We start from the raw sequence: 110600 nt of genomic DNA on the forward strand, positions 1-110600 counted from the left end.
CGCTCGCGCAGGTGACTGGCGCGCGGCTCGCCTACTCGAACAGCGTCGAGGCGGTGCGCACCATCCGCGCCGACCGCAAGATCGAGGGCGCGGATCCCGGCATCGCACGCGCCACCGGCCAGATCACCGCGCGCTTCGCGGACACCACGCTGCTGACACAGGCGCAGAACGGCACCGCGGCGGAGTTCGCCTTCGCGTTCACCATCGACGCCAACCGCAGCCTCACCTTCACGCTGCACGAAGTCTATCTGGCGCTCGCCAAGACGCCGATTGAGGGGCCGGCGGGCGTCGAGGCCAGCTTCGAGTTCCGTGCCGCGTTCAACGCCACGGCGACGCGCATGATGACCGCGGTGCTGAAGAACCAGCAGGCGGGGACGGAGTACGCGTGAGGCCTGTACTTGGCCCTGTCGCCTGCATGGGGCGGACTGCGGCTGCAGAGCGCCACCGACCGTAGACCCACGTTCTGTTCGGCAGAACACGTCCCCTGCCGAACGGCACTAGGCCGCGTGGACAAACCTGATCCAGTGCCTGATTGCGGCCAGCAAGATGAAGCCGACAAAGCTGTTGGCGGTGTGGTCGTATCGTGTGGCGACGCGTCGGCTGTTCTTCAGGCGGTTGATGAAGCGCTCGATGCGGTTGCGCAGCGCGTAGAGAGCTCGGTTGACGGAATGCTGCACACGTCGGTTCTTTTTGGTGGGGATCTCGGGCGTGCCGCCGCGGCTGCGCACGTCGTCGCGGATCGCATCGCTGTCGTAGCCGCGGTCGGCGAGCAGCACCTCGGGATCGCGGTCGTGCGCGGCCATCAGGTCGGAATAGACGGTGCTGTCGTGGGCTTCGCCTGGGGTCAGCAGGACAGCGACCGGAAGACCCTCAGCGTTGGTTCGAAGGTGGATCTTGGTCGAGAAGCCGCCGCGCGAGCGGCCAAGAGCCTGGTTTTGAGTCCCCCCCTTGCGCCGGCGGCGCAGTGGTGCGCCCGGACAATGGTGCTGTCGATCATCTGCAGCGCCGCATCGCCGCTGCCCTCGCTCAATGCGTTGAGCATCACGTCCCACAGCCCGCTCGCGGTCCAGCGACGGAACTGCCGGTGCACCGAATTCCAGTTGCCCAGCGCGTCAGGCAAATCACGCCAGGGCGCGCCGGTCCGCGTGATCCAGAAGATCGCGTCCAGCACACGCCGGTGGTCCGCGGCCGGACGCCCGCCCCGGGCACCGCTCTCGATCACGAAGGGCGCAAAGAACGCCCACTCCTCGTCGGTCAGAAGGTCTCGGATCACCACCGGTCTCCCACGGGAAGACCAGCTTCGAATCACATCAAACCGCGTCGGGGGAATCCCCCTCGTGCGGTTTGTCCACGCAGCCTAGCAAAGCGGCATAGTTCAAGCGGCGTGACGCTCTTTGAATTTTGGACTTCGCCCTCGGTCGCCGCCGCAGCGGTCCACAGCCGGCGAGGTGCAGCGAATTGTGCAACCTAGGTGACCGGCGTGCGGCACCAACTCGACCCATCCTCAGTCGTCGCTGTCGCGTCGAACCCAGATGCCGGGCTGATTGCCTCGATTATCGAGCGTGTAGATTCGGCCGGTCTTGGTCGAGAACAGCATCATCCTTCCTTTCCGTGGGTCCAGGCTCCGCGCCGCGGCTGCCTTGATGTCGGCGAATGTGGCGCCTGGCCGCCGGTCGAGGCGCAGGGTGGTCTTCGGCGTCTCGCGGCCGACGTGTGCCACTTTGCCAAGTTCGCGCCGCGGGCGACGGTAATCTGCTCCACGTGGGCAGTCGTAGGTGAGGAAGTACACCCCGTTTGGCATGCTGCTCTCCTGACATGAACGGATTGGGATGGCCGACGAACGCCGTGGCGTCAGCGCGTCTCTTGCTTGAGTGCCGCGGCTATCTGCTCGCCGGTGAAGCTGCGGAGCAGAGCACGGACGGATGCGCGAAGCGCGACCGCGGGGGAGCTCGACATGTCCTCGGCCAAATCGAGCTGCTCGCGGATACCGGTGGCAAGGTGGTCCACCTCGATCTCAAAGTACTCGGCTTCCATCTCATCCTGGTCACTAGGAAGCCCGGGCAGCTGGCGAAGCGTGCCGATGAGAGTGTTCCCCGGCGCATGGCCACCGTCAGGCCTGTAGAGCCTCAAGCGCTGCTGGCGCGCTGCAATGTCCGTGATTAGGACCGCCTCGAGGGCATCTAGCGCTCCCGAGAGGCGGTCGCCGTCAGCTGACGCCGGGGGGAGCGGATGCCTGTGGATGATGGTGTCTCCGCGGACCCGGCGGCCGTCTCTCTCGCGCTCCAGCACCAGCGCCGTGCCGTTTGGCATCCGATTCCGGTCGAGCCACCGCTTAGCCGTCGTGTCCCACCTGACGTGCAGTTTTCGTTTACGTTTCGCAGCCATACAGTCATCGCGCCCAAATAGACCCTGGGGGGTATATAAACTACCCCGGGTCTGACATCAATCTCAAATTGCCGACCCGAGCATGGGCCGAGGTCGGCATCCCTCACCGGACCAGCACCGGTCCGGAGGCACCCTCTGAACCGCCAGGGTCGAGGCGACGGCTCTCGCAGCAGATTTGCTGCCGGCGCTGGGCACCGCCCTGCGCGCCCCATACTCCTCGATTGGCCTGGCGGACCGTGCGAATCCCTGAACGGAGAAGCTCATGCTCACCCTCGACCTCCCGGCCGAGCCGTACTGGCTCGACCTCCCACGCGGCGTCCGCGTCGAGATCCGGCCCGTGACGACCGCCGTCATGGCCGCAGCCCAGGCCGCCGCGGCCCGCCGCCTCGCCGCCATCCGGATCGCCGATCCGGACCTCGACCCCGACATGTCGCGCGGCCTGTCCTTCGCGTTCCTGGTCAAGGCACTGGCGCGGCACTCGGTGACCGCCTGGGAGGGGGTCGGCGACGCCGCCGGCAAGCCGCTGCCGCTCTCGCCCGAGGCGGTGGAGCGCCTGATGGATCTCGACGACATCGCCGCGGCGTTCTGGGATCGCGCCACCGCGCCCGTCGCCGCGGTGGCCACCGAGGGAAACGGCTAAGCGCCCGCGCCGCCTGGCACTTCGGCCGCGGGCCCGAATACTGCCGCGGCTGCGCCGCTCTCGGCCGCGACTGCGCCGATGCGTGCCCCTACGCCGCGCAGGCACCAACCAGCCTTGAGGGCCACGCCTGCTGGGCCGCCGGCACCGCATGCGCGGAGGTCACCATGGCCGGCCTGACTCTCGATACCGCCGGCGCGCTCGCCGCGGCGCGCGATCTCGGTGCGTCCGGCTGGGCTGCCGCCGAGCTGCTGCTCGCCATCCGCATCGGCATGGCCGAGGGCAGCGCCGCCCGTAGCGAGGGGGAAGGAAAGCCGAATGGCTGATGCTACCCGCCGCGTCTCCGTCCGCCTGTCGCTGGACGACGCCGCCCGGGTTAAGGCCGGGCTGCGCGAGGTCGGCGAGACCGGCCAGCGCTCCCTCGACCAGATCAAGGGCGGTGCCGAGCGCGCCTCCCGCTCCCTCGAACTGCTCGACGTCGCCACCCGCGGCATCCAGATCGCTGGCGTCGCGGTGGCCGCGCGCGCCCTCGTCCAGGCCGGCGACGCGCTCACCCAGGGCCTGTCGCGCCTGCAGAACGCGACCGGGTCGGTCGAGCGCGCTGGGCAGGTCTACGAGGCGCTGTACCGCAACGCGCTCTCCACCGGCGTCGCTGTCTCCGAGAGCGTCGATGCCTTCCAGCGCTTCTCGATCGCTGCGCGCGAGATCGGCGCCACCTCCGACCAGGTCGTCCGCCTCGTCGGCGGCCTGCAGCGCGTCGCCATCGTCTCCGGCGCCTCCACGCAGGAGATCTCCTCGGCCACCTTGCAGCTCGCCCAGGCGCTGGCCTCCGGCGTGCTGCAGGGCGATGAGCTGCGCTCCATCCTCGAGGCCATGCCGCTGCTGGCCGAGGGCCTGGCCCGCGAACTCGGCGTCTCCATTGGCGAACTCCGCAAGCTCGGCTCCGAGGGCAAGCTCACCGCCGAGCGGGTCTTCCCCGCGCTGCTACGCGCCACCGAACGGCTCGGCGCGGAACTCGATCGCGCGCCACTCTCCCTCGGCCGCGCCTTCGGGCAGCTGACCGCGGCGACCGAGAACTTCCTCGGCCAGCTCGACCGCGCCATCGGCCTGTCGAACGCGCTGGCCCGGGCGCTCTCCGCCGCCGCCCGCGCGGTGGACAGCGTCCGCCAGGGCGCCGGCCTGCGCAGCGAGGAGGAACGCCTTGCTGGCCTGCGCCGCCAGGCCGAGGCGCTGTCGGCGCAGATCGGCCGGCTGGAGAGCGAGAGCGACGGCCGCGACAGCCTGCGCGCCCCGGTCCGCCGCGGCAGCATCCGCCCCGGCCTGGTCGGCGCCGCGGAGCAGCAGGCCGGCGTCGACAGCCGTGCGCGGCTGGAGGAGCTGCGGCGGGACTACTTCGCCACGCTGGCCGAGATCGACACCGCCGAGCGCGAGTCGCTCAACCGCCGCCTCGAGGAGCAGGAGCGCGCCGGCCAGGCTGCGGCCGATGCGCGCCGGCGCCGTGCCACGCAGGATGTCCAGGAGCTCACCCGCGACCTCGACGACCGCTTCCGGATCAACCGCGAATACGAGGAGCGCGTCCGCCGGCTGCGCGAGGCGGAGGCGGCGGGTGGCGTCACCGCCGCAGAGCGCACCCGCCTCGAGACGCTCGCGCTGCAGGAGCGCGACGAGGCGCTGCGGCGGCTGGAGCCGCGCATCGCCGCGGTCCGGCGCGCCAGCACTGAGGGCGCGCGGGAGGCGCGCGATGCCGAGCGCCAGCTGAACGACCTGCTGCGCGAGCGCGAGCGGCTGATCCAGGACAACGAGACCGCCTACGAGCGCTACCAGCGCCGGCTGGAGCGGCTCGGTGATCTTGCTGAACGAGCAGCACGCGCCGACCGGCCGATCCCGGACGAGACGATAGGGCGGGAGGCGCAGCGCGCGCTGGAGGACCTGGAGGAGGCCGAGCGCCGCCTCCAGCGCAGCACCGAGGGGACGCGGGAGGCAGCGCGCGAGTTGGGCTTCGCGTTCTCCTCCGCCTTCGAGGACGCGATCGTGCGCGGCGACAAGCTGTCGAAGGTCATGCAGGGGCTGCTGCAGGACATCACCCGCATCATCGCGCGCCGCACCATCACCGAGCCGCTCGGCAATGCCGTCTCGGCCGGTCTCACCAGCCTTGGTGCCGGAAGCTGGTTCGACGGCGTCGGCTCCTGGCTCGGCGGGCTCTTTCGAGCCGAGGGCGGGCCGGTGGCGGCCGGCCAGCCCTACATCGTCGGCGAGCGTGGGCCGGAGTGGTTCGTGCCAGACCGCGGCGGCACCGTGCTGCCGAACGGCATGGCGCCCGGCGGGCCGGTCATCCAGCAGACCATCAACATCGACGCCCGCGGGGCTGATGCCGGCGTCGAGGCGCGGCTGCGGCTGCTCGCCGGGCAGATCGCGCGCCAGGCCTCGGCGATGACGCTCGACGCCATCCGCCGCGGCGGCAGCGCCTACGAGACGGTCCGGGGATAGCCGCCATGGTGGAGTATGCTTGGCCTGAGGCGCTGCGGCCTTCGCGGCTGACCTTCTACCTGCAGCACAACACCACGCGCTTCGTCTCGCCGGTCACCCGCGCCACCCAGGTGCTCCGGCGCGAGGGCGCGCGCTGGGTGGCGCAGGCGACCTTTGATCCGCTCGACCGCGTGCGTGCGGGCCTCCTCGAAGGCCTGCTCGCCGCGCTGGCCGGCTCAGTGAACACCGTCCGCATCTGGGACTGGCGGCGGGAGTTCCGCACCGGCGATCCGCGGGTGCAGGCCGACGTGCCGACCGGTCCCTTCTCCTATTCCGACGCGACGATCTTCACCGACGGCACGGGCTTCGTGGTGGGCTCGGGCAACCCGGCGCTTGCCGCCGGCGCGCCACGCGGGGCGCTGGCGATCCAGACCGGGGGCTGGTGGCCGAACGGGGTCGCGGTCGGCGCCGGCGACCTGATCGGCCTGGCGGGTCGGCTCTACATCGCCACCGAGACCGTGACGGCGTCCGGCGCCGGCACAGCCACCATCCCGATTGCGCCACCGCTGCGCGACGCGCTGCTGATCAACCAGCCGCTGGTGCTGACCAGGCCCACCGTCGCCATGCGCCTGGTGTCCGACGACGAGGCCGCCAACCCGACGCGGACGGGGCGCTTTACGGCGATCATCATCCGCCTCGAGGAAGCACTCTGATGTCGGACGCCCACGGCACGCCGCGGCTGTCGCCGCACGCGGCCGCCTCCGCCACCTCGCCGGTCGCCGCCCCCGTCGTGCTGGTCGAGCTCGACTTCGCCTCCGGGCCCTTCCGCGTCTGGACGGGCCTCGGCCAGCTCAATTGGGCGGGGAAGCTGTTCGAGGGCGTCGGCTCAATCGGCGCCGTCGGTGAGGTCGAGGAGACGGTGGAGCTACGCGCCGTGCGGCTGACGCTGGCACTGTCGCCCGTGCCGCAGGAGGTGGTGGACATCGCGCTCGCCGAGCGGAGCTTCCGGCTGCGGCCGGCGCGGCTCTGGGGCGCGCTGCTCGACGCCGAGGGCGCCTTCGTCGCCGACCCGTTCCCGCTCTGGGCGGGGCTGATGGACACGATGGAAGTGACCGACGGCGCCGAGCCGCGGGTCGCGCTCACCTGCGAGAGCCGTCTCGTTGACCTCGAGCGCGCTGAGGTCCGCCGGTACACCGACGCCGACCAGCAGGCCGAGTATCCCGGCGATCGCTTCTTCGAATACGTCCCCGCCCTGCAGGAGGCGGAGATCCGGCTGCCGGCCACCTGATGGCCCGGCTTCGGGATTGGCATGCCCGGCTGCCAGCCCTGCTGTCCGCGGTGGAGGCGCGCCCGTTCGACGCGCATCGCTGGAACTGTGGGCGCTTCGCGCTGGCGGCCGTCGAGGCGGTGACCGGCGAGCGGCCCGCCGTCCGGATGCTGCCCGACCTCATTGCCACGGCGGACAGCGCCGGCTTCCCCCGCGTCGCGCCGCTGCGGGCCCGCATGGGCGACATCGTCCTCGCCCCTGATCCCGACCGGCTCGGCGTGGTGCTCGACGCCGGGCGCGTCGCCTTTGTCGGGCCGCGCGGCCTGCTGCGCGCGCCGATCACCCTCTGCACCACCGCCTGGAGGATCGGCTGACATGCCCGCCGCCGTTCCGCTCATCGCCGTCGTCGCCGGCGGCGTCGCCTCGGCCGCGGTCGGCGGCGGCATCATCGGGGCTATCGTCGGCGCCGGCGCCGCCTTCGTGGTCTCCACCATCGGCGCCTCGGTCTTTCCCGCCAAGCGGCCGACCGCGCCGGCGCCGACCACCTCGCTGCGCCCCGGCGACGACCCGACCGCGCCCGGCGCCGGCCGCACCCAGTCCTTCCGCCAGCCGATCACCGAGCACCAGATCGTCTTCGGGCGCTGCAAGGTCGGCGGGCCGATCGTCTTCATCCACTCCGGGACCGACAACGCCGGCCGCGCCGATGGCTGGTTCTACGCCGTCGTCGTGCTCGCCGCGCACCGCGTCCGCGCCATCGGCGACCTCTGGCTTGGCGACACGCTGGCCACCGATGCGAAGTTCGCCGGGCTGGTGCGCATCGACCGTCACCTCGGGGATCCCGACCAGGCGGCCAACGCCAATCTGATCGCCGAGACCGGCGGCAAGTGGACCTCGGAACACCGCGGCCGCGGCCGCGCCTATGTCGCCGTGCGCCTCAAGATCACCGCCGAGGCCTTCCCCTCCGGCCCGCCGAACATTGCTGCCCTCGTCGAGGGGGCGGATACGATCCTCGATCCGCGCACCGGCGCGACCGGCTGGTCCGACAACCCGGCGCTCTGCCTCGCCTGGTACCTGACCGCGCCCTTCGGCTGGAAGGCGTCCTGGGATGACATCGATATCCCCGCCCTCATCGCCGCGGCCAACATCTGCGACGAGCTGATCGGCACCCGCGCCGGCGTCACGGAGCGGCGCTACACCGTCAACGGCCGCGTCTCGCTCGGCGAGGGCAAGATCGCCATCACCCGCAAGCTCGTCGCCGCCATGGCTGGGGCGCTCGTCGTCTCGGGCGGACGGTTCTTCATCCATGCCGGCGGACCGGCACTGCCGGCGGCGACGCTCACCTCGGACGACCTGCGCGGCGACGTCACCCTCCAGGGCAGCCGACCGCGTCGGGATCTCTTCAACGGGGTGCGGGCCGTCTATGTCGACCCGGCGAAGAACTGGCAGCCGACCGACGCGCCGCCGCTGCTGGCCTCGAACTACGTGGCCGAGGACGGCGGCGAGCAGATCTACCGCGACATGGAGTACCCGCTGACCACGTCGGTCGCGACCGTGCAGCGGCTGATGAAAGCCGAGCTGGAGCGGATCCGGCGGCAGCGCGAGGTGGCCTTCCCGGCCAACCTCTCGGCCCTGCGGCTGCGGCCCTGGGATGGCGTGACGGTCGCGCTCGACCGGGTTGGGCCGTTTCCGGCGCGGGTGACGGGCTGGCGGCTGTCTCCCGACGGCGGTGTCGACCTCACACTCTCCGAGGAGGATCCAGCGGTGTGGGACTGGAACCCGGCGGTGGACGAGCGCGCCGCCAGCGACAGCCCGTCGGTCGTGCTGCCGAACCCCGGGGTCATCGCTGCCCCCACCAGCATCACCGTCGAGACGCCGCTCGCCACCGGCTTTGCCGCCCTCGGCGTGTCCTGGTCGGCGGTCGGCAGTGCATACCTGGCCGGCTACGAGCTCGAGTTCCGCCCCGCCTCCGTGGCCGCCTGGCAGGGCTACGGCGGCGCCCTGGGCGCGACCGCGGCGTCCATCCCGACCACCGAGCCCACCGCCGTCCGGGCGCGCGCCGTGGCCCGCAGCGGGGCGGTGTCGGGCTGGCGGGAGGCGGCCATCCCTGGCGCGATCACCACGCCAGACGCGCTCGGCATCGCCGGCGGCGTGCGGCTGTCGGGCAGCTTCCCGGCCGACGCCGTGCGGCTGCAGATCTTCGAGGCCAGCAGCGCCAGCCTCGCCGCTGCTGTGAAGCTGGCCACCGAGCCCACCGCGCTGCCCTGGGACCGCACGGGCCTCACCGCCGGCCAGGCCCGCTGGTACTGGCTCCGCGCCGTCTCCGCCGAGGGCAACGTCTCGGCCCTCGCCGGGCCCGTCACTGCCACCGCGCTCTGATCGGAGTCAGCCATGGCCGCCCGCATCGACGACCTGATGGTCCTCGGCCAGAACATCTCCAAGACCGACCTGGCGAAGTACCTCCGCGACCGCGAGGCGGTGCTGCCGCGCGACTTCGGCGGCCTCGGCGACGGTGCCGCCAACGACCGCGCCGCCCTCCAGGCTTGCTTCGATCGCGCCGCGGCGGACCAAAAATTCGCCGTCATCCCGCCCGGCACCTGGAACGTCGATGCCGGCGTCACGCTCGGCGGCGGCGCGCGCGGCCTGATCATGCAGGGCGTCATCCGGTACACCGGCGCCACCAACGCACCTGCCACCGTGCTGACGCTCGGCGATGGCGGCACCGTGCGGAATGCCGAAAAGGTCTACGCGAACATTCAAGTGTCCCGGCTGGTGCAATCGAACTGGCTCGACGAGGCCGACATCGGCGTCCTTGCGCGCAATCTCGACTCGTCGCTTGTCGACGTGCGCCTCGCGCAGGGCTTCACGATCGGGCTGCGCACGCTGGGCGACGCGCGCGGCTTCGAGGACACCACGCTCGTCCTTGGCCGGTTGGTGAACAACAGGATCGGCCTCGATGTGCATTGCGCGCAGGCAGGCTCGTGGAACACGTCGGTGCGATACTATGGTGGGCACTTCGCCTGCGGCACCGGCATCAATCCCGCGATCAACCGCTACGGGGTCCGCTTCTCCCGCAGTTCGCTCGAGGCGTACAACAACCACAATCGGCATGTCTTCGACGCGCCGAACTTCGAGCTCCGCCAGCTCGACTCGAACATCGCCATCCCCTTCCTGAACGAGACGGCGGGCACCGCAATCATCGCTCGCGCGGTCCGCATGGAAGCCTGCTCGCCCTTCGTCGCCGAGCACACCGGGACGGCGACGGATTGCGAATACGAGGTGGCCTGGGCGCAAACCTACGCGATCAGCATCAGCTATGCGCCAACAGCAACGCGCGCCGGGAATGCGGTCTACAATCGCCACCGCGCGCCGGCGTCGCGGCTGACGCGGCTGCTGGCCAACATCCCGAACCTGCGTGCCGCCGCCTTCCGGCACAGCAACACCGAGATCGGGGTGGAGGGAGCCTGCATCATCGCGACCTCCACCACGACCGAGACCACCATGGCGGCGCTGTCCTGGAACGGGCTCGACGGCATCGCCGCGACCGGGCGGGGGCTGCTGCTGAACGCCAATCGCGGCGTCGCCTTCGTGGTGCAGACCACCCACGCGAAGGAGTTCGCCCTGGCGCACTGGCTGGTCGGTGGCGCCGATGGCGGGCGGCTCTGCGTGCGGTGCTTCGACGGCGCGGGCACCGTGCGGGAGAACCAGCCGCAGGACGTGCTGGCCTCCGGCACTACCCTGCAGTGGGACACCGCGTCCAAGAGCTGGCAGGCCGGTGCCGTGATGCAGGACAGCTCGCTGAACCGGCGGCAGACGGTGCGGCTCGGCGCGGGCGTCGCCTTCGCGCAGATCGGGATCATCGGCTTCGACGGGCAGATCGAGCTCGAGGCGCTGCGGCTCTACGGCCTGCCGGAGGATGCGCCGGCAGTGCTCTACGGCTGTCCGTCAGTGCCGGCGGGGACACGGACGCTGGCGCTGGAGACGAGTTGGGACCTACCGAGCCTTGGGCCCGGCGCGACGGCGAACGTCGACGTCACGGTGCCGGGCGCGCGGCGGGGCGACTTCGCAGATGCTTCGCTCGACAGCAGCAGCATCGCCTTCGTGCTGGACTGCCATGTGTGGTCCAACAACAGCGTCCGCGTGACGGCGCGCAACGTCAGCGCCTCGACGGTGGACCTCGCGGCGGCGGCGCTGTCGGTGCAGATGGTTAAGCGCAGGGTGCCGTGAGAGGCATCTCGCACATGCAACGCGCTCTGGATCCAGGAGACCGTTGACACCCTTTCGCGCCCTGAGGCCCGAAGCCGCGTTGACCCCCCCGCGTCCCCACCGCCCTGTTCGCCACGTACGCATTGCGCTCATGCCGCCCCCGGGACTTACCATGGGCGCATGGGCAAGAACGACGAACAGCGCGTGGCAGCACGTCTCGCGAAGATCATGGCCATGATCTGCGTGCGCAACTCGAGCCTGGAGGAATTGCACGCCGGCCAGGTCCCCACCACCCGCACGGGCGACTATTCGGACGTCTTCGTCGTGGATGCAGATGGCCGACGTATCCCGTGGCCCGACGTCTCGCGCATCGACGATGATGAGATGCGCGCCCTGATGCGTGACATCGTCAACCGGCTCTACACCTTCCACATCTGTGCCGACGCGCCGGAACTGCAGGCCGAAGTCGCGCGCTGGATGGCCGTCGCCAGCCGATGGGATGAGCCAGCAATCGACCCAAAGATGCTCGCGCACGGCATTGAACCGCGCTGACGATGGCGCTGGAGACCAACCGGGACCTGCCGAGCCTTGGACCTGGTGCGACGGCGAACGTCGACTTCACAGTAAACGGGGCACAGGCCGGCGCCCTGCGCCAAGCGTCGCTGGTGTCGTCGACCCGGTTCATCGAGCTCGATGCGGCCGTGTGGTCGACCAATACGGTGCGGGTGATGGCGCGGAACATCTCCGCGGCGACGTTCGACCTTGCGACGGCGACGCTGTCGGTGGAGGTCGTGAAGCGGCGGGTGCCTTAACTATCAGCCATAAGAGGCTCCCTACCCAAACGCCAACGGGCACACCCTACTGCTATTGCAAACCGCCCCATACCGCGGCGATAACATGAAACGCTGCCCTTGCGGATGAGCGCGGCGCCAAGGCAAAGTCGAGATTGATGGCGAACTGGCGTGAACGGATAAGGTTGAAAGCGGCCTTAGAGACCGTTTGAGAATGCCGGCACCGGCCCTCTCCCCCACCCGGCCACCCATCCAGGATACTGTCGTTGGGTGGCCGGGTGGGGGAGAGGGCCGGTGCCGGGCTTCAGAATGCGCCATTCGGCGCATTCTCAAACGGTCTCTTACATCTTATGAGCATCGCGCGACAGCGGCAGACAATCTTCAGTGTGTGGGTGGAATCGAGTAAAGTAGGGTAGGTCACATGCTAGGCGAGCAGAGAGCGAAATCGGATGGAGCCTAAATGTCGTTGAAGGCAGAGAGAACCGGTTACGACTTCACCGCTATCGAGGAACGGTGGCGGCGAATTTGGCGTGAACAGAAGACTTACAAGACACCGGATCCGGAGCCGGGTCAGCGCACCTTCTATGTTCTTGACATGTTTCCGTTCCCGTCAGGCTACGGCCTCCACGTCGGTCATCCGGTCGGTTATCTGGCGACGGACATCGTAGCGCGGTACCGGCGCGCGAGTGGCGATCTCGTTCTACACCCGATGGGCTGGGACTCATTTGGTCTCCCTGCCGAGCAACACGCCATCCGCACCGGCGAGCATCCGCGGGATGCCATCGGCAGGAACATCGAGAACTATCGCCGTCAGATGGAGCTAATTGGCTTGTCCTATGATTGGGACCGCGAAATCACGACAAGCGAGCCAGAATATTATCATTGGACACAGTTTCTATTTTTGAAACTCTATGATGCCTGGTTCGACGAAAGTGCTCAGCGCGCCAGGTCAATAGATGAGCTCCCGATCCCTGATGAAATCTCAGATCTCGGCCAGTCGGCTATCGCAAAATTTCGTGACTCTAAAAGGTTAGTATACTTTGCAAGCGCTCCCGTAAATTATTGCCCAGAATTGGGCACGGTGCTCGCGAACGAGGAGGTATATGACGGCCGGACGGAGCAGGGTTACGAGGTTATTCGCATTAATTTACCACAAGTTATCATGCGAATTAGCTCCTTCGCCGAGCGGTTGCTCGCCGGACTTGAAGGGCTTGACTGGCCAGAAGGCATCAAGGAGACGCAGCGGAACTGGATCGGACGCAGCGAAGGTGTAGAGCTAGATTTCGATGTTGAAGGTCACGACCGGCCGATCACGGTATACACAACGCGTGCGGAAACATTGGCCGGCGTGACGTTTCTCGCCGTTGCACCCGAGGTCAAAGACGTCAACCGGTTTGTCACGGATGAGCACAGAGAGAAGGTTGCCGCTTACATCGGTGCCTCTGCGCGTAGGAGCGATTTGTCCCGCACAACATCGCGCGAAAAGACCGGTGAGTTCACTGGCAGCTACGCAATCAATCCCTTGACTGGCAGGCGATCTCCGATTTTCGTCGCTGACTATGTATTGGCTGACCACGGCACTGGCGCAGTGATGGGCGTGCCTGCGCATGATGAGCGTGACTGGGAGTTTGCCCACCTCTACGGAATTGAGGTGATCCCGGTTGTGCGGCCGACCGACCCAACTATTCCAGTCAGCATTAAGGCTGCCGCCTTCGTAGATGCCGGCGCGATGATCGCCGAAGCTCCGGGACCGCACAACAAGGCGTATCGTGAAGGCCAGCCAAGCGGCGAAGCACGTAGTTCTTTGACCTCGTACGCAATACATAATGGATTTGGCCGGCGCTCAGTTCGATACAACATCCGCGACTGGATATTTGCACGACAACGCTATTGGGGTGAGCCGATCCCGGTCATTCATTGGGAAGATGGGGAAACAACTGCGCTAAATTATGGCGATCTACCGCTGCTATTGCCGCATGTTGAGGATTTTAAGCCGGCGGGCGGCGGCAAGTCGGCGCTTGGCCGCGCAGTGGATTGGATCAACGTTGTCGATCCGGCGACAGGCCGACGCGGCGTGCGTGAGACGGCGACAATGCCCAATTGGGCCGGATCATGTTGGTATCCGCTGCGCTTCACTGATCCGCACAACGAGAAGGGATTCGCATCTTGGGAAATGATGCAGGCTTGGGGGCCAGTCGATCTTTATATAGGTGGCGCTGAGCACGCGACTCTGCATCTTCTATATTCTCGATTCTGGTACTTAGCGCTCTATGATTTGGGGCTAATACCCTATGCCGAGCCTTTTAAGAAGCTCGTCAATCAGGGAATGCTGGTATCTTTCGCTTATAAGAACGCAAGGGGCGTTGTCATCGCCGTGGATGAGGTGATTGAAGCGGAGGACGGCCGCTTTGTGCACCAATCAAGTGGAGAGTTGGTCGAGCGTATTACTACCAAGATGTCGAAATCTCTTCGCAATGTCGTAACACCGGATGAGGTGATTGCGCGATTCGGCTCCGACGCTTTCCGGATGTTCCTCATGTTCATGGGGCCGGTGGAAGGTCCACGCGTCTGGGAGACCGACAAGGTTGCTTCGACAGCGCGCTTGCTAAAGCGGATCTGGTCATTCTCTGTATCCGCGGAAGATGAGACTCAGCCGCGCGAATGGTGTGCGCGTGAGGAACAGCCACGCAAAGTGACGCGCGCCCTAGTAACCTTAGTTAAGGAAGTTTCCAGTGATCTAGAGAATATACGGCTAAACACTTGCGTGTCAGAGATCATGAAGTTTATGAATGTTGTGGAGCATCTGCCGATTTCCAAAGAGGCGCATCGAGAATTCTTAGTAGTGCTAAATCCGTTTGCGCCGTTCCTCGCCGAAGAACTCTGGAGCATACTAGGCGAAAAGAGCAGCGTGAATAAAGCGGCATGGCCCGCCGTTTCCGCGAATGCCGAGATGGACGACACGGTGAACGTCGTGCTCCAGGTAAGTGGACGTAAGCGCGTTGAGGTTGAGGTCGACGCCAACGCCGACGATGAACGCTTGCACTCTATCGCTGTAGCCTTGGCCAAGCCCTGGTTGGAAGCCACCGCTGGGGTCAAAGTCATCATAGTCCGTGACAAGGCGACAGGCCGGCCCAAGCTCGTGAACGTCGTTCGCGGTGCCGCGTGAGCGAGAGCAGAAATCTAGGCGCATTCTGTCTTGTACGGAACCATGACGATTTCATTCTGCTGGTGCGCCGCGCCTATGGCGATGGCGGCTGGTCGTTACCGGGAGGGAGCGTCGAGCGTGGCGAGGACATCGAACAGGCGCTGCGGCGTGAAGTTTTCGAGGAGAGCGGCGTCACTCTCCTAGACGTAAATCTAGTTTCTGCGTTCTATTCTCGATTGAATTACTCAGTCGCATTCGTCTATTACGCTTCAGGAAGTTATTTGGCGCCGACGTTCGTGCCCGGAGGAGAGATCGCGGCCGTGGAATGGTTCAAGCCTTCGGTGCTGCCGACGGGTCTTTCGCTTCGTCAAAGAGCGTGGGTTTCGTGCCTCGTTGAGTTTGCCCGTACGGGATCATCTGAGTTCTTGAGGAGCAGTGATGTACCGTGAGACCGGAGATTGAAACGCGAATTGGAAATGAATTAATCGCCGCTCATGGCGACTTTATTTTATTGCCTGAGGTTCAGAGCGTTTTTCGCAGGAACGAGGGACTCGCGGCACGATTGGAGTTTGTCGTTGATGAAATTGTTAAATCTGTGGGCATTGCTCACCGCTTGCTCCAGCACGAACCAGTTCCGCTGAGTTCGAGCTTCCGCTGCCGCACTAATGACGCGGTGACGGATTTGCAGAGTGTTACGCACGCAGTCATTGTTCCTCTGGCTAATGAATCGCAGTATCTCAAGGTCCTGTGCATTTCATCGATTGCGAGGAACTTCGATCCATCGAAGTGCGTGGTGGTTTTGAATGCGCAAGAGGCATGTGATCCAGCGGCTCTGCTGCCCGACTTCAAGGTGGTGACGTTGGCAAGCGATGGGCCATTCGCTTTGCCACAAGCATACAATCGCTCCGTAGGCTGGCTGCGTGAGACCTTCGGTTTGAAATTTGATGAGTTGGTTCTGGTTTTCATGGACGACGACGCCGAGATCGTCGGCGACCAGCGCCCAGCCGTGCACGCACTTATGCGACGCGTCACGGCAGGCGAATGTCTCTTGGCGAGCGGCCATTACTTTGACTTCAGCCCGCCGCCAGATATGTTTGCGCGTGCGATCGAGGCTTCGGGAAGTAGCGACTTTGTCAAGCGCGTGCCGAAGCCATACTGCCACGGCGGCGCAGCGCTGATGATGCGGGGCGCTACCTTCCCGGCTCATGGGTTGCCGGAGAGCGGTCTTGGCGGAATAAGTTTGGGGATTCTTGCCATCGAGTCGCTTGGTAAGGAATGGTCGCGGCGCGTAGAGAATGGCGATTGGTACCTTCACAATGATTCGACGCTCGCGGTACAGCACCCAAGGAAAATCAACATCCTTCAGTGGTCCGCTACCTACCTAGGCTATGCGCGGGCTTGGGGCTTGATCCTGGACAGCCTGAATGAAAAGAACCGGGCCCACTGGAAACTGCGGTTGGATGCGGGTCGCAAAGCCAGGCGACAAGCGCTCCTGGAGCAAGCGGAGCGGAATGGCGACGTGCATTCATTATCCAATCTATTGCTCACCGAAACGTTCAAGCGCCGCGTTGTGAGCGGCTTCCGCTATGACGACTTTAGGCAGGCGGGTTTGAGCGTGCACTCTAACCTAACCTGAGAGCGCAAGATGAAATTCGTCTCCACTTCCGACGAACTTTGGCGGTTCTTCCAAGCAGATGCCCAGTCTGCTCTAGCGGGCCCTCAGACGCTGGCGGACATACGCAGCTACATCTTGGCAAGCGAAGGAATGAGCACTACACGGTGCGTCCTAATTGGCCTTGACGGACTTTCTCACCGCCATGCAGAACGCTTGTTTGGTGCGCACAAACGCGTCCGACTTTCACCGATGCTGTCGACAGTGCCGACGACGTCGAGTACGGCCTGGACAACTATCATGACAGGAGCCCCACCGTCGCGTCACGGCGTCTACGGTGCGGCCCAATATATGCCGGCACAAAAGACGAGCGTCTTTTTCTTCGACACGCGCCTTCGGGCGGCTGGAATTGTAGACAGGTACGATATAAGCCCAGCTCGCGAAACAATAATTAGCGATTGGGTCCAACGCGGTTGGGACGCGCATTGCCTGGGCTTCCCTGCAGAGCTCGACGGGAACGCTCTAATTGGCCTTTGGACTGATCAGGCTCAGTGCAGGTGGTTGAGTGGTAGTCCAGAGGAGCGCTTCTCCAATCCAGTCAAGCTGGCGCGGGAAGTGCTCGAGCAAGCGGGGGAGCTCTTGGAATCGTCGCATAGTTTTGTCTTCGCATACCTCAATGTCGATTGGTACATCCATGATCATGGGGTCGACGTAGCGGTCGACCAGGCCGTGCGAGAGAGCGTAGAATGGGCTGCGCGTTTTGCCAATCGATCTGGCGCGAAAGCGTTCCTCATTTCGGATCATGGCATGCGGCATCAGCCGCCAAGCGAACATAGCCTCCTAACGGATGAGGCCTTGCTAGATCTATGCCGCTGTCCCGTCGGTGGCGGCGGGCGCATTATCTATGTCTACCCCAAGGGTAGTCAGATCGACGCAGCGCGCGCTCGCTTGGTAGCGGCGGTAGGTGCAGATGGTATCGTAATGACTAGGAAAGAGTTCATCGACGCATATCATGCAAGTCCCTTGCTGGAGCCTGAGCGTATAGGCGAGCTTGTGGTGGTATCTGGCGACGGTCGATTTCCGGGCGCAATGCCCGATTCTCCCTTCGAGCACGGCGGCGTCTCCCGTGAGGAGATGCTGGCGTTTTTTGCTGAGTTAGTGTGAGATGGCACTCGGTGATTCAAAGCAGCCGACACTGTTGGGGTTCTATCTAGGGCTTCACGACTCGAACGTCGCCGCCCGAGTCGACGGCAAGCTTCGTTATCGCAAGTTTGAGCGCATGAGCGGGATCAAGCACCAGCGCGTTGCGCTTGATGCTATCAGAGTGGCCTGCGACGAGTGGGGCATTCGTCCGGATTACGTTGCATTCACCGACGGTAACCGAAACGGATTGGGTTCCTGTATAGGCGAAGAGCTCTGGTGCTCGTTGCCTTCGATTGGCTCGCTGGCGCCAAATGCGAAGACCTACTGTCTCGATCACCACTATGCACATGTCTTAAGCGCAATGCCAGAAATGGCTGGTGCAAACATCGTTGGTATCGCAATCGACGGGCGCGGCGACAATGGCATTCGTGCCCGAGTAGTCCGTTTTAGCGGAGAGCTTGATGCGCAAACCATGCTGTCTTCTTCCGATTTTACAATTGGACGCTTCTTCAACCGGGTCGGCATCTCGCTAGGCTTGTCTGGCGACGACGTCGATCTCGCCGGAAAGGTCATGGGCGCACAAGCCTATGGCAATGTATGCAAAGAGTTTGTATCCGATCTCGAGATGGCTGATCCGATTAGCCTTCCTGATCGCCTGCTTTACACCATTCCTTGGCAAGGCCGTCAGGTCTGGGGCGCGACAGATTTTTTTGATATCCGGAACCAGGCCTTCCTGGATTGGCTGGCATCTGCGCATGACGCCCTTGGGCGCGCTGTGCTGCGCTTCTTTAGCGCGTATTGCAGCAGCGACACGCAAATTGTCTATGCGGGCGGCTGCGCCCAGAACACGGTGTTCAACACGGCGCTTTTCGAGGCTTTTCCACGGCTTGAGATACCGCCGCACGCCTACGATGGAGGGCTATCGCTGGGATGTATCGAGTTTCTTCGCCGCAAGCTCCGTCTGCCCGCTACAGATTACGCTGCTTTTCCGTTCATCCAAGATGATTGTGATGTCGGTTTCGCCTCGCGGGAAGTCGCGCAACAGGTGGCTGAACTGATAGCTGAGGGAAAGATCGTCGGCTGGATGCAGGGAAACGGCGAAATCGGGCCGAGAGCGCTAGGCCATAGATCGATCTTGATGGATCCGCGGATCAGCGACGGGAAGGCGGTGCTTAACGAGAGAGTTAAGCGGCGCGAACCTTGGCGCCCATACGCTGGAAGTATTTTAGAACCGCATGTAACGAGTTGGTTTGAGACGAACGCACCTTCGCCATACATGCTGCGGGCGATTAAGACGCGAGAGGAGCGCCATGCGCTGATTCCGGGCATCGTGCACCACGATGGCACCTGTCGTATTCAGACCGTGAATGCAGAGACGCCCGAGTTGGAAGCGTTCAACACGCTGCTCACCACTTTTTTTAAACTGACAGGTGTTCCATTGGTTTTGAACACTTCTCTCAATGCCGGAGGCGAGCCAATCCACGGCGATCCGGCTCAGTCAATGAAGCTGCTAAGGGCCGGTCGTATTGACGCGCTCTGTGTCGGTAACAACCTGCTTGTGGGGGCAGACGCTTGAGTGGACATTTCGGCGCGGTGGTCGGGACGCCCAAACCCCCGATCAAGATCGGCATCTTGGGCGCATCGACTATCGCGCGCGAGGCCATGGCGCCGGCATTCAAGCGCGAGTCTCGCGTGAATGTGGTGGCTATTGCGTCTCGTAGCGCACGCAGCGCGCAAGCCTTGGCGCATACCCTTAATGTCAGTCGATGGGGACCGGGATTTGATTGGATACTTGCAGATCCCGATATCGACGCTGTCTATATCAGCTTGCCGCCATCACTTAACGCGCATTGGACGCTCAAGTCATTGCAATCTAATAAGCACGTTCTCTGCGAAAAGCCGATCGCGCTGAACGTAAACGATGTAGCAAGGATTCGCGCTTGCGCACGCGCAGTGAGCCGCGTCGTCCGCGAAGTCGACATGTGGCGTCATCATCCGCAAATTAGGCGGCTACACGATTTGTGGCGCCGGGGCGCCTTAGGGCAGTTGCGTTCAATCGAGGCGGAGTTTACGTTTAACCTGAGTGAAGATGACCGGTTTCGTTGGTCCCGCAGTTTGGGCGGAGGCGTGCTCAACGACCTTGGACCTTATTGTCTCGGCGCAGTTCTAGAATTCTGTCCGGGGATTCTGGACATTCTTGAGGCGCGCTTCTCTTGGGCGGGCAACGGGCCCAACCAAGTGGAGACCGCGATGGAGGCCACACTTGCGGCGGCGGGTGGCATCACGGCTCGGATCTTCTGCTCCTTCGTCGATACGCCACGCCAACGCCTTGTTTTGCGTGGTGCGGACGATTCGGTCACGCTGAACCAGCCCTGGGCAGTTGGAATTGATAGCGAGCAGCCTTTGCCCGTCCACCTTGTACGCGGCGCCCGGACAGAGCGGTTTGGTGAATTCGATCCCTACCTGATGATGCTGGGAGACTTCGCGGAGCGCATCAACGGCGGGGACCTAGGAAGCTTCGCATTGGAGCGTTGCGAGCGCCGGGTAGCGCTCGCAGCCGAACTGCAGCTGTGTGCGCGCCGGTCGCAGGGTGCAACGTGAGATACGTGCCCCATTTCAAGTTGCTGCCCAGGCCCACGCTCGTGGTCGACAGCTTCGTGCGGACGCCGCATTGCACACTGGAGCTGAGCCACTGGCCCGGCAACAGAACACCAGCCCACCTTAAACGCGACACGAGCACCGAAGCGGTTATCGCATGGCTTAGAGCAGACGGGGATTCGACGCGGTCAATTGAGCAGGTAACGGTCGATCACTTCGACGTCGATGGCCTGCTGGCCGCGTGGTGCGCCATCTTCCCCGCTGCCGCGTTAGAGCATGCGCAACTGCTGACTCAGGCCGCGTCAACAGAAGATTTTGATCGCTTCGAAACGGTAGAAAGTCTCGAACTTACGTTTGATCTGCTCGCAATTGAACAAGATTTCGCGTGTGAAGCAGCGCACGCTGGCGTCTCAGGTGCCGACCTGTGGACTGCGCATCTGTACGCAAGCGTTTTGCCGGCAGTCGAGAGGTGCTTGGCCGGAAGGTTTGCCCACGAGTTGAGTTGGCGTTCTGAGTTTACCCAAGTGATGCTCTCCTTGGACAGCCTGCGCACGGGCGCCGGCGGCACGGAGGTTTTGAGACGACCGGATCTAGACTTGGCTCTCGTAACAAGTGAGCATGCATTGCATCCGTACGCTATCAATGCCGCTCTGCCGGAGACCCGGCTGATTGTCTGTGTACCAGGACGGCGTACGCAGTTTCTCTACCGTTATGAATCATTTGTCGAGATGGTGTCGCGTAACGTGCCAGGTCGCGCGCCGCTGAGCCCAATGGCGGAAGTTTTGAACCGTCATGAGCAAAACGGCGTTTGGATCGCCGAGGGCATGCTTGCGGCGCATCCACGCGTGCTCTTCTTCGGTGGTGACGCTAACATCAACGATTCATCAATCACGCCCGGAGCGCTGATTGAGTTGATAGCCGGTTACTTTCTCGATCATGCACTAGCCAGAAGGTCGTTGTGGACCCCGTCTATGGGACTACCGCTCGAAGACGATAAGCACCCCGAAATGCTTGTGCGTCCGCCTTGGATGGCCAAACATGGACATCCGCGCGTGGGAGGGGCCTCGTGACCGCTTTGCAGCAGTTCGTGTTGATCCCTAACGTTGAGGAACTTGCCGAAGGCGAGACAAGGATTGTGGGCGTGTCCGGGGTCGATATGCTAGCGATACGGTTTGAGAACGTAGTCTACGCAGTCTCCGCAACGTGTCCACATCGCGGCGGGCCTTTAGCGACCGGGCTGATCGCATCAGGGGTTATAGTCTGCCCTTGGCATGGTTCTGAATTCCGAATCGCAGACGGTGCACTGGTTGCTGGCCCATCGAAGTGCGCGCTTAAGACATGGCCTCTCACCTTAGACGGCGTGGTTGCTTATGTCTCGCTCGGCTAATGCCAACGACACGCACAATATTCTCGAGGGCCTGAACGCGCGCTTGATACGTCGCGATAACGCGCTATCGGTCACGGATGCTGATATTGCGAACGAGGTGCTGCGGGACAATCAGTACCGGCTCTCCAGGGAAATCGGCCTGAATAATGCTGTGTTCGTCGATGTGGGTGGTCACATTGGGACATTTTCAGCCGCCGTTCTGGCGCTGTTTGATGGTGCTTCTGTGCTTGTTTACGAACCCGATTCGGAGAATTTTAGTTTTCTTATCAAAAACCTTGCCTTTGAAGTGGAGCGCAACCGTGCTCACTGCTTTAACGTCGCCGTTGACGCGCGCGAAGGTGAGTTGAGCCTATACGTCAATACGTCGAACCGCGGAGGTTCGATCACTCGCGCGCTCGAAGGCGACGCTTGCGCCATCCCCGTGAAGGCTCATTCGATCAGAGACATTCTCGAATCCATCGCGGAGGGTAGTGATGTTGTGCTTAAGCTCGATTGCGAAGGTGCCGAGTACGCGATCCTTGACTCGCTGTTTCCGATGCAAATCCGGTCAGTCTGCCTGGTCATCATGGAGCTTCACTTAACGCCAGCCCTCTCGCGTGAGCGGCGCGATCCAGCCGCGGTGCTGCATCGGCTAACCGAGGCAGGCTTTCGCGTATACGTCCTCGAAGAGATCGTCTACGCGGGTGAGGGCGTCTTTTGGATTGTTGCAGCTGTCAACCAACGCTTTAGCCACCTTGGTGCCCTTGGTGAGCACTATGCGGCATGCGTACCTCGGATAGGCGGCGATCGATGGTACCGCCGCATCACAAACGGACGTCAACCGGCGTTGCGCGGTGGAGTTGGTTGGTGGCGGGGGAAGCTTTGGCTGGCGATGGGTGCCGGTGTCCTTGGATGGGGCGAGCCATGAGCGCGAATCTGGCCGACAGCCTCCTTGCGCTTCGCGCTAAGTCCGTAGGCCTACGTCCGGCAAAAACCGTCGGTCGTTGGGGCGCGTTGGCGAAGATCGCTAGGCGGTTGGGACATACGCTCTCCGATTGTGCAAGACTGCGCGCGCTTGTGAACGGGGAAGCCTTGTGCGCGTCAGTTGATCCTAACGACGCGTGGGCGATTAACGTTTCGAACTTCGTATGGGGTCACTATATCGTAACGCGGCCCGCAGATGACCGCTGGTTAGCCTTTAACTTGGTTGAATTGGCGAAATTCCGCCCACAAGCGCTGAATTTGCAGACGATACTCCATGAAATATGCAGTTTGGACCGATTAGAATTAGATCGGTTGTTGGATGGCGGGTGCTTTCATTTTCATGCGCATGGCAACGTAGCCGTGAGCTCGATCAAGCGTTTGGCGATCACAATTCCAGCATTCAACGCTCCCGATCTTGTTGAGGCATTGCTCTTAGCGCTCCAGGACAACGCACTCCTATTTGGTTGGAAGGCTCCTATTGTCTTGTTCGACGGATCGTCGACTGAGGATTTGCAGCGCGCAATCGAGCGGTTGGCTGTTCGGCACTCTGCCGAGCCATGCCCGGTCGTTTATCTCGGTCGAAAACACTCGTCGGTCGCGGAGATGCCGTCGATCGACGCGTTTGTCTCTGCTGCCGCCAAGGCGCTAGACGACTCGTCTATAGAAGAGCTTTTCAGTACGAGTGTAGGAGGAAATCTGAATTGCTGTTTCTCCTATTTCGGACCAGACGTAAGTATTTTGAATTTTGACCACGACGTTCTTCCCAGCGTTGAAGTTAACGAAGATATTCTAAGTCGACTCGAAACGTCATGTGTCGCCTCGGTCGGGGAGGACGTTCTCATAGAGCGCGGCGAGCCTGCTGTCGGACTGGGGGTCCAGATCCCGGTAGACTTTATGTCGGCCATCAGGGTGAGCGACTCGCTATGCCTGACTGGTGACGAAGTCAGGGACGGAGATGATGAGTCGTATCGGAAAATAAAATTGCATCATTTGTCGGGTAACGCGGAATATTGGGTAACTCACATCGCAGGCATACAAGATCATAGCGCTCGTTGGTTACTTGAAGGGGCTCTCCTCCGTCGTGAGAGCTTGCGCGGCGCCGAGCCATCTCGATTTGCGCCTACCGCGCCAACGCTGCCGGCCCTCGTCTTCCGATCCAAGCTGATCACGACTACGCTGACGTTACGATTGGCGGGGGGGGCGGGTGTGTCGTTCGGATTCGCGGGTACGCGTGTGCGGGTCCAGGACTTTGTGACCGGCACCCAGCACAACGCATCCACGGGACAGCCAATTGGGTGGGCGCCTGTATACATGACCCACAATCGGAAATTCGGCATGCGCGGCGAGGAGGACTTCGGTGGGTATCTTTACAACGAAGAGATAATGTACGCGTTCCTGTCGGCGCTTGAGGCAATAGAGATTCGCGCTTCCCACGGTCAAGTGAGCAATTTCGCAGATGTTTGGAAGGAAGAGGCGGCTCTCGCCATATCATCAACGTGGGCGCGCGCGGTGCGAGAGCGTGCGCAGCATTGGTGCAAAGTTCTAGAGCAAAATCCTGTAGACGCGAGCTATAGCCGCGCGGCAAGGTCCATCCGAAACCACTTCATGTTGGACGAATCCGATGCCGTGGCTGAAATAGAACTACTCGCGTGCGCCGGCGCCGAATCCAACCTAATTGAACGCCACGTGCGAACGCGCGAGCGATTGAATACTGCGCTCCGCGAGAGGGGTGTCTCGTGGTTTTGTTCGGCATCAGGATCTGGAAGCGTTGGGGGCTGATCCGTCACATAGCTGCCGGTGTCCGTTGCGCCCGCCGCCGTTCAGCGGTGCCGGGAAGGTAAAATTGCGAACCGGAGTACTGCTGGATGAGGATGCTTGGCACAAGCGCCTCCATTCGCTTGGTCCGGATGGTCGCGCAGCTCTCTTGGCGGTTTGCGAAGAGAAAATTGGGAGCGGGACTTTGGCAGTGGGTGTCATTGGAAGTTTTACATATGACAATCTTGGGTGGGACGACGTTGACCTCGTTGCGGTGACTTGGGGTATTGGTAATATTGACGTGCGAAATTTTCCTTTATACGTTGGAGGTAAAAATACCAGTGTTGACTTAATCTCGATACCATTCGAAATATTGGCGGATCCCAGCCGCGCGCCCGACACAGATTTTCCGCTCTTTCAAGATTCGCGTGGGGAAGATTATTCCGATCTCTGCATGCGTCGTCGCTGCATGGTAACGGCGCTCAGATGCTCATTGAACTTTGCCCACTGGCTGACCGAGGATGATCAGCTAACACAGAGCGTACTCGTTGCGGGTGAAGCTGATCTTGCTTTCGTGATTTCACGTTTGGTTGCTGAAGCCCGCTCCTACCTTGCTGATCCGGAAGACCGCGTGAAGGCGCTGAGACGACTAGAAATGGCGCGTCTGGTTGCTCGGCAGTGGCAACCGTTCGACGCCGATGAGGAATTGCTGTTAGAGCGACTTCGACGTGATCCATTTGGCGCACATTGGGTGCGGGGGCTAGAGCTCTGCGAACGCGCCCAGGCAAGGATCGTTAACGGGATGGACAGGAAGGAGGGGTAGCGATGTGCGGCTTCATCGTAGACTTTGACGATGCTCCCGTGCTTGCTGAGAGGGTGCGTCGCCGCGGGCCCGATCATCATGGTGAGGTTGTGCGTGGGGGGTTCAGGTTCAGTCACTTTCTGCTTCACATAACGGGATCGCTTCTTCCGCAGCCTTTGGTCGATGGCGATATTGTGTGCGTCTTTAATGGCGAGATCTATAATCATCCACATACGGTGAGCGATGGCGAGGTTATTATTCCTCTCTACCGGAAGTTCGGGTCTGCCTTCGCGCGTGAACTTGATGGCGAATTCGCGATCGCACTTTACGATTTTGCTAAGCGCGAAGCGGTGTTCATCACTGATCCTTTTAGCTCCAAACCACTTTGGATCGATGGGCTCCGTTGCTCGAGTTACGTCGGGGCACTTGGACAAGGCATACAATTGCCGCCTAATACGCTTTTAGTACGCTCCTTCGACTGTGGCGAAAAATCGTTTATCGTACGTCCCTTTGATTTCCGAAATCAACATAAGACTAACTTAGACGACTGGACGAGAGCGCTCAAGCGGTCGATCGAAAAGCGCGCTGTTCATGATTGCTTTATTGGTCTTAGTGCGGGCTATGATAGTGGCGTCATAGCAGTGATAATGCAAGAACTTGGAATAAAGTTTTCATCCTACTCCCTCGCCGGATCCGAAAATATGGAGGTGCTGCGTGAAAGAGTGGAACAGTTTAATGCTGCGTGGGTCGATGAGGAGGACGCAGACGTCGCGTGGGCTCGATCGTTCCTTAAGGAGTACGTCGAGGAGTATTGCTATGGCAGCGTTGCGGGGGTGACTCTTCCCTATGAACTCATGACTGACGATGTCGGCGCCATCGCTTCGTGCTTGCTGTACAGACATGCACACTCTGAGGGGAAACGCATTGTGCTGTCTGGGCAAGGTGCCGACGAAATTTATGCCGATTATCCGTTTTGGCCGGCAGTTGGCGGGTTACGGGGTATTTTTCCAGAGAAACTAGAGCCATGGGTGAACTTTAGCGGCGGTTGCCAGCGTGCATTTCTTGCCAAGGAAGAGCACATCGCTGGTGCCTTTGGTATTGAGGCGCGTTATCCATTCCTCGATTGGGCTCTGGTACAGGAATTCTTGTGGTTGAGCCAAAATTTGAAGAATAGCGCCTACAAGGCGCCGCTAGCGTCGATTCTGTCGTCACATCATATCGCCTGGGCAGCTGGTCAGAAAACTGGATTCGGGCCCAGGAAAAGGTAGGGTGGTCAAGCTCTTGAAATCATCAGCAATCCTGTGGGCGCACAAGCTATGTCAAAACAAACTCTGACGATTGCAGTGATCCAGCCTGATGCGGTACCGAGTGGAGTTCGGTATCCGAAGATCGCTGCCCTTGAACTCACAGAGAAACTGCTTGAAGAGGCAGCTCGCGCGCACCCGGATATCGTGTTGTTACCGGAGATCCTCAACGTTGGCTTTAGCGACGATGGCCTGCCCCCGGAGCGGCGATGGCAGATCAACATTGATGCTGCGGTTGACGGCGAAGACGATATTTTTATTCAACGATTTCAGCAATATGCCCGCCAGAACAAGTGCGCAGTGGCCGTTGGCGCGCTGAGACGAGCAGGAATTTCAGTTTACGATAGCATGTTCTTGTTCGACCAATATGGCGAGCTGAGGCTCCTCTATGATAAAGTTCATTTGGCTGCCTTCGATTTCGAGGCGCGCTTCGTAGCCGGTAAGAGTTTTTCGACTGCAACGCTTCACACGCGATGCGGACTGGTCCAGGTCGGCTGCATGATCTGCTACGATCGCGAGTTTCCGGAGAGCGCCAGATGCCTCATGCTTGGCGGTGCCGAGATCGTTTTGACAGCCAACTGTTGTGTATTGGATCAGAAGCGCATTGGGCAGTTTCAGGCTCGAGCATTTGAGAACGCAATAGCAATGGCGATGGCGAATTATGCGCAGCCGCTCGGTGGTCGCTCGCTAACTGTCGATGCTGAAGGGGAGGTAGTTGCCATCGCAGGCGGGACCGAGCAGGCGCTTATTGGCGCGATTGATCTCGATAAGCTGCGGCACTATCGCTCGAGCTGCGGCTGGGGAGACGCTTTCCGGCGGCCCAACCTCTACGCCGCAATCGGGCGGCCATCTGGCTTGGTCGAGTTTGATCGTCGAGATTTTCTCGGGCGCCCGTTCGAAAAGTAATTCTAGTCCACTCCCTTTGCTCTGGACGCGCTCTCATTTGGGACCCTCGGCATCCTGCATTCCACGGAGTTCGCCATGACACAAGTCTCGTTTGGGAACAACGCAATGCCGCCTATCATGGCTAACCCGATGATCCATGTCGACGGTCGAGAAAATGACAATAATAAACCACATTTATTGCCACAACGAACTACCAATACTGTATAGCGTACACTGCCACCACCAATGCGCACACAGGTTGCCCCTCACAGACGGCGCTGGCGATCTCACTATTTACTCGGTCGAAATCGATACCGCGACCCTGCTGCATCGCTCCCAGTGTGAGTGCCAGCTCCCGATCAAGGCGCTCGCGATCACTGCCGTGCAACTCGACGAAAAGGCCGTGGCCGCCTTGCGCGTGCTGCACCCAGCCGATGCCAGCATGCACGATCTCGCCCAACTGCGAGCCGCGCATCTGCGACAACACAACGTACAGCCGCTGGCCCCAATGTTCCGGCGGTGTCGTCCAGCGCCGACGTTCGATTCGACTACCAGGCGGGATTACCGACGAAAGGTACAAGAGGTTGTAATCAGCCACCCCCGCATCGCGCAGCGCGGCATCGAATGCGGCCATTTCGGTCGGCCCGCGACCCACTCCGCGCGCTATCACGATTGGACCAAATGGTAGCGAGTTCATGGCACAACCTCTTGAGAACACGCGGTAAGAATTATGCTGCCTTGGGTTAATACTGCGTCGTCATCGTCCACTGCCAGCCAGCCGGAACGCCCGTGGCGCTGGTGGAGCTGATGGATAAGGAGAAGGCCATGTGCTGTCTCCGGCCACATCAATGCCTTGCATACATAGCAGATCGTAGGCGGCAGTTCCCATAGGTTGTACCGCCGTGTGATCCTCGTCATCCTTCCCGCAATCGCTGTGACCAGGCTGTATAATAATCGCATCGACGACGCTGACAACCATCGCTGTGCTTACCGGGCCAAGAACCCTTTTGCAGAGGGCACAGTCGGCGGCGCTGCTGCCCAATTTGATTTGGCACCCGTAACTCCACGAACAGGGTCAAATTCCGTGTCCCAGGTGGTGGTGTTGGACGGCCAGAGCCAAGCGGCGCCCCGCTCCGCTCAGCCAGGGGATTCGCTTCGCGTCCCGGGCTCTGGCTGCCCCACACCACGCGACGGGGCACGACCTCCTTCATCCGCCAACACCGGCCGGTCTCCCGGCGCCCAGAGAAGGTTGGAATCCGGTTCCCACCGCTGCTCCAGTCGGTTTCCCAACCTCACATTTCCCACGCGTCGATGGCGCCGAGAACCGCAGGTTTCCTGGGGTTTTGCTGCCTTGGCTTGGGGGTTGGAGAACGGAACGACTTCGAAAATCGGTCTCCGGAGGCCCCGAAGTCTCCGAAGCTTGGGGGTATGGCGATTTAACCCTCAAGCTTTACACCATTGAAATCAGACTGTTTTTTGGATTGAGGTTCGGGGGGCTTTCCGCAAGCTGATCGCCTGGCGAAGCATACCCGGAGCAAAATCGGCGCCGCGGATTCGGTCAGCGTTCGGGAACGGGGGTCATGTCGCGGACTGCGAACATTCTTACCGCTCCCTTTTCAACATCGAGAGCCTCCAGCAGCCACTGCGGTTCGCGATGCCACTCGGTCGAGCCATAGGAGAGGCGAATCACCCGCACGGTCCGGATGGCGAGCTCGCCCTGCCAGTTCCTGTAGCTGAATCGAAGAGTTTGCCCCGGCGTGAATGCTGCCGAAAGCGCGGGTTGCTGCTCGATCACCATCATCCACCGAAGCCTGACGCTCGTGCGATTAGCCGGCCTATTCCAGCAAGAGCTGTCCCTATCCCAAGCGTCTTCTGTGCTGCGGCTTCAACCTTTTCGATCGTAGCGACGGCCCGCCCGAGGTTGTCCTTTGTGGGCTCCTTCTTGGCGATGTCGATCGCTGCCAAGGCTTCCTTTTTTGTTTCAACGTCAGCCGCGCTGCCCTTGATTTCGCGCTCCGCATCATTGAGGTGCGACTGAATCAACTCGATGGTCTGTGTGTTATATGTGTTCGTGGTATCACTGGCTTTGGCTTCACCGCCATTTATGGCAACCGCACCAGCCTGTATGTTGCCAATGTGAAAATTGTTATTCTGCACAAAATTATCTCCTCTAAAGAGGTCCATTCCCCCACCACTATACTTGATCTGGCTGAGCCTTGAATACAGTTTCGACCCTGCCGCGGCAGCAAGCATCCGGTCTCTCTCTTCAGGCCTCCCTCGCTCGAAAGCGTCCACTGCATGCTGCCAGTATGCCTCACTGCGCTCCGCCTGCCGGACAATGTGATCGACGATTTGTGATCTGATCTCGGCGTCCATTTCCCGCGTGAACCATTCCAGGATCTGAGGCACCAGGGATGGCGAGAAGCTGTCCTTGAGCCCCACGGCGAGGCCCAGTCGCGCTTCCGGGCTCCGGTCTTCGATCCCAGCCGTGATGTAGTCGCTGTCAGCGCCCGTTGATGACGCTTCCATAGCCAGAAGTTGAAATACCCAAGCCCGGACGTTAGCAGGAAGTTGCTCAATATTTTTTAGGTCAATGCCAAGATCAGCGACACCCAGAGAAGAATTTTCCGTGATTGCCCACACCGAATACTGCGAGACGATCGGGTCGTGGTGCCCGCCAAGCGCGCGTACGATGGCCGCGTTTTCATGATTCGGCTCGAACATGTTTGCTGGCGCTCGATCGAGACCGACGACAATGAGCCCGAGCTTGATCAACTCTGAGTTGGCCTGATCAGGGCGGACGGGCAGGCAAGAGAGATTCAGTTTAGCGGCCGGAACATGTTGAAGCGCCGCCAGAGTTACCGTCTGCTCATCAAACCCCATCCTCCGAAGCTCCGTGCCCGCTTCTCTGCAAAGGCGATAGAGAGCGGCGATGGCCGCGGCCAGCACCTCAGCATCGGCGTGATAAGCTTGAAGCGCGTGAAGGATAGCGCCCTTGCACGACTGCTCGCGACCCAGCTGTGCCAGCGTGTTCAGTGCCCAACGACGGACCTTCGTGTCGTGGCTGGACATAAGGAGCCCGACGATCGCAATTTCTACGCCGATCAACTGGTCTTGTATAATTCGGTAACCGCCGCGGTAAAGCTTCGATATTTCTTGCAGCGCGCGCTTTGTACGAATAGCATCGCCAGTTTCTAGTTGCGCCTTGAGATATGCGCCCACATCACGATCAATATATCGTGCGAAATTAACCACGCCGCGATTCTGCAAATATTGCTACACGATTATACGATTCAAGCACACATCTGGACCATGGATCATAGTCCTCGATGTTGTTTATCCCGTGAACGTCTATCCATTCAATATCATTAAGAGCCAGCCTGCGTTTCACTGGTTCGAACCATTGCGGGCACCCATACCTGATGATCGCCAGGAGATCGCTTCGCCCGTCCACATGGCTTACCCATACAAATTTCCGCAATTCTGCTTCGTCCGAAGCCGCGTTCTCTTCGGCAACCGCGGGGGGGATGTCGAGATCGATTTTGACAGCCCTGATACCCGCTTCGACAATACCCATATCGCCAACGTTGAACAAAGTATGTTCGTCTACATGAATCAGTGTGGTGAATCCGATCGAGCGCTTGTGCATAAACGTGTCTCGATCATCTCGATAGCGACCGAGGCGGTAGCTAAGGACACTAGAGCCACGACACACACAAACGAATGATCGAACAAATAAAGCATTTGGCGCCTTCTTTGGGTCCAGATAGGCGCGGTGTTGCTTTCTCAGTAAATTTAATATTTTGTTTGTGGACGGCGTCTTACTGTCTTGGAGCCTTACGCGCACCGATTCTTCGGTGACCGCGAGCGCTGGGCCGCGCGAGAGTTCTCGAATGCGTCGCCGAGCAGGAAAGGGTTGCCGATGCTCATTCGGAATGGAGGGATCTTCCAGAAACTCGCGCAGAAAGTAACGGCCTGGTGCGGTGCGGAAAAACCGGCTCCGGTCGCGATGGCTCAGGATGTCTTCGCTGATCCGGGCTCCAAGGGTCTTGTGCTGTGTCTTCCCGTAGAGGGTAGGCGGAACTAGCCCTGCCCGATGAGCCTCCGCAAGGATTGCGTGCGAACTCAGCGGGCGCCTTTCCGCCCGCAGTATGGTCACAGCAATATCAAGGTAGGCATCCACTAGGCATCCCCTCAGTAGAAAGCAAAAAATGCGGCCGTGCTCAATTCATTGCGCACGGCCGAAAACCCCGCCGAGGCAAAAGGTGTCTGGTGATTCGAAGGACCAGACGATGCCATGTGTCCAAGCAGGCCCGCGGACACCGCCCATTCATTCTCAAGCTGCATCTGCTGCTCCTCACAGCCGAAACACCCGCATCGCCTCATCCCCATAGTGATTGATCACCTTCACCGCGATCCGGCCCGATTTCGGCTTCGCGAAGGGGCGGCTTTCGGTGCGGTAGAGGCTCGCCCAGGCGTCCTCGTCCACTTCGGCCTTCAGCGCGGTCTTGAGCTTCTCGAAGGGGTCCTTGCCGCCGAGGAAGTAGGCATGGCGGACGAAAAAGCTGTCGCCGTCATAGTCGGTGTCGACAAACCAGCAGGCAACGTCATCCTCGACTCGGCCGGAGGAACGGACCTCACCCGTGGTGGGGTCGAAGATGTCCACGCCCTTCAGGCGCACGACGCATTCACCGTCGGCCTGGTCGAGCGCGATATCCGGCTCGCCAAACACCACGAACAGGTTGCCGCCGCCGGCTTTGTAGGCTTCGGCGGCGCGCAGCTCCTGGCTCATGCGCGCCTTCAGCACCACGAGACGACCGAGGTTCATGGTGCTGTCGCCCACCTGCGGGTCGAAGGCGAAGCCGCAGACCACCATGCTGTCCGCCCAGTCGCGGCATTCGCGCGCGGCCTCGCGCACCAGGTCGGGGCCGACGGTGCCATATTCGGGGCCGATGACGATCGCGGCACGCTTCTTCACGCCGGCTTCTTCGTACTCGCCCTCGGCCGAGACGCGACTGCCGCCCGGCCAGGGGCGCAGCGTGGCGAAGGTCAGGCGCTCATCCTTCTTCGTGTTCTGCACGCCGGCCTTCTGCAGGTTGTCCAACACGGCGGTCACGAAGTCATCGCCAGTGTCGGGCCGGGTGCGGAGCGGGCGGCGTTCGGGCACGGGCTCACCCGCCTCCTGCGCCAGCGCCTCCATCACCGCCTGGTCTTCCTCATCCGCGGGCAGGACGCGGTGGGGCGAGAGGCTCTCCACCGTGAACGGGCCGGTGACGCGGACGGCGTTCTTCTTCGTGTAGGGCCGGTCGTGCAGGAATTCGGTATCGGCGTTCCGGGCGATGGAGGCGTCCATCTCCGCCTGCCGAGCGCGGCGAGTGGCCCAGAATGCCGCATGCGCCTCCTGCACCGCCGGTTTCGCGTCTTCGGGCAGGTTGCGGGGAACCTTCCACTCCGCATGCTTTGTCCCGAGAGCGACGTTGAGGGTAGCGAGCGCGGCCTCGATCTTCGGCGCCCAATTGGCGTGGATGACATCGATCTCGGCGTTGTTGGCGATGGATTTCAGCGTGACGTGCGGCACGCGCTCCAGCACCAGGCCCTGGCGGATGTCGTGGCGGAAGGGGCCTTCCTCGGGTGGGCGGCCGGTGATCTCGCCCTCCTTCGCTGCGCCCTCACGACTGTCGCGCAGCAGGTAGGCGGGGAATCGCCCGGCCATGAGGCGCGTGCGTGCCAGCGCCAGGGCGACGCGGGAGGTGTCGGTGGTGATCCAGCGGCGGCCCCATTGCTCGGCGACGAAGGCGGTGGTGCCGGAACCGCAGGTCGGATCGAAGACGAGGTCACCAGGATCGGTGGTCATGAGCATGCAGCGCTCAATTGCCGTAGTGGACGTCTGGACCACGTACACCTTCGGATCGCTTCGGCTTTGGATGCCGCCGATATCCCGCCAGAGATCGTTGATCTCGACTGCGGCAAAATCATCCAGCTTCCTCACGTAGCGCAGTATGTTCCGCGCAGGCTCAAGCCTGCCAGCGGCCTGGAGACGGCCCATCCCAGCTTCGTTGGTTTTCCAACGGGATTGCATCGTCGGAAGAAAACTTCGGCCGTCATGTTTTACTTCAAACCAGGACGCTGCGCCTTCTCCTTTTTCGCGGCCGGCGCTTTGGCTGGTGAGGTTGTCGTCGGTGTACAACTTCCAGCCATCTGGGAGCGCCGTCGCACCCGAGACTTCGCCCTCTGCGGCAGGTCTCCGCGCTCCATCGAGATGGATCAACTTGCGATACTTGGTCGCACCCTCTTCGCCGGCTGTTTTCAGATTGTACATGGCGCGAAATTTCGCTTGCTGACGGTTCTTTCCAAACCACAGCAGGTAGTCGAGCGTGCCGCCGAGAAAATCAGAGGTCGCACCGGTGGTCTTTTGATAAGCGATCTGTCCGATGAAGTTGGCTGGCCCGAAAATTTCGTCGAGAAGGCTACGCACAACATGGACATTCTCGTCGCCGATCTGAACGAAGATACTGCCGCTTTCGGCCAATAGCTCCCGCGCTACAGCCAGTCGATCTCGGAGATATGCCAGATAGCTGTGGATGCCATCCTTCCAGGTGTCCCGGAAGGCCTTGATCTGCTCTGGCTCGCGCGACAGCCCTTCGGGCTTGCCCTCCTTCACATCGCGCGTGCGCGTGCTCGGCTGCCAGTTGCTGCTGAATTTGATTCCATAGGGTGGATCGAGAAAAATCATCTGCACCTGGCCGCGAAGACCTTCCTTCTCCGCCAGGCTGTTCATCACCAGCAGGGAGTCGCCCAGGATCATCCGGTTCGACCAGTTCTCGGCGTGCTGGTAGAACTCGAGCCGCGCCGCCTCATCCGTGATGCGGTCGAAGCTGCCGAACAGATCGGCCTGCGGAGCCGCTTCCTTCGCCGAGACACGTTGCAGGTCGCGGATCAGCGCCTCCGGATACAGCTTCTCCTGGATGTAGATGGGCACCGTCTCGACGCGCAGCGGTGCGCTGTCTTGCGCATCCTTCCCGCGCCAGACCAGTTGCGGATCCAGGTCCGGGTTTCGCGGATAGAGCTTGGGTTCCGCCCGCGCCTCCTCCTCCGCCATCAGCGCCGCGGTCTCCGCGGTCGGGATGTTCTTGCGCGCGATATCGGCGGGGTGGACGAGCGTCTCCACCTCAGTGGCGGGTGCGTCGGGTTTGAGCTTCTTCGGGCGGGCCATGCTGCGCTGTCTTCCGGGTTCAGGCGGCGCGTGAGAGAGCGTCGGCGTTCAGCCGCCGCCGGATGATCTCATCCACGCCATAGGGTCCATCCACCCGGCAAAAATCCCAGCGGCCGAAGCGCCCCAGCGCGTTCACCGCCGGCACCCAGAGTTTGCGCATGGTGTCGTGCTTTGCGTCGTCCTGCGCGGTCTGGCGGCCCTTCACCTCCAGCACGAGGTGCAGCGGATCATCCGGGCCGCGACCGTCATCCACCACCACGATGAAGTCGGGCCGGTAGTGGCGCTCGGTGCTGCCATCCACATAGGGCACTTCGAAGCCCAGCCGGTCGTTCTTCACGTAGCGCAGCACTTCCGGCATGCCGTCCAGCGCCTGCGCGGCCGCGGCCTCCCAATTCTCGTCGCAGACGATCAGGTTGACCTGGCATTTCTGCGCGTCGGGGGTCCAGAAATTCGTCTTGGTGGTGGCGAAGCTGACATGACGGCTGCTGCCGGCCTCGTTGTAGGGGTCTAGGATCGGCCGAAGCGTGCCGGGACCAGCGACTTCCGGCGTGCAGGCGCGGAAGATGCGTTCCGCGGCCTTGTCGCCGATGTCGCGCCAAAGCAGGTAGGCCGGGAAGGTACCGCCGATGCAGGTCAGGCATTCTGCCATCCAGCGCCGCGTGATGGTGAGCAGCGGCGGGAACAGCCACGGCTTCAGGTGGTCCTCGCTGTCGCGGAACCAGGTGCGCAGCGTGTGGCCCGCCAGGTGAAAGGCGATGGTGGTGTCGCGCTGGTGGCGCAGGTCGTTCAGCGTCAGCGTGTGCTCGGCGCCGATGATGGCGGCGCTGACGGCTTCGGGCGGCGCGTCCGTCGGATCGATCTCAAGGCGGCTCTCGTTGGTGAAGGCGGCGGTGATGCGGCCGGGCGGCAGCACGGTGCGATAGCCGATCACGCGGGGGAAGCGGATTTCCAGCGCCGCACGCTCCGGCAGCACGGCATGGATCTGGGTGGTCTTCTTCGGCGGGGTGTAGTCGGCCTTGGAATTGGCCGGCACGAAGCTGAAGGGGATGCCCAGGACCTCGGCATATTCCGGCGCGAACATGGCGTTGCCGGCGTCATCCACGCCGACCGGGTCGTAGGAAACGCGGCGCAGCGCTCGGCCAATCACCTGCTCGCACAGCAATTGCGTGCCGAATGCACGGACGCCCAGCACATGGGTGACGGTGCGAGCGTCCCACCCCTCGGTCAGCATGGAGACGGAGACGACGCAGCGGATCGGCTCGCCCAGGCGGCCGGGCTGGCCGACGGTGTTCATCACCTCTCGCAGCAGGTCGCTGTCGGTGACGGTCTCGGCGTCTGCGTGTCTGCCGCGGGCGCGGAGCTCGCGCTTGAAGGCGTCGATCTCGGGGCCAGCCAGCTTGCGGAAGTTGTCCGACAGGGCCTCGCCGGATTCGAGTTCCTCACTGTCGATCAGGATGGTGACGGGGCGCTCCACCATGCTGCTCTGGCCGATGCCGGCCTGGGTGACATTGGAGAGCAGCGGCAGGTTGCCGGGCACGATGACGCGGCGCTCGGCGCCCTCGGCGTCGGTCTCGATGCGCTCGTACCCTGCGATCCAGTCGTGCACGAGCTTGGAGGTCGCGGTGTTGTTGCACACCACGATGAAGACGGGCGGCGTGCTGCCACCGCGGCTGGCCCAGTTCTCGAAGACCTGGCGGTAGTGGCCGTAGAGCGCCTGGAGCGCGCCGGTGAGCTGGGAGGGAAGCTGGTCGGGCGTGAGCTGCTTGCCCTGCTTGGCGCGGCCAGCCTTGGGCAGCTTCACATCCGAATGTTCCTGGATGTAGCGGTAGACGTGGCGATAGACCGGCTCGTCGGCGCCTGGCAGGTCCTGCACCGGCACGCGCGGCACCTTCACGATGCCGCATTCGATGGCGTCGATCAGGGAAAAGTCGGAGACGACCCAGGGGAAGAGCGTGCCCTCGGGGTAGCCTGAGCCGCGCAGGAAGAAGGGCGTGGCCGAAAGGTCGTAGACCAGGACGGGCTGGCCGACCACGCGTTGCAGGGCCTCGATACCGCTGATCCAGAGGCGGGCGGCGGCGTTGTTCTTCTTGGCCTCGGCCTTACCTTCGGCGTCGAGCTTCGCGCTGGCGTCATCCGCCGCGCCGACCTTCTGGCGATAGCAATGGTGGGCTTCGTCATTGATGACGATGATGCGCTTGCGGCCGAGCAGGTCCTTGCAGATGCGTTGCGCCATCTGGCCATCGGTTTCAGGGCGCTCGACCTTGCCGGTGCGGCCAGCCAGGATTTCCTTCGCCAGCTTCGGTGCCTCGAGCGTTTCGCGCTTCTTGAAGGCGTGGAAGTTGGTGATGACGATCCGGGCGCGCTGGAGGTCGTCGCGCAGCTCCCGCGGCACGATGTCGAGGGCGGCGTAGATGTTGGACGGGTCGGACGGGTGGAGCACCCGCAGGCGGTCCCTCACCGTCAGGCCGGGGGCCACGATCAGGAAGGCGTCGGTGAAGCGGGTCGAGTTGCGCGTGCGCGCGGCGTTGAGGGTCTGCCAGGCGATTAGCATCCCCATGACGGTGGTCTTGCCGGCGCCGGTGGCCAGCTTGAAGGCGATGCGCAGGAGGTCCGGATTGGCCTCCGAATTCAGAGTGCGCAGGCGCTCGGTCTCGGCACGGGGGGCGACTTCGGTCAGCCAGATGGCGGTCTCGACTGCCTCGACCTGGCAGAAGAAGAGCGGGCGGGTGCGACCCTGTTCGCGCCAGTGGCGCAGCAGGCGGGCGGTGACGGGTGTGAGAGGGCGCAGGCCCTGCTCTCCGAGGGAGCGCCATTGGGCGACCTTGGTCCTGATTTCATTGATATAGTCGTTTGGCTGGCGCTTGCCGTATTCGTCTTCCAGGTCGAGCGCCGCCTGGGCCTTCACCTTATGCTTGGGCGGGGGGACGGGGACGATGAATTCGCTACGACGCCGGCCGGGGGCCGGTGTGCCGGTGGGGATGCCGTTCTCGTCGAGCTCCCAATGGCGGGACGGTTCCGCGAAGGGGCTATTGAGAATCGGGTTGTCGATCACGGGGCCTGTCACGCCCCGAAGATGCCACGGACTTTGCTTTCGCATAATGGCCATGTGGCCGGGGCCGTTACTTTCCCGACCCGCCATGTCCGAACAATTCGCTCTGGCCCCGCCAGCATAAAGGGAATGGTTCCAACAGGGCGGCCAGGGCGACCGAGGGCATATGCCGACCGTCGAGGGCGTTGGTTACGAGGTCGGGTGCCAAGAGGGTCAGGCGGAGCAGGCTGCCGAGGTAGCCGCGCTCGATTCGCTCGGCGTCTGCCATCTCGCTGATGGACGCGTAGCGTCCCTCGTCCAGCATCCGCTGGTACCGGAACGCCCGTGCCAGCGCCTTCACCAGCGTGGGGTCGGCCCGCGTTGTGACCGGCGCCATCCCATCGGTTATCGGCGTCACGACGGTCTTCCTGCCCGGCCGGTGTCGGATGGCCAGCGGCACCCGGACCGTGACGCTGGTCGCGGTCGTCATGCTGCGGCCCTCTGGGCGCTCGGTGAGATGGCGGTGAGATCGCGGACGAGGCCGCCGAGCCCGTCCAGCCGCAGCCGAATGTCCGCGCCGGCCGGGCCGACCACTACCCGCTCCACCAGCGACCTTACGATTCGCGCCTGCTCCGCCGGAAATAGATGCTCCCACAGCGGGTCGAGCCGATGCAGCGCATCCTGCGTCTCGCCCTCTGTCAGGTCCGGCGCGTCCCTGCGCGCCGCGCGCCAGGTGCCGACCACGATCTCCGGCTGCCGCAGCAGAGCCCGCACCTGATCGACCACCGCCGCCTCGATCTCCGCTGCCGATACCCGGCGCACGATGGTGTCGTCGCCGGCGGCGTCGCCCTTCAGCACGCGCTGCGCCACGTAGTATCGGTAGAGGCGGCCGTTCTTTCTGGCGTGGGTCGGCGACAAAGCCCGACCGTCGGTGCCAAAGATCAGCCCCTTCAACAGCGCCGGCGTCTGCGCGCGGCTTTGGTTGGCGCGGACCCGCGGGCTGACCTGGAGCACGGCATGCGCCCGGTCCCACAGCTCCCGCGGCACGATGCCCTGGTGCTCGCCAGGATAAATGTTTCCCTTATGCGCGGCCTCGCCGACATAGGTCCGGTTGTTCAGCAGCTTGTAGACATCGCCCTTGTCGAGCGGGCGGCCCACCTTGCTGGTGAGGCCTTCCTCTCGAAGGCGCTTCACCGTCTCCATGCCCGAGCCCGTCTCGGCGAAGATATCGAACACCCGACGCACCCGCGGCGCCTCGTCCTCATTCACGATCAGCTTCCTGGCTACGACGTCGTAGCCGAGCGGCACCTTGCCCCCCATCCACATGCCACGGGCGCGGGAGGCCGCGAATTTGTCGCGGATCCGCTCGCCAATGACCTCCCGCTCGAACTGCGCGAAGCTGAGCAGGATATTCAGCGTCAGCCGCCCCATGCTGGTGGTCGTATTGAACGACTGTGTGACCGACACGAAGGTCACGCCATGCGCGTCCATCACCTCCACCAGCTTGGCGAAATCCATCAGCGAGCGGCTGAGGCGATCGATTTTGTAGACCACAATCACATCGACCAGGTCGGCCTGGATGTCACGAAGCAGGCGTTGCAGCGCCGGCCGCTCCAGCGTGCCGCCAGAGAAGCCGCCATCGTCGTAGCGATCGCGGACCAGCAGCCACCCCTCGGCCCGCTGGCTGGTGATGTATGCCTCGCAAGCATCGCGCTGCGCGTCGAGGGTGTTGAATTCCTTCTCCAGCCCCTCGTCGGTGGATTTCCGCGTGTAGACCGCACAGCGCAGCTTCTTCGTGGTGGCCGGCATGGCCGGCTCGATGCGGGCGCGCCGGGTCATGCGTCACCCCGCGCGCGCAATCCGAAGAATGTCCAGCCGTTCCACCGCGTGCCGGTGATGTGGCGCGCGATTGCCGAGAGCGACTGATACGGCCGCCCCTCGAACTCGAAGTCGTCGATGCGCACGGTGACCACGTGCCGCACGCCCTGCCATTCCCTGATCAGGCGGGTGCCGGCCAGCGGGCGGCTATCGGCGCGGATGCGACGCAGGACGGCGTTGCCGCCATCCAATTGTTCGCCAAGCGCCACCAGCCGGTCGACGGTCTCGGGCTTCAGCCCGCCATAGGCCAATTCCTGGATGCGATAGGCCAGCCGGCTCTGGATGTAGGCCCGATTCCAGGGCGGCGGCTCCTTGCCGAACAGCTCCCGCCATTGGTCTTTCAGCATGGCGGTGGGCGCAGCCTGCAGCGCGGCGAGGCGGCTCAGCACCTGCGTCGGCGGGATCTTCGGGATGGTGGGTGCCGCCGCGGGTGCGGCGGTGGATCGTCTGGTCATGCGAGTCCCTTCCTGTTGGGGTTCGCATGCAGGCGCTGCCTGCCAGTGGAGTGAAGGCGAACGTCTCCCGCCCCCCGAGCTATCTCCTCATCCCGCGCATCATCCTCGGCAGCGCGGCTGCGCAGCCGCACCAGGCCCCTGGCCAGGATGCCGCAGACCTCGCGGAGGTGCGGCGGAAGGTGAGCGTTCAGTCCCACGGGCGATGGCTTCATACTTAGCCCTACCCGCCTCGGCGGCGATCCGTCCCAATCAGGCGGGCATGCGCGCCAAAGCCTCGTGATAACGCCGCCAGAGCAAAGCGACTTTCTTCTTGATGGTGCTCTGGTCTGGGTACTGATTACGGGCTGCGAACCACTCCACCATGCGCCGGACGATGGCTGCTTGGCTTTCTGGGAAGCCGTCAATCTGCATCGATACCGCCAGCTCGCAGTAGAACTCGTCCCAGTCATATTTCGGCGGCGCCCCGCGCTGGCCATTTCGGGCGACGACAGGCACGGTTGCCGTCGAGACTATCGCCGCTGCTTGCTCTGCCTCGAAGCGCTCGCGCTCAGCATGCCGAACAACCAGCCGCTCGCGAGGCACAAGGAACTGCTCCTCCCCATCCGATGGCACCCAGAGGCTGCGGTACATGCCCGGTTCCGCGCGAAATGCGCTCACCCCGTGCGTCCCCGTCATCATCACGTGCCAGGCGTCGTGCGCCCACAGATCCAGCGTGCCGGTGAACCGGAAGCGGCGCTCCGGCATGTCGACGAAATGTCCATCATCCACTTCCTCGACGCTGCCATCTTCAAGCGGCAGCTGCGCCACCACGATCGATAGCGTCAGTTCGCCAGCGATGGCGAAGTTGGCGATGTCGAGTTCACTTACGCCCCAACGTTCACAGACCTCGGCCAGCCCGTAGCAGGGCTTCCTCACAATTCGGCCGCCCACGACATTCATCCCTTCCCGACAAAGCGCAACCGCCGATACGCTTGCACAACCTTGGCCATATCCTTCCGCATGTCGGGCGGCAGTCGCTGCGCCTCGACGAACAGATCATCCATCCGCACGCCGAGAATGGCGGCGGCGCGCTCTATCAGCTCGTCGCGGGGCGGATTCTCCTGGTCGCGCTCGATGCGCGACCAATAGGCCGCCGAGATTTCCAATCGCTCCGCGAAATCGTTCAACCCGATGCCGAGCGCAGTCCGTCGCTCGCGGATGACCGATCCAAAGCTCACCGTTGCTCTCCTTGAACCAGGCCGTAGCGGCTCAGCCGTACGGCGATAAAGCGCTCCGATACGCCGAAGTCGCCCGCCAGAGCGGCGACCACGCCCTCGATCACCTCGGGCGGGTTGTCGGCCGCCAGGACGCGACAACCCTGCCGTCCCCGATGCGGCGCGTGCACCGTGCGCAGCCGCTCCGACCGCGCGTGCGCCAGCATGCGCAGATGGAGTTGCACCGGCGGTGCCAGCAGCGCCCCCATGAACTCATTCGCCCTGCGCTCGGAGGCCGCGGTGGTCCGATCGAGCAGCGCGCTCGGGCCGGCCGTCACCGCGCGGTAGCGTCGTGCCGGTTCGCCGAGCGCCACTGGCACGTCGAACACGACGTGGCCCAGCTCATGCGCCGCGGTGCTGATCGCGAGGTCCGGCCGGCCGGCCACCATGCGCGCATTCACCGAGACCAGCGCCGTGCCTGGCATGTCGGGATCCGTCTCGCAGACGCCGAGCACGGCCTCCCCGGAGCCATCATGCACAGGATGGTCCAGCTCCCAGGCGACCACGATGGCCCGACCGTTCGCCGACACTGTCCGCGTGGCGGCGACCAGAGCGGCGAGCGGGAGCGCGAATGCACCATGCTCCGTCATGGCCTGGCGGCGCACCTGCGCGGCGACGGCCCAGAGGGTCTGGGCCGACAACGGCCGAGGCGCGCCCGAGGCGGCGTGATGCGGGTACTCAACGGTGATGGACATGCCGGGATCATGACGAACTGCTGTGCGATTGGTCAACAGCATTGTTCCTCTCATGTTCGCCTATCCCCGATATCCACAGGCGATCAGCCGGGGCCGCGTTTCCCGCCTGGGTGGGGCGGAAATCGCCGGGCTATCCATCTGAATTCCGACGAAATCGGCCATAAGTCGCTGATTTAGCAATGGGGAATAAATCCCAGGACACTTCAATTCCCCATTGCGCCCCATTCCGCCTCTTCGCCCCGGCAGGTCGTGTGGTTGTTTCTGGACGTCATAGCCGTCCTCCAGGAGCCACGCCCGATGCCCACCGAGCTTTCCCTCGCCGATCTCGACGTCGTTCACCCCCTTGCTGAGCGCTACGCGCGTCGCCTCTGCCGGACCCTGGGGCGGCCCGGCCATGAGCAGGAGGACATGGAGCAGGACATGCTGCTCGACCTCCTGGCGCGGCTGCGCGGCTTCGATCCGGCGCGCAGGACGTTGGCGGCCTTCGCCACGGTCTGCTTCCGGCACCGCGCGTCCCGTCTCGCGACCCGCCTGCGCCGCGAGAAGCGCGAACGGCACGAGGCGTCGCTGGATGACGCAGTGCCGGGCCAGGAGGAGGAGCTGACGCTCGCCGACATCATCCCCGAATCGGAGGGGTATGCGGCGTGGTGCGGGCAGCAGACCGACGCGGTGTCCGCACTGGAGCGCCGCCTCGACCTGGATCGCGCTGGCGCCATCCTCGACCAGCGCGACCACAGCATCTGCGCAGCCCTGACGCACAGCACACCGCACGAGCTCGGCCAGCAGGGGCCCCTGCCGCGGTCGGTCCTCTACCGCCGCATCCGCGAACTGCGCCTGCGGCTCCTCGCCGGCGGCATCGCCGCTGCGGCCTGAGACGGATCGGCGACGGGCTGGGTAGGGCTAAGTATGGACACCTTCATCACCGACATCCGCGCAGTGTCGAAGCCTCTCACCGAGGCGTCGCTCTGCACCTGGCTGGGCGCCGCGGCTCCCGGCGACAGCATCACCTACCACCGCGGCGCGCTCGCCCGGCAGGTCTGCCCGCAGTTGCAGTGCCTGCCCGAGCCGGAGCGCACCGCGCTGCAGCGCCTGGCGGCACGCGCCTGGAAGCTGGCCGAGCTCGGCCTGGCCGACATCGTGCAGCGCCGCCACGGCTACGAGGACTACGCCTACATCCTCGTCGCCCGCCGCCGCCCGCGCCGATATGCGTCGTCCATCCTGCCGCTGCTGCTCACGGAGGCCGCGTGATGGACGCGCTCCGCACCAATCGCCCCACCCTCGACGCGCTGCGCCACATGCCGGTGAACGACGTCATCGCGCTCCCTGCCGAGCATCTGGCGCTGCTGCAGACCGATGCGCGCGAGGCGCTGGATGCCGCCAAGCGCATGCAGGACTGGATCGAGGCCGCGATCGCGCTCCGCTACGAGCAGCGCGCCGTCGGCGCCCGTGCCGCTGCGGGCAAGGACACCGGCACCGTTCGCTTCCAGGACGGCGCCGTGGAGATCGCGGTCGATCTGCCGAAGAAGGTGGAATGGGATCAGGCGCGGCTCGCTGCCCTGTCGGAGCAGATCCGCGCTGGCGGCGAGGATCCGGGCCAATACGTCGAGGTCAGCTTCAAGGTCTCCGAGCGGGCCTACACCGCCTGGCCGGACCGCATTCGCACAGCCTTCGAGCCGGCCCGCACGGTCCGCACCGGCCGCGCCACGTATCGCCTCGCCATCATGTCCGAGACGGCGCTGCGCGACAGCCCGCATGGCGCGGGCGTCATCCCGCTGCAGGGAGGCCGCTGATGGCGCTGCGCATCATCACCGCCGACGAGCGGCAGGCCGAGGAGCGCGGCGTCAAGGCCGCCATCCTCGGCAAGCCCGGCATGGGCAAGACCTGGCTTCTGAACACCACCTGCGCCGTGACCACTCTCTTCATGGATCTCGAGGCGGGTGATCTCGCCGTGCAGGGCTGGCGGGGCGCTTCGATCCGCCCGCGGACATGGGAGGAATGCCGCGACCTGGCGCTGTTCCTTGCCGGCCCGAACCCCGCGCTGCGCGACGACCAGCCCTATTCCGCAGCTCAGCATGCGCGGGTGGTTCGCGAGTACGGCGATCCGGCGCGCATGGACCACTACGTCACGCTGTTCATCGACAGCATCACCGTCGCCGGTCGTCTCTGCTTTCAGTGGTGCCGCGGCCAGCCCGAGGCCTTCGCGGAGCGCACCGGAAAGCCTGACGTGCGCGGCGCCTACGGGCTGCATGGGCGCGAGATGATCGCCTGGCTCACGCATCTGCAGCACGCCCGCGGCCGCAACGTGATCTTCGTCGGGATCCTCGACGAGAAGCTCGACGACTTCAATCGCCGCGTCTTCAGCCTGCAGATCGAGGGCAGCAAAACCAGCCTCGAACTGCCCGGCATCGTCGATGAAGTGCTGACGCTGGCAGAGATCAAGGACCAGGGCGGGCAGCCGTTCCGGGCGCTGGTCTGCCAGACGCTGAACCCCTGGGGCTATCCGGCGAAGGACCGCAGCGGCCGGCTCGACCTGCTGGAGCCGCCGGACCTCGGCCGCCTTTTCGCAAAGATCCGCGGCACCGCAGCACCTTCCGCGGCAGCACTCGCGCTGCCGCCGCCGCTCGTCACCGCCGCCACCGACACCCCCATCACCTGACAGGAGGAGAAGCATCATGGCTTCCTGGAATGACTACAACGACGCCCAGTCCAACCCGAACCTGATCCCCAAGGGGACGCTGGCGAAGGTCCGCCTCACCATCCGCCCCGGTGGCTTCGACGATCCGAGCCAGGGCTGGACGGGCGGCTACGCCACGCGCGGGAGCACCGGCGCCGTCTATCTCAATGGCGAGTTCACCGTGCTGGAGGGGCCCTACGCCAAGCGGAAGATCTTCACGCTGATCGGGCTCTACAGCCCGAAGGGGCCGGAGTGGGCTGGGATGGGCCGCAGCTTCCTGCGCGGGATGCTGAACTCCGCGCGCGGCATTTCCGACAAGGATGTCTCGCCCCAGGCACAGGCGGCGCGCCGCATCGGCGGCTTCGCGGATCTGGACGGCCTCGAGTTCGTGGCGAAGATCGAGCACGGCACCGATGCGGGCGGCGAGACCAAGAACGAAATCCGCATGGCGGTGACGCCGGACCATCGCGATTACGCGCAGGCGATGGGACGCACCGCTGCGCCGGCCGGATACGCACCACCGGCCTATGCCCCGCCGGCACAGGGCTACGCCCCGCCCGCGCACACGGTGCCGCCCGCCGCGCCGGCCATGCACCAGGGCGCCTTCCCGGCCTCGGCACAGCAGCCCGCTCCTGGCGCCGATCCGCGTCCCGCCTGGGCGCGCTGAGGGAGGGCCGCACCAGCATGATGCTCCGCCCCCGCCAGAAGCTCTTCGTCGAGCGCAGCCTTCGTGCGCTCGACGAGCACGGCAACACCCTCGGCGTCGCCCCGACCGGCGCCGGCAAGACGATCATGCTGTCGGCGGCGGTGGGCGAGCATATCGGCGGCAGCGCCGCCAAGGCTGCCGTCCTCGCCCATCGGGATGAGCTCACGGCGCAGAACCTGGCGAAATTCCGCCGCGTGAACCCGGGCGTCTCCACTTCGGTGGTGGATGCCGGCCAGAAGTCCTGGGGCGGCCACGTCACCTTCGCCATGGTGCCGACCCTGACCCGCCAGGCGAACCTGGAGGCGATGCCGGCGCTGGACCTGCTGGTGATCGACGAGGCGCATCACGCCGTCGCGGACAGCTATCGCCGCATCATTGATCGGGCGCGGCAGCGCAATCCCGATTGCCGCATCTACGGCGTCACCGCCACGCCGAACCGCGGCGACAAGGTCGGGCTGCGGCAGGTCTTCTCCAACGTCGGCGACCAGATCCGGCTTGGCGAATTGATCGCCTCCGGCAACCTGGTGCCGCCGCGCACCTTCATCATCGATGTCGGCGTGCAGGACGAGCTCCGCGCCGTGCGGCGCAGCGGCGATGACTTCGACATGGGCGAGATCGCCCGCGTGATGGACACGGTGCCGGTCACCGACGCGGTGGTGAAGCACTGGCAGGAGAAGGCCGGCAACCGCCAGACCGTGGCCTTCTGCTCGACGGTCGCACACGCCGAGCACGTCGCCACAGCCTTCAATGCGGCCGGCGTCCCCACCGTCGTGGTCACCGGCGAGATGCCGAACGGGGAGCGACGCTCCGTCCTGGAGGCCTATGCCAGGGGCGAGGCGCGCATCGTCGTGAATGTCGCGGTGCTGACCGAGGGATGGGACCACCCGCCAACCTCCTGCGTCGTGCTGCTGCGGCCCAGCTCCTTCAAATGCACCATGATCCAGATGGTCGGCCGCGGGCTGCGCACCGTGGATCCCATGGAGCATCCCGGCATCGTCAAGCGCGACTGCATCGTGCTCGACTTCGGCACATCCTCGCAGATCCACGGCTGCCTGGAACAGGACGTCGACCTCGACAGCCAGCCTGGCGAGGGCGAGCCGCCCACCAAGACCTGCCCCTCCTGCGAGGCCGAGGTGCCAATCGCGGTGATGGAGTGCCCGATCTGCGGGCACGCCTTCGAACCCCGCGGGCGCGATGCCGCGCCGTTGGCCGACTTCATCATGACGGAGATCGATCTCCTCCGGCGCTCCGCCTTCCAGTGGTGCGACCTGTTCGGCGACGACGCCGCCCTGTTGGCCAATGGGTTCAACGGCTGGGCGGGCATCTTCTTCCTAAACGGGGCCTGGCACGCGGTCGGCGGTGCGAAGGAGGAGCGGCCGCGCCTGCTCTCCATCGGGGAGCGGCTGGTGGCGCTGGCCGCAGCGGACGACTGGCTGAACGCCTACGAGACCGACGAGAGCGCCCACAAGAGCCGCCGCTGGCTGCGCGAGCCGCCGACGGAGCGCCAGCTGATTCACCTGCCGCCCGAGGCCAGGGCTGATCTCGGCATGACGCGCTACCAGGCATCTGCGCTGTTGACCTTCAAATTTAACCGCCAGGCCATCCGCAGCCTGGTGCGCAACGCCCAGCCCGCGACGCTGGGCCAGGCTGCATGACCAGCCATGCGTAATCCCGTCCTGCCCTGCGCCATCTGCCGCCGCTCCACGCGCGGCTTTGGCTGGTTCGATCCGACGCGGCGGCGGCCGCCACGCCCCACCGCTTCTTTCTGCGGCATCGCCTGCCAGGCGCTTTGGACCACCCTTGCTGCGAGGAGCGCACCGTCCGTGGTTGATCTCACTGAACAGGAACAGGCAGCCATCCGCGCAACCATGCGCCCGCTCGGCGAATGCCTGGGCGAGATTGGCTGGCAGACTCGGTTGATCGATCTGACCGAGCCGCAGGTGCTGACGCTGATCGAGGTTGCCGTCGGCGGCTTCCAGGATGCGATGCAGGCCACCGCCGCGCAGGCACAAGCTCCGCACCGCCCACTCACCGCTGCGGATGCGCCCTTCTGATGCTGGACCTCAACAGCCGCAGCCAGACCTCGGGGCACGTCAACGCCGCCATCGATGCCGCGCTGGTCGCCACCAACGCGGCCACGCCGCCGCGCGACTATCTGGGTGGCTCCCGGCTGGGCCACGCCTGCGAGCGCGCGCTGCAGTTCGAGTTCGCAAAGGCGCCGAAGGATGAGGGGGCGGACTTCGACGGTCGGCTGCTGCGCATCTTTGGGATCGGGCACGCGCTGGAGGATGTGGCCGTGGCCTGGCTCCGTGGCGCTGGCTTTGATCTCTACACGCGCCGTGGCGGTGGCGAGCATGGCGAGCAGTTCGGCTTCTCGGTCGCAGGCGGCCGCATCCGCGGCCATGTCGATGGTGTGCTGGCCGGCGGCCCGACCATCCCTGGCATGGCGTTCCCCGCGCTGTGGGAATGCAAGACCATGAACGCGAAGTCCTGGCGCGAGACGTCCAGCAAGGGCGTAGCTGTGGCCAAGCCGATCTACGCGGCGCAGATCGCGGTCTATCAGGCGTACATGGACGCCAGTGTCCCAGGCGTGGCGGATAATCCGGCGCTGTTCACCGCCATCAACAAGGACACCGCCGAGCTCCATCACGAGCTGGTGCCGTTCAACGCCGAGCTGGCGCAGCGCATGTCGGACCGGGCCGTGCGCATCCTGGCCGCGACGGATGCCGGCGAGTTGCTGCCCCGCGTTGCCGCCCAGGCCGATCACTTTGAGTGTCGCTTCTGCCCCTGGGCCAAGCGCTGCTGGGCGCTGCCTGCATGACGGCGTGGGGCGACTTCAACGATGCCGCGCCGCTGCTGGACGATAGCGCGAGCGAGATTCCCGCCGGTGGGCAGATCGCCGTCGATCGGCTTCCCAGCGATGGGCAGTCGACGCTGCCTGCTTGCGGCCACGTCGCGCCGGACATCGAGCAGATCGCCGCCTTCCTCGACGTCGTGTTTGGCTATTGCGACGGGCTGATCCCGGTCCGCGGCTTTGTCGACCAGGGCCAAGGCCTCGACACCAAGCCGCACAACATCTGGGTGCCGGCCGATCGGCACGCCGCCGCATCCCTCAGCGCCTATGCCACCTGGGCCGCGCGCGAGGGCAGCGCCGTCTATGTCATCCCCGGCACTGTCGCCGAGCAGGGCCAGGCCCGCGCCGAGCATGTGCTGCAGATGCAGACTGTGGTGGTCGATCTCGATGCCGGCGACATCACCGCCAAGATGGCGCACCTGGTCCACCACCTCGGGGGGCCGACCCTGCTGGTCGAGAGCGGCGGCCGCACTGCCGAGGGCGCCGCCAAGCTGCACGCCTGGTGGCGGCTCACCGAGCCGGCCGAGGGCGACGACCTGGCGCGGCTCTGCGCGCTGCGCGGCGAGATCGCGGAGAAGGTCGGTGGCGACCTGCACTTCCGATCCGCTCACCAGCCGATCCGCGTTCCCGGCACCGTCCACCAGAAGCATGGCGTGCAGCGGCGGGTCATCATCCGGGAGCACCGGCCCAGGGTAGAGTTCGAGCTTCCCGACTTCACCGCGGCCGTAGCGGTCATGCCCACCATGCCGGGCCTGGAGGCGCCCACCGCCGCCCAGGGCGCCACCCGCCCCAGCCTCGATGCGGTCCTGACCACGCCGGTGCGGGAGGGCGCTCAGGACGCCTGGACCCGCTTCCAGGGCGCCAGCGCCGCCATCGGCCACTTCGTCCGTATGGTCCACGAGGGCCGCATGACCGGCAATGAGGGCTGGGAGGCGATCTGCCAGTACAACGCCGCCTGCCTCCGCCCGGCGTGGCCGCTGGACCGCCTCAAGGTCGAGGCCGATGCGATCTGGGCCCTGCACGTCGACCGCAACGGGCAGCCCCTGCTCCGCGCCGCGGCCCTGCCGCACAGCGCCATCCCCGCGCACACGCTCGGCGCGCTGCTCGACGACAAATCCCCCATGCCGGACGACCTGATTGGGCCGCGCCTGCTGACCCCGGGCGGGATGCTGGTGCTCGGCGGCGCGCCGAAGGTCGGCAAATCAGACTTCCTGATCAGCCTGCTGGTGCATGCCGCCGCCGGCGCGCCGTTCCTGCGCTTCACGGCCCCGCGCCCGCTGCGCGTGTTCTATCTCCAGGCCGAGATCCAGTACCACTACCTGCGCGAGCGCCTGCAGCAGCTCCGGCTCGACGCCGCGATCGTGGCCCGCGCCCGCGACACCCTCGTCGTCACCCCCAAGCTGCGCATGTTGCTCGACGACCAGGGCGTGTCCCTTGTGGCCGCGGCAATCCGCGCCGCTTTCCCGGATGCCCCGCCGGACATCATCTGCATCGATCCCATCCGCAACCTTTTCGATGGCGGGCCCGCGGGCGAAGGGGAGAACGACAACGCGGCGATGATGTTCTTCCTGCAGAGCCGGGTCGAGGCGCTGCGCGACCAGGTCGCCCCCGAGGCGGGCATCGTCCTCGCCCACCACACGAAGAAGCTCAGCAAGCAGCAGGTGAAGGACGATCCCTTCCTGTCGCTCTCCGGCGCCAGCGCACTGCGCGGCTACTACACCTCGGGCGCTATTCTGTTCCGCCCCGATGAGGAGCAGACCGAGCGCGAGTTGCATGTCGAGCTCCGCAACGGCCCCGGCCTCGAGCCGATGCTGGTCGACAAAATCGCGGGCCGCTGGGTGGAATTCGATCGTCGCGGCGAACGCCTGGTCAGGCAGGACATCGGGCGCAAGCTCGATGCCGAACGGCTGCGCAAGCAGGATGTGATCCTCGGCATCCTGCTCGATGAGGCAGCTGAAGGCCGGCTCTACTCCACCATGCAGTTGGCGGAGAAATTCGAGAACAAGGTCGGGCTCGGCAGCAAGCATACGATCCGCGAGCGGTTGAGCGTGCTCGCCACCAAGGGCTTCGTGAAGTTCCGCCGTGACGGCACCGAATTCGGCCTTGGCGTCGTTCGGTCGCGGTTCGGGTACCTCTGCGTGGAGGGCATGACCTTCGGCCCCGAGGTCGAAACCGTGGATCCGCAGACCGGCGAGGTGACCACAAGCGCCCGCCGCGTCCTGCCCAGCCACTTCAAATGCCCCCAATCCGGCAACTGCCTGGACGTCGAAAATCCGGAGGTGTGGGTCTACCCGGAAGGCGTCTTGGACGACCTCACTCCTGAGGAGTTAGGCCTAACTCCTCACTCCTCCCCGAAAACAACGCCATGAAATCAACGGCTTGGGAGGACAGAGGAGTTAGGTCCCTAACTCCTCCCGCTTCACACCTAACTCCTCTTTTTCCGTTTCGGATCAACGGGTTGTGCCAGGTTGAGGAGTTAGGTGTTGCTCCCACCCCCTACGGGGGTGTGCGTGCGCGCCTCATCGGCGCGCGCACACCACACCTCGGGCGACCGGGTTGGGCGCGTGGGCCGCCCCCGCTGGGACCACCCCACCCGATGCCGGGCAGCGACGGCGAGCTCCGCCAAGAACCGCGCCGTCGCCGCCCTCACCAGGATCATCCCCTCTCGGAGACCACCATGGCAGTTGCGACTCTCACCATGCCCGCCGCGCATGCAAGCGGCCCGCCCATCGCCCTCCCGCCCGAGATCAGCCTGGCGCGCAACGCCGTGCTCGCCCTCGACCTCGGCACCACGACCGGATGGGCCCTGCGCTCGCGTGACGGCGGCATCACCTCCGGCATCATGACCTTCAAGCCGACCAGGTTCGAAGGCGGCGGGATGCGCTTCCTGCGCTTCCGCGGCTGGCTGGCCGAGGTCGCCGCTTTGTCCGGCGGCGTGGCGCGGATCGTGTTCGAGGAAGTCCGCGCCCATGCCGGCACCGATGCGGCGCACATCTACGGGGGCTTCCTCGGCATGCTCACCGCTTGGTGCGAGGAGCGCGAGGTCCCCTATGAGGGCGTTCCGGTCGGCACGATCAAGCGCTATGCGACCGGCAAGGGCAACGCCGACAAGGCGAAGATGGTCGCCGCCATCCAGGCCCGCGGCTTCGCGCCGGCCGACGACAATGAGGCCGATGCCATCGCCCTGCTGCTCTGGGCCACCGACCCCACTGGAGGCCGCGCATGAGCATGCACGGCGCACCGCAACCGCCTCGGTCCTGCCTCGACCGCGGCACGCGCAGCCCGACCAACGACAGCGAGGTCAACGCCATGCGTGCAGCCGCGTGGCACCGGCATGGCGTCGCCGCCTTGCCGATCGCCGAGATCACCGACGACTGGCTGCGCCAGGCCATCACCAACGAAGCCAACCGGCGCTGGGGGCGTCGCAGCGGAGAGAACCATCATGGCCGGTAAGCGCAAGCCCAAAGCGTCGAAGGCGAAGCACGACGATCTGGCGAGGCCGTCGAAGTGGCGGCTGCAGCATGGCGCCTTCTCGGGACCGATCCGCACTGCCGATCCCGAGACCGGCACGCCCGTGCAGCATCGCCGCGCCGTGGACACCCTGGGCATGATGCTCGCCAGCGGCAGCATCACGGCGCAGATGCACGAGGCGGGTGAGATCTTCCGCGGGCTGTTCCGCGCCGCCTGCTTCGACAGCATGTCGACGTCGCAGCTCCTGCGCATCCCCGGCTCGCGCGTCGACACGCTCTCCACCATGCAGATCGAGGCTCGGCGCCGCGTCGCTGCGGCACTGGACCTGCTCGGTGGGCACGAGAGCCCCTGCGGCTCCTGCGCATGGTTCGTCGTTGGCCTGGAGTTCTCAGTCCGCGAGTGGTCGATGCGCCAGGGCTGGGCGGGACGGACGGTGCATGGCCCTGTCGGGCAGGGCATCCTGGTCGGCACGTTGGGCACGCTGGCCATGCACTTCGGCCTCACGCCGCGGGCGAAGGCAGCGTGATGCAGCGTGGCCGGGGCGGTCCGCATCGTCCCGGTCACGCTGTTACAATTGACCCCATGGCGGCACCGAAATCGATAAGGCTAGAAGCAAGACACGTAGAGAAGGTGCGAGAGCGCCGCGGCTGAGCAGCCACGCTGCGGCTCGATCGAGACAGTGGCTCTCGAGCCGCAGGGTCCTTCCTGGCCCCGCTGTATGCGGGGGGCGGAAGCGCGCAACATCGCTAGCGCCAGGCCGGAAATGTGGTTTGCAGTTTGCAGCCTTTCCGAGCCGTTTCAGATCGTTAGCTGCAAACCGACGCCGCCCCGCGGCCCTGCAAACCACCTGCAAACCGGATGGCCCGATGACGCTCCCCTGGATGGCGGCGAAGATTGTGCTGCGTCCGGTGGCGGAGCTGCGCCCGCATGCCGGCAACGCGCGCGTTCACAGCGCGGAGCAGCTGGAGCAGATCAAGGCCAGCATGCTGGCCTTCGGCTTCACCAACCCGCTGCTGGTGGATGAGGACGGCGTGCTGATCGCCGGCCACGGCCGGCTCGAGGCCGCGACGGCGCTCGGCATCGAGAAGGTGCCGGTGATCGTGCTGCGGCACCTGTCCGCGGCGCTGAAGGAGGCGCTGCGGCTCGCCGACAACCGCATCGCGGAGAATGCGACCTGGGATCAGGCGCTGCTTCGCGATGCGCTGGCCGCTGTGCAGGCGGTGCCGGACATCGACCTCGGCGCGCTCGGCTTCTCGGCAGATGAGCTCGCGGACATCCTCGCGGCGGCTGGAGATGCCGTGTCCGACGGCGACGCGCCCGAGGCTCTGTCGGCACCCGCGGTCCAGGGGGGCGCGGCGGAGACGGATGCCTCGGCGGAGGATGACCCCGCGGATGCCGAACCGAATCTGCCGCGCCAGGCCGTCACTCGCCCCGGCGACCTCTGGCTACTGGGCGAACACCGCCTGCTCTGCGCCGACAGCACTGACGCCGCCAGCGTGGCGCGCGTGATGGGCGATGACCGCGCGGCGCTGCTCTTCACCTCCCCGCCCTACGGGAACCAGCGCGACTACACGACCGGCGGCGTCACGGATTGGGATGCGTTGATGCAGGGAGTTTTCCAGCATCTCGACGCGGCCATGCGCCCCGACGGCCAGGTGCTGGTGAACCTCGGGCTGATCCATCGCGACAATGAATGGCAGCCCTATTGGGCCGGCTGGCTCGACTGGATGCGCGCCCGCGGCTGGCGCCGGTTTGGGCTCTACACATGGGACCAGGGGCCGGGCCTGCCGGGCGACTGGAACGGGCGGCTGTCGCCCGCCTTCGAGCTCCTGTTCCACTTCAATCGCGAGGCCCGCCGCCCGAACAAGATCATCCCCTGCCGCTGGGCGGGGCACGTCAACTCGGAGAAGGGTGGACTCCGCGCCAAGGACGGCACCGTCGGCGAATGGCAGCATGCCGGCCAGGGCGTGCAGGAGACCAGGATCCCGGACAACGTGCTCCGCATCACGCGGCACAAGGCCCGCGGCATCGAGACAGAGCATCCCGCGGTGTTCCCCGTCGCCCTGCCGGACTTCCTGATGCGCGCCTATGCCGACGAGGGCGATGTCGTGTTCGAGCCCTTCGCCGGCGCCGGCACCACCATCATCGCCGGCCAACGTACCGGTCGTCGCGTGCGGGCGATCGAGCTGGCACCCGCCTATGTCGACCTGGCGGTGGCGCGGTGGCGGATGCTGCATCCCGACCTGACGGTGACGCTCGCCGATGATGGACGCGACTACGACGCCGTGGCTGCGGCGAGGCAGGAGGTCACCGCCGATGCAGCCTGACCTCGTCGTCTCCGCGCTGCCCGTCGCGTCGCTCGTCCCCTACGCCGAGAACGCGCGCACGCATTCGCCGGCACAGGTGGCGCAGATCGCCGCCTCCATCGCCGAGTTTGGCTTCGTGAACCCGGTGCTGGTCGACGCCGAGGGCGTGCTGATCGCCGGCCACGGACGCGTCATGGCCGCGAAGCAGCTCGGGCTCGCCTCCGTGCCGGTGCTGCGGCTTGGCCATCTCTCTCCCGCGCAGGCGCGTGCGCTGCGCCTCGCGGACAACCAGATCGCGCTGAACTCCGGCTGGGACGAGGCGCTGCTCGCCGCCGAGATCGCGCGGATCCGCGACGAGGCGGTGGTCGACCTGGACGTCCTCGGCTTCTCGGGCATGGACCTGGACCGGCTGCTGGCCGCGGCGGATGCCGGCCTCGGCGATGACGCCGACGAGGCGCCACCGCCGCCAGTGGTGCCCGTCACGCGTACCGGCGACCTCTGGCGCTGCGGCGAGCATCGGTTGCTGTGTGGCGATGCCACCCGGATCGAGGACGTGCAGCGCGCCCTCGGCGCCGGCCATCTGGCCGACATGGGCTTCGTCGATCCGCCCTATAACGTCGCCTACGAGGGCGGCACCGCGGCCAAGATGACCATCGCCAACGACGCGCTCGGCGGCGGCTTTCCGGAGTTCCTCCGCCCCGCGCTGGCCAACCTGCTCTCGGTCACGAAGGGCGCCTGCTACGTCTGCATGTCCTCCTCCGAATGGCCGACTCTCCATCGCGTCTGGCAGGAGGCGGGCGGGAAGTGGTCGAGCACCATCATCTGGGCGAAGAACACCTTCGCGCTCGGCCGCGCCGACTACCACCAGCAGTTCGAGGCGATGCTTTACGGCTGGAAGGCGGGCGCGCAGCACTACTGGTGCGGTGCGCGCGACCAGGGGAATGTCTGGCACTTCGACAAGCCGGCGCGCAACGACCTGCATCCGACGATGAAGCCGGTGGCGCTGGTCGAGCGCGCCATCCGCAACAGCAGCAAGCCGCGTGACACGGTGCTGGACTGCTTCGGCGGGTCGGGCACGACGATGATCGCGGCGGAGCGCACGGGGCGGCGCGCCGTGCTGCTGGAGATCGACCCCGCCTATGCCGATGTGATCGTGCGGCGCTGGCAGGAAACGACCGGCGAGGCCGCCGTGCTGGAGGGTGACGAGCGGGTCTTCACGGACATCGCGTCGTGCCGGGCCGCCGCCGCGACGTAGCTCGTCACCGCCAGAGGCGGCGGACCCGCAGGAAGACCCGGTATCCGAGCTCGAGAACGGGAAGCACGATCGGCGATGCTGCGAGCCGCCCGGCCCATGCGAGCTTCGGGAGCTGCTGCCAGATTTCGGCAAAGGCGGCGGCACCGGACGCCAGACTGCCGTCGGCGCGCCGGACATGCATGCGCGCCAGTGCCGCGTCGCGCGACAGGCCAGGACCGAGACCGTTCGCATCGCACGCGGTGACGTCGACGAAGTCGAGCCGTTCCGCACCTTGCACCTTGCGGTACTGTGCGATCTCGCGTGAGCAGATCGGGCACGCGCCATCGTAGTAGACGGTCGTGGTGGGCGCGGCGCTGGACGTGTTCATGCCGCAGACATGGCCCCTCGGTTGCTCTGCGCCAGGGCGCCGGTCTTGGGAGCAGCGGGGATCATCTGACGATCCGAGAAGCTCAATCAAAGCAATAAGATAACGCTGCATCTTGCTTGGCTCGGGCGCGACACAGCGCGAATGGTCCGTCACGCGCAGGGGATGCCCTGCAGCACCAGACGGAGACCAGCATGACCGACCGAGAAGCCCGCGCCGCGCGCAACCAGGAACGCAGCCTGGCCGCCTTCCTCGCGAAGAAGGCCGAATTGGACGCTCTCCTCGCGGAACTCACCCAGGCCAGCGCGGACCACTTCGGCGCGGATCCGGAGACGGTCCTCTGGGGCGAAGCGGCCTGGCTTTCGGATGCCACCGCGAAGCTGAAGGACATCGCGGACCAGCATTTCCGCCGCGGCGAATACGAAGCCTGACGCGGGCGACTCCCGCACCGCCCCGACCGGGTTCTGCCCGGCGGGGCTCCCGGCAGTAGGGGCCGATGCCCGGCACCCGGAACCGGAGACCACCACGATGACCAAGCTTTCCGACAGCCAGCGCGTGATCCTCAGCGCCGCCGCGCAGCACGAGATGGGCCTGGCCCGCGCGCCGAAGACCCTGCCGGCCGCGGCCCGCAACGCGGTGTTCCGCAGCCTGATCAAGAACAACCTGCTCACCGAGATCAACGCCCCGCGGGACTTCGTCGGGTTGGGCTGGCGGCAGGACGACGACGGCACCTGGATCGTGGCGCGCATCACCGACGAGGGGCTGCGCGCCATCGGCATCGACCCGAACGAGGGCGACGCGGTGGCCGGCGAGCCCGACTGCTCCGGGATCGAGGGCAGCGTGCCCGACACGGCGCCCACGGGCGCGGAGGAGTCGGCGCCGGAGGGTGAGGACGCCCCGCCGCCCGAGGCCGCCCAGGCCGCGCCCCTGGCGGAGGAAATCGCCCTGCTCGACCAGGCCCTCGCCGCACGCGCCTCCACGCCCCGCCCAAGCCTGCGCGATGCCGCCGCGGCGGTGCTGGCCGCCTGGGATGACGAGACCAATCGCGCGGGTGACATGATCGGAGCCCTGGACGCGCCGATGGCGGCACTGCGCACCCTGCTCGCCGGCAAGCCCGCCCGCATCGCCCGCGAGCCCAGCGCGCCGCGCAAGCCGCGCGAGGGCACGAAGCAGGAGCAGGTCCTGGCCATGCTGCGGCGGCCCGAGGGTGCGACGGTCGCGCAGATCGCCGAGGCCACCGGCTGGGCGCAGCACACGGTCCGCGGCTTCTTCGCAGGTCTGAAGAAGCGTCAGGGGATCGAGGTGCAGGTGCTGGAGCGGGTCCGCCAGGTCGGCCCGAACAAGGAGGGCGCCCGAGGGTCCTACAGCATCTACCGCATCGCCGACTGACGCCGCCGGCGCCGCGATCAGGGCCCGCCGCGCTGCGGCGGGCCTTCGTACTTCTCCCAGGGCTTCGGCTTGGGCTTCGGTGGGTCGAGCGCCAGGATCAATTCCTCGACCGTCCACTTGTGGCGCTTCGCCGACTTCGCGACGTCCAGCAGCACCTTCCTCGCGTCCTCGATGTAGAGCTTCACGACGCCGCGCGTCACGTAGCCCCCTTCCGCGATCGCCATGGCCTTCGCGGTGTTGAACACCATCTTCTCGATGTCCTTCGGCGCGCTCGGCTGCGTCATCTTCCGCGGTCCTCGATGGTCGAGGTGATGTCGCACGACGCGCGTGCATTGCCCACAGGAATCCGCGATCGACTACTGATCATTCGCCTTGGCTGTGCGGAACCACAGCGCGAAGCGTCCGTCACGCGCAGGCACACCGCCGCGCAGCACGGAGACGGACGATGCAGCAGATCGCCACCATCACGCACCTCAAGGGCCTCGCTGAGCACGCCCGCATGAGCCACGCGCATTGGCTGCGCGGCGCGCGCCAGGGTGGCAGCGGGAACTACGGCCCCGCCTACTGCATCGAGGGCGCGGGCACCTGGCGCCGCCGGCTCGGCGAGCTGCTCGCGCAGATCCGCGACGCTGAGCGGACGCGATGAGCGCCCGGACGCAGCGCCGCTGGATCGTGCTTGGCCAGGACGGCCGGCATGTCACGCTGGGACGCGCGGTGTCGCCGACCGCGGAGGAGATCGCCGCGGCGAGCGATGCACTGAGCCAACAGGGCCTCGCCGGCTGGATCGCCACGCTGGAAGGCGACTACTGGGGTCGCGGGCGCGTGACGCTCGCGCCCGTGCAGATCATCGGCACGCCCGTTGCGCTGGATTGGTCCGCGGCGGTCGTGGCCTTCCTGGACGCTCGCCAGCGCGCGCGGCGCGCTGCCTGATCCGACCATCACGTGCGGCGGGAGGTCGCCGCCATGCCGGAACTGACCGCCTCCACGCGCGAGGCCGCGCGCCGCCTCGGCGTCAGCGACACCGCCATCCACAAAGCTGAACGGGCTGGCCGGATTGCCCGCGAGCCGGATGGCCAGTGGGATATCGACAAGACCCGCCGCCGCCTGACCGAAACCGCTGATCCCGTCCGCTCGCCGCTGGCCAGTGGTGCCGGCGCGGATGGCACGCCCTTCGCCCGGCTGAAGGTCGCGCAGCTCGCCCTGAAGGTGGAGGCGCAGCGCCTCTCGCTGGACGAGACCAAGCGCCGCCTGGTCGATGTCACCGAGGCCAATGCCGCGCTCGACGAGATCGGCAGCACCATGCGCGACGCGCTGCTGAACTGGCCCGCTCGCGTGTCTGGCCTGATCGCGGCCGAGATCAGCGTCGATCCGCATCTGCTGCAGACCATCCTGCAGAGCCACATCAACGACCTGCTGACGGAGGCGGCCGATCGCTTCGATCCAGCAGGCCTCGGAGGGGATCGGTCTCCGCAGCCGTGAGCATGTGCGCCGGCGTGTGGGCGCGATGCTCCGCCCGCCGCCGCAGCTCACTGTGTCGGAATGGGCCGAGCGGCATCGCATGCTTGGTAGCCGCGCATCCGCGGAACCCGGGCCCTGGCGCACCAGCCGCACGCCGTATCTGAAGGACGTGATGGACGCGCTGTCCGCGGTGCATCCCGCCCGCCGCGTCGTGTTCATGAAGGGCGCGCAGGTCGGGGCCACGGAAAGCGGAAACAACTGGCTCGGCTACATCATGCACCACGTGCCGGCACCGGCGCTGGCGGTGCAGCCGACCGTGGAACTGGCGAAGCGCTTCTCGCGCCAGCGCATTGATCCGCTGCTGGAGGAAACGCCCGCCCTGCGGGAGCGCGTCGCCCCGGCCCGGGCCCGCGATAGCGGCAACACCATGCTGTCGAAGGAATTCCCCGGCGGTATCCTGGTGCTGACGGGCGCCAACAGCGCCGTCGGGCTCCGCTCCATGACGGCGCGGTTTCTGTTTCTTGACGAGGTGGACGCCTATCCCGGCGACGTCGCCGGCGAGGGTGATCCGATCGCGCTGGCCGAGGCGCGGGCCCGCACCTTCGGCTGGCGCCGCAAGGCCTTCCTGGTCAGCACGCCCACAATCGCGGGCCGCAGCCGGATCGAGCGGGAATACCTGGCCTCCGACCAGCGTCGGTTCTTCGTGCCGTGCACGGCCTGCGGCGAGATGCAGTGGCTCCGCTTCGAGCGGCTGCTCTGGGAGAAGGGGGCACCCGAGACGGCGCGGTATCTCTGCTCCGCGTGCGATCATCCGATGCAGGAGCACGACAAGACCGCCATGCTCGGCGGCGGCGAATGGCGGGCGACGGCCGAGGGCCAGGATCCGCACACGATCGGCTTCCACATCTCCGCGCTCTACTCGCCGGTGGGCTGGCTGTCCTGGGAGCAGATCGCCCGCGATTGGGAGGCGGCCCAGGGCAAGCCCGAGGACATCAAGACTTTTCGGAACACCGTCCTGGGCGAGACTTGGCAGGAGCAGGGCGAGGCGCCGGATTGGGAGCGCCTGGTCGAGCGCCGCGAGGACTTTCCGATGGGCGTGGTGCCCACGGGCGCGCTGGTCCTCACGGCTGGCGTCGACGTCCAGGACGATCGCCTGGAATGCGACGTCTGGGGCTGGGCCGAGGGCTTCTCCTCCTGGCTCGTGGACCACGTGGTCATCCCTGGCAGCCCAAGGGACCGCGAGCCTTGGGACGAACTCGCCCGGCTGCTGGCGCGCGACTGGCCGCGCCAGGGGGGTGGCGCGATGCGCATCGCCCGCCTCTGCGTCGACACCGGCGGCCGCGACACCGCCGCCGTCTATGGCCACCTGCGCCGCCTGCGGGATCCGCGCATCGCGCCGACCAAGGGCATCGATGGCTGGAATCGGGCGCAGCCGGTGCAGGGCCCGACACCGGTGGATGCGCTGGTCAACGGCCAGAAGCTCCGGCGCGGCCTCAAGCTCTGGACCGTGTCCGTCTCGACCTGGAAGGCCGACCTCTATCGTCGGCTCTGGCTTGGCCGCGGCGACGTGGAGGAATTGCCGCCCGGCTGGGTGCATCTGCCGCGCGCGATCGAGGTGGAGTGGGTCAAGCAGCTGGTCGCGGAGCAGCTGCGCACCACGAAGGACCGGCGCGGCTTTGCGCGGCAGGAATGGGCGAAGCTGCGCGAGAGGAACGAGGCGCTTGACTGCGCAGTGCTGGCGCGCGCCGCGCTCTGGCTGCTCGGCGCCGATCGTTATGGCGAGCAGTTCTGGGCGCGGCTGCGGGATGAGGCGGCGGATGCGCCGCTTCGGCCGAGCGAACTTCCCACCGATGGGAATGTCGCTCCTCAGTCGCCACCACCTGCGCCAGCCGCATCCGACAGCCAGCGCCCGCGAGGCTGGCTCGCGCCACGTAACGGCTGGCTTCGCTGAAAGGAGGACGAGCATGGATCCGACCGTCCTCGCCTGGGCACTCGCCCAGCCTGCCGGCTCCCGCGCCGCCGTGCTCGCCGCCGCCTTCACCGGCGGCACCACGCGCGTGACCTTCGATGGGCGCACGGTGGAATACCGCTCCCTCGACGAGCTTGGCCGCGCGCTGTCGGTGCTCCACGCCGCCGAGAACACTGCGGCCCGCCGCCCCAGCGTGACCTTCGCCAGCTTCTTGCGCGAGGGCAGCAGGTGATGGGCCGCCTTCGCGATGCCTGGCACGCGCTCCGTGGGTACGCGGCCGCGCAGGACAGCCGCGCCTCGAGCTGGGCGGCCTCGGGCGGCAGCGCCACCGCCGAAGTCGGTGCCGCGGCCCCCACCGTGGCGCGACGTGCCCGCGATGCAGTCCGCAACGATCCCTACGCCGCGCGCATCGTCGATCTCTGGACCGGCAATGCGGTGGGCGCGGGCATCACCACCCGCTGGCCGGATAAACCCCATGCCGAGGCCTGGCGGCGCTGGTCGGACAGCACCGCCTGCGACGCCGAGGGCCGGCTCGATCTCTATGGCCTGCAGGCGCTGGTCATGCGCGCGGTGGTCGAGAGCGGGGAATGCTTCGTCCGGCTGCTGCCGGCCGACATCACGCCGGCCAATCCGATCGGACTGCGGCTCCAGGTGCTGGAAAGCGACCATCTCGACACAGCGCGGCAGGGAGTCCTTGAGGGCGTCCCCACCCTGCAGGGCATTGGTTTGGGCGAGGCCGGTGAGCCGGTCGGTTACTGGCTGCACCGCGTCCATCCCGGCGCGTCCTGGGTTCTGCCGGGCGGTGCCACCTGGTTGAGCAGCCAGCGCGTCCCTGCGCGCGACGTGCTGCACATTTATCGCAAGCGCCGCCCCGGCCAGCTGCGCGACGTCTCCTGGCTCGCCCCGGTGCTCACCCGCCTGCGCGACCTGGGCGACTATGAGGCGGCGCTGCTGATGAAGGCCAAGATCGAGGCCTGCTTGGCGGCCGTCGTGTCGGAAGACGGCGACGAGGCGATGACCGGCTCGGCCTCGGGCCTGCTGCGCGACGCGCAGGGCCGCACGGTCGAGAGCTTCGAGCCCGGCATGATCCTCTATCGCCGCGGCATGGGATCGGTGGAGGTGGTGAATCCCTCCGGTGGTGGATCGCACGCGGCCTTCGCGCGCCGCGCGCTGGAAGCCTCCGCCGTCGGCGCCGGCCTGACCTATGACCAGGTCGCCGGTGATTTGAGCCAGGCGAACTACTCCTCGCTGCGGGCGGGAAAGATCGAGTTCCGCCGCCTCTGCGAGCAGGTCCAGTACGGCATGCTCATCCCGATGCTGGTGCGGCCCATCGCGGACCGCTTCCACGCGCAGGGCGCGCTGCTCGGGCTGTGGGGTCCGGAGGTGCCGGACGGCCTGTCCCACGTCCCGCCGGCGCACGAGATGATCGACCCGCTCAAGGATACCACCGCGCTGATCGCGCAGGTCCGTGCGGGCTTCGTGCCGCAGCCCGAGGCGGTCGGCGCCTTCGGCTACGATTTCCGCCAGGTCGTCGAGATGATCCGCGAGGCCAATGCCCTGCTCGATGAGGCAGGGCTGTCGCTCGACAGCGATCCGCGCCGCGTCGCGAAGTCGGGCGCGGCCCAGGACGCGGCGCAGCTCGCCGCCATCGAGATCGCCGCCACCGGCGCTGCTTCGCCGCGTGCGGATGCGGGCGCTGCCCCCAATCCAGGAGCATCCCAATGATCGCAGGTGCCTACGACTGGACCGACGACATGCTCAAGATCAAGAGCATGCAGAAGAAGTTCCGCGACAGCTTCAACGGCACCGAGATCAACCCGGCGCGGTGGGAGATCGCGGCCACCGGCGGCGGAATCACCCACACCGTGGCGGATGGTGCGGTCACCATCTCCACCGGCACGACGCTCGACGATGAGCTGACGCTCACCAGCCGCACCACCTTCACCATCCCGCTGCGGGTCATGGTGGCGGTGAATATGAGCCAGCGCATCGTCGGCCAGTCCGTCTGGCTCGAGCTGGTCAGCATTGACCCCACCACCGCACAGCCGGATGGGCGGAGTGCCGCGGCCTGGCGGCTGGACGGCGCCAGCGCCACGCTGGCAAACTACGAGGTGCAGAGCGAGGGCGCGCCGCGCCTCGGCAGCACTTCCGGCAGCACCATTCCCACCACCGCGCCTGCAGGCTGGGCGGTCCTGGAGCTCGAGCCGACCAACGACGAATGCTACTTCCATGGCCGTCTGCTCGACACCACGGCAGCGCGCTCGAACTCCTATGTTCGCCACCAGCAGATCCCCGAGCCGAATGCGCTGTATCGCTTTCGGATCCGTGTGCGGAACCGGCAGTTCATCAGCGGTATTTCGGCGGTGGCGAACAATGGCGGTGGGGCGGTGCGTATCACCCGCGCGGCGCATGGCTTTGCCACGAACGATGTGGTGACCGTCGCCGATGTCTCGGGCGTGCCGGGGGCGAATGGGACCTTCACGATCACGGTCATCGACGCGAACAGCTTCGATCTGGTGGGCTCGACCTTCACCGGCGCCTATCTGAACACGGGCTGGGCCTCGGTCTCGCGCAACCTGGCGCCGGTCTCGAACACGGACATCAAGGTCCAGTTCGTCACCATCGCAGACTATGCCGAACTCACCACCGAGATCACCGCCGGCCGTGGCCAGTCGGTCGCGGGCCAGGGGCTGGGTGTGAACGTGCTCAGCACCATCCCCCCGACGGTCACGCCCGTGGGTGGTCAGGCGCGCAACACCAGCGGCGCCGTGCCGGTCCTGGCCGCGACCGGCTACTCGGCCAACCCGGTCGCCGTCACAACGGCGCGCGGCGTGGACCTGCTGGCAACGCTGATCGGCGCGCTGGTCACCAAGCCCTATGCGATTCCGGAGGCCGACTGGCAGTTCGCCGCCGCCGCAGGCGGGATCATCAACACCACCGACGTGGTGCTCCGGGCGGCCGCCGCAGCCGGCATCCGGAACTACGTGACCTCGATCGACATCCGCAACGCGCATCCGACGGTCGCGACGGAGGTGGTGATCAAGGACGGCGCCACGGTGATCTGGCGCCAGCTGCTGCCGGCGGCGATGGCGGCCCCGGTCGAGATCACCTTTCCCACGCCCCTGCGCGGCACCGCGGCCACGGCGATGAACGTCGCCTGCATCACCACCGGCGCGCAAGTCTACGTCAACGCGCAGGGCTTCGTCGCGCCGTAACGGCGCCGCACCAGGAGCACATCCATGACCGAGCCGATCGAACCGGAGGGGCCCAGCCCCGCGCCGGATCGAATGCCCGACGCTGGGCAGTCGATCACCGTCTGCCGCGCCCTGGCCGCGCCCGTCACGGTCAATCGCGCCGCACGCACCGTCGAGGTGGTGTGGTCCACCGGCGCGCGGGCCCGCAACTTCGTGCCGCCCTATGGGCCGATCCTCGAAGAGCTCGACATGGCACCCTCCGCGGTGCGCATGGATGCGCTGCGCTCCGGTCGCGCACCGGTGCTGGACACCCACCGGCGCGCCGGCACGCGTGACGTTCTGGGCCGTGTAACCGCCGCACGCCTCGAGGCCGGCCGCGGCTACGCCACCCTCCAATTCAGCGGCGCCGATGACGTGGAGCCGGTCTGGCAGCGCGTGGCCGACGGTACGCTGCAGTCTGTCAGCGTCGGTTACCGGGTGCATCGCTACGACCCACGGCCCGACGCCAGCACCGGCCAGACCATCCACCGCGCGGTGGATTGGGAGCCCTACGAGATCTCGATCGTGCCCGTCCCGGTGGACGGCCTCGCCGTGATCCGTGGCGAGGGGGCCCAGGGCGCCCCCGCCACCGCCATCGAACCCGCCCTGACCATCCCCGAGGAACCCACCATGCCCGAGACGACGCCGGCTTCGCCGGATCCCGCGCCGGCGCCGCCCGCGCCGCCCATCGCCCCGCCCCAGGAGATCACCGTGACCACCGCACCCGCCACCCCGCCCGAACCCACGCGCGCCGCGCCGCCGGCGCCCGACCTCGAGGCCATCCGCGCCGAGGCCATCCGCGCCGAGGCCGAACGCGCCGCCGTCGAGCGCATCGCCGGCTACGAGCCGGTGCTCGCCGCCGCCCGGGGCCTGGTGACCGCCGACATGCTCGATACCATGCGCGAGACCGCCATCCGGGACCGCGTCTCCCCGGAGGTGCTGCGCGGTCGGCTCTGGGAGGCCTTCACCAGCAGCGCCGCGCGCCCGTCCCTGCCGGCGCGCCCCGACACCGGCCCCTCCAACGAGGACCCGTCGCAGCTCCTCGACGCCATGGCCGAGGCGCTCGCCGCTCGCACCATGCCCGGCTACCAGGCCCCGGCCACCGGTCGCCACACCGAGTTCCTCGGCTGGCGCCCCTCCGACATGATCGGCGAACTGCTGCGCGTCCGCGGCGAACGGAATGTGCCGCGCAACCCGACCATCCTCGCCGAGCGCGCCTTCCACACGACCAGCGACTTCCCCGCGTTGCTCTCGGCCGCCGCCAACAAGATGCTGCTGGCGGCCTACGCGCCGGCCGCGCCGACCTACCGGACGCTGTTCCTCCGCCGCGACTTCCGGGACTTCAAGCCGCACCGCCACCTGCGTGTCGGTGACTTCCCGACGCTGCTGCCGCTGTCGGAAAATGGCGAGGTCCAGGCCGGCACCATGTCCGAGAGCCAGGAGCTCGTGTTCCTGCAGACCTTCGCCCGGCGCATCCGCGTCACGCGGCAGATGCTGGTGAACGACGATCTCGGCGCCTTCACCGACTTCGCCTCGATAATCGGCCGGCGCGTCGCCGATTTTGAGAACGCCACGGCCTATGCGCTGGTGAACAGCGCCGCCGGCGACGGCCCCACGCTCATCACCGGCGCGGCGGCAGTGTTCGGGACGGCGGCGGCGCGCGCCAACAAGGCGGGCGCCGGCACCGCGCTGGACCTGCCGAACCTGGCGCTGGGCCGTGCCGCGGTGATGCGCCAGAAGACCCTCGACGGCCTGCCGATCGCCGTCGGCGCGCAGATGCGCCTGCTGGTCGGCCCGAACCAGGAACTCGCGGCGCGGCAGCTGACAGTGTCGGTGCAGGCGACGCAGACCAGCAACGCCAACGTCTACGCCGGCTTCGTGCAGCCGTTGGTCGAGCCGCTGATCCCGAACAACCGCTGGTATCTCTTCTCGGATCCGATGGCCGCACCGGTCTACGTCTACGGCTACCTCAACGGCGCCGAAGGGCCGCAGGTCACCACCGGAAATGTCCAGGGCGTGGATGGCGTCGAGGTGTCGGTGATCTTCGACTTCGGGGTCGGCGCCATCGACTGGCGCGGCGCCTGGTTCAACCCGGGCACCTGATCCCCACCGCCACCCGTAAGTCCAACCATCATCGATCCATGCAGAGGGCGTCCTTCGGGACGCCTTCTGCGTTTCTGGAGACCTCATCCCCATGCGCAACTATGTGCAGCCCGGCGACAGCCTGGCTCTCGCCGTCCCCTATGCCGGCGGCGTCACCTCCGGCCAGGGCGTCCTAGTCGGCGCCCTCTTCGGCGTGGCAGCCGTCGATGGCGTGCAGAACGCCGTCATCGAATGTCAGACCAAGGGCGTCTTCGATATCACCAAGGAACCCGCACTGGCGATCACCGCCGGCGCCCGGCTCTTCTGGGACAACACCAACCGGCGCCTCACCACCACGGCCACCGGCAATTTCCAGGTGGGCCTCGCCACGGTGGCGGCGCTGGCCGCGGACGCCACCGTCCGCGCCGTGCTGCTGCGTGTCCCGGCGGCCGGCGCATGAGCCTCGATCCCAAGGCCACGCGGGGCTATCGCAACCGCAATCCGGGGAACATCGAGCATGTCCCGGCCAACAAGTGGCAGGGCCTCTCTGAGCCCCCCTCCGATGGGCGCTTCTGCCGCTTCACCAGCCACGAACTCGGCATCCGTGCCCTGGCGGCGCTGCTGGTCACCTACCAGGACCGGCACAAGCTGCGGACGCCGCGCGCGATCATCGAGCGCTGGGCACCGAAGGTGGAGAACGACACCGCGGCCTATATCGCGGTGGTGGCGGGGCGCATCGGCGTCGGGCCGGATGATACGATCGACCTGCACCGGCACGATCACCTACGCCCGCTGGTTGAGGCGATCATCCACCATGAATGCGCGGGGCTGGCCTATCCGGCCGGCGTCATCGATCGCGCGCTGACGCTCGCCGGTGTCCCGCCCGCGCCGCCCGTGACGCTGCGGGAGGTCGCCGCCGTCACAGGCACGGGCCGCGGCGCGGTGCTGGTTGGCGCGGCCGGCATCGCCACCGCTGTGGCGCAGGCGGCGCCGGCCATCCAGGCGCTCGGCACGCTGGCGCCCGCCGTCGCCATTGCGGTCATCGTCGCTGCGGTGGTCGGCGTGCTCGCCTGGCGGCTGCGGCGGCCAGCATGAGCGCCTTCGCCGCGGCCATGGACACGCTGGCCGCGGATCCGAACATCGGCACGGATGCCAGCTATCGCGCAGGGGGGACCGGGGCGCCGGTGCTGCTCCGCGTGATCCGCTCGGCACCGGACCGGCTCGGCGACGCCTTCGGGACCAGCGTTATCCAGGCCAGCGACGTGCTGACCGTCGCGATCGCCGTGCTGCCCACAGTGGATGCCGACGACACCTTCACCCTCGGCGCCGACACCCTGACCGTCCAGCACGCCGAGCGTGACGCCGCCGGCATCGCCTGGCGCGTCTTCTGCCGCCGATAGGAGCCCCGCCATGATCGACCCCGAGCGCATCGGCACGATCATCGGCGAGGCGCTGCTCGCCGGCGCCCTGGGTGCGCTCGGGGCGATGGCACGCTTCTCCTCCACCGACCGGCCGCTGCTGACCCGCGCCTATCTGCTGCACGCGCTGGCCGGCGGTAGCCTCGGCACCGGCGCCTGGCTGATCGCGCACGCGTTCGAGCTCGACGGCTGGTGGCTCTTCGCCGTCGCGTGGCTGGCCGGCACGCTCGGCTACGCCGCGCTCCACGACCTGCTGCTGCGCATCCTCAGCCGCAAATTCGGCGGACGCTGATCCATGCGGCTCGGTGCCGCCATCGTCGGCGACCTCCGCAAGGTGCTGGCGGACGAGGTGCGCGCGGGCGAGCGCGCGGCCATGACCGCGATCCGTGCAGAGACCGAGCGGGTGAAGGTCGAACTGCGCCGGCAGGTCACCACCGCCTTCTCGGGCAACGCGCGCGGCATCGCCAATGCCTGGCGGTCGATGATCTTCCCGCGGAGCGGGCAATCTCTGCGGCCTGCGGGGCTGGTCTTCACCAAGGTGCCGAACGTCATCGACGCCTTCGATCGTGGCGCGCTGATCCGTACCAAGGGGGGGCGGAAGTTCCTCGCCATTCCCACCGGCTTCAACGCAGCGCGCGGCAGGCGTGGTCGCGGCGAGAGGGGCATGCGCGTGACCCCGGCACAGATGGTCGCCTCCGGCCAGGCCTTCCTCCGGCCCTTCAAGTCGGGCCGCGGCTTCGTCTGGTGCCTGCCGCTGCGCCAGGGCGAGGGGGCAGGCCGGCGGCGACGCACCCGTCTCGTGGCTGGCGGCGTAACGGAAGTCGGCACCGCCAATCGCAAAGGGCGCGAGGCCTGGGCACGCGGGCTGCTGGAACAGGGGATGGTGCCGATGTTCCTGCTCCTGCCCCAGGTGAAGCTCGCCAAGCGGCTCGACGTACGCGGTGCCGCGGAGCGCGGGCTGCGTCGCCTGCCGGGGCGGTTTGTGGCGGCCTGGGAACGCGAGAGCGGGAGGGCCGCATGAGCACGCGCGAGACCGCCATCGCCGCGCTGCACAGCCGGCTCGTAACGTCGCTGGCGGCCAGGAGCCCGGCGCCGGTCGTGCTCCGCGGGGAGACCGTCCCGCAGCGCATCCCCGCTGGCGGGCTGGTGGTCGTCCGCGACGGCGAGACGGTGGAGGAGACGCCGATCCTCTCGCCGCTCGCCTGGCAGATCGAGCATCGCGCCGAGGTCGAAATTACCGTCGCCGGCACTACCCCCGCCCTGCGCAACACGCTGCTCGATGCGCTGCTGGTGGACATCGCCGCGGCCATCGCTGCCAACCGCACCCTCGGCGGCGCCGTCGAATGGGCGCAGCCCGGCAGCGCCTCCTTCGAGGATGTCGAGTTCGAGGGCGCCGCCGCGGTCCGCGCCGCCGCCATCGCCGTCACCCTGTGGTTCACCGTCGCCGGCTCTCCGCTGGCCTGATCCCGCTCCAGGAGAAAGCCCATGCCCCGTGCCATCGGCGCGAATTGCCGCCTGCTCATGCTGCCCGAAACCGTCTACGGCACCGCCCCCGGCAGCAACTGGCGGCGCATGCCGTTCCTGTCCTGCGACCTCGGTGCTGAGCAGCCGCTGCTGGATGCCGACGTCATCGGCGTGGGCAGCAACCGCGATCCGGCCGCGCCCTTCCTCGACACGGTGACCGTCGCCGGCCAGGCGGTGGTGCCGGTCGATCTGATCAACATCGGCCACTGGCTGCGGCTCCTGCTGGGCGCACCCACCACCACCGGCACCACCAACTTCATCCACACTTTCGGCTCTGGCGCGGCGTCGCTGCCGAGCAATGCGATGGAGATCGGCTATCCCGATGTCCCGTCCTTCGACGTCTGCACCGGTGTGCGCGCCGACACGCTGGAACTGGACTTCACGCCGACCGGCGCGGCGACGGCGACCTTCGGGCTGCTGGGCCAGGGCTCGGTGCGGACCGGCGCGACCTCAGGCGGCACGCCGACCAGCGCGGCCTATACCGCCTTCAACAAGGCCCAAGGATCCATCACGCGGAGCGCAGCGGCGCTGGCGCAGGTTACCGGCGCGCGGCTCACCTATGCCAACGGCATGGAGGCGGTGCGGACCATTCGCGCCGATCGCCGCGTGGAGGGCGTGGATCCCGGCATCGCGCGCTGCACCGGTCAGATCACCGTGCGCTTCGAGAACACCACGCTGCTCGCCCAGGCGCAGGCGGGCACCTCGGCGGAATTTGCGCTCGCCTTCACCATCGATGCCAACCGCAGCCTGACCATCACGCTGCACGAGGTCTATCTGGCGCTGGCCAAGACCCCGATCGAGGGGCCGGCCGGCGTAGAAGCCGGCTTCGATTTCCGCGCCGCCTTCAACGCAACCGCCACCCGAATGATGACCGCCGTGCTGCGCAATCAGCAGGCTGCAACGGAGTACGCATAATGCTCACCCTCGACCTCCCGGTCGAGCCGTACTGGCTCGACCTGCCGCGCGGCGTCCGCGTGGAAATCCGCCCCATCACCACGGCGGTCATGGCCGCGGCCCAAGCCGGCTCCGCCCGTCGTCTCGGCGCGCTGCGAGCCGCGGAGGCCGAGCTCGACCCCGACATGGCGCGAGGCCTGGCCTTCGCCTTCCTGGTCAAGGCGCTGGCCCGCCACGCCGTCACCGCCTGGGAGGGCGTCGGCGACGCCGCCGGCCAGCCGCTGCCACTCTCGCCCGAGGCGGTCGAGCGGCTGATGGACATGGACCAGATCGCGGCCGCCTTCTGGGACCGCGCCACAGGCCCGGTCGCTGCCGTGGCCCTGGAGGGAAACGGCTGAGGGCCAGGGCCGAATGGCACTTCGGCCAGGGCCCTGACTACTGCCGCGGCTGCGCGGCCCTGGACCGCGACTGCGGCCTCTCGTGTCCCTACGCCGCCCACGCCCCCGCCAGCGTCGAGGGAGCCGCGTGCTGGGCCGCCAGCACCACCTGCGCGACGGCAACGATGGCGGGCCTCGACCTCGACATGCCGGCGGCGCTCGCCACCGCCCGCGAGATGGGCGTCTGCGGCTGGGCGGCAGCGGAACTCCTGTTGGCCATGCGCATGGGCCTCGCCGCCGGCAGCGCCGCGCGCCGCACTGATCCCCCCGGGTCCTGACCACCACACTGACGCAGGAGGCGTGACGCATGGCGGATAGCACGCGCCGCGTCTCCGTCCGGCTGTCGCTGGACGATGCCGCCCGGGTCAAGCAGGAGCTGCGCGAGGTCGGCGAGACCGGCCAGCGCAGCCTGGAGCGCATCCAGGGCGGTGCCGATCGCGCATCCCGCGCGCTAGACCTGCTCGACGTCGCCGTCCGCGGCGTGCAGATCGCCGGCCTCGCCGCCGGGTTGCGCGCCGTGGTGGTGGCCGGCGACGCACTCACCCAGTCCATGGGCCGGCTGAACACCGCGCTGGGCTCGGTCGAACGCGCCGGCGAAATCTACGACCGGCTGTATCGCGACAGCCTCCAGACCGGTGTCGCCGTGCGCGAGAGCGTGGACGCCTTCGCCCGCTTCTCGATCGCCGCCCGTGAGATCGGCGCCACCTCTGACCAGGTCGCCACGCTCGTGGGTGGCTTGCAGCGCATCGCCATCGCGTCTGGCGCGTCGCAGCAGGAGATCGCTTCCAGCACCCAGCAGCTCGCCCAGGCGCTGGCGTCGGGCACGCTCCAGGGCGACGAGCTCCGCTCCATCCTGGAAGGCCTGCCCACGCTGGCGCAGGCGCTGGCGCGCGAGCTCGGCGTGTCGATCGGCGAACTGCGCAAGCTGGGAAGTGAGGGCAAGCTCACCGCTGACACGGTGTTCCCGGCGCTGCTGCGGGCCGTCGAGCGGCTGAATGGCGAGTTCGAACGCGCGCCCCTCTCCGTCGGCCGCGCCTTCGGGCAGCTCACTGCCGCGGCTGACCAGTTCCTCGCTCGCCTCGACCAGGCGATCGGCTTGTCCAACGCCCTGGCCCGTGCGCTGTCCGGTGCCGCCCGCGTGCTGGACGGGGTGCGCCGCGGCTCGGGCCTGCTGCTGCCCAGCGAGCAGGAGGCCGACCGCCGCGCCCAGGCCGAGGCCCTGCGTGCACAGATCGCCCGCCTCGAGGCGGAGAATGACGGGCGCGACAGTCTGCGCTCGCAGCCCCGCCGTGGTTCGATCCAGGGCGGCTTGGTCGGCACCGCCCAGCAGCAGGCCGGCGTGGATCGCTCCGCTCGGCTGGAGGAGCTGCGCCGGCAGTACCAGGAACTCCAGGAGGAGATCACCCGCGGCGAGCAGGCCGCCGGCGAGCGCCAGCGCACCGAGCAGGAGGCCGCGGCCGGCCAGGCGGCCGAGGCCCGGCGCCGCCGCACCGCCGCGGATGCCGAGGAACTGCGCAAGGCACTCGACGATCGCTTCCGGATCAACAGCGAGTACGAGGACCGCGTCCGCCGCCTGCGCGAGGCCGAGGCCGCCGGCGGCATCACCGCTGCGGACCGCACCCGGCTGGAGACCCTGGCGCTGCGCGAACGCGACGAGGCGCTCCGCCGCATCGAGGGCACCACCCGCCGCGTGGCGTCCATCCCGCGCCCGGACCGCGAGGCCGAGCGCGAGATCAACGACATCATCCGCGAGCGCGAGCGGCTGATCCAGGCCAACGAGAATGCCCAGGAACGCTACACCCGCCGCCTGGAGACCCTCGGCCGCCTGGTCGAGCGCTCTGAGCGCATCGGCCAGCCCATCCCCGACGAGACCGTCTCCCGCGAAGCCAATGCAGCGCTGGAGGAGTTGGAGCGCAGCCAGCAGCGCGTCCAGCAGGCGACCGAGCGCACCAGCAACACGGCGCGCGAACTCGGCCTGACATTCTCCTCGGCCTTCGAGGACGCGATCATCAAGGGCGAGAGTTTTTCCAAGGTGCTGCAGGGCATCCTGCAGGACATCGCCCGCATCGTGGTCCGGCGCACCATCACCGAGCCGCTCGGCACGGCGGTGACCTCCAGCCTGGCCGGCTTTGATTTCGGCTCGATCTTCTCGGGGCTGGGCACGGCGCTGGGCGGGCTGTTCCGCGCCGAGGGCGGGCCGGTGGCTGGTGGCCAGCCCTACATCGTCGGCGAGCGCGGGCCCGAATGGTTCGTGCCCAACCGCAGCGGCACGGTGCTGCCCAACGGCATGGCGCCCGGTGGGCCGGTGATCAACCAGAGCATCACCATCGATGCGCGCGGTGCCGATGCCGGTGTCGAGGCGCGGCTGCGGGTGCTCTCGGCGCAGATCGTGCGCCAGGCGAGTGCGGCGACGCTCGACGCGATCCGCCGCGGCGGCAGCGCCACCTCCATCGTGCGGGGCTAGGGTCATGACGGAATATGCCTGGCCCGCCACGCTGCGGCCGTCGCGGCTGAGCTTCTATCTGCAGCACAACACGCTGCGCTTCGTCTCGCCCGTCACCCGCGCCACGCAGGTTCTGCGACGGGAGGGCGCGCGCTGGGTGGCGGAGGCCAGCTTCGAGCCGCTCGGCCGCGTCCAGGCCGGGGTGATGGACGGGCTGCTGGCGGCACTGGCGGGATCCGCCAACACGGTGCGCATCTGGGATTGGCGGCGCGAGTACCGCACCGGTGATCCGCGCAGCCAGGGCGACGTGCCGACTGGGCCGTACTCCTTCTCGGACGCCACCATCTTCACGGACGGCACCGGGCTGGTGGTGGGGTCTGGCAATCCGTCGCTGGCGGCCGGCGCACCTCGTGGGGCGCTGTCCATCGTCACGCAGGGCTGGTGGCCGAGCACGGTGGCGGTCGGTGCGGGCGACTACATCGGGCTTGGCGGCCGGCTCTACATCGCCACTGCCGCGGTCGCCGCCTCCGGCGCGGGCACCGCCAGCATCGCGATCGCGCCGCCGCTGCGCGCCGCGGTGGTGGTGGGCGAGCCACTGATCCTCTCCCTGCCAAGCGTGCCAATGCGGCTGGTGTCGGACGACGAGGCGGCGAACCCGACGCGGCCCGGGCCCTTCGCCGCCGTCACCATCCGCATGGAGGAGGCTTTGTGATGTCCGGCACCCCACGCCTCAGCAACCAGGCCGCCTCCGCCGCCACCGCACCGATCGCAACACCGGTGGTCCTGGTCGAGCTCGATTTCGCCACCGGCCCCTTTCGCGTCTGGACCGGGCTCGGGCCGCTCGACTGGGCGGGGAAGGTCTTCGAGGGTGCCGGCAGCATCGGCGCCATCTCGGATGTGGAGGAGACGGTGGAGTTGCGCGCCGTGCGGCTCACCCTCGCGCTCTCGCCGGTGCCGCAGGAGGTGGTGGATATCGCGCTGGCCGAGCGCAGCTATCGCCTGCGGCCGGTCACGCTGTGGGGCGCGCTGCTCGATGCGCAGGGGGCCTTCGTGGCGGACCCGTTCCCGCTCTGGGCGGGGTTGATGGACACGATGGAGGTGACCGACGGGGCCGAGCCCTCCGTGGCGCTGGCTTGCGAGAGCCGGCTGGTCGACCTCGAGCGTGCCGAGGTGCGGCGCTACACCGACGCCGACCAGCAGGCCGAGTATCCCGGCGATCGATTCTTCGAGTTCGTGCCGGCGCTCCAGGAGGCGGAGATCCGACTGCCGAACCAGTGAGCCGGCTGCCGGACTGGCCGGAACGGCTCGCGGCGCTGATCAACGCGGCTGAGCACCGGCCTTTTGACGCGGCACGCTGGAACTGCGGGCGCTTCGCCATGGCGGCGGTGGTGGCCTCCACAGGGCGGCGGCCGTCCTGGCAGCACTGTCCCACGCTCGCGGCGATGGCCGACACCGCGGGCTATCCGCGCGTACCGGTGCCGTTCGCCCGCGCTGGCGACGTGGTGCTGGCCGCCGACCCGGACCGCCTCGGCGTCGTGCTGGATGCCGGCCGCGCCGCCTTCGTCGGACGCGCGGGATTGCTGCACGCGCCGATCACGTCCTGCGCCGTGGCGTGGCGCATCGGCTGGTGAGGGACTGACAGACCATGCCCGTCGCCATCCCCTTCATCGCTGCCGCCGCGGGCGCCGCCGCCTCCGCCGTCATTGGGGGCGGCGTCCTGGGCGCCGTGGCCGCCGCCGGCGCCGCCCTGGTGGTGTCCGCCGTCGGTGCCGCCGTCTTCCGCCCCAAGTCGCCCTCCGCCGCCCGCAGCGCCAACGTCACGCCAGGGACCGACACCGGACCAGGCTCCGGCTTCGATCCCCGCACGCCCGGCGCCGGCCGCACCCAGTCCTTCCGCCAGCCGATCACCGAGCACCAGATCGTCTTCGGCCGCTGCCGCACCTCCGGCCCCGTGGTGTTCCTGCATTCCGCCACCGATGACGAGGGTCGCGCCGACGGCTTCCTGCACGTCGTCGTGGTGCTGGCCGCGCATCGCGTCCGCGCCATCGGCGAGGTGTTCCTCAACGGCACCGCCTCGACCGACGCGAAGTTCGCCGGCCTGCTGCGCATCGACCGCGCGCTCGGCGATCCCGGTCAGGCCGCCAATGCCAATCTCGTGGCAGACACGGGAGGCCAGTGGACCGCGGCGCATCGCGGCCAGGGGCGCGCCTATCTCGCCGTGCGGCTCAAGCTGCGGCCCGAGGCCTTCCCCTCCGGTGCCCCCAGCCTATCCGCCATCGTCGAGGGGACGGACACCATCCTGGATCCGCGCACCGGTGCCACCGGCTGGTCCGACAATCCGGCGCTGTGCCTGGCCTGGTACCTGACCTCGCCCTTTGGGTGGCGCGCAGCCTGGGCGGATATCGACCTGCCGGCGCTCATGGCCGCGGCCAACATCTGCGACGAGATCATGGGCCGGCGCGATGCCACCGCCGAGCGCCGCTACACGGTGAACGGTGCGGTCACCCTCGGCGAGGGCAAGATCGCCATCACCCGCAAGCTGGTCGCCGCCATGGCGGGCGCGCTGGTCGTGTCGGGCGGCCGCTTCTACATCCACGCGGGGGCGCCGGCGCTGCCGGCCGCCACGCTCACCTCGGATGATCTGCGTGGCGACGTCACCATCGTCGGCTCGCGCCCGCGGCGCGATCTCTTCAACGGGGTACGCGCCGTCTATGTCGAGCCCGCCGCGGCCTGGCAGCCGACCGATGCGCCGCCGCTGCTCGCCAGCAACTACGTCACCGAGGATGGCGGTGAGGCGATCTACCGCGACATGGAATTCCCGCTCACCACCTCGGCCGCGACCGTGCAGCGCCTGATGAAAATCGAGCTGGAGCGCAACCGCCGCCAGCGCGAGGTGGCGATGCAGGCCAACCTCTCGGCACTGCGGCTGCGGCCATGGGACGGCGTGACGGTGGCGCTGGAGCGGCTGACGCCATTCCCGGCGCGGGTCACGGGCTGGGCACTGGCGCCAGATGGCGGGGTGAACCTGCAATTGGCCGAGGAGGATCCCGCCGTCTGGGCATGGAACCCGGCAACGGATGAGCGCGCGACGGGGCAGAACCCGTCCGTGGTGCTGCCGAATCCAGGCGTGATCGCCGCGCCTGCCGCGATCCTGGTGGAGACGCCGATCGGGACGTCGTTCACAGCGATCGCGGTGTCCTGGTCCGCAGTGGGCTCGGCCTATCTCGCCGGCTACGAGATCGAGCTTCGGCCGGCCTCGGTGGCGGTCTGGCAGGGCTACGCCGGCGGGTTCGGCGCCACCGCCGTCGCCATTCCCACGACTGAGCCGACCGCCTTCCGAGCGCGGGCGCAGGCGCGCAGCGGGGCGGTGTCGGGCTGGCGCGAGGCGCTGGTCCCGGCCGACGCCTCGGGCCTGGCCGCGACCGGTATTGTTGGCGGCGTGCGCCTATCGGGCGGCTTTCCCGCGGACGGGGTGCGGCTGCAGGTGTTCGAGGCGAGCAGCGCCAGCCTCGCCGCCGCCACCAAGCTGGCCAGCGAGCCGACCGCACTGCCCTGGGACCGCATCGGCCTCACCACCGGCCAGGCCCGCTGGTACTGGCTCCGCAGCGTCTCGGCCGAAGGCAACGTCTCCGCCTTCGCCGGTCCGGTCACCGCCACCGCCCTCTGATCGGAGAACGCCATGCCGGCGCGCATCGACGACCTGCTGGTTCTCAACGCCAACCTCAACAAGAGCGACTTCGCGAAGTATCTGCGCGACCGCGAGGCCGTGCTGCCGACCGACTTTGGCGGGCTCGGCGATGGCGTGGCGAACGACCGCACCGCCATCCAGGCCTGCTTCGATCGCGCCGCGGCAGACCAGAAATTCGCCGTCATCCCGCCAGGCACCTGGAACGTGGGCAGCGGCGTGACCCTCGGCGGCGGCGCCCGCGGGCTGATCATGCGCGGCGTCATCCGCTACACCGGCGCGGCCAATGCACCTGCCACCGTGCTGACGCTGGGCGATGGCGGCACCACGCGCAACGGCGAGAAGCTCTACGCCGGGCTGCAGGTGGTGCGGCAGACCCAGTCCGACTGGGCCTCCGAGGCCGATATCGGCATCTTGGTCCGCAACATCGACGCATCCGTGGTCGAGCTGCGCCTGGTCTCGGGCTTCACCATCGGGATGCGCACGCTGGGCGATGGGCGCGGCGTGGAGGACAGCACCTTTCACCTGCTGCGCATCCTGAACAACCGCTACGGCCTCGACATCCGCGCCGAGACGGCGACGGCGTGGAACACCTCGATCCGCTACTACGGCGGCCACTTCGCCCTCGCCACCGGCATCAACCCGACGATCGACCGCTACGGCATCCGCTTCTCGCGCGGCGCCGGTGGCTACAACAACCACAACCGGCACGTCTTCGACGGGCCCAACTTCGAGCTGCGGCAGCTCGACCCCAATGTCGCGATCCCCTTCCTGAACGAGACGGACGGCACCGCCATCATCGGGCGCGCGCTGCGCATGGAGGCCTGCTCGCCGATCGTGGCGCGGCACACCGGCAGCGCCACTGACTGCGAATACGAGGTGGCCTGGGCCAATACCTATGCCGTGCGGATGGACTACACCTCGACCGCCGATCGCGCCGGCAATGCGGTGATCAACCGCCACCGCGCGCCCGCCTCGAGGCTGTTGCGCGTGCTGGAGGCTGTGCCGAACCTGCGCGCCGCGGCCTTCCGGCAGAGCGGCACCGAGATCGGTGTGGAGAGACTTGCGACGCTCGCCACCTCGACCACCGCGGCGACCACGCTGGCGGGACTGTGCTTCAACGGGCTGGATGGGATTGCGGCGACCGCCCGCGGGCTGCTGCTGGATGCCAACCGGGGCATGGCCTTCGTGGTGGATACCTCCTCGGCCAAAGAGTTTGCGCTGGCGCATTGGCTGGTCGGAGGGGTCGATGGCGGGCGGCTCTTCGTGCGGGTGTTCGATGGCGCCGCGAATGTGAGGGAGAACATCGCCGGCGATGTGCTGGCCTCCGGCACCACCATGCAGTGGAACAGCCCGGCGAAGGGGTGGAACGCGGGCGCGGTGATGGCCGACGCCTCGTTGAATCGGCGGCAGACCATCCGGGTGGGTGCGGGCGTAGCCTTCGCGCAGGTGGGGATCGTGGGCTTTGACGGCCAGATCGAGCTCGAGGCGCTGAGGCTGTTCGGCCTTCCGGAGGCGGCACCGGCGGTGCTGTATGCGTGCCCCTCGGTGCCGGTGGGGACGCGCAGCCTGGCGCTGGAGACGTCCTGGGACCTGCCGAGCCTCACGGCAGGCGCGACGGCCAACATCGACGTGACCGTGCCTGGCGCGCGACGTGGCGATTATGCCGACGCCTCGCTCGACACCAGCAGCATCGCCTTCGTGCTCGACTGCCATGTGTGGTCGAACAACAGCGTCCGGGTCACCGCGCGGAACGTAAGCGCGTCAACAGTTGATCTCGCGGCGGCGGGTCTGTCGGTGCAGGTGACAAAGCGGCGCTTTCCGTAATTGCTCGTGCGCCGCCTTCGCATCATCCGCGCCGGCATCCTGCATTCATGCAGTACTCTACCGAGGCCAGCGCTGGTGCAGATCATCGATCACGAAGGCATGGCTGTGGCGGACTGCGCCTGTGGGATCCGGGCTCACATCACCCAGATGCGCATGCCCAGGCGGAAGCCGATCGTGGATATGCTCGACCTCCGCCGCATCGTCCCTCGGCCACAGCAAAATGGCCGCGACCAGCCCCATGGCGCCCAGCACCACCAGAATCAGGAAAGTGGCCGGCATCCCCGCCATGGCCCCGAAGCGCCCCGCCACTGGATAGGCGATCAACCAGCAGGCATGGCTGAGCGCGAACTGTGCAGCAAACAGCGCAGGTCGATCGCCCGCATGGGCCGAGCGCCGCAGGAGCCGCCCGCTTGGCGTCAGCACCAGGCCGTTTCCGAAGCCGAGCAGCATCCATAGCGGCAGCAACATCGACCAACTCGGCACCAGCAGCCCGAGTAGCAGGCCAGCGACAAGCAGCCCGGCACCGGCCATCATGGCCGTGCGGTCGGTCATCACGCCATCCAGCAGCCGCGGCACGGCTAGGGCTGCGACCATCGAGCCCGCGCCATAGGCCGCCAGCGTCCAGCCCAACTCCGCCGCGCCTAACCCGAAGCCAACCCTGACGATCACCACCGTGTTCACGATCACCATCGCCCCGGCCATGGCGACGGTGACGTTCAGCGCCAGCAGCCCGCGCAGCCTTGGCGTGGCGAGGTAGATGCGCGCACCGCGCGTGATACGGCCCCACGCGCCCTCCTGCGTCGCCGGCGGCTTGGGCGAGGGCAGCACAACAGTCAGCACCAGGGCGGCGGAGGCCACAAACCCCAGCGCATTTCCGGCGAACAGCCAATGGAAGCCGACCAGCCCAAGCAGCGCCGCGGCGATGGCAGGGCTCGCCAGCGCCTCAAGGTCATAAGCCAGCCGCGAGAGGGACAGCGCCTTGGTGTACTCGGCCTCCTCCGGAAGAATGTCGGGGATGGTCGCCTGGAAGGTCGGCGTGAAGGCGGCCGAGCCAGTTTGCAGCACGAAGATCAGCACATAGACCTGCCAGATCTCGGTCACGAAGGGCAGCGCCAGCGCGACCGCGGCGCGCAGCAGGTCGAGTGCCACCAGCAGGCTGCGGCGTGGCACCAGATGCACGAAGGCGCCCGCCACCGGCGCGATTCCCACATAGGCGATCATCTTGATGGCGAGCGCGGTGCCGAGCACCGCGCCTGCATCAGCACCCGCCAGGTCGAAGGCCAGCAGACCGAGCGCCACGGTCGCCAGACCCGTCCCGAGCAGGGACAGCACCTGCGCCGCGAACAGATGTCGATACGTCAGGTTGGCAAGCGGGCTGAGCATGACGTTTCTGGCTCCGTGGCGATCCCCGCCGGCCGAAGCCGGCGGGGGCCAGTATCAGGGGCGGATGATGCGTGCGTAATCGCCCGTTGTGCGCAGCGTGACGCTGACATCACGGCCGGAGCGGTTGCGCCAGAACCAGCCATGGGTGCCGTCGAAGATGGCGGTGAACTCGCCCTGTTCGCCGGACGAGCCGCGGCCGTTGCGATAGCTGTGCGCGGCGTTCCGCCCGGGGTTGGGCGGCTCGCCATGCAGGTCGAAATTGACCGGACCCGTGGCGGTCCAGCTGTAGCTGGCTCGGGCGCCACGCCGCATGTCGAGCTTCACTTCCAGGCCCTGGTTCGGCCGGAGCGTGATGGTGGTCTCGTCGGTCCGAGACGCGGCGGCCGGCGCCGGGGTCTGTGCAGCGGCCGAGCGGATGAACAGCCCTGCGAATATCGCCCCCGGCAGGCTGGAACGCGGGCCTGGTGTTGCGGCCGGTGGCACGCGGTCTGCCTCGGCCTCGGCTGCCAACTGCATCTTCAACTCGCCCATCTCGGTCAGGCCAAGCGGGCGCCCGATGCCGGTCGGATCGATGCCGTATTCCGCCGGCAGCACGACGGTCACGAGGATGCCGGCCGCCGTCACGATGGCGATGGCGGTCGAGCGCAGCAACTGCTTCGAGGACGGCAGTTCGGCGCGGGTCGGAAGGTCGGTGTTGTACATGTCAGGGATTCCTCAGGAGACGAACCAGCCGGTGAGCTGATAGCCGATCAGCACGAACCCAGCGGTCATCATGACGACGTTGGCGGTATAGGCGTGGCGCAGGAAACTTGGGCTGCGACGCCAGAAGCCCATGGCGATGAGAATGGCGCCGAGCGCCAGCAACTGCCCAACCTCGACGCCGACGTTGAACGCCAGCAGGTTCGGCAGCAGCCCATCGGGCGAGATGTTGTAGTCGAGGATCTTCGAGGACAGGCCGAAGCCGTGGCAGAAGCCGAAGATCAGCGTCGCCAGTTTGGTGTTCGGCTGGTAGCCGAGCCAGCGCTGGAAAGCGCCGAGATTATCGAGCGCCTTGTAGACGATCGAGAAGCCGATGATGGCATCGATCAGGTAGCTGTTGATCCCGATGCCGAAATAGACGCCGGCCAGCATCGTGGTCGAATGGCCGAGCGCGAACAGGCTCACATAGAGGGCGATGTGCTGCAGCCGGTATAGGAAGAAGATCACCCCGAACAGGAACAGGATGTGGTCGTAGCCGGTCACCATGTGCTTGGCGCCCAGATAGACGAAGGGCAGCAGGTGAACGCCGGTGATCTCCTGGATGTAGCCCTTGTCACCCTCGGCGACGGCATGGGCGAGCGCCTCTGTGGTGGCACCCAGCAGGGTGAGGCCGAGGATGCACAGGCATAGCCATGGAATTCGCGACAGGCGCGCGGCGCCCGCGATGATGGGATTCATGAGGTGAGACCGCTCAGCTGAGATAAGGAAGGGATCGTCCGAAGACGGCGGCACGGGCAGCTCAGCCGAGCCCGCGGGGCGGACGTTCCATCCTGCTGTTTGGCCCTGGCGTCAGGCCCTCCTGCCCCAGGATTGCGAGCCGGGTACGCGGCATCCATCGCGGCACCAGGGAGGTCGAACGCACGGTCACCGCCTCATGCACATGGTCTGTGATCGCATGATCGACGGCATCGTGGGGCCCGGGCAGGTCGTGATCGTCCGTGGCGTGGATGTGGTCGGCAGCACCGTGCTTCGACACCGCGGCGATGGGCGGCGCGAAGGTGAAGACAAGCAGTGCCACGAGCAGCAGCCTGACGATGTGTCGAAACCCCCTCATGCCGCGCGGCTACCCCACTCCTGTGTTGCTCGCACTGGATAGCAGATTGACGCTATCCCTACCAGGGGGATAGGACAGGCTCATGAGTGATCCCCATACCCACGGGTCCCACCCCGAGATCGTCAAACGGCTGAAGCGGGCCGAGGGCCATCTGCGCAGCGTGGTCGAGATGATCGAGTCGGGTCGGCCATGCCTGGACATCGCGCAGCAACTTCACGCGGTGGAAGCGGCCATCGCCAAAGCAAAACGCACCCTTATCCACGACCATCTCGACCATTGCTTGGACCACGTCGTCGGCGCGATCCCGCGCGCCGACCGCGGGCCTATCGATGACTTCAAGGCCATCACCAAGTACTTGTGAGTAATCATCCCGCACATCTCCGGCAGGCTTCGTGGGTCGGGCACGCCCGTTCAGGCAGTCGCCCGAAGCCGGCGACGCCGTACCAGGCCAAGCGCCACGATCGCCGCGGCCGCGAGCGTAAGCCAAGGCAGAAGCACGATGTTCAGCATCTGCCATCCGAGCCGATCGAGCATCGCGCCGGCAGCGAGCGAGGAGGCGAGGCCCACCGCGAAGATCGTCAGGTCGTTCGCGGCCTGTGCCCGCGCCCGCTCCGCCTGGGTGTAGGTTTCGGTCAGCAGCGTCGTGCCGCCGATGTAGAGGAAGTTCCACCCGACCCCGAGCAGTACGAGCGCTGCGACGAAACTGTGGAACCCAGTCCCGGTCAGCGTCATGCCGACATGCGCGCAGAGCACCACCACCCCGGTCAGCATGATCCGCAGCACCCCGAAGCGCGCGATCAATGAGCCCGTGAAGAAGGAGGGCAGGAACATGCCGAGTGTGTGCGCCTGGATCACTCGCGCCGCGTCCGCGATGCCGTGCTCGTGGTGGATCATGGCGAGCGGCGTTGCCGTCATGGCAAGGATCATCACACCATACCCGGTCGCCGCACCGAACAGCGCCACGAGGTAGGATGGCTGGCGAACGATGCTGCCAAGCGGGCGTGGCGTCGCTGCCCCTGCTACTGCGGCCGCGGGCGGTGCCGCCGGCATGCGCAGGCCGAGCAGAATTCTCATAGCAAGCAGGCTGACGACCGAGAGCAGCAGGAATGACCCCGTGAATTCCGGCTCCAGCAGCGGACCGCCATGCCGCCCGAGCTCCGGCCCGACGATCGCGGCGAAGACGCCGCCGGCGAGCACGTAGGAAATGGCACGCGGCCGGAAGGCGGCATCGGCCACTTCGGCCGCGGCAAAGCGGTAGAATTGGGCGAAGCCCTGATAGGCGCCGATCAGCAGTGTACCGAAACCGAGCAGCACGAGCGACCCGGTCCAGATGCCGGCGGCGCCGCAGAGCCCGCCGAGGACGCCGAGTGCCGCACCTATGAGGAATCCATATCGGCGGCCGCGCCGCGCCATCAGCATCGAGGCCGGAAAGGTCGCCGCGGCCGTGCCGAGGAACATCGCCGCGATTGGCGCGGTGACGAGCCATGGCGCAGGGGCGAGGTGCGTCGCGGCCAGCGCAGCGACCGTCATTACCAGCACGGATGCGGTCTGGAACAGAGCCTGGGCCGAGGCGAGCAGCAGCACGTTGCGGGTTTGGTGCGTCGTGGTCATGGCGGCTCCTCGTGAGTGTCGGTTCAGCCGGAAGCCGGCCGGGCGGGCTTATGGACGTGCAGGGCGATGAACGCCGCCCCGAAGGTCGTCACACGGCCGAGCTGCGCATCGAACCCGGAGATCAGTCGCGCCATCGCGGCGTTCGGCGGGTGGAAGACCGCCCCCCGGACGTCGTCGATCACCAGGCTGGCGGCTGCCGCCGCGCGGCGCAACTGGCTGGCCGAGTGGAAGGCCGCGCTGCGCCAGAGCCGCGATCCGATCCAGCCGCGGATGCGCCGGCGCAGCGCCCACAGACTCCAGCGTCCGAGCTCGCCGATCACCAGCCGCCCGCCGGGGCGCAATACGCGCGCCATCTCACGCCAGGCCGTCGCCTCGTCCTTGACGAAGCACAGCACGGTGACGGCCGTGAGCAGGTCGAAAGAGGCGTCGGGGAAGGGCAGCGCCTCGATGCGGCCCTGCACGAAGCGGATGTCCTGCCCGGCCGTTCGCTCCGCCGCCGCGCGCAGCATGGCGGCGTCCGGATCGATGCCGGTCACGCGCGCGCCAGCGGCGGCGAGTTCCACCGCGAGCAGCCCGTCGCCGCAGCCAATGTCGAGACTGTCGAGCCCGACCACGTCGCCGATCATCGGCCGAAGCGCCGCGGCCTCGCACGCATCGGTGATGCGGCCGAGCGACGAGATGCGCCAGGCGCGATAGGCTTCCGGCCCCGTGGGGATCGGCGCGGTGCTAGCCCCGCTCAGAACACCAGCACCTTATCGGCATCGATGGTCGCTGCCGCGAGTTCGTCCATGGTGCTGCGACGGGCGCCGTCCATGATGTCCTGATCGGTCATGCCGCGGGCATCCATGCAGGTGCCGCAAAGCAGCACGGCGCCCTTGCCGACAACCACGCGCTTCAGCATGCGCTCAAGGCTGTAGTAGCCCTCCGGCACCTTCTGGCCCCGCCGCGCGGCGCCGACCGCATCGGCCATCAGGAAGACCGTGACCTCGGTGGCCGGATCGCGCTTGAGCAGGGCACCAGCCAACCGCAGTGCGTTGTAGCAGCGCTCGGTGCCGTAGGGCGGATCGTTGACGATGAAGAGGATCTTCACGTGGGCGCCTCCTTCGGCGTTGCGCCGGCGATCGGCGCGCCGCGGGTCACGGGTAGACCCGCAGCGGTCCATGCCTTCATGCCGCCGCGCAGCACAGCGACATCTTGATGCCCGGCGGCGACCAGCGCCTCGGCCGCGCGGGCGGACCGGCGATCGGTCAAGCAGACCAGCACCACCGCGCCCGTGCCGGCCTGAGCCGGGTCCGCCACCAACGCTTCCACCGGGATGTTGGCGGCGCGCGCGATGTGGCCGAGCGGGCCGGTGAACTCGTCAGCTCCGCGCACATCGATCACCCTCGGCGCGCCGGTTGCGGCGAGCACCTGCGACAGGGCATCGACATCGGTCCAGGCCATCGGCTCCCCGGCCGGGGCGGGCCGGCGGACGCGACGCAGCAGCCGTGGCAGGAAGGCAATGGCAGCGAGCACCGCCAGGCCGAGCAGCCCGTAGCGCAGCGCCGCCGCGTCGTCGCCCGAGAGCGCGCCGCGCCCGGCATGGCCGAGCCAGGCATAGGCAGCCGTGCCCGGGATCATGCTAATGGCGGTCGCCAGCACATACTGGCCGATCGGGATGCGCGTTAGGCCCAACGCGTAGTTGGCAAGATTGAAGGGCACCGCCGGCACCAGACGGACCAGCGCGACGAAACGCCAGCCCTCGGCCTCCACCCCGTCGACGACCTGCTTGAGCCGCCCGCCAGCGCGTCGTGCCACCCAGTCGCCGGCAAGATGGCGGGCCACCAGGAAGGCGAGCGTTGCCCCGAGCGTTCCACCCGCGAGGTTGATGACCGTGCCGAGCACCGGCCCGAACAGGGCGCCGCCGGCCAAACCGAACACCGAACCCGGCAGGAACAGCACAGTCGCCGCCGCAAAGATCAGGACGAAGCCGACCGCGCCCCAGGCGCCGAGGCCGCGCACCGCGTTCTCCAGTGCCGTGAGGTCCAGCCGGTCACGCACCAGGAAGGTCGCCGCGACCGCCGCCGCCAGCACCGCTGCCAGCAGCCAGCGGGACAACGGCCGCTGGGGCGCCGACATCAGGCGCGCTCGCGCCGGCCGAGCGGATAGGCGCGATCATCCTCTCGCAGCGGCTGGGTCAGCATGCGATCGAGGCGCAGCTCACGCGGGTCGCGGAACTGCTCGATGCCGATCGTCATGGCCTCGTGCCCGGCGGCGGGCTGGGCGCGATAGGTGCCGAAGATCCGGTCCCAGACCGCCAGGTTGAAGCCGAAATTGCTGTTGGTTTCGCGCGGCACCACCGAATGATGGACGCGGTGCATGTCGGGCGTGACCAGCACAAGCCGGAGCAGGCGGTCGAGCCGTTCCGGCAGGCGCAGATTGGCGTGGTTGAATATCGCGGTTGCGTTCAGCAGCACCTCGAACACCAGCACCGCGACCGCCGGCGCGCCGAGGGCGACCACCACCATCAGCTTGATGACCATCGACAGCAGGATCTCGACCGGGTGGAAGCGCAGGCCGGTGGTGACGTCGAAGTCGAGGTCGGCGTGGTGCATCCTGTGCAGCCGCCATAGCGCGGGCACAGCGTGGAACATCACATGCTGCAGATAGATGGCGAGGTCGAGCAGCACGACAGCGAGTAGGATCGCAAGCGGCTGCGGCACCCCGAGCCAGGGCAGCAACCCAACCCCGCGCCCCTCCAGGGCGAGCGCCAAGCCGACCGCCGCGGTGGGGAAGACGAGGCGCACCACCAGGCTGTCGAGCACCACTACGCCGAGGTTGCTCGGCCAGCGCAGCCAGCGCCCGGCGCTGCGCTGGCGGCGCGGCAGCCAAGCCTCCAAGCCTGCCATTAGGGCCAGGATGCCGGCGAAGACCGCCAAACGGATCAGTGGCTCGTGGGCCAGAAGGCTGTTCATGGAGCGGTTCCGGGTTGACGTGGCCCTGGCGGCTGTTCATTATTCAATCACACGATTGAACGTAGGATCGGGGCCAAGCCCGTGTCAAGCAGCGACAGCACCCCGAAGCGCCGCCTCCTCGCCGCCTTCGCTTCCGTGGGGCGTGCGCTTGGACACGAACATCGGCTGGAACTGCTCGAAGTCCTGGCGCAGGGGGACCGCACAGTCGACGCGCTGGCCGCGCGCTCCGGCCTGCCCTTCGCGAACACCTCGCAGCACCTGCAGCACCTGCGCCGTGCCGGCCTCGTCGAGACGCGGCGCGAGGGCAAGCACGTGGTCTACCGCCTGAGCGATGACGCGGTACCGGCGCTGCTCACCGCGCTGCGGCGGGTAGCGGAGCGCAACCTTGCCGAGGTCCAGCACGTGGTCGCCACCTACTTCGCTGGGCGCGACCGCCTGGAAGCGGTGTCACGGGACGATCTGCTCGCCCGGCTCGGTGAAGGCGGCGTCATCCTGCTCGACGTACGGCCGGAGGACGAGTTCGCGGCCGGCCACCTGCCCGGCGCCCTGAACGTGCCGCTTCACCGGCTGGATGCGGCCATCGCCGCGCTGCCGCGCGACTGCGAGGTTGTCGCCTACTGCCGAGGTCCCTATTGCGTGCTGTCCTTCGATGCGGTGGAGGAGCTCCGGCGTCGGGGATTTCGGGCGCGGCGCCTGGAAGACGGCTTCCCGGAGTGGAAGGCGGCCGGCCTGGCCGTAGAGGCGGCGTGACGGCGGAGCAGGCGGCACGGCCGCAATGAAGGGGGGAGCGGTCGGATGCCTGTGACGCGAGAGGATCTGTTCCTACGCCTGGCGGCGCTTGGCATCGAGACGTCGACGTTGCCCTACCCCGAGCACCGAACAGTGGAGGAGGGCAAGGCGCTGCGCGGCGATATGCCGGGGAGCTTCACCAAGAATCTCCTGCTGAAGGACAAGAAGGGGCGGCTGTTCCTCGTGGTGGCGCACGAGGACAGCGTCTTCGACCTCAAGACGCTGCATGCGCGCGTCGGCGGTCAGGGCCGCCTTGGCTTCGCCACACCGGAGCAGGTTCGTGGCCTGCTCGGCGTCGATCCGGGAGCGATAACGCCCTTCGGGCTGATTAACGACACGGAGCAGGCCGTGGTGCCGGTGATCGAGGCCGCGCTGCTGGCTGCTGAATGGCTCAACTTCCACCCGCTGGAGCAGACAGGCAGCACGAGCATCCGCCCGGACGATTTGCTCAGCTTTGTGCGGGCATGCGGGCACGCGCCGCTCTGCGTGGCGCTGGTAGACGGGTAGCCACGGGCTGCTCCTCCGCCGCCTGCGGAGCGCGCCACGCAATGAGCGTCGCGCTGCGTCGATGAGCCATATCGTCGCCCGACCGACTGCCGAATTGAACATCTCCGTGGTGACGCCCGCCCGCGACAGCCTGGAAGCCGTGACGCGGCAGGATCTGCTCGGCCGGCTGAAGGCGCGCGACGTCGTCGTGCTTGACGTGCGTCCGGAGGATGAATTCGCGGCCGGCCACCTGCCCGGCGCCCTGATCGTGCCTCTCGCCTCGCTCAATCGGGCCATGCTCGCGCTGCCACGCGACATGGAGATCGTCGCCTATTGCCGCGGACCATACTGCGTGTTGTCGTTCGATGCTGTTGAGGCACTGCGCGGCTCAGGATTCCAGGCACGACAAGGTCGCGGGCCTGACTGTTGAAGTAGCCTGAGGGCGAAACGGTCGCCGCAGTATCCGCAGGAACCCATAGGGACGGAGCCTCCGCGATAGGCAATGGTTCAAGCCCGGGCGCGCTGCCTCCGAAAGATCTACGCCAGCTCGCGCACGCGCTCATAGAACAGCCGCGCCGGCGCGCGCCGCGGCAAATCGGCGGGAAGCACTGCCCAGATCTGTCGGCGCATGGCCGGGCCCGCAAGGGCGACCCTGACGAGCGAGCCCGCCGCCAACTCGTCGCGCGCCGCACATTCCAGCAGCACCGAGACGCCAAGCCCCGCCGCCACCGCTCGCTTCACGCCCTCAGTGCTGCCCATCGCCCGGGCCACGCGCATCGGGGGTGCCGCGCTGCCCAAGGCCTCGGCCAGCACCCGGCCCATGCCGGTGCCGGGTTCTCCGCCGATCAACGGCTCGGCCAGGAAGATCTCCAGCGGTATCGGTTCCGTGCCCGCATAGCGGTGGCCTGGTGGCACGATGCCGATGACTGGCTCCTCCCGCCACGGCAACGCCTCGAAGCCTGGTCGTCCGTCCCACCATTCGGTGAAAGCGATGTCCGTCTCGCCAGCCGCCAACAACTCGAGTGTCTCTGGGTTGGAGCCGAGGCGCAGTTCCTCTTCTGCACGCAGCAGTGGCGGAAGGAGGTAAAGGCCCGGATTGCGCGCCGAGCCGATGACCAGCGGACGCGATGTGAACAGGCTCGCAGCTTGGCGTGCGCCTTCCACAAGGCGGCGGGCATGCGGCAGCAGGCGCTGCCCTTGTGGCGTCGGGGTACCGCCTCGGCGGCTGCGCTGGATGAGCGGCACACCGAGTTCCTCCTCCAGCCGGTGTAGGCGCTGGGTCAGCAACGGCTGCGACACGCCCAACCGCCGCGCCGCAGCGCGGAAGCCTCCATCTTCGACGACCGCGACGAAGCTATTCAGCAGGCCGAGGTCGAGCATCATGCCGCCCTTCCGATCAGACCCGGCACCGGCGCGCCGGCGAAGAAGGCGGCCATCGATTCCGCGGCCGCCATCTCGATCGCCTCGCGCACCTGCGCGACGGCCGAGCCGAGATGCGGCGTGAACAACGTGCGTGGGTGCGCGAGCAGCGCAGGCGGGATCTCGCGCGGACGGTCCGGCAGGGCCCAGTCCTCCATGGCGAACACGTCGGCCGCGTATCCGCCGAGGCGCCCGGCTTCGAGGGCCGTCGCCACCGCCGCCTCGTCCACCAGCGAGCCACGCGCCACGTTCACCACCAGCGCGTGGGCCGGCAGCAACGCCAAGCGCCTCGCGTCGAGGATGTGGTGGGTGGCGGGCGTCAGCGGCAGGCCCAGCACCAGCGCATCGGCCACTGGCAGCAATTCCTCGATCGGCGCAGCGGTCACACCCGGCGGGGCCGGGGCGCCCGCGTCATGGCCAAGGATCCGGCAGCCGAAGCCCTGCAACCGCGCAGCCACAGCCTGGCCCACTCGACCGAAGCCCAGCAGCCCAACTGTCGCGCCTTCGAGCCCGGCTCCGTAGAGAATCGGCCGCCAGCCCGCGAAGCCGCCGCCGCGCACTAGCGCATCACCTACGCGAACATGCCGGCCGAGGCCGATGAGCAGCCCGACCGCAAGCTCGGCCGTAGGCGCGGTCAGCAGGTCCGGCACGACGGAGACGACCACGCCACGGCGCTCACAAGCGGCAAGGTCGAAGTTGTCGGCCCCCTTCAGCGCACAGCCAATCATGCGCAGCCGCGGACAGGCAGCGAGGAAGGCCTCGTCCACATGGTCCGTCATGAAGGCGAGCAGCCCGTCTGCCTCGGCGGCGCGGGCGCGCAGCTCCACGACCGGCCAGGGCTCGGGGCCCGGGTTCATCTCGACGGCGGCAAAGCCCCGCAGGCGCGCGAGGACGCGCTCGTGCAGTGGCTGCGTCGCGAGGATGCGAGGTGGCGGGGCGGGTTTCATCGAGACGTCACTCCGATAGCCGTCGTGGCCGGGTTATACGGCGATAAATTATCAAACAAGCGTGGAGTTGCAAATGAATGATCAAAGAGACCGCGCCGTTGCGCTACGACTGATCGCCGCTGGCGTCGTCTATCCGAATGGCACGCGCGCACTTCATTCCACGAGTCTCGACTTCGCTGAGGGCGCCTTCACCGTGCTGCTCGGCCCTTCGGGCGCCGGGAAATCCACCCTGCTGCGCAGCCTCAACGGCCTTGTGCCGCTCAGCGAGGGGCATGTGGAGACGAGCCGCCTTGGCGTGGTGCGCGGCACGCGCGGCTGGCGTGAGCACCGCCGCTCCACCGGCATGGTGTTCCAGCAACACCAGTTGATCGGCCGGCTGACCGCCTTCGCCAATGTGTTAACCGGCCGCCTGGGCCACCACTCGACCCTGCGCAGCCTGCTGCCGCTTTCGCCCGCCGAGAAGCACCTCGCACTGGACGCGCTGGAGCGCGTGGGCCTGCTGGAATTTGCGCTGCGCCGCGCCGACCAGCTCTCCGGCGGGCAGCAGCAGCGCGTGGGCATCGCGCGCGCACTCGCCCAGGCGCCCAACCTGATCCTGGCCGACGAGCCCGTGGCCTCGCTCGACCCCGCCACCTCCGAGCGCGTGCTGGCCCTGCTGCACGACATCTGCCGGCAGGACGGGCTCTCCGCCATCGTCTCGCTGCACCAGGTCGACCTCGCCCGCCAGTTCGCCGACCGCATCATCGGCATCGGTGGCGGGCGCGTTGTGTTCGACGGACCGCCCAAGGATCTCGATGAGGCAGCGATCCGCCGCATCTACGGCGGCACCGCGCCCACCCCCGTACATGCCACCCGCATCTTGGAGACCACGCCATGAACCGCCGCTCCCTGCTCGCCGCACCGCTGCTGCTGCCGGCGCTGGCCGCGACCCAGGCCCATGCCCAGGCGCAGAACCCCACTCGCCTGCGCATGGCGCTGCTGCCAGACGAGAACGCCTCCACCATCATCCAGAACGCGCAGCCGCTGCGCACGCATCTGATGCAGGCGCTGGGCCGTGACGTGCAGGTGGTGGTGACGACCGACTACTCCTCCATGATCGAGGCGATGCGCTTCGGCCGCATCGAGATCGCGTATTTCGGGCCGTTCTCCTACGTGCTGGCGAAGTCCCGCGCCGAGGGCATCGAGCCCTTCGCCGTGGGTGTCGAGCGCGGCTCGCCCACCTATCGCTCCATCATCATCGCAACCGCCGACGGTCCGGTGAAGAAGCTGGAGGATGTGCGCGGCCACCCGATGGCCTTCGGCGACCAGGCCTCCACCTCCTCGCACCTGGTGCCGCGCGCCACCATCCTGCGCCGCACCGGCCTGGTGGGCGAGCGCGACTTCCGCGTGGTGCATGTCGGCACGCATGACGCGGTGGCCCGCACCGTGCAGTCGGGCCGCGCCCCGGTCGGCGCGCTGTCGGAGCTGATTTTCCATTCGCTGCTGGCACGGAATGTCATCCAGCGCGAGCGGCTGGTGGACGTCGCCTTCTCCGATCCCATCCCCAACTACCCGATGGTGATGCAGGGCAACCTGGCGCCCGAGCTGAAGCAGGCCATCCGCAATGCTTTCCTAAACCTGCGCGACGGTGAGTTGCTGCGTAACTTCCGCGTGGAGGGCTTCGCCGCCACTGACGACGCTGCTTACGACGTGCTGCGCGAGACGGCGCGCATCCTGAACCTTGACCTCGGTCGGATGAGCTGATGTCGGGGACAATGCAACAGGGCATCCTGGCGGCCGAGCGTGCCGACGGGCGCCGCCAGGCGCTGCTGGTGGCAGGCGTGCTGGCGATCTGCGTCGCGGCGCTCGCCATCACGGGTTTCTTCGACGCGCAGCGCTTCGCCGAGGGCATTCCGGCGCTGGCGCAGCTCGGCTCGGAGATGTTCCCGCCGGATTTCTCGCGCTGGCAATTCTGGATGAGGCCGCTGCTGGACACGCTGGCCATGTCCATTGCCGGCACCATCCTGGCGGTGATCCTCTCGCTACCGCTGGCGCTGCTGGCCGCGCCCAACACCACGCTGCACCCGGCGCTGGGGCACGTCACGCGGTTGGTGCTCTCCTTCCTGCGCTCGGTGCCGGAACTGATCCTCGGCATTATCTTCGTGGCGGCGGTGGGCTTCGGCGCGCTGCCTGGCGTGCTGGCGCTGGCGCTGCATTCGGTGGGCATGGTCGGAAAGTTCTACGCTGAGGCCATCGAGCACGCGGATCCGCGTCCGGTGGAGGCCGCGCGCGCGGCCGGTGCCACGCGCGTTCAGGTCATTACCAAGGCTGTGCTGCCGCAGGTGCTGCCGCAACTGGCCGACATCACCATCTACCGCTGGGAATACCACTTCCGTGCCTCGACCGTGCTGGGCATCGTGGGGGCGGGCGGCATCGGCTTCGAGCTGATCGCAGCACTTCGCCTAATCGCCTATGACCAGGTAGCGGCCATTCTCATCACCATCCTGGCCTGCGTCGTGGTGGTGGACAGCCTGGGCGCAGCTCTGCGACGGCGGCTCAAGTAAGGGCCGAAGAGCTCGCCGCGACGGGTGCCCCCGGCCGGGCACGGGAAGCCGTGCCCGGCAGCCGCGCGAGAGCAGAGCGATCATCGGCAGAAGCCGCTTGTACCGAGTCGCACGTCCGCCGCCAGCGATCGTCGATGCACCCACGCGTCATCCACGTTCCGATTAGAACTCAGTGGAAGTGCTGGCCTCGCGCCATGGCAAGGTGATGCGGCTGGTGGTGGGCGCCGCTGACAAGAAGCCCGATGAAGCCAAGCCCACGGACGCGCACGACCTCCCCCGGATCAGCGGACGTCACTGTGAGCCGAATGCCATCGTGCAGCACCTCCGTGCGGGCACGCCAGGCAGGCAGCTGGTCCAGTTCACGGGCGTGGGCCGGGATCATGCGCAGAATGGCGTCGAGCGTCCGGCCGGTACCGGTCACCGCGATCTCGATCCCACCGTCAACGGGGCGCTCCGCGGCGACGGCCTTGAGCGTGACCTCGTTCATGTCGATGAGGTGCTCGCGCAATGCGGCGAGGGTCACCTTGGACCAATCGGTCGTGGGGTCGGCCTCCAGGATGCGGACGATCTCCTGGATCGTGCCGAAGGCGTCCTGGCCGGGCAGCGTCGGTGTTGCGGCTGTAGCCGGCCGGTGCATCCCCGCGTGACCGTGGGGCGGAGCCTGGGCTGCCACGGGCGCAAGATGCAGCGCGCCGAGGGCGCCTGCAGCGGTGAGGATAGCCATAGCCATGATGGCGAAGTGCTTTGGCGACATGAAGTGCTCCGCGGAAACGTGTTGCTGGACAAGGTACGGCCTCCCGCCATGCAAAGCGTATGACTGCGGTCATGTGGGATCGGTATCGGCTCCCTTGATCTAGACTTCGTCAGCGCGCCGCCTGGGACGCAGACTCGTTCGGGCCCATTCCGCGATCCAGCCGGCCGCGATGCCAAGCGCGGGGTTCAGTGCGAAGGTCGCGACTGCGGCGGCGGCGATGGCCGGCCGGCACTCGCTGCGGACCTCGAGCAGCCGCCGCGACAGAGCGAGATCACTGCCAGCGAGGATCAACAACGCGCCGAGCGCACCCGATGGAACCACCGCGAGCAGGCGAGCCGCGTCCTCCGCGAAGAACAGGCCCATCGGCAGCAGCAGCGCGCCGAGCAGGACCGGCGCCCAGCCGGTGCGCGCCCCGAAGCGATGCTGTGCAATCAGCCCCCCCGCGCCATGGCACATCGGCAGGGCCCCAAAGGGCGTGAGCAGCACATTCGCTCCGCCCGTGACCAAGCCGAGCCGGCGTTCAGAGGCATGCGCCGCCGAGGCGGGCGGGAACATCTCGCGGACCAAAAGGGCGGGCAGCAGCACGGCATTGGCGAGCGTGAGCGGCAGTTGCGGCAACGCGCCGAACAGCAGCCCGTGCCAGGCCTCCTCGCCGCTGCCTGGCAAAACGAGCGGCGGCATGGCGAAGGCTACCGAGGGCATCGGCGGCAGCGCCGTGCCTGCGGCGAGATCCACGGCAATGGCGGCTGCGAGGGCAAGCGGCACCGAAGGGAGACGTGGGACGAGCCGCGGCAGGCCGAGCAGCAGGACCAGGGCGATGCCCGCTGTGAGCGGCCCCGCCCAGACAAGCCCGATCCCGATCCATGCCATGCTGGCGCCCACGCCGAGTTGCAGACCCAGCACCGCAGAGCGCGGAACGACGCGCGCCGCCCAGGCCGTTGCACCCGATAGCGTCAGCGCCAGCAGGATCAGCCCGCCCGCGATCCCCGCGGCTGCAACCTCGCCCGGCACCAGCCCGCCGGCGATCACGAGGGCGCCGACCGCCTTCATCGGCTGCACCGGCATCGGCAGGCGGTAGATGACACCGGTCGCGATGAGGAACACGCCGAAACCCACCAGCACGCCGCCGGCCGACATGCCCGCAACCGCGACTGCGCCGAGCAAGACAGGCAGCAAGGTACCAAGGTCGCCGAAGGCGCCGCCCACCTCGCCGGCAATCGAGGGGCGTGCGGTGGGCTTCATGCTGCGGCCACCACGGGCAGGTGCACGCTGCCGTCATCGTCGCGCCGAAGCCGTCCCGCCCGTTCCAAACGGGCAAGGGCGCGGTATGTCGCTTCGTGTGACAGGCCCAGTTCCGCTGCCAGGGTCTTCCAGGACCTATCGAGCCGCCGCGAACCGTCAGGCTCCGACGGCAGGGCATGCAGCACGTCGAGGATCCGATCCGCCGCGTGAGGCAGGGCCAGGCGCTCAGCCCTCGCACGCTCCGCGACAAGGCGCGCTGCCAGGTGTGCCGCGATGCGCCAGCCAAGCGATGGATCGGTCTCGGCCGCCCGCCGCAGATCTGATGCTGCAAACACCGTCACACGGCTCGGCACCGCGGCGACAGCGTCGCAATGATGGTGGGTCTCGAAGAGCGAGGCCTCTGCGAAGGTGTCGCCAGGCCCGGCGCGATGCAGCACCAGCCGGCGCCCTTCTGGCGAAGTGCGGATGAGTTCCAGCGTCCCGTCCTGCACGAGAACAAGGCCGAGGGCAGGATCGCCGGCGAAGAAAAGTTGGTAGCCCCTTGCCAGAGCGACATCACGGCCGGGTGGAAGGGTGCTGAGGAGATCGAGGCTCATGTGACCGCGATCATATAGAGTGGTGGTGCGCTGCGCGATCCTCCCGATGGACCGCAAGGTAGTGATTTTCTGCTGGGCGTGACGCTGGTCTTGCCGACGACGGCTCAGACCCGCACCGCGGGAGCGTAGCGTTGCACACCGGGCGATGACTCAGACGGCGAGACGCGTCTCATAAACACCAGAGAAGGTTGGAATCCGGTTCCCACCGCTGCTCCAATACTCTCTCTCACAACCTGTCTCTCCCACACGGCAGTCCGCGCTGGGGCGCAGGTTTGGCCGTGGTCTGTGAACGAACCTTGATGGTTCGAAGTCACAACAACCGGCGAGTTCGGACGGGAGAGAGTGGAGAGTCTCCAAACCTTGAGGGTAGGCTGCTTTTATCCTCAAGCTTAAGCCATTGAACTATGGGCGAGTTTTTCTGGCTTGGCATCCGAAATTCAGTAATCCGATTGCCTCAGCAAGCTTGCATTGCGGCGAATCGTTGATCGACCACCAAGCATCTTTGCGGCATCGAGGTGCCGCCTCACCCCGCCGCACGGGACGTCCATGGACGACAAGGACCGCGTATTCGCCCGCTTCAGGGACGACAAGCCCGAAGCTTCTGATCGCCGTGAACTTCTGACCATTCCACGTCGCGCAGGTGCTTCCGGCAGCAGAGTGGTCGAGGTCGTGCGTGTCCGATCCGGTGGTGCTGTCAGAGATCTACGATCCCTTCCTCGGCAGCGGCACGACGCTGATCGCCGCGGAGACGACCGGGCGGGTCTGCCACGCGGTGGATATCGATCCGCGCTATGTCGATGTGGCGATCCAGCGTTGGCAGCGCATACCCGGCAAGGTGAAGCCACCGCGCCCGGCGCGTCGACAGTGATCTTTCAGCGAGGGTCGGCGGTGACTCCGAATGCGCTCTTGACGGAGGTGCTGGGTCGCCACGGTCGTTAGCGGCGGACGAGAGGCGAGCCCTTCACTGGATCGGCAGCCGGATTTCCGCCTCCTGGAGCGCCGGTACGAACTCGAAGAACCGATCGCCGGGGTATTCGGCCTGCTGGTCGGCGTCCGTGTACCGCCGCACCTCCGCCCGCTCGAGGTCCACCAGCCGGCTTTCGCAGGCCAGTGCCACGGAGGGCTCGGCGCCGTCCGTCACCTCCATCGTGTCCATCAGCCCCGCCCAGAGCGGAAACGGGTCCGCCACGAAGGCGCCCTGCGCATCCAGCAGCGCACCGCACAGCGTGACCGGCCGCAGCCGATAGCTGCGGTCGGCCAGCGCGATATCCACCACCTCCTGCGGCACCGGCGAGAGCGCGAGCGTCAGGCGGACGGCGCGCAACTCCACCGTCTCCTCCACATCCGAGATCGCGTCACGTCCTGTTGGTAGTAGATGCGCCATGCTTCGTTCCGCAGAGCACCCACCGCGCTGGCACCCTCCGCTGCGATGTATGCCACCCGTTCGGGCTTGATGGGCTTGCCGCGCCACTCCATGCCGTAGGCGATGGCATTGGCCACATGCAGGGCGAGGAACGATTTCAGCGATGCTGGCGGCCCGTAGATGGTGGCCATCGTATCGCGCTGAATCACATCCGGGATCACGCGCCCGGCTTCGGGATGCCCACGCCGAACCCACATCGCATGCAGGACGTCGTGGACGACCGGACGCATCCCGATCCGCCGAGACCTCCCAGATTTCGTCCTCGGGCCATCACGCCGACCGGCATGCTCGACGATGATGGAGCCACGGTTCCAGTCGACGTGGCGCCAGCCGCGGCGCCGGGCCTGATGGCATGGAACATCTCCGCGGCGACATTCGACCCGGCGGCGGCGACGCTCTCGGTCGGGGTGACGAAGCCGCGGATAGCCTGATGAAGGCACAAAGCCTGACCGGCATCCTGAAGGCCATCGCGGCGTCGTAGTGGCCCCAACGGTCAGCAGCGCCCCACGCTCGAAGCATTGGACCGAGTAGCATGGGAAGGTGCCGGCTTTCATTCTCGTTCGCGCTCTAACCGAGCCCTTCGCGTTCAAGCCGATCGAACTCGGCGATGAGCCGAGCGAGCCGGTCCAACAAGGCTGCATTGGCCTCGGCGAGGTCCGTTGCGACCAGCGCACTTCCGCTGCCGTCGAAGGCGAGCCTCCAGGTGCGATCTTCCGCCTGTTCGACCCAGCCGCGGCGACGGAATGCCTCGAGCTTGCGGCGCACCGTCTCGCGGGGGATGCCTGTAAGATCGGCCAGGCGCTGCGCGTTTGTTGCGGCATCGGCCGGACCGTCCTGCCCCTTGCGGGCGTCGCGGCTCCGACCCTGGCCCCTTGCAAAGCGCGCCCTCTGCCCGACCGGGCCCAGGCCGAACGCGGCGAGCAGCAGCGCGTCGTCCAGGTCCCCCATCTGCCGACGCAGATCCGACATGTGTGAAACGAAGAAGATCGACCATGCGAGGTGGTATTCAGGAAAGCGTGCCCGATAGGCGCGGATGAAGCCGTCTGCGGCGCGATGATCGCCATTCGGCCCGCCTGGCCCCTCCGGTTTCATGCCTGGTTCCCGCCGTCGCCGCCGCCGGCGCGAAGCACTTCGCGCCAGACGCCCATTTTGGGCACCTACTGCCTTGCGGTGGAAGCCTCCTCTCGGCAGACCCCCCCGGCAAGCGCACGCTGGGGGAGATGTTCATGGCTGTGGAGATGCGGCTCGATGGCCAGGTGGCCATCGTGACGGGTGCTGGCGCGGGCATCGGCCGCGCGTCGGCCGAGACGCTCGCCACGGCGGGCGCGGCCGTGGTGGTCAGCGACCGCGATGCCGCCACGGCACAGGCGGTCGCGGACGCCATCAGCGCGCGCGGCGGCGATGCCATCGCCCGGGCCTGCGATGTGACCGACGAAGCCGCGCTGACCGCGCTGACGGATGCGGCCATCGCACGCTTCGGCCGGCTGGACATCCTGGTGAACAATGCCGGCGGCGGCGGACCCAAGCCCTTCGACATGCCGATGTCCGACTTCGACTGGGCCTACCGGCTGAACGTCTATTCGGTGTTCCGCCTGTGCCAGCTGGCGGCGCCGCACATGCAGGCCGCTGGGGGCGGGGCGATCGTCAACATCTCCTCGATGGCCGGTGAGAACCGCAATGCGCGTATGGCCTCCTACGCCTCGTCCAAGGCGGCGGTGAACCACCTGACGCGCAACATCGCCTTCGACCTCGGCCCGATGGGCATCCGCGTGAACGCCATCGCACCCGGGGCCATCCGCACCGCCGCGCTGTCCAGCGTGCTCACGCCCGAGATCGAGAAGGCCATGCTGAAGCACACGCCGCTCGGCCGGCTTGGCGAGGCGTCGGATATCGCCAACGCGGTGCTTTTCCTCTGCTCTCCGTTGGCGACCTGGGTCAGCGGCCAGGTGCTGACGATCAGCGGCGGCGGCGTGCAGGAACTGGATTGAAGCGGAAGGACGCACAGCATGACCTATGATCCCCTCGCCGCCTTCCGCATGGATGGCCACGCCGTCATCATCACCGGCGGCGCGCAGAATATCGGCGCCGGCATCGCGCGCGCCTTCGCAGGCGCCGGCGCGAAGGTGATGATCGCCGACCTCGACGGCGACAAGGCGACCGCGACGGCGGCGACGATCGCCGCTGAGTCCGGCCAGGATGTGCGGGGGACGGCCTGCAACGTGACGAAGGAGGCCGATATCAAAGCGACGGTGGCGGCAGCCGTCGCGGCCTTTGGCGGGCTGTCCACCCTGGTGAACAACGTCGGCTGGGGCGGCGTGAATCCCGACCCGCTCGCGGTCACCGAGGAGCAGATGATCGACAGCTACAAGCTGAACACGATCAGCGCCTACCGCATGACCGCCGCCTGCATGCCACACCTGCTCACGGCGAAGAACCCGGCGGTGATCAATTCCGGTTCGTTCTCCTCCGCTGTGCCGGCTTACGACATCCTGGCCTATGGCACGGCGAAGGCGGCGCTGAACCAGCTCATGGTGAGCCTGGCGCATGCGCTGGCAAAGAAGGTGCGGGTCAATTCCATCCTCATCGGCACCGTGATCACAGCGGGCTATGCCTCCGCCGGCATCGACGCGGCGACGCAGCAACGGATGATGCATCCCGACACGCTGACCGGCCGCCCCGGTACGCCGAAGGACGTGGCCAACGCCATGCTCTGGCTCGCCTCGCCGGCCGGAAGCTGGGTGAGCGGGCAGACCATCAACGTCCATGGCGGCGGCAGCGTGGTGCGCCTCTTCGGCCATTGAGGATCGCGGTTGCCCTGCTGGCGCTGCTGGCGCTGGCCACGCCGGCGCGCGCGCAGAGCCCTGGCAACGCGACCGGCCTCGGTGGCCCCGGCACGGCAGATCTTCCGGCACTCGCGGAGGGTGCCACGATCAGCGCGGTCGAGGTCGAGTTGCGGGGAGAGCCGGATGCCCAGGGCACCGTTGAAGCCGCCACGCGGCGCGCCTTCGGCCTTTCGCCCGGCATGCCCTTCGATCCGATTGTCACGGAGGCGGCGTTGGGGCGCGTGCGCGCGCTGCCAGGCGTCAGCGACGCGACCTTGCGGCTGGCGGTCGACAGCGCGCACCGCAGCCTGACCATCGTGCTGCGCGTCGTGCGCGACGGCGCGGCGCCGGGCGGTCCCTCGGGCATACTGGCGGAGCAGGGGATCCGGGGCTTCCCCACGATCTGGCGCGACGAGCGGAGCCTCCTGACTTTCATCGCCAATGGCGGGCTCGGCACGTTCTCCGACGGCCATCCCTGGTTCGGCAGGCCATCCACCTTCACACGCGGCAGCCCGCTGGCGCTCAATCCGCCGCAGGGCGTCGGCACGGGCGCACGCGCCAGCTGGGCCGAAGCCTATGCCGAATACGGCATCGGCGGCGCGACGCGGCTGCTGGACGGTCCTTTCTACCTCTATGGCGCGGTCACCGGGCTGGCCGCGATCACGTCGGGGCGCGACATTTTTCGCGACGACACGCGCTCCGCCAACGAGCTGAACCGCGCCTATGCCGGGCTGATCTACGCGCCCGCTGACAGCGACCTCCGCGTCAACGCCTCCGTGGGCAAGCAGAGCTTCACGCTGGAGGACGGTTTCCTGCTCGCGCGCTTCACCCAGCGGCTGAACGCAGGCTGGCTGCCGGGCGTCTATCTCTCGCCGCGCACAGCCGCGGACACGGCTGCCCTGGTCAACCTGCGCGCCGGAAACTGGGTGTTCAACGGCTTCTGGCTGGAGCCGAACCGCAGCGAGGATATCCTCTCCCGCACGCAGCTGCTTGGCGGAAGCCTGCGCTACAATTTCGACATGCACAGCCACGCCGCGGTGAACGCAATCTACGTCCCTGCATCGGACACGGCCTATCTCGTGCCCAACGCCGGCTCACCCGGCGGACGCGAAGGGCTGCTGACCGTGGCGGCGCGTGGCCGGTGGGCCGACCCGGACGTCCTTCCGGGCGTCTGGCTCGAAGGAGCGCTGGCGCATCAGTCCAACCAGAATTTCCCGATGTCGGCCTGGGGCGGCTACGCGCAGGCCGGCTACATCGCACGCTCGCTGCCCTGGACGCCGAGCCTGTCCTATCGCTACGCGGCCTTCAGCGGCGACAATCCCGCGACCTCGCGCTACGAGCGCTTCGACACGCTCTATTCCGGCGGCCTCGACGAATGGCTGCAGGGCATCACGATGGGCAAGCTGTTGACGCAGTCCAACCGCGCGGTCCATCGCGTGCGGCTGAACGTCAGCCCGTGGGAGGGCACGAACCTCACCCTCGACTGGTACCTGAACCGCGCGCTGGAGCTCAACAATCTCGGCGGCAATCCAAGGCTCTCGCAGCTCTCGTCGCGCGACCTTGGGCAGGAGTGGCAGCTGGTGCTTCGCATGCCGCTGAATGAGCGGCTCTATTTCCTGGGTGTCGCAGGCCTGGCGCAACCCGGCGAGGCCATCCGCTCCGCCGCTGGCGGCAGCGCCTCGAACTGGACGACGCTGCAGGCGCAGCTGTTCTGGACGTTCTGAAACACAAGGGGATGCCAGCGGACCATCCTTCGGCCGAAGCCGCGCCATGCTCGAGCCCGGCGCTTGAAGCGGCTGGCCGGCACGCATCGCCGCGGGATCGGCGGCCGAACTGGGTCGCGACGCGCATCGGCTGCAGACGCTGATGGATGGTGCAACAGGATGGCCCCCGACTCGAACACCGCAAGCGGGTCGCCCGGCACGTCGCGGTCCACCACCGCCGGGATGCGCCCGTTCGGATTGATGGCGAGGAAGCCGGGCCGCTTCTGGTCGCCGCGCGAGAGCTCAAGCAGGACGATGCGATGGGCGATGCCGAGTTCCTCCGCCGCGATCGGGATCTTGATGCCGTTCGGCGTCGGCGCCGTGTGGATGTCGAGCATGGGTGCCTGTACTTCAGCGGAGGAAGCGCCCCGGCCCTGCGTCCGGGGCGCATGATGCGGTCAGGCGACGCGCGCCTGCACCAACGGGAAGTCGATCTCCGTGCCGCCGACTTCGTTGACGTAGTTGGTCAGCGTGTTGAGCGCGACATGCAGAATGATCTCGACGACCTGCGCGTCGGAGTAGCCGGCCATGCGCACCGCCGCGAGATCCGTGTCGGAGACATGGCCGCGCTGTTCCACGACCTTCACGGCGAAGCGCACCGCGGCGTCGGCGCGCGGATCGGTCGAGCCGCCGGCACGGTTCGCTGCGATCTCGGCATCGTCGAGCTTCGCCATGTTCTTGCCGATGTAGCTGTGCGCCGAGAGGCAGTAGCTGCAGCCATTGACCTGGGCGACGGCCAGCGCGATGCGCTCGCGCGTGCGGGCGTCGAGGCTGCCCTTCGCCAGCGCGCCGTTCAGGCCAAGATAGCCCTCGAGGGCGGCCGGCGAGTTCGCGACCAGGCGGAACAGGTTCGGTACCACACCGAGCTGCTTCTGCACGGCGTTCAGCAGCGGCTGCGCGGCTTCCGGCGCGGCATCGATGCTGGCGGGGGTGGGGATGCGGGACATGGGTTGCTCCTCATCGTCGACCGAGCCTGATGGCCGGCGTCGTCGCGGAAGCTGCTCCCGAAGCCGGCGGCGCGGAATGCGCGCCTTCGGCAAGAGATTGTTCCGCCTGGCGCAATGGCGCAGGCTCCGCGCACCAGGTACGCGGGGCGACGATGGACCGTCTGCAGAGCATGGAGATCTTCGTCACCGTCGCGGAGACGGGCGGGTTCGCCAAGGCCGCCGGGCGCCTGCACCTCTCGCCGCCCGTCGTCACGCGCGCGGTGGCGGCGCTCGAGGAACGCCTCGGCGTGCGCCTGTTCAACCGCACGACGCGCAGCGTCGTGCCCACCGAAGCGGGGCTGCGGTTCCTCGACAAGGCGCGCAGCCTGCTGCAACAGCTCGAGGAGGCGGAGAAGGACGCCGCCGGCGAGATGGCGCTGCCGACCGGGCAGCTGACCGTGACGGCCTCCGTCTCCTTCGGCCGCGCCGCCGTGGCGCCCGTGGTCGCCGAGTATCTGCGCGCCAATCCGCGCGTCTGCGCCACGTTGCTGATGCTGGACCGCCAGGTGAACCTGATCGACGAGGGCGTCGACATCGCGGTGCGCATCGGCGACCTGCCGGATTCGAGCATGGTCGCGCGCGCCGTCGGGCGTGTTCGGCGGCTGCTGGTCGCCAGCCCAAGCTACCTGGCGCGCCGCGGCGTGCCGTCCACCCCGGCCGATCTGCACCTGCACGAGGCGATCGGCTTCACCGGCCTGATGCCCAATCGCGAATGGCGCTACGTGCAGGATGGGCGCGTCGCGACGCTGCGCCTCGCGCCACGATTCGAGCTGAACGACGCGGCCGCCGCCATTGCCGCCGCCGAGGCGGGCGAGGGCATCACCATTGCGCTCTGCTACATGGTGGCCGGCGCGATCCGCGAGGGGCGCCTTGTGCCGGTGCTCCTGCCGTTCAGCGCGCCGGCCGTGCCGGTCCACCTGGTGACACCGCAGGCGCGGCTGGTGGCGCCGAAGGTGCGCGCCTTCCTCGACCTCGCGGCGCCGCGGCTGCGCGCGCGGCTGGAATCCGACCTCGCCATTCGCCTGGAGGCCGCGCCGGCCTGATCATTGTCGCGGGCGGAAGGCAGTGTTGCCCGCATCGCGCATTCCGCCGGCACCGCCATGGCGTGATCTTCCGCGCATCGCTCGGAAGGACCTCACCCATGCCGCTGCTCTCCCGCCGCTTCTTCGGCAACGCCCTGCTCGCCGCGCCGCTGCTGGGCGCAGGCCCCGCCGCCGTCACCACCGCCGCCGCCACCACGCCCGGCGCGCCGCCGCCGGTCATCCGCCGGCGCGTGGGCCGCTTCGAGGTGAGCTTCCTGCCCGATGGCTACATCGACTTCCCCTATGCGGTGTTCACCGGCATCGCGCCGGAGGCGCTGGAGGGCGCGGCGCGCGGGATGCACATCGCGCGGCCCAGCGGCATCCGCTCGGGCTTCACCCAGTGGCTGATCCGCGACGGCCGCCACACCGTGCTGGTGGATGCCGGCCCGGCCGGCACGGTCAGCCCGACCAGCGGCCGCCTGCCGCAGGCACTTGCCGCCGCGGGCGTGCGGCCCGAGCAGGTGGAGGCGGTGATCGCCACGCACCTGCATGTCGACCACATCGCCGGGCTGGTGGCCGGCGGCCGCCGCGTCTTCCCGAATGCCGAGGTCTTCGCCGACCGCCGCGACGTCGCGCATTTCACCGACCCCGCCAAGGCGGCCGCGGCGCCGGACCTGCTGAAAAGCTCGTTCCAGGCGGCATCCGAGCTGGTGCGGCTCTATCCGCGCCTGCAGCGCGTGGACGAGCCGCAAAGCATCATCCCCGGCGTGACCACCTTCGACCTCGCCGGCCATACGCCGGGCCAGGTCGGCGTGCGCATCGAGGATGGCGGCGAGAGCCTGCTGCTGGTCTCCGACATGCTGTTCCACCCCGGCCTGCATCCGGCGCATCCGGGCATCGGCATCCTGTTCGAACAGGACCGCGCGGCGGCCGATGCGTCCCGCGCGCGCTTCTTCGACCAGGCGGCCGCCGAGGGCGCGCCGCTCGCCGCGACGCACATGCCCTTCCCCGGCGTCGGGCGCATCGTCGGCGCGGGCAGCGCGCGCACCTGGCTGCCCGCCGATTTCGACTACGCCGCCTGAGGCGGGCCGCGCCATGACCCACGAAACCCGCCCCCCGCTGCCGCCCTTCACGCGCGAGAGTGCCGTCGTGAAGGTGCGCGCCGCCGAGGATGCCTGGAACAGCCGCGACCCCGCGCGCGTCGCACGCGCCTACACCGCGGACAGCCGCTGGCGGAACCGCGCCGAATTCCCGCAGGGGCGCGAGCAGATCCGCGCCTTCCTCGAACGCAAATGGGCGCGCGAGCTGGACTACCGGCTGGTCAAGGAACTCTGGGCCGTCGAGGGCGACCGCATCGCGGTGCGCTTCGCCTATGAATGGCGCGACGACAGCGGCCAGTGGTTCCGCAGCCACGGCAACGAGAACTGGGAATTCGACGCGCAGGGCCTGATGCGCCTGCGCTTCGCGTCGATCAACGACCGGCCGATCACCGAGGCCGAGCGGCTGTTCCGCTGGCCTTCCGGCCCGCGCCCGGCCGACCACCCCGGCCTGTCCGACCTCGGGCTGTAAGGCGCGGCCGGCCGGCTGCGGCGACACGCAGCCGGCCGGGTCCGCACCGCACCCCGCCTTGCCTGCACGCACCGCCGGCGTGACCGGACGGTGCGCGACCCCTTCGCCACGGCGCGCGGCCTGAACCCGCGCGCGCAGGGCACCGGCGCGGCGGTGCAGCGTCCTTCCGCGCGGACGATCAGCCTTTCACACACAGGAGAAACGACGATGACCTTCATGATCAACCGCCGCCTCATGCTCGGCGGCCTCGCCGGCGCCACCCTCGGTGGTTCCTCCCTCGCGCTCGCGCAGTCGCGCACGGGCGGCACCATCAACCAGATGCATGCCGGCCAGGCGCTGATGGGCTACGACGCTGTCGCCTATTTCGCGGGCACGGCGGTCGCCGGGCGCGAGGACCTCACCGTCGCGCGGGGCGGCGGCACCTATCGCTTCGCGACGGCGCAGAACCGCGACGCCTTCCAGAGCAACCCGGCGCGCTACGAGCCGCAATACGGCGGCTTCTGCGCCTGGGGTGTCGCGAACGGCAAGCTGTTCGCGATCGACCCGGTCGCCGGCTGGGAGGTCCGCGACAACAAGCTGTTCGTCTTCTTCAACGCGGGGGTCATGGGCCTCTGGCGGGCCGATCGCGCCACGCTGCTCGGCCGCGCCGAACAGAACTGGCCGCGCCTGAACGCCTGATCCCTGGCTGTGCCACGGGCGCGGCGTTCGCGCCGCGCCTCCTCCCGCAACGCCCGAAGGACACCGCCCACATGGACACCAACGAGACCGCTTCGAACGACCCCGGCCGTCGCGTCGCGATGCGCGCCGTCGCCGGGGCCGTCGCGGCCGGCGCCATCGCCGGCACGGCGGCGGCGCAGACGCCCTCGCCCTACGCCGACCCGCCCAACCCCGCCCTGCCGCGCAGCACCATGGAACTGGTGCGCGGCCGCACCGCGCTGGTGGTGGTCGATCCGCAGAACGACTTCCTGACCGAGCGCGGCGTCGCCTGGGGCGTGGTGGGCGAGAGCGTGCGCGAGCACAACGTGGTCGCCAACATCGAGCGCCTGTTCCGCGCCGCCAAGGCGGCCGACATCCCCGTCGTGGTCTCCCCGCACTACTACTTCCCGACCGACCATGGCTGGAAGTTCGAGGGCACGCTGGAGCGGGTGATGCACAGCCTCAAGATGTTCGATCGCCCGGGCCCGCTCAACATGACCGGCTTCGAGGGCTCGGGCGCCGACTTCGTGGACATCTACAAGCCCTATATCTTCGATGGGAAGACGATCATCGCCTCGCCGCACAAGATCTATGGGCCGGAGCAGAACGATGTCGGCCTGCAGCTGCGCAAGCAGCGGGTCGACCACGTGATCCTCGCGGGCATGTCGTCGAACCTGTGTGTCGAGAGCCACATGCGGGAGCTGATGGAGCAGGGCTTCGAGGTCGCGGTGGTCAGGGACGCGACCGCGGGTGCAAAGGTGCCGGAGGGTGATGGTTATCTCGCCTCGCTGATCAACTTCCGCATGGTGGCGAACGCCGTCTGGCGCACGGAGGAGGCCGTGGCGAGGATCCTCGCCGTCCGCAGCTGACCTGGCGACAGCGAAGCCTGGATCGCGCCGCGAACACGCCGTCGAGAGGCGGTCCGCGGCGCCTTCCGCTCCCGGGCGGGCATGAACACCCGCGCGACATCAATCCCACGACGACGGCGGCGGCTGGTTCCGAAGCGACGAAGACTGGAATTGGGCGTCCGGCGCGCGCGCCTTGCGCGCCTGCGCTTCGCCTCGATCAGCGACCCGCCACTCGTGGAGATCGAGCGCCTGTTCCGCTTGCTGCCTGGACCGCGCGCGACCGAACATCCCGGCCACACTGAACTTTGCTTGCAGGAGACGCAGCTTGGCACACGCCTACATGGACCTGGTCTTTACACCGCAGGTGCGGGCGGAGCAGGAACGCCACGGCAGCCGCGCCGGCTATGCGCGGTCGGATCGGGGCGAGCAGCACCACGACCGGCTTGGCCCGGAGGAGGCCGCCTTCATCGGCGCGCGCGACAGTTTCTACATGGCGACCGTGGGTGAGACCGGATGGCCCTATATCCAGCACCGCGGCGGGCCCGCGGGCTTCGTGCGGGTGCTCGACGAGACGACGCTCGGCTTTGCCGATTTCCGCGGCAACCGGCAGTACGTCTCGCTCGGCAACCTGGCCGGCGACGACCGCGCGGCCTTCTTTTTCATGGACTACGCCCATCGCGCGCGGCTGAAGCTGCTCGGCCGGGTGCGAACGACGGAGGACCCGGCGCTGCTCGAACGGCTCGCGGTCCCGGGCTATCCGGGCAAGGTCGAACGCGGATTCCTGATCGAGGTGGCCGGCTTCGACTGGAACTGCCCGCAGCATATCACGCCGCGGTTCACGGCGACGCAGGTCGAGGCCGCCGCGGCGCCACTGCGCGCCCACGCCGAGCTTCTGGAGCAGCGCTTGCGCGAGTTGGACGCCGAGGCGGGCTCCGACCCGGGCGCAGGAGCCCGCTTGTCATCGGGGCCTTGATCGGCGCGACCCTGCCGGCGGGTTGCCGAGCCCCGGTGTCAGAACTCGGAGAGTTGTCACGCTCGTAGAGGCGCCCGACGCACCCCAGAGAAGGTTGGATTCCGGTTCCCACCGCTGCTCCATCGAAACCGCAGATATCCGCCTGCTTCCACCCGATGGCCTCCATCGGGTACCCGGCGTTTCCGGGTCCCTTCCGGCCGCCCGTTGGGCACCATCTGGGCAGTCTCGCGGGAGGGCGTATCGTGCTCTTGAGGCCAACTGCCCAGGCGGATCGGGCGGCCGGGCATCCTGCTGCGATGCCAGGCCCGGAGATCCTCGGACTGCCCGGCCTGCCCGGCGCCGACAGGCTCATGCGGCACGCCTTGTAGCGCTGTGGAGACGGGGTTGTTGGCGGCGAAGCTGTAGCCTTCGAACAGCGGATCGAACACGGGTCGAGCGATGACATGCTGGGCCAGCATCTCGATACCCTCGTCCTCGGTGGGACTGTCGTTCAGGTCGTCGCGAATCTCCGCAAGGAACGTCTCGAACGCCTTCCGCTCTACGGACCCTTCGACCTGCACTGCCGTGCAGATGCGCAGTATGTCTACCCGCGCAATCTCAGCGACGCTCTTGGCCCAATCCTCCCAACAGGTCCGCGTGCCGCACCGCTTACCTGACGCCGCAGCAGGAATCTCGCTTGTTGGCCTCCTACCGTCAGTGGCTCGCACTCGCGCGTGCACCGCTGGCGGCGATTGGCGCCACGTACCTGGTGGGGCGCCGCGACGGTCGCGATGCCCGCAGTGTCGAGGCCATGCGCGAGGAACAGCAGACGAGGACGGTTGGAGATGCGGCGGCTCGTGATGCTGAGCGGCTGCGGCGTGGGGATTTCTGAACGGTCCTGTCCGCGCGTGACGGAGTTCCCCGCAGAACTGCAGCGGCAGGCCGTCCTCGAACGCGCCAACGCGCCGGCCCTGGCGCGCAGGATGGATGCGATAGCGGCGGATCGCGCGTTCAATCACGCGCTTTGCCGGCGATCGTCATCGTGTCGACCGTGCCCGGCGGGCCCCGCGCTTCCGCGCCTGCGTCTTCAAGTCCGCTCGCGTCACGACAGCACGGCACCGCAAAATGACGCCGGCGCCCGCGCCTTCGTTCGTATGTCAGCCTCCGGGGCCGTCCCTCATGACGTATCCCATCAGGTCCCCCACGTTGCGCTCCAGATCCCGAATGATGTCCTTGACGACGTCTCCGATCGAAATCACGCCCACGACCTTGCCGGCGTCCAGCACAGGGAGATGGCGAAACCCGCGTGCAGCCATCATTGTCATGCAGCCCTCCAGCTGGTCGTCCGGCTTGACCGTCACCGGGTTGCCCGTCATCACCTGGCTCACCCGCGTTTGCTTCGCATCGAGCCCGGGCAGCAGCACTTTGATGGCGCAGTCACCCTGGGTCACGATACCGACCAGCACGTCGTCGTCGATAACCAGCACCGACCGGACACGGTTGTCGCGCATCTGGCGCAGAGCCTCGACGACCATGTCGTCGGAACGCACATGGATCAGGGCGCCACTCTTCTGGGCCAAAGTGCCTTTGACTGTATTCATCGGTTCCTCTCGTGGGCCCTGTCCTTCCCCGCCTTGGTAGTTTGCATCGAATGCAAGTGCATCGGCAACGTCGACGTCACCTTGCCGGGCGCAGGGCGGGGCGACGTCGCGGATGCCTCGCTCGACACCAGCAGCATCGCCTTCGTGCTCGACTGCCATGCGTGGTCCGACAACAGCGTGCGCGTGACGGCGCGGAACGTCAGCGCCTCGGCGGTGGACCTCGCCGGGGCACCGCTCGCAGCGCAAGTCACGGAACGGCGAATCGGCCAGCGCCAGAGCAGCTGCAGTGCCGCAGACAGCACACGCAGAGCCTTGCGCCTCGCACTGCGCTAGGTGCGACTTGCGCGACTGCCGCGGCCTCCGTCGTGTGTCTCAGCCAGTTCACCCGGCGCCGACAGGCGCGTTCAGGGCGGGACCGGCCACGACGAAACCCCGATCACCGAGACATGGGCGCTCACGAGCACCAACCAGAGCGCCATGCCGAGGAACAGACGCTGCGGTGCTGCCCGGAAGGTGCCCTGCGGCTGCAGCGCCGCGAACCGCGCTTCGCCCCAGCGTCGCCGCCGGCGCGCATCGAGCAGCGCCGGGCGCGCCGGCAGCATGTGGCTGGCCAGGAACACGGCCCAGGCGGCGGCGTCTTCGCCCCAGTCGCCCATCACCCCGGCTTCCCGTCCGGCCGCGGCAGCAGCAGCATCGGCGCATAGGCGACCAGGAACAGCACGAAGGCCAGCACCCAGAGCAGCGCCGCGCCGACCAGCCCGGGGAACGGGTCGGCCAGCGCGACGCCACCAAAGACGCGCAGCAACGCCGCCCCCAGCAACGCGACAAATGCCGCGGTCGTCATTGGCGAGGCGGTGAGGCCGCGCCCGGTATGCCCGAGCGTTGCGCGTGTCATCACCGCCATGACCATCATCGCGATCGCGCCGGCGAGTTGCAGATGCAGCCAGGCCGCCGACCAGGCGAAGCCGCCGAGCAGCGCCGCCGCCTTGAGCGCGAGCGCCAGTGCCACCAGCAGGTAGGCCAGGTGCAGCACCCACAGCAGCGGCTCATGCAGCGTCCGCAGCCCGTGCCAGCGCGACAGGCGCAGCGCGACGCAGGCCGCCGCCACCGCCGCGACCAGCCCCGCCGCGACGCCTCCAGGGGCGGCAAGATCCACCGCGGCCACGCCGACCAGGGCCAGGATCGCCGCGCGATCCACGCCGGGCAGCGGCGCGAGCTCCACCGGACGGCCCGCCTTGCGCAATGCATTCACCGTGAAGGCCGGCACGATGCGCCCGCCGATCAGCCCGACCAGCACCAGCGCCATGTTCGCCATCAGCTGCTGGCCCGGCGCCCAGCCGGGCGCATCCCACCAGCCGGCGGCCTCCCCCGCCATCATCAGCTGCCCCGACCAGAAGGCCATCACCAGCACCGGCGGGCCAAACAGCCGCGCGGTCCGCGCCTTGATGAGCGCAGGCAGCACCAGCAGCATCGTCGCCGGCAACGGCACCAGCGCGAGCGCCAGCGCGATGCCGGCCGGCACGGGCGATCCGGGCAGCAGCGCGAGCCGCGCGGCCAGGAAAAGCCCCGCGATCACCACGAGCGGCGCCCCGGAATAGCCGCGCCGACCGGTCCAGTTCGGGATCGCCGTCATCAGGAAGCCGACCATCGCCGCGCCGATGAAGCCGGACAGGAGCTCATGCGCGTGCCAGCGCATCATCGGAAGCGGCCCCTCCGGCAGCGGCACGCCGGCGAAGGACAGCGCCCACAGCGCGACGCCGGCGGGCGCGACGAGGCCCGCCATGAGGAAGAAGGGCCGGAAGCCGTGCGCGAACAATGCCATCACGCCCCCTTTGGCCGGAAGGCCACGCAGGCGGCCGGATCGGTCTCGAGCCGCGGCCCGCCGATGAGGTCGATGCAGTACGGAATCGCGGGAAACACCGCATCGAGGCATTCGGCGATGGCCGAGGGCTTGCCGGGCAAGTTGACGATCAGGCAGGAACCACGGGTCCCCGCGACCTGGCGCGACAGGATCGCGGTCGGCACCGCACGCAGGGAGACGGCGCGCATCAATTCGGCGAAGCCGGGCAACATGCGGTCGCACACCGCCGCAGTCGCCTCGGGCGTCACGTCGCGCGGCGCAGGGCCGGTGCCGCCAGTGGTCACGACCAGCGGGCAGCCCTCGACATCCGCGAGTTCGGCCAGGGCGGCCTCGATCGCCGGCCGCTCGTCCGGCACCAGCCGGCGCGCCGGGCGCCAGGGGGTGGCGAGGATGCGCGCCAGCGCCGCCTCGATCCCCGGCCCGCCCTGGTCCTGGTAGATGCCTCGGAAGGCGCGGTCGCTGACCGTGACCACGCCGACCGGCACCATCGTGCTCATGCGCCGAAGCGCGGGAACAGCACGTTGTTCTCGAGATGGATGTGCTGCGTCAGGTCCTCGGCGAATTGTGCCGTGCCGGCATAGAGGGCGCGCCAGGAATTGCAGGCATCCTCGGGCGGCTCGTGGCCGTGCGTGATGGCCTCGAGCTCGCGCAGGCGGGCGCCGTGGT

The 110600-nt window shown here is 67.3% G+C and carries 124 protein-coding genes (2 of these 124 only partly in view); 81 read left to right on the forward strand and 43 right to left on the reverse strand.

Going from position 1 to position 110600, the window contains the following annotated elements; translation table 11 throughout:
* A protein-coding gene (locus LQ222_RS00605; RefSeq protein WP_230163832.1) for a phage tail tube protein crosses the window boundary here: on the forward strand, positions 1-389 show its final stretch. Its footprint begins 568 nt before the window's first position; 389 of the gene's 957 nt are visible here — the last part of the coding sequence; the start codon falls outside the window, past its left edge; the stop codon is at positions 387-389.
* A 108-nt stretch (positions 390-497) separates the two neighbouring features.
* On the opposite strand, the gene LQ222_RS00610 is transcribed toward LQ222_RS00605, so the two are convergent.
* From LQ222_RS00610 to LQ222_RS00620, 3 genes are all read right to left on the reverse strand, one after another.
* A protein-coding gene (locus LQ222_RS00610; protein ID WP_230163833.1) for an IS5 family transposase occupies positions 498-1276 on the reverse strand; the annotation gives its coding sequence in 2 pieces (ribosomal slippage) (positions 498-946 and positions 946-1276; 780 coding nt in all).
* Positions 1277-1504: 228 nt separating this feature from the next.
* Entirely contained in the window at positions 1505-1801 is a 297-nt protein-coding gene (locus LQ222_RS00615) for a hypothetical protein (protein WP_230163834.1), read from the reverse strand.
* A gap of 50 nt (positions 1802-1851) precedes the next feature.
* Complete coding sequence (locus tag LQ222_RS00620; protein WP_230163835.1) at positions 1852-2034, reverse strand: hypothetical protein; 183 nt, start codon at positions 2032-2034, stop codon at positions 1852-1854.
* 613 nt (positions 2035-2647) lie between these two features.
* Here LQ222_RS00620 and LQ222_RS00625 point away from each other — a divergent pair.
* The 23 genes from LQ222_RS00625 (at position 2648) to LQ222_RS00730 (ending at position 27364) form a co-directional block, all read left to right on the forward strand.
* Complete coding sequence (locus tag LQ222_RS00625; protein ID WP_230163836.1) at positions 2648-3025, forward strand: hypothetical protein; 378 nt, start codon at positions 2648-2650, stop codon at positions 3023-3025.
* A gap of 164 nt (positions 3026-3189) precedes the next feature.
* Positions 3190-3348, forward strand: a complete 159-nt coding sequence (locus LQ222_RS00630) for a hypothetical protein (RefSeq protein WP_230163837.1) — start codon at positions 3190-3192, stop codon at positions 3346-3348.
* Positions 3341-5509 carry a tape measure protein gene (locus LQ222_RS00635; RefSeq protein WP_230163838.1) on the forward strand — a complete coding sequence of 723 codons (2169 nt, stop codon included), beginning with the start codon at positions 3341-3343 and terminating at the stop codon, positions 5507-5509. Before LQ222_RS00630 ends, LQ222_RS00635 begins: the two co-directional genes overlap by 8 nt.
* A 5-nt stretch (positions 5510-5514) precedes the next feature.
* A complete protein-coding gene (locus LQ222_RS00640) occupies positions 5515-6201 on the forward strand; it encodes a hypothetical protein (protein ID WP_230163839.1) in 687 nt (228 codons plus the stop codon).
* Positions 6201-6776, forward strand: a complete 576-nt coding sequence (locus LQ222_RS00645) for a hypothetical protein (RefSeq protein WP_230163840.1) — start codon at positions 6201-6203, stop codon at positions 6774-6776. The genes LQ222_RS00640 and LQ222_RS00645 overlap by 1 nt, the downstream gene beginning before the upstream one ends.
* Positions 6776-7129 (forward strand): DUF6950 family protein, encoded by a 354-nt coding sequence (locus LQ222_RS00650; protein ID WP_230163841.1) that lies wholly within the window; start codon positions 6776-6778, stop codon positions 7127-7129. Before LQ222_RS00645 ends, LQ222_RS00650 begins: the two co-directional genes overlap by 1 nt.
* A 1-nt stretch (position 7130) precedes the next feature.
* On the forward strand, positions 7131-9131 hold the full coding sequence (locus LQ222_RS00655) for a phage tail protein (protein WP_230163842.1): 2001 nt from the start codon (positions 7131-7133) through the stop codon (positions 9129-9131).
* 12 nt (positions 9132-9143) lie between these two features.
* Positions 9144-10979: a glycoside hydrolase family 55 protein gene (locus tag LQ222_RS00660; protein WP_230163843.1), complete on the forward strand. Its 1836-nt coding sequence runs from the start codon at positions 9144-9146 to the stop codon at positions 10977-10979.
* A 159-nt stretch (positions 10980-11138) separates the two neighbouring features.
* The gene (locus LQ222_RS00665; protein WP_230163844.1) at positions 11139-11510 is read left to right on the forward strand and encodes a hypothetical protein; all 372 of its coding nucleotides are present in this window, start codon (positions 11139-11141) and stop codon (positions 11508-11510) included.
* 2 nt (positions 11511-11512) lie between these two features.
* Positions 11513-11770, forward strand: a complete 258-nt coding sequence (locus LQ222_RS00670; protein WP_230163845.1) for a hypothetical protein — start codon at positions 11513-11515, stop codon at positions 11768-11770.
* Positions 11771-12209: 439 nt separating this feature from the next.
* Positions 12210-14915, forward strand: a complete 2706-nt coding sequence (leuS, locus tag LQ222_RS00675; RefSeq protein ID WP_230163847.1) for a leucine--tRNA ligase — start codon at positions 12210-12212, stop codon at positions 14913-14915.
* Positions 14912-15343, forward strand: coding sequence for an NUDIX hydrolase (locus LQ222_RS00680; protein WP_230163848.1), 432 nt, complete (start codon positions 14912-14914; stop codon positions 15341-15343). Before leuS ends, LQ222_RS00680 begins: the two co-directional genes overlap by 4 nt.
* Positions 15340-16530 (forward strand): hypothetical protein, encoded by a 1191-nt coding sequence (locus tag LQ222_RS00685; RefSeq protein ID WP_230163849.1) that lies wholly within the window; start codon positions 15340-15342, stop codon positions 16528-16530. The genes LQ222_RS00680 and LQ222_RS00685 overlap by 4 nt, the downstream gene beginning before the upstream one ends.
* A 9-nt stretch (positions 16531-16539) precedes the next feature.
* Complete coding sequence (locus LQ222_RS00690) at positions 16540-17670, forward strand: alkaline phosphatase family protein (RefSeq protein ID WP_230163850.1); 1131 nt, start codon at positions 16540-16542, stop codon at positions 17668-17670.
* 1 nt (position 17671) lies between these two features.
* Positions 17672-19225: a carbamoyltransferase C-terminal domain-containing protein gene (locus LQ222_RS00695; protein ID WP_230163851.1), complete on the forward strand. Its 1554-nt coding sequence runs from the start codon at positions 17672-17674 to the stop codon at positions 19223-19225.
* Complete coding sequence (locus LQ222_RS00700) at positions 19222-20250, forward strand: Gfo/Idh/MocA family protein (RefSeq protein ID WP_230163852.1); 1029 nt, start codon at positions 19222-19224, stop codon at positions 20248-20250. The genes LQ222_RS00695 and LQ222_RS00700 overlap by 4 nt, the downstream gene beginning before the upstream one ends.
* Positions 20251-20255: 5 nt before the next feature.
* Complete coding sequence (locus LQ222_RS00705; RefSeq protein ID WP_230163853.1) at positions 20256-21317, forward strand: DUF6687 family protein; 1062 nt, start codon at positions 20256-20258, stop codon at positions 21315-21317.
* Positions 21318-21334: 17 nt separating this feature from the next.
* Complete coding sequence (locus LQ222_RS26330) at positions 21335-21634, forward strand: Rieske (2Fe-2S) protein (protein WP_374202142.1); 300 nt, start codon at positions 21335-21337, stop codon at positions 21632-21634.
* Between the two features lie 43 nt (positions 21635-21677).
* A complete protein-coding gene (locus tag LQ222_RS00710; protein ID WP_230163854.1) occupies positions 21678-22541 on the forward strand; it encodes an FkbM family methyltransferase in 864 nt (287 codons plus the stop codon).
* Positions 22538-24376, forward strand: a complete 1839-nt coding sequence (locus LQ222_RS00715; RefSeq protein WP_230163855.1) for a hypothetical protein — start codon at positions 22538-22540, stop codon at positions 24374-24376. The genes LQ222_RS00710 and LQ222_RS00715 overlap by 4 nt, the downstream gene beginning before the upstream one ends.
* A 25-nt stretch (positions 24377-24401) precedes the next feature.
* The gene (locus LQ222_RS00720; protein WP_230163856.1) at positions 24402-25175 is read left to right on the forward strand and encodes a hypothetical protein; all 774 of its coding nucleotides are present in this window, start codon (positions 24402-24404) and stop codon (positions 25173-25175) included.
* 2 nt (positions 25176-25177) lie between these two features.
* Positions 25178-26422 carry an asparagine synthase-related protein gene (locus LQ222_RS00725; protein WP_230163857.1) on the forward strand — a complete coding sequence of 415 codons (1245 nt, stop codon included), beginning with the start codon at positions 25178-25180 and terminating at the stop codon, positions 26420-26422.
* Between the two features lie 75 nt (positions 26423-26497).
* Positions 26498-27364 carry a carbon-nitrogen hydrolase family protein gene (locus LQ222_RS00730; protein ID WP_230163858.1) on the forward strand — a complete coding sequence of 289 codons (867 nt, stop codon included), beginning with the start codon at positions 26498-26500 and terminating at the stop codon, positions 27362-27364.
* A gap of 190 nt (positions 27365-27554) precedes the next feature.
* On the opposite strand, the gene LQ222_RS00735 is transcribed toward LQ222_RS00730, so the two are convergent.
* The 13 genes from LQ222_RS00735 to LQ222_RS00795 all read right to left on the reverse strand — a co-directional run bounded on the left by LQ222_RS00735 (position 27555) and on the right by LQ222_RS00795 (position 41907).
* Complete coding sequence (locus LQ222_RS00735) at positions 27555-28040, reverse strand: pyruvoyl-dependent arginine decarboxylase (protein WP_256443974.1); 486 nt, start codon at positions 28038-28040, stop codon at positions 27555-27557.
* Between the two features lie 861 nt (positions 28041-28901).
* Positions 28902-29144, reverse strand: a complete 243-nt coding sequence (locus LQ222_RS00740; protein ID WP_230163860.1) for a hypothetical protein — start codon at positions 29142-29144, stop codon at positions 28902-28904.
* Positions 29141-30598 (reverse strand): hypothetical protein, encoded by a 1458-nt coding sequence (locus LQ222_RS00745; protein ID WP_230163862.1) that lies wholly within the window; start codon positions 30596-30598, stop codon positions 29141-29143. Before LQ222_RS00745 ends, LQ222_RS00740 begins: the two co-directional genes overlap by 4 nt.
* Positions 30591-31526 carry a winged helix-turn-helix domain-containing protein gene (locus tag LQ222_RS00750; RefSeq protein WP_230163864.1) on the reverse strand — a complete coding sequence of 312 codons (936 nt, stop codon included), beginning with the start codon at positions 31524-31526 and terminating at the stop codon, positions 30591-30593. Before LQ222_RS00750 ends, LQ222_RS00745 begins: the two co-directional genes overlap by 8 nt.
* An 11-nt stretch (positions 31527-31537) precedes the next feature.
* A complete protein-coding gene (locus LQ222_RS00755) occupies positions 31538-31690 on the reverse strand; it encodes a hypothetical protein (protein ID WP_230163866.1) in 153 nt (50 codons plus the stop codon).
* 10 nt (positions 31691-31700) lie between these two features.
* Positions 31701-34556 (reverse strand): site-specific DNA-methyltransferase, encoded by a 2856-nt coding sequence (locus LQ222_RS00760; protein WP_230163868.1) that lies wholly within the window; start codon positions 34554-34556, stop codon positions 31701-31703.
* Between the two features lie 19 nt (positions 34557-34575).
* Positions 34576-37620: a BPTD_3080 family restriction endonuclease gene (locus LQ222_RS00765; protein WP_230163870.1), complete on the reverse strand. Its 3045-nt coding sequence runs from the start codon at positions 37618-37620 to the stop codon at positions 34576-34578.
* A 55-nt stretch (positions 37621-37675) separates the two neighbouring features.
* On the reverse strand, positions 37676-38074 hold the full coding sequence (locus LQ222_RS00770; RefSeq protein WP_230163872.1) for a hypothetical protein: 399 nt from the start codon (positions 38072-38074) through the stop codon (positions 37676-37678).
* Positions 38071-39423 carry a recombinase family protein gene (locus LQ222_RS00775; RefSeq protein ID WP_230163874.1) on the reverse strand — a complete coding sequence of 451 codons (1353 nt, stop codon included), beginning with the start codon at positions 39421-39423 and terminating at the stop codon, positions 38071-38073. Before LQ222_RS00775 ends, LQ222_RS00770 begins: the two co-directional genes overlap by 4 nt.
* Positions 39420-39917, reverse strand: a complete 498-nt coding sequence (locus LQ222_RS00780; protein ID WP_230163875.1) for a DUF2924 domain-containing protein — start codon at positions 39915-39917, stop codon at positions 39420-39422. The genes LQ222_RS00775 and LQ222_RS00780 overlap by 4 nt, the downstream gene beginning before the upstream one ends.
* A 249-nt stretch (positions 39918-40166) precedes the next feature.
* On the reverse strand, positions 40167-40856 hold the full coding sequence (locus tag LQ222_RS00785; protein WP_230163876.1) for a hypothetical protein: 690 nt from the start codon (positions 40854-40856) through the stop codon (positions 40167-40169).
* Positions 40853-41134: a helix-turn-helix domain-containing protein gene (locus LQ222_RS00790; RefSeq protein WP_111470928.1), complete on the reverse strand. Its 282-nt coding sequence runs from the start codon at positions 41132-41134 to the stop codon at positions 40853-40855. Before LQ222_RS00790 ends, LQ222_RS00785 begins: the two co-directional genes overlap by 4 nt.
* On the reverse strand, positions 41131-41907 hold the full coding sequence (locus LQ222_RS00795) for an ImmA/IrrE family metallo-endopeptidase (RefSeq protein ID WP_230163878.1): 777 nt from the start codon (positions 41905-41907) through the stop codon (positions 41131-41133). Before LQ222_RS00795 ends, LQ222_RS00790 begins: the two co-directional genes overlap by 4 nt.
* Positions 41908-42162: 255 nt before the next feature.
* Here LQ222_RS00795 and LQ222_RS00800 point away from each other — a divergent pair, with 255 nt between their 5' ends.
* From LQ222_RS00800 to LQ222_RS00865, 14 genes are all read left to right on the forward strand, one after another.
* The gene (locus LQ222_RS00800; RefSeq protein WP_230163879.1) at positions 42163-42738 is read left to right on the forward strand and encodes a sigma factor; all 576 of its coding nucleotides are present in this window, start codon (positions 42163-42165) and stop codon (positions 42736-42738) included.
* Between the two features lie 33 nt (positions 42739-42771).
* Positions 42772-43113 carry a hypothetical protein gene (locus LQ222_RS00805; RefSeq protein WP_230163881.1) on the forward strand — a complete coding sequence of 114 codons (342 nt, stop codon included), beginning with the start codon at positions 42772-42774 and terminating at the stop codon, positions 43111-43113.
* A 47-nt stretch (positions 43114-43160) separates the two neighbouring features.
* Positions 43161-43655, forward strand: a complete 495-nt coding sequence (locus LQ222_RS00810; RefSeq protein ID WP_308071525.1) for a hypothetical protein — start codon at positions 43161-43163, stop codon at positions 43653-43655.
* Positions 43655-44521, forward strand: a complete 867-nt coding sequence (locus tag LQ222_RS00815) for an ATP-binding protein (protein ID WP_230163883.1) — start codon at positions 43655-43657, stop codon at positions 44519-44521. The genes LQ222_RS00810 and LQ222_RS00815 overlap by 1 nt, the downstream gene beginning before the upstream one ends.
* A 16-nt stretch (positions 44522-44537) precedes the next feature.
* Positions 44538-45206, forward strand: coding sequence for a hypothetical protein (locus LQ222_RS00820; RefSeq protein WP_230163884.1), 669 nt, complete (start codon positions 44538-44540; stop codon positions 45204-45206).
* A 17-nt stretch (positions 45207-45223) separates the two neighbouring features.
* Positions 45224-46900: a DEAD/DEAH box helicase gene (locus tag LQ222_RS00825; protein WP_230163885.1), complete on the forward strand. Its 1677-nt coding sequence runs from the start codon at positions 45224-45226 to the stop codon at positions 46898-46900.
* A 6-nt stretch (positions 46901-46906) separates the two neighbouring features.
* Complete coding sequence (locus LQ222_RS00830; protein ID WP_230163886.1) at positions 46907-47299, forward strand: DUF6511 domain-containing protein; 393 nt, start codon at positions 46907-46909, stop codon at positions 47297-47299.
* Positions 47299-48066, forward strand: a complete 768-nt coding sequence (locus LQ222_RS00835) for a hypothetical protein (protein WP_230163887.1) — start codon at positions 47299-47301, stop codon at positions 48064-48066. Before LQ222_RS00830 ends, LQ222_RS00835 begins: the two co-directional genes overlap by 1 nt.
* The gene (locus LQ222_RS00840; protein WP_230163889.1) at positions 48018-50468 is read left to right on the forward strand and encodes an AAA family ATPase; all 2451 of its coding nucleotides are present in this window, start codon (positions 48018-48020) and stop codon (positions 50466-50468) included. The genes LQ222_RS00835 and LQ222_RS00840 overlap by 49 nt, the downstream gene beginning before the upstream one ends.
* A 308-nt stretch (positions 50469-50776) precedes the next feature.
* A complete protein-coding gene (locus tag LQ222_RS00845) occupies positions 50777-51325 on the forward strand; it encodes a crossover junction endodeoxyribonuclease RuvC (RefSeq protein WP_230163890.1) in 549 nt (182 codons plus the stop codon).
* Positions 51322-51552, forward strand: a complete 231-nt coding sequence (locus LQ222_RS00850; protein WP_230163891.1) for a hypothetical protein — start codon at positions 51322-51324, stop codon at positions 51550-51552. The genes LQ222_RS00845 and LQ222_RS00850 overlap by 4 nt, the downstream gene beginning before the upstream one ends.
* Positions 51542-52096: a hypothetical protein gene (locus LQ222_RS00855; RefSeq protein ID WP_230163893.1), complete on the forward strand. Its 555-nt coding sequence runs from the start codon at positions 51542-51544 to the stop codon at positions 52094-52096. Before LQ222_RS00850 ends, LQ222_RS00855 begins: the two co-directional genes overlap by 11 nt.
* Positions 52097-52436: 340 nt before the next feature.
* Positions 52437-53897 (forward strand): site-specific DNA-methyltransferase, encoded by a 1461-nt coding sequence (locus LQ222_RS00860; protein WP_230163894.1) that lies wholly within the window; start codon positions 52437-52439, stop codon positions 53895-53897.
* Positions 53887-55131 (forward strand): site-specific DNA-methyltransferase, encoded by a 1245-nt coding sequence (locus tag LQ222_RS00865; protein WP_230163897.1) that lies wholly within the window; start codon positions 53887-53889, stop codon positions 55129-55131. The genes LQ222_RS00860 and LQ222_RS00865 overlap by 11 nt, the downstream gene beginning before the upstream one ends.
* A 4-nt stretch (positions 55132-55135) precedes the next feature.
* Here LQ222_RS00865 and LQ222_RS00870 read toward each other — a convergent pair whose 3' ends face one another.
* Positions 55136-55498, reverse strand: a complete 363-nt coding sequence (locus LQ222_RS00870) for a thiol-disulfide oxidoreductase DCC family protein (RefSeq protein WP_230163898.1) — start codon at positions 55496-55498, stop codon at positions 55136-55138.
* A gap of 191 nt (positions 55499-55689) precedes the next feature.
* On the opposite strand from LQ222_RS00870, the gene LQ222_RS00875 reads away from it, so the two are divergent.
* Complete coding sequence (locus tag LQ222_RS00875; RefSeq protein WP_230163899.1) at positions 55690-55926, forward strand: hypothetical protein; 237 nt, start codon at positions 55690-55692, stop codon at positions 55924-55926.
* A gap of 97 nt (positions 55927-56023) precedes the next feature.
* Positions 56024-56884 carry a DUF3489 domain-containing protein gene (locus tag LQ222_RS00880; RefSeq protein ID WP_230163900.1) on the forward strand — a complete coding sequence of 287 codons (861 nt, stop codon included), beginning with the start codon at positions 56024-56026 and terminating at the stop codon, positions 56882-56884.
* Positions 56885-56901: 17 nt separating this feature from the next.
* Here the strand turns inward: LQ222_RS00880 and LQ222_RS00885 are convergent, their stop codons facing one another.
* Positions 56902-57168, reverse strand: a complete 267-nt coding sequence (locus tag LQ222_RS00885) for a hypothetical protein (protein ID WP_230163901.1) — start codon at positions 57166-57168, stop codon at positions 56902-56904.
* 161 nt (positions 57169-57329) lie between these two features.
* Here LQ222_RS00885 and LQ222_RS00890 point away from each other — a divergent pair, with 161 nt between their 5' ends.
* From LQ222_RS00890 to LQ222_RS01000, 23 genes are all read left to right on the forward strand, one after another.
* The gene (locus LQ222_RS00890; protein WP_230163902.1) at positions 57330-57530 is read left to right on the forward strand and encodes a hypothetical protein; all 201 of its coding nucleotides are present in this window, start codon (positions 57330-57332) and stop codon (positions 57528-57530) included.
* The gene (locus LQ222_RS00895; RefSeq protein ID WP_230163903.1) at positions 57527-57814 is read left to right on the forward strand and encodes a signal recognition particle subunit SRP19/SEC65 family protein; all 288 of its coding nucleotides are present in this window, start codon (positions 57527-57529) and stop codon (positions 57812-57814) included. The genes LQ222_RS00890 and LQ222_RS00895 overlap by 4 nt, the downstream gene beginning before the upstream one ends.
* Before the next feature lie 33 nt (positions 57815-57847).
* Entirely contained in the window at positions 57848-58363 is a 516-nt protein-coding gene (locus LQ222_RS00900; RefSeq protein ID WP_230163904.1) for a hypothetical protein, read from the forward strand.
* 79 nt (positions 58364-58442) lie between these two features.
* A complete protein-coding gene (locus LQ222_RS00905; protein ID WP_374202143.1) occupies positions 58443-60293 on the forward strand; it encodes a phage terminase large subunit family protein in 1851 nt (616 codons plus the stop codon).
* A 13-nt stretch (positions 60294-60306) separates the two neighbouring features.
* Positions 60307-60543: a phage head-tail joining protein gene (locus LQ222_RS00910; RefSeq protein WP_230163906.1), complete on the forward strand. Its 237-nt coding sequence runs from the start codon at positions 60307-60309 to the stop codon at positions 60541-60543.
* Complete coding sequence (locus LQ222_RS00915; protein ID WP_230163907.1) at positions 60543-62036, forward strand: phage portal protein; 1494 nt, start codon at positions 60543-60545, stop codon at positions 62034-62036. The genes LQ222_RS00910 and LQ222_RS00915 overlap by 1 nt, the downstream gene beginning before the upstream one ends.
* Positions 62033-63526 carry a ubiquitin-activating E1 FCCH domain-containing protein gene (locus tag LQ222_RS00920; protein WP_230163908.1) on the forward strand — a complete coding sequence of 498 codons (1494 nt, stop codon included), beginning with the start codon at positions 62033-62035 and terminating at the stop codon, positions 63524-63526. Before LQ222_RS00915 ends, LQ222_RS00920 begins: the two co-directional genes overlap by 4 nt.
* Before the next feature lie 24 nt (positions 63527-63550).
* Positions 63551-65647: a prohead protease/major capsid protein fusion protein gene (locus LQ222_RS00925; RefSeq protein ID WP_230163909.1), complete on the forward strand. Its 2097-nt coding sequence runs from the start codon at positions 63551-63553 to the stop codon at positions 65645-65647.
* 91 nt (positions 65648-65738) lie between these two features.
* Positions 65739-66086 carry a DUF2190 family protein gene (locus LQ222_RS00930; protein ID WP_111472453.1) on the forward strand — a complete coding sequence of 116 codons (348 nt, stop codon included), beginning with the start codon at positions 65739-65741 and terminating at the stop codon, positions 66084-66086.
* A complete protein-coding gene (locus LQ222_RS00935; RefSeq protein ID WP_111472454.1) occupies positions 66083-66721 on the forward strand; it encodes a structural protein in 639 nt (212 codons plus the stop codon). Before LQ222_RS00930 ends, LQ222_RS00935 begins: the two co-directional genes overlap by 4 nt.
* Positions 66718-67026, forward strand: coding sequence for a hypothetical protein (locus LQ222_RS00940; protein ID WP_111472455.1), 309 nt, complete (start codon positions 66718-66720; stop codon positions 67024-67026). The genes LQ222_RS00935 and LQ222_RS00940 overlap by 4 nt, the downstream gene beginning before the upstream one ends.
* Before the next feature lie 10 nt (positions 67027-67036).
* Positions 67037-67336 carry a hypothetical protein gene (locus tag LQ222_RS00945; RefSeq protein WP_111472456.1) on the forward strand — a complete coding sequence of 100 codons (300 nt, stop codon included), beginning with the start codon at positions 67037-67039 and terminating at the stop codon, positions 67334-67336.
* A 3-nt stretch (positions 67337-67339) separates the two neighbouring features.
* Positions 67340-68065: a DUF6441 family protein gene (locus LQ222_RS00950; protein WP_111472457.1), complete on the forward strand. Its 726-nt coding sequence runs from the start codon at positions 67340-67342 to the stop codon at positions 68063-68065.
* Positions 68062-68508 (forward strand): hypothetical protein, encoded by a 447-nt coding sequence (locus LQ222_RS00955; protein ID WP_111472458.1) that lies wholly within the window; start codon positions 68062-68064, stop codon positions 68506-68508. Before LQ222_RS00950 ends, LQ222_RS00955 begins: the two co-directional genes overlap by 4 nt.
* Positions 68509-68529: 21 nt before the next feature.
* The gene (locus LQ222_RS00960; RefSeq protein ID WP_111472459.1) at positions 68530-69483 is read left to right on the forward strand and encodes a phage tail tube protein; all 954 of its coding nucleotides are present in this window, start codon (positions 68530-68532) and stop codon (positions 69481-69483) included.
* Entirely contained in the window at positions 69483-69860 is a 378-nt protein-coding gene (locus LQ222_RS00965) for a hypothetical protein (RefSeq protein WP_111472460.1), read from the forward strand. The genes LQ222_RS00960 and LQ222_RS00965 overlap by 1 nt, the downstream gene beginning before the upstream one ends.
* A gap of 164 nt (positions 69861-70024) precedes the next feature.
* Positions 70025-70177, forward strand: a complete 153-nt coding sequence (locus LQ222_RS00970; RefSeq protein ID WP_165839061.1) for a hypothetical protein — start codon at positions 70025-70027, stop codon at positions 70175-70177.
* A 29-nt stretch (positions 70178-70206) separates the two neighbouring features.
* Entirely contained in the window at positions 70207-72363 is a 2157-nt protein-coding gene (locus LQ222_RS00975) for a tape measure protein (RefSeq protein ID WP_111472461.1), read from the forward strand.
* A gap of 4 nt (positions 72364-72367) precedes the next feature.
* Positions 72368-73054, forward strand: a complete 687-nt coding sequence (locus LQ222_RS00980) for a hypothetical protein (protein WP_111472462.1) — start codon at positions 72368-72370, stop codon at positions 73052-73054.
* The gene (locus tag LQ222_RS00985; RefSeq protein ID WP_111472463.1) at positions 73054-73620 is read left to right on the forward strand and encodes a hypothetical protein; all 567 of its coding nucleotides are present in this window, start codon (positions 73054-73056) and stop codon (positions 73618-73620) included. Before LQ222_RS00980 ends, LQ222_RS00985 begins: the two co-directional genes overlap by 1 nt.
* Positions 73617-73973: a DUF6950 family protein gene (locus tag LQ222_RS00990; RefSeq protein ID WP_111472464.1), complete on the forward strand. Its 357-nt coding sequence runs from the start codon at positions 73617-73619 to the stop codon at positions 73971-73973. The genes LQ222_RS00985 and LQ222_RS00990 overlap by 4 nt, the downstream gene beginning before the upstream one ends.
* A 14-nt stretch (positions 73974-73987) precedes the next feature.
* Positions 73988-76009 (forward strand): phage tail protein, encoded by a 2022-nt coding sequence (locus LQ222_RS00995; protein WP_111472465.1) that lies wholly within the window; start codon positions 73988-73990, stop codon positions 76007-76009.
* Positions 76010-76021: 12 nt separating this feature from the next.
* On the forward strand, positions 76022-77854 hold the full coding sequence (locus LQ222_RS01000; RefSeq protein ID WP_230163911.1) for a glycoside hydrolase family 55 protein: 1833 nt from the start codon (positions 76022-76024) through the stop codon (positions 77852-77854).
* Positions 77855-77911: 57 nt separating this feature from the next.
* On the opposite strand, the gene LQ222_RS01005 is transcribed toward LQ222_RS01000, so the two are convergent.
* The 4 genes from LQ222_RS01005 to LQ222_RS01020 all read right to left on the reverse strand — a co-directional run bounded on the left by LQ222_RS01005 (position 77912) and on the right by LQ222_RS01020 (position 81014).
* The gene (locus LQ222_RS01005; RefSeq protein ID WP_111472467.1) at positions 77912-79237 is read right to left on the reverse strand and encodes an MFS transporter; all 1326 of its coding nucleotides are present in this window, start codon (positions 79235-79237) and stop codon (positions 77912-77914) included.
* Positions 79238-79291: 54 nt separating this feature from the next.
* Positions 79292-79939: a transmembrane anchor protein gene (locus LQ222_RS01010; RefSeq protein ID WP_111472468.1), complete on the reverse strand. Its 648-nt coding sequence runs from the start codon at positions 79937-79939 to the stop codon at positions 79292-79294.
* A gap of 12 nt (positions 79940-79951) precedes the next feature.
* Positions 79952-80674 (reverse strand): HupE/UreJ family protein, encoded by a 723-nt coding sequence (locus tag LQ222_RS01015; protein WP_111472469.1) that lies wholly within the window; start codon positions 80672-80674, stop codon positions 79952-79954.
* 61 nt (positions 80675-80735) lie between these two features.
* The gene (locus LQ222_RS01020) at positions 80736-81014 is read right to left on the reverse strand and encodes a hypothetical protein (RefSeq protein ID WP_128080145.1); all 279 of its coding nucleotides are present in this window, start codon (positions 81012-81014) and stop codon (positions 80736-80738) included.
* Positions 81015-81132: 118 nt separating this feature from the next.
* On the opposite strand from LQ222_RS01020, the gene LQ222_RS01025 reads away from it, so the two are divergent.
* Positions 81133-81411, forward strand: a complete 279-nt coding sequence (locus LQ222_RS01025) for a metal-sensing transcriptional repressor (protein ID WP_111472471.1) — start codon at positions 81133-81135, stop codon at positions 81409-81411.
* Between the two features lie 50 nt (positions 81412-81461).
* On the opposite strand, the gene LQ222_RS01030 is transcribed toward LQ222_RS01025, so the two are convergent.
* From LQ222_RS01030 to LQ222_RS01050, 5 genes are read right to left on the reverse strand one after another with little or no spacing between them, the layout of a single operon-like run.
* Positions 81462-82661 carry an MFS transporter gene (locus LQ222_RS01030; protein ID WP_111472472.1) on the reverse strand — a complete coding sequence of 400 codons (1200 nt, stop codon included), beginning with the start codon at positions 82659-82661 and terminating at the stop codon, positions 81462-81464.
* Between the two features lie 23 nt (positions 82662-82684).
* Positions 82685-83401 carry a class I SAM-dependent methyltransferase gene (locus tag LQ222_RS01035; protein ID WP_308071529.1) on the reverse strand — a complete coding sequence of 239 codons (717 nt, stop codon included), beginning with the start codon at positions 83399-83401 and terminating at the stop codon, positions 82685-82687.
* Positions 83398-83751 (reverse strand): DsrE/DsrF/TusD sulfur relay family protein, encoded by a 354-nt coding sequence (locus tag LQ222_RS01040; RefSeq protein ID WP_111472474.1) that lies wholly within the window; start codon positions 83749-83751, stop codon positions 83398-83400. Before LQ222_RS01040 ends, LQ222_RS01035 begins: the two co-directional genes overlap by 4 nt.
* Entirely contained in the window at positions 83748-84779 is a 1032-nt protein-coding gene (locus LQ222_RS01045; protein ID WP_111472475.1) for a VTT domain-containing protein, read from the reverse strand. Before LQ222_RS01045 ends, LQ222_RS01040 begins: the two co-directional genes overlap by 4 nt.
* Entirely contained in the window at positions 84779-85615 is an 837-nt protein-coding gene (locus tag LQ222_RS01050; RefSeq protein ID WP_111472476.1) for a sterol desaturase family protein, read from the reverse strand. Before LQ222_RS01050 ends, LQ222_RS01045 begins: the two co-directional genes overlap by 1 nt.
* Before the next feature lie 81 nt (positions 85616-85696).
* On the opposite strand from LQ222_RS01050, the gene LQ222_RS01055 reads away from it, so the two are divergent.
* The 3 genes from LQ222_RS01055 to LQ222_RS01065 all read left to right on the forward strand — a co-directional run bounded on the left by LQ222_RS01055 (position 85697) and on the right by LQ222_RS01065 (position 87320).
* Positions 85697-86365, forward strand: a complete 669-nt coding sequence (locus LQ222_RS01055) for a metalloregulator ArsR/SmtB family transcription factor (RefSeq protein ID WP_207803038.1) — start codon at positions 85697-85699, stop codon at positions 86363-86365.
* 45 nt (positions 86366-86410) lie between these two features.
* Positions 86411-86911, forward strand: coding sequence for a prolyl-tRNA synthetase associated domain-containing protein (locus tag LQ222_RS01060; RefSeq protein ID WP_111472477.1), 501 nt, complete (start codon positions 86411-86413; stop codon positions 86909-86911).
* A 61-nt stretch (positions 86912-86972) separates the two neighbouring features.
* Positions 86973-87320 carry a rhodanese-like domain-containing protein gene (locus tag LQ222_RS01065; RefSeq protein WP_111472478.1) on the forward strand — a complete coding sequence of 116 codons (348 nt, stop codon included), beginning with the start codon at positions 86973-86975 and terminating at the stop codon, positions 87318-87320.
* A 107-nt stretch (positions 87321-87427) separates the two neighbouring features.
* Here the strand turns inward: LQ222_RS01065 and LQ222_RS01070 are convergent, their stop codons facing one another.
* Together LQ222_RS01070 and LQ222_RS01075 are read right to left on the reverse strand one after the other, a co-directional pair.
* Complete coding sequence (locus LQ222_RS01070; RefSeq protein WP_111472479.1) at positions 87428-88273, reverse strand: LysR family transcriptional regulator; 846 nt, start codon at positions 88271-88273, stop codon at positions 87428-87430.
* Positions 88270-89256 (reverse strand): NAD(P)-dependent oxidoreductase, encoded by a 987-nt coding sequence (locus tag LQ222_RS01075; RefSeq protein ID WP_111472480.1) that lies wholly within the window; start codon positions 89254-89256, stop codon positions 88270-88272. Before LQ222_RS01075 ends, LQ222_RS01070 begins: the two co-directional genes overlap by 4 nt.
* A gap of 73 nt (positions 89257-89329) precedes the next feature.
* Here LQ222_RS01075 and phnC point away from each other — a divergent pair, with 73 nt between their 5' ends.
* The 3 genes from phnC to phnE are packed head-to-tail and all read left to right on the forward strand — an operon-like array spanning position 89330 to position 91799.
* Positions 89330-90133 carry a phosphonate ABC transporter ATP-binding protein gene (phnC, locus tag LQ222_RS01080; RefSeq protein ID WP_207803039.1) on the forward strand — a complete coding sequence of 268 codons (804 nt, stop codon included), beginning with the start codon at positions 89330-89332 and terminating at the stop codon, positions 90131-90133.
* Positions 90130-90999 carry a phosphate/phosphite/phosphonate ABC transporter substrate-binding protein gene (gene phnD, locus LQ222_RS01085; RefSeq protein ID WP_111472482.1) on the forward strand — a complete coding sequence of 290 codons (870 nt, stop codon included), beginning with the start codon at positions 90130-90132 and terminating at the stop codon, positions 90997-90999. The genes phnC and phnD overlap by 4 nt, the downstream gene beginning before the upstream one ends.
* Positions 90999-91799, forward strand: coding sequence for a phosphonate ABC transporter, permease protein PhnE (gene phnE, locus LQ222_RS01090; RefSeq protein WP_111472483.1), 801 nt, complete (start codon positions 90999-91001; stop codon positions 91797-91799). The genes phnD and phnE overlap by 1 nt, the downstream gene beginning before the upstream one ends.
* 169 nt (positions 91800-91968) lie before the next feature.
* Here the strand turns inward: phnE and LQ222_RS01095 are convergent, their stop codons facing one another.
* The 3 genes from LQ222_RS01095 to LQ222_RS01105 all read right to left on the reverse strand — a co-directional run bounded on the left by LQ222_RS01095 (position 91969) and on the right by LQ222_RS01105 (position 94391).
* Positions 91969-92553, reverse strand: a complete 585-nt coding sequence (locus tag LQ222_RS01095; protein WP_111472484.1) for a hypothetical protein — start codon at positions 92551-92553, stop codon at positions 91969-91971.
* 99 nt (positions 92554-92652) lie between these two features.
* Positions 92653-93795: a putative sulfate/molybdate transporter gene (locus tag LQ222_RS01100; protein ID WP_111472485.1), complete on the reverse strand. Its 1143-nt coding sequence runs from the start codon at positions 93793-93795 to the stop codon at positions 92653-92655.
* Positions 93792-94391 carry a Crp/Fnr family transcriptional regulator gene (locus tag LQ222_RS01105; protein WP_111472486.1) on the reverse strand — a complete coding sequence of 200 codons (600 nt, stop codon included), beginning with the start codon at positions 94389-94391 and terminating at the stop codon, positions 93792-93794. The genes LQ222_RS01100 and LQ222_RS01105 overlap by 4 nt, the downstream gene beginning before the upstream one ends.
* 673 nt (positions 94392-95064) lie before the next feature.
* On the opposite strand from LQ222_RS01105, the gene LQ222_RS01110 reads away from it, so the two are divergent.
* The gene (locus LQ222_RS01110; protein ID WP_230163912.1) at positions 95065-95259 is read left to right on the forward strand and encodes a DNA methyltransferase; all 195 of its coding nucleotides are present in this window, start codon (positions 95065-95067) and stop codon (positions 95257-95259) included.
* Between the two features lie 93 nt (positions 95260-95352).
* Here the strand turns inward: LQ222_RS01110 and LQ222_RS01115 are convergent, their stop codons facing one another.
* The gene (locus LQ222_RS01115) at positions 95353-95715 is read right to left on the reverse strand and encodes a hypothetical protein (RefSeq protein WP_230163913.1); all 363 of its coding nucleotides are present in this window, start codon (positions 95713-95715) and stop codon (positions 95353-95355) included.
* On the reverse strand, positions 95697-96044 hold the full coding sequence (locus LQ222_RS01120; protein WP_230163914.1) for an AAA family ATPase: 348 nt from the start codon (positions 96042-96044) through the stop codon (positions 95697-95699). Before LQ222_RS01120 ends, LQ222_RS01115 begins: the two co-directional genes overlap by 19 nt.
* 54 nt (positions 96045-96098) lie before the next feature.
* Here LQ222_RS01120 and LQ222_RS01125 point away from each other — a divergent pair, with 54 nt between their 5' ends.
* Complete coding sequence (locus LQ222_RS01125) at positions 96099-96245, forward strand: hypothetical protein (protein WP_230163915.1); 147 nt, start codon at positions 96099-96101, stop codon at positions 96243-96245.
* Between the two features lie 136 nt (positions 96246-96381).
* On the opposite strand, the gene LQ222_RS01130 is transcribed toward LQ222_RS01125, so the two are convergent.
* Positions 96382-96906 (reverse strand): helix-turn-helix domain-containing protein, encoded by a 525-nt coding sequence (locus LQ222_RS01130; RefSeq protein WP_230163916.1) that lies wholly within the window; start codon positions 96904-96906, stop codon positions 96382-96384.
* A 134-nt stretch (positions 96907-97040) separates the two neighbouring features.
* Between LQ222_RS01130 and hdhA the strand changes: the two genes are divergently transcribed.
* The 3 genes from hdhA to LQ222_RS01145 are packed head-to-tail and all read left to right on the forward strand — an operon-like array spanning position 97041 to position 100360.
* Positions 97041-97802: a 7-alpha-hydroxysteroid dehydrogenase gene (gene hdhA / locus LQ222_RS01135; protein WP_230163917.1), complete on the forward strand. Its 762-nt coding sequence runs from the start codon at positions 97041-97043 to the stop codon at positions 97800-97802.
* A gap of 18 nt (positions 97803-97820) precedes the next feature.
* Positions 97821-98615 (forward strand): SDR family oxidoreductase, encoded by a 795-nt coding sequence (locus LQ222_RS01140; protein WP_230163918.1) that lies wholly within the window; start codon positions 97821-97823, stop codon positions 98613-98615.
* A complete protein-coding gene (locus tag LQ222_RS01145) occupies positions 98612-100360 on the forward strand; it encodes an alginate export family protein (RefSeq protein ID WP_230163919.1) in 1749 nt (582 codons plus the stop codon). The genes LQ222_RS01140 and LQ222_RS01145 overlap by 4 nt, the downstream gene beginning before the upstream one ends.
* On the opposite strand, the gene LQ222_RS01150 is transcribed toward LQ222_RS01145, so the two are convergent.
* On the reverse strand, positions 100246-100737 hold the full coding sequence (locus tag LQ222_RS01150) for a glutathione S-transferase N-terminal domain-containing protein (protein ID WP_230163921.1): 492 nt from the start codon (positions 100735-100737) through the stop codon (positions 100246-100248). The two genes, LQ222_RS01145 and LQ222_RS01150, sit on opposite strands and share 115 nt — an antisense overlap.
* A gap of 60 nt (positions 100738-100797) precedes the next feature.
* Positions 100798-101346 carry a carboxymuconolactone decarboxylase family protein gene (locus LQ222_RS01155; RefSeq protein ID WP_230163923.1) on the reverse strand — a complete coding sequence of 183 codons (549 nt, stop codon included), beginning with the start codon at positions 101344-101346 and terminating at the stop codon, positions 100798-100800.
* A gap of 152 nt (positions 101347-101498) precedes the next feature.
* Between LQ222_RS01155 and LQ222_RS01160 the strand changes: the two genes are divergently transcribed.
* From LQ222_RS01160 to LQ222_RS01185, 6 genes are all read left to right on the forward strand, one after another.
* The gene (locus LQ222_RS01160; protein ID WP_230163925.1) at positions 101499-102428 is read left to right on the forward strand and encodes a LysR family transcriptional regulator; all 930 of its coding nucleotides are present in this window, start codon (positions 101499-101501) and stop codon (positions 102426-102428) included.
* Between the two features lie 98 nt (positions 102429-102526).
* Positions 102527-103489, forward strand: a complete 963-nt coding sequence (locus LQ222_RS01165; protein WP_230163927.1) for an MBL fold metallo-hydrolase — start codon at positions 102527-102529, stop codon at positions 103487-103489.
* 13 nt (positions 103490-103502) lie between these two features.
* A complete protein-coding gene (locus LQ222_RS01170) occupies positions 103503-103976 on the forward strand; it encodes a nuclear transport factor 2 family protein (protein ID WP_230163928.1) in 474 nt (157 codons plus the stop codon).
* Between the two features lie 207 nt (positions 103977-104183).
* Positions 104184-104654, forward strand: a complete 471-nt coding sequence (locus LQ222_RS01175) for a YHS domain-containing (seleno)protein (RefSeq protein WP_230163929.1) — start codon at positions 104184-104186, stop codon at positions 104652-104654.
* Between the two features lie 71 nt (positions 104655-104725).
* Positions 104726-105541 (forward strand): cysteine hydrolase family protein, encoded by an 816-nt coding sequence (locus LQ222_RS01180; RefSeq protein ID WP_230163930.1) that lies wholly within the window; start codon positions 104726-104728, stop codon positions 105539-105541.
* Positions 105542-105845: 304 nt separating this feature from the next.
* Positions 105846-106493 carry a pyridoxamine 5'-phosphate oxidase family protein gene (locus LQ222_RS01185; protein WP_230163931.1) on the forward strand — a complete coding sequence of 216 codons (648 nt, stop codon included), beginning with the start codon at positions 105846-105848 and terminating at the stop codon, positions 106491-106493.
* 56 nt (positions 106494-106549) lie between these two features.
* Here LQ222_RS01185 and LQ222_RS26335 read toward each other — a convergent pair whose 3' ends face one another.
* The 6 genes from LQ222_RS26335 to LQ222_RS01215 form a co-directional block, all read right to left on the reverse strand.
* On the reverse strand, positions 106550-107491 hold the full coding sequence (locus LQ222_RS26335) for a hypothetical protein (protein WP_374202140.1): 942 nt from the start codon (positions 107489-107491) through the stop codon (positions 106550-106552).
* Positions 107492-107629: 138 nt separating this feature from the next.
* Positions 107630-108232, reverse strand: coding sequence for a CBS domain-containing protein (locus LQ222_RS01195; protein WP_230163933.1), 603 nt, complete (start codon positions 108230-108232; stop codon positions 107630-107632).
* Positions 108233-108477: 245 nt separating this feature from the next.
* Positions 108478-108729 (reverse strand): hypothetical protein, encoded by a 252-nt coding sequence (locus LQ222_RS01200; RefSeq protein ID WP_230163934.1) that lies wholly within the window; start codon positions 108727-108729, stop codon positions 108478-108480.
* Complete coding sequence (locus tag LQ222_RS01205; protein ID WP_230163935.1) at positions 108729-109895, reverse strand: NnrS family protein; 1167 nt, start codon at positions 109893-109895, stop codon at positions 108729-108731. The genes LQ222_RS01200 and LQ222_RS01205 overlap by 1 nt, the downstream gene beginning before the upstream one ends.
* Positions 109895-110431: a molybdopterin adenylyltransferase gene (gene mog, locus LQ222_RS01210; protein WP_230163936.1), complete on the reverse strand. Its 537-nt coding sequence runs from the start codon at positions 110429-110431 to the stop codon at positions 109895-109897. The genes LQ222_RS01205 and mog overlap by 1 nt, the downstream gene beginning before the upstream one ends.
* Positions 110428-110600: the final stretch of a DUF542 domain-containing protein gene (locus LQ222_RS01215; RefSeq protein ID WP_230163937.1), read on the reverse strand. It continues 481 nt past the right edge of the window; only the last 173 of its 654 coding nucleotides appear in the window; its start codon lies beyond the right edge, outside the window; it ends in the stop codon at positions 110428-110430. The genes mog and LQ222_RS01215 overlap by 4 nt, the downstream gene beginning before the upstream one ends.

Origin of the sequence: Roseomonas sp. CECT 9278 (genome assembly GCF_918698155.1) — a bacterium.
Taxonomy (GTDB): Bacteria; Pseudomonadota; Alphaproteobacteria; order Acetobacterales; family Acetobacteraceae; genus Neoroseomonas.

Bases quoted from the DNA above. Each gene is read 5' to 3' on its own strand.
- LQ222_RS01130 (WP_230163916.1), bottom strand. From the start codon at position 96,906: ATGAAACCGGAGGGGCCAGGCGGGCCGAATGGCGATCATCGCGCCGCA.
- LQ222_RS00975 (WP_111472461.1), top strand. From the start codon at position 70,207: ATGGCGGATAGCACGCGCCGCGTCTCCGTCCGGCTGTCGCTGGACGAT.
- LQ222_RS01140 (WP_230163918.1), top strand. From the start codon at position 97,821: ATGACCTATGATCCCCTCGCCGCCTTCCGCATGGATGGCCACGCCGTC.
- LQ222_RS00715 (WP_230163855.1), top strand. From the start codon at position 22,538: ATGAGCGCGAATCTGGCCGACAGCCTCCTTGCGCTTCGCGCTAAGTCC.
- LQ222_RS00935 (WP_111472454.1), top strand. From the start codon at position 66,083: ATGAGCCTCGATCCCAAGGCCACGCGGGGCTATCGCAACCGCAATCCG.
- LQ222_RS00630 (WP_230163837.1), top strand. From the start codon at position 3,190: ATGGCCGGCCTGACTCTCGATACCGCCGGCGCGCTCGCCGCGGCGCGC.
- LQ222_RS00970 (WP_165839061.1), top strand. From the start codon at position 70,025: ATGGCGGGCCTCGACCTCGACATGCCGGCGGCGCTCGCCACCGCCCGC.
- LQ222_RS00850 (WP_230163891.1), top strand. From the start codon at position 51,322: ATGAGCATGCACGGCGCACCGCAACCGCCTCGGTCCTGCCTCGACCGC.
- LQ222_RS01095 (WP_111472484.1), bottom strand. From the start codon at position 92,553: ATGTCGCCAAAGCACTTCGCCATCATGGCTATGGCTATCCTCACCGCT.
- LQ222_RS01200 (WP_230163934.1), bottom strand. From the start codon at position 108,729: ATGGGCGACTGGGGCGAAGACGCCGCCGCCTGGGCCGTGTTCCTGGCC.
- LQ222_RS00770 (WP_230163872.1), bottom strand. From the start codon at position 38,074: ATGACGACCGCGACCAGCGTCACGGTCCGGGTGCCGCTGGCCATCCGA.
- LQ222_RS00815 (WP_230163883.1), top strand. From the start codon at position 43,655: ATGGCGCTGCGCATCATCACCGCCGACGAGCGGCAGGCCGAGGAGCGC.
- LQ222_RS01005 (WP_111472467.1), bottom strand. From the start codon at position 79,237: ATGCTCAGCCCGCTTGCCAACCTGACGTATCGACATCTGTTCGCGGCG.
- LQ222_RS00645 (WP_230163840.1), top strand. From the start codon at position 6,201: ATGTCGGACGCCCACGGCACGCCGCGGCTGTCGCCGCACGCGGCCGCC.
- LQ222_RS00670 (WP_230163845.1), top strand. From the start codon at position 11,513: ATGGCGCTGGAGACCAACCGGGACCTGCCGAGCCTTGGACCTGGTGCG.
- LQ222_RS01075 (WP_111472480.1), bottom strand. From the start codon at position 89,256: ATGAAACCCGCCCCGCCACCTCGCATCCTCGCGACGCAGCCACTGCAC.
- mog (WP_230163936.1), bottom strand. From the start codon at position 110,431: ATGAGCACGATGGTGCCGGTCGGCGTGGTCACGGTCAGCGACCGCGCC.
- LQ222_RS00650 (WP_230163841.1), top strand. From the start codon at position 6,776: ATGGCCCGGCTTCGGGATTGGCATGCCCGGCTGCCAGCCCTGCTGTCC.
- LQ222_RS00950 (WP_111472457.1), top strand. From the start codon at position 67,340: ATGCGGCTCGGTGCCGCCATCGTCGGCGACCTCCGCAAGGTGCTGGCG.
- LQ222_RS00960 (WP_111472459.1), top strand. From the start codon at position 68,530: ATGCCCCGTGCCATCGGCGCGAATTGCCGCCTGCTCATGCTGCCCGAA.
- LQ222_RS00985 (WP_111472463.1), top strand. From the start codon at position 73,054: ATGTCCGGCACCCCACGCCTCAGCAACCAGGCCGCCTCCGCCGCCACC.
- LQ222_RS00980 (WP_111472462.1), top strand. From the start codon at position 72,368: ATGACGGAATATGCCTGGCCCGCCACGCTGCGGCCGTCGCGGCTGAGC.
- LQ222_RS01060 (WP_111472477.1), top strand. From the start codon at position 86,411: ATGCCTGTGACGCGAGAGGATCTGTTCCTACGCCTGGCGGCGCTTGGC.
- LQ222_RS01195 (WP_230163933.1), bottom strand. From the start codon at position 108,232: ATGGCAGTCGAGCACGAAGGCGATGCTGCTGGTGTCGAGCGAGGCATC.
- LQ222_RS00835 (WP_230163887.1), top strand. From the start codon at position 47,299: ATGCTGGACCTCAACAGCCGCAGCCAGACCTCGGGGCACGTCAACGCC.
- LQ222_RS01120 (WP_230163914.1), bottom strand. From the start codon at position 96,044: ATGCGTCCGGTCGTCCACGACGTCCTGCATGCGATGTGGGTTCGGCGT.
- LQ222_RS00925 (WP_230163909.1), top strand. From the start codon at position 63,551: ATGACCGAGCCGATCGAACCGGAGGGGCCCAGCCCCGCGCCGGATCGA.
- LQ222_RS00920 (WP_230163908.1), top strand. From the start codon at position 62,033: ATGATCGCAGGTGCCTACGACTGGACCGACGACATGCTCAAGATCAAG.
- LQ222_RS00735 (WP_256443974.1), bottom strand. From the start codon at position 28,040: ATGAACTCGCTACCATTTGGTCCAATCGTGATAGCGCGCGGAGTGGGT.
- LQ222_RS00905 (WP_374202143.1), top strand. From the start codon at position 58,443: ATGCTTGGTAGCCGCGCATCCGCGGAACCCGGGCCCTGGCGCACCAGC.
- LQ222_RS01180 (WP_230163930.1), top strand. From the start codon at position 104,726: ATGGACACCAACGAGACCGCTTCGAACGACCCCGGCCGTCGCGTCGCG.
- LQ222_RS00775 (WP_230163874.1), bottom strand. From the start codon at position 39,423: ATGACCCGGCGCGCCCGCATCGAGCCGGCCATGCCGGCCACCACGAAG.
- LQ222_RS00795 (WP_230163878.1), bottom strand. From the start codon at position 41,907: ATGCTGTTGACCAATCGCACAGCAGTTCGTCATGATCCCGGCATGTCC.
- LQ222_RS00895 (WP_230163903.1), top strand. From the start codon at position 57,527: ATGAGCGCCCGGACGCAGCGCCGCTGGATCGTGCTTGGCCAGGACGGC.
- phnE (WP_111472483.1), top strand. From the start codon at position 90,999: ATGTCGGGGACAATGCAACAGGGCATCCTGGCGGCCGAGCGTGCCGAC.
- LQ222_RS01160 (WP_230163925.1), top strand. From the start codon at position 101,499: ATGGACCGTCTGCAGAGCATGGAGATCTTCGTCACCGTCGCGGAGACG.
- hdhA (WP_230163917.1), top strand. From the start codon at position 97,041: ATGGCTGTGGAGATGCGGCTCGATGGCCAGGTGGCCATCGTGACGGGT.
- LQ222_RS00800 (WP_230163879.1), top strand. From the start codon at position 42,163: ATGCCCACCGAGCTTTCCCTCGCCGATCTCGACGTCGTTCACCCCCTT.
- LQ222_RS01175 (WP_230163929.1), top strand. From the start codon at position 104,184: ATGACCTTCATGATCAACCGCCGCCTCATGCTCGGCGGCCTCGCCGGC.
- LQ222_RS00665 (WP_230163844.1), top strand. From the start codon at position 11,139: ATGGGCAAGAACGACGAACAGCGCGTGGCAGCACGTCTCGCGAAGATC.
- LQ222_RS00860 (WP_230163894.1), top strand. From the start codon at position 52,437: ATGACGCTCCCCTGGATGGCGGCGAAGATTGTGCTGCGTCCGGTGGCG.
- LQ222_RS00780 (WP_230163875.1), bottom strand. From the start codon at position 39,917: ATGACCAGACGATCCACCGCCGCACCCGCGGCGGCACCCACCATCCCG.
- LQ222_RS01000 (WP_230163911.1), top strand. From the start codon at position 76,022: ATGCCGGCGCGCATCGACGACCTGCTGGTTCTCAACGCCAACCTCAAC.
- LQ222_RS00875 (WP_230163899.1), top strand. From the start codon at position 55,690: ATGACCGACCGAGAAGCCCGCGCCGCGCGCAACCAGGAACGCAGCCTG.
- LQ222_RS00845 (WP_230163890.1), top strand. From the start codon at position 50,777: ATGGCAGTTGCGACTCTCACCATGCCCGCCGCGCATGCAAGCGGCCCG.
- LQ222_RS00785 (WP_230163876.1), bottom strand. From the start codon at position 40,856: ATGAATGTCGTGGGCGGCCGAATTGTGAGGAAGCCCTGCTACGGGCTG.
- LQ222_RS00620 (WP_230163835.1), bottom strand. From the start codon at position 2,034: ATGGAAGCCGAGTACTTTGAGATCGAGGTGGACCACCTTGCCACCGGT.
- LQ222_RS00635 (WP_230163838.1), top strand. From the start codon at position 3,341: ATGGCTGATGCTACCCGCCGCGTCTCCGTCCGCCTGTCGCTGGACGAC.
- LQ222_RS01050 (WP_111472476.1), bottom strand. From the start codon at position 85,615: ATGAACAGCCTTCTGGCCCACGAGCCACTGATCCGTTTGGCGGTCTTC.
- LQ222_RS00910 (WP_230163906.1), top strand. From the start codon at position 60,307: ATGGATCCGACCGTCCTCGCCTGGGCACTCGCCCAGCCTGCCGGCTCC.
- LQ222_RS00640 (WP_230163839.1), top strand. From the start codon at position 5,515: ATGGTGGAGTATGCTTGGCCTGAGGCGCTGCGGCCTTCGCGGCTGACC.
- LQ222_RS00855 (WP_230163893.1), top strand. From the start codon at position 51,542: ATGGCCGGTAAGCGCAAGCCCAAAGCGTCGAAGGCGAAGCACGACGAT.
- phnD (WP_111472482.1), top strand. From the start codon at position 90,130: ATGAACCGCCGCTCCCTGCTCGCCGCACCGCTGCTGCTGCCGGCGCTG.
- LQ222_RS01100 (WP_111472485.1), bottom strand. From the start codon at position 93,795: ATGAAGCCCACCGCACGCCCCTCGATTGCCGGCGAGGTGGGCGGCGCC.
- LQ222_RS01165 (WP_230163927.1), top strand. From the start codon at position 102,527: ATGCCGCTGCTCTCCCGCCGCTTCTTCGGCAACGCCCTGCTCGCCGCG.
- LQ222_RS00805 (WP_230163881.1), top strand. From the start codon at position 42,772: ATGGACACCTTCATCACCGACATCCGCGCAGTGTCGAAGCCTCTCACC.
- LQ222_RS01045 (WP_111472475.1), bottom strand. From the start codon at position 84,779: ATGTCGGCGCCCCAGCGGCCGTTGTCCCGCTGGCTGCTGGCAGCGGTG.
- LQ222_RS00915 (WP_230163907.1), top strand. From the start codon at position 60,543: ATGGGCCGCCTTCGCGATGCCTGGCACGCGCTCCGTGGGTACGCGGCC.
- LQ222_RS00820 (WP_230163884.1), top strand. From the start codon at position 44,538: ATGGCTTCCTGGAATGACTACAACGACGCCCAGTCCAACCCGAACCTG.
- LQ222_RS00760 (WP_230163868.1), bottom strand. From the start codon at position 34,556: ATGGCCCGCCCGAAGAAGCTCAAACCCGACGCACCCGCCACTGAGGTG.
- LQ222_RS00885 (WP_230163901.1), bottom strand. From the start codon at position 57,168: ATGACGCAGCCGAGCGCGCCGAAGGACATCGAGAAGATGGTGTTCAAC.
- LQ222_RS00625 (WP_230163836.1), top strand. From the start codon at position 2,648: ATGCTCACCCTCGACCTCCCGGCCGAGCCGTACTGGCTCGACCTCCCA.
- LQ222_RS00660 (WP_230163843.1), top strand. From the start codon at position 9,144: ATGGCCGCCCGCATCGACGACCTGATGGTCCTCGGCCAGAACATCTCC.
- LQ222_RS01155 (WP_230163923.1), bottom strand. From the start codon at position 101,346: ATGTCCCGCATCCCCACCCCCGCCAGCATCGATGCCGCGCCGGAAGCC.
- LQ222_RS00965 (WP_111472460.1), top strand. From the start codon at position 69,483: ATGCTCACCCTCGACCTCCCGGTCGAGCCGTACTGGCTCGACCTGCCG.
- LQ222_RS01150 (WP_230163921.1), bottom strand. From the start codon at position 100,737: ATGCTCGACATCCACACGGCGCCGACGCCGAACGGCATCAAGATCCCG.
- LQ222_RS00945 (WP_111472456.1), top strand. From the start codon at position 67,037: ATGATCGACCCCGAGCGCATCGGCACGATCATCGGCGAGGCGCTGCTC.
- LQ222_RS00890 (WP_230163902.1), top strand. From the start codon at position 57,330: ATGCAGCAGATCGCCACCATCACGCACCTCAAGGGCCTCGCTGAGCAC.
- LQ222_RS00695 (WP_230163851.1), top strand. From the start codon at position 17,672: ATGGCACTCGGTGATTCAAAGCAGCCGACACTGTTGGGGTTCTATCTA.
- phnC (WP_207803039.1), top strand. From the start codon at position 89,330: ATGAATGATCAAAGAGACCGCGCCGTTGCGCTACGACTGATCGCCGCT.
- LQ222_RS00810 (WP_308071525.1), top strand. From the start codon at position 43,161: ATGCCGGTGAACGACGTCATCGCGCTCCCTGCCGAGCATCTGGCGCTG.
- LQ222_RS00740 (WP_230163860.1), bottom strand. From the start codon at position 29,144: ATGATGGTGATCGAGCAGCAACCCGCGCTTTCGGCAGCATTCACGCCG.
- LQ222_RS01105 (WP_111472486.1), bottom strand. From the start codon at position 94,391: ATGAGCCTCGATCTCCTCAGCACCCTTCCACCCGGCCGTGATGTCGCT.
- LQ222_RS01015 (WP_111472469.1), bottom strand. From the start codon at position 80,674: ATGAATCCCATCATCGCGGGCGCCGCGCGCCTGTCGCGAATTCCATGG.
- LQ222_RS00865 (WP_230163897.1), top strand. From the start codon at position 53,887: ATGCAGCCTGACCTCGTCGTCTCCGCGCTGCCCGTCGCGTCGCTCGTC.
- LQ222_RS00690 (WP_230163850.1), top strand. From the start codon at position 16,540: ATGAAATTCGTCTCCACTTCCGACGAACTTTGGCGGTTCTTCCAAGCA.
- LQ222_RS00830 (WP_230163886.1), top strand. From the start codon at position 46,907: ATGCGTAATCCCGTCCTGCCCTGCGCCATCTGCCGCCGCTCCACGCGC.
- LQ222_RS00940 (WP_111472455.1), top strand. From the start codon at position 66,718: ATGAGCGCCTTCGCCGCGGCCATGGACACGCTGGCCGCGGATCCGAAC.
- leuS (WP_230163847.1), top strand. From the start codon at position 12,210: ATGTCGTTGAAGGCAGAGAGAACCGGTTACGACTTCACCGCTATCGAG.
- LQ222_RS00615 (WP_230163834.1), bottom strand. From the start codon at position 1,801: ATGCCAAACGGGGTGTACTTCCTCACCTACGACTGCCCACGTGGAGCA.
- LQ222_RS00755 (WP_230163866.1), bottom strand. From the start codon at position 31,690: ATGCAGCTTGAGAATGAATGGGCGGTGTCCGCGGGCCTGCTTGGACAC.
- LQ222_RS00725 (WP_230163857.1), top strand. From the start codon at position 25,178: ATGTGCGGCTTCATCGTAGACTTTGACGATGCTCCCGTGCTTGCTGAG.
- LQ222_RS01070 (WP_111472479.1), bottom strand. From the start codon at position 88,273: ATGATGCTCGACCTCGGCCTGCTGAATAGCTTCGTCGCGGTCGTCGAA.
- LQ222_RS00880 (WP_230163900.1), top strand. From the start codon at position 56,024: ATGACCAAGCTTTCCGACAGCCAGCGCGTGATCCTCAGCGCCGCCGCG.
- LQ222_RS01030 (WP_111472472.1), bottom strand. From the start codon at position 82,661: ATGACCACGACGCACCAAACCCGCAACGTGCTGCTGCTCGCCTCGGCC.
- LQ222_RS01205 (WP_230163935.1), bottom strand. From the start codon at position 109,895: ATGGCATTGTTCGCGCACGGCTTCCGGCCCTTCTTCCTCATGGCGGGC.
- LQ222_RS01170 (WP_230163928.1), top strand. From the start codon at position 103,503: ATGACCCACGAAACCCGCCCCCCGCTGCCGCCCTTCACGCGCGAGAGT.
- LQ222_RS00870 (WP_230163898.1), bottom strand. From the start codon at position 55,498: ATGAACACGTCCAGCGCCGCGCCCACCACGACCGTCTACTACGATGGC.
- LQ222_RS00930 (WP_111472453.1), top strand. From the start codon at position 65,739: ATGCGCAACTATGTGCAGCCCGGCGACAGCCTGGCTCTCGCCGTCCCC.
- LQ222_RS01125 (WP_230163915.1), top strand. From the start codon at position 96,099: ATGCTCGACGATGATGGAGCCACGGTTCCAGTCGACGTGGCGCCAGCC.
- LQ222_RS00995 (WP_111472465.1), top strand. From the start codon at position 73,988: ATGCCCGTCGCCATCCCCTTCATCGCTGCCGCCGCGGGCGCCGCCGCC.
- LQ222_RS00825 (WP_230163885.1), top strand. From the start codon at position 45,224: ATGATGCTCCGCCCCCGCCAGAAGCTCTTCGTCGAGCGCAGCCTTCGT.
- LQ222_RS00900 (WP_230163904.1), top strand. From the start codon at position 57,848: ATGCCGGAACTGACCGCCTCCACGCGCGAGGCCGCGCGCCGCCTCGGC.
- LQ222_RS01025 (WP_111472471.1), top strand. From the start codon at position 81,133: ATGAGTGATCCCCATACCCACGGGTCCCACCCCGAGATCGTCAAACGG.
- LQ222_RS00955 (WP_111472458.1), top strand. From the start codon at position 68,062: ATGAGCACGCGCGAGACCGCCATCGCCGCGCTGCACAGCCGGCTCGTA.
- LQ222_RS00655 (WP_230163842.1), top strand. From the start codon at position 7,131: ATGCCCGCCGCCGTTCCGCTCATCGCCGTCGTCGCCGGCGGCGTCGCC.
- LQ222_RS01010 (WP_111472468.1), bottom strand. From the start codon at position 79,939: ATGTACAACACCGACCTTCCGACCCGCGCCGAACTGCCGTCCTCGAAG.
- LQ222_RS01065 (WP_111472478.1), top strand. From the start codon at position 86,973: ATGAGCCATATCGTCGCCCGACCGACTGCCGAATTGAACATCTCCGTG.